We start from the raw sequence: 115,343 nt of genomic DNA on the forward strand, positions 1-115,343 counted from the left end.
CCGGCGATATAACTACCTTGAAAAGTTTCACCTGTATATTTTTCTTCAAAATTAGCGCGTTGCCCCATGGCTCCATTACCAATACTGAATAAACTTTCAGATGATTTTACTCTATCTTCATTAAATCCTTCTTCAATAATAGACCATTCGTTCGGTATGATATAATCTTGATTCATTTCTAGTTTTTAATTATTGTACGGGGGTTAGTGTTTGTTTATAAGTTGAGATATAAATTCTTCTGATATTTCAGAAAAATCTTTGAATACATAATCTGCTTCAGACAGTACATCTTTTTCGCCGATACCTATAGATATCATATTAGCAGCATTTGCAGCTTGAATTCCGGCAATAGAATCTTCAAAAACGATACATTTTTCTGGAGCTATTTCTAAATTTTCAGCGGCTATAATAAAAACTTCGGGGTCTGGTTTTGCTTTAGAAACATTTGTTCCATCTACTATAGAGTCAAATTTGTCAAATAGTTCAACTTTCTTTAAAATCGTTCTTGCATTTTTACTTGCAGAACCTAAAGCCAATCCTTGATTTTCTACTTTTAAAAGGTTTAAAACTTTTGGAACATCGACTAAAATTTCATCTTCAGTCATTGTTTCTATATAAGACAAATAATCAGTATTTTTCTTGTCCATTAATTGAAGAAATTCTTCTTCAGATATAGAAATCCCTCCCCAATTTAAAATCTTCTCAAGTGATTTTACTCTACTTACTCCTTTTAATTGCTCATTTTGATCTTCTGTAAAATCGATACCTAAATCGTTAGCTAATTTTTTCCAAGCTAAAAAATGGTATTTAGCGGTGTCTACAATAACACCATCTAAATCAAATATGAATCCTTTTTTATTCATTTTCAATTTCGTATGTAATTGCTTTCTTGTTAGTTATTAAAAAGTTAGATAGTCCTGCCAGGATTAATGAAATACCTGCTACAAGCATTGCATTAATAGCTTCTTTTCCAAAAAGATTAGAAATAAATACTATACCTCCTATTGCAGCTATAATTTGTGGTATTACTATAAACATGTTAAAAATTCCCATAATCACTCCCATTTTCTTAGGATCTACAGAACTTGATAACATTGCATAAGGCATAGAAAGTATACTACCCCAAGCAAAACCAATTAGTATAAATGAAATTGTTAGATATTCATGAGAAGGAATAAATTTCATAATTAAAAAACCAATTCCTCCAAGAATTAGAGAAACCATGTGTACATATTTTCTATTGATTCTTCTTTTTGATGTGTAAAGAACTAATAGTAAAGCAAAAGCCATAGATGATAATCCATAAACTCCCATATAAGATCCTACAGAATTAGATGCTTTTTGAAAAGCAGTATTTGCTACATTGTAAGCTTCTAATTCTGTAGGGTTATCCATATTGTAACTCTCTTTTACCGGAGCTGGAGCGTCAAATACATGTTCTGTTAAAGCTGGATTAGCCATACTCCACATCGTAAAAAATGCAAACCAACTGAAAAATTGAATTATTCCTAATCTTTTCATTGTAGTAGGCATACTACCAATGTTATTTATGATATCTGGTATAAATTGATTTTTCTTTGCTTTTTCACGTTCAAATTCTTCCATGTCTTCTGGAGGATATTCTGATGTTGTAAACACTGTATAAAGTATACTAACTAAAAACACAAAAGCACCAACAGCAAAAGCAACTTTTACGGTCATTGGAACTACTCCTTGCGCAGCAGAATCACTAACACCCAAAGTAGAAACAACCCATGGTAAATTACTTGCTACCCAAGTACCAATGCCAATGATTAATGTTTGAACGACAAATCCATATGAACGCTGAGATTCTGGCAACTTATCTGCTACTAAAGCTCTAAATGGTTCCATTGAAATATTAATAGAAGCATCTAAAATCCATAGAAAACCAACAGCTATCCATAATACAGGTGAATGAGGTACAAAAAATAAAGCTAAGGAACTTAAAATAGCTCCAATAAGAAAATACGGTCTTCTTCTACCCCACCTTGGATTCCAAGTTCTATCACTTAAGTATCCAATAACCGGCTGTACTAGTAAACCTGTTAAAGGGGCAGCAATCCACATTAATGGAATATCGTCTTTTGCAGCTCCTAATGTTTGAAATATTCTTGACATAAATCCGCCTTGTAAGGCGAATCCAAATTGTATTCCAAGAAAACCAAAACTCATGTTCCAGATCTCCCAGAAATTTAATTTACGCTTGTTCATTATCGTAAAGTATTGTTAGTTATATACTACGATAAGCGCTAGACTTATCATTCTTTTTTTGCGGAAGTAAGATTATTGATAAGTCTTATTGTGTTGTAAATATATAAATTTTATTTACATAGAAAATAAATAAATTAAGATTTACTAGATTCTCTTAGTTTTAAATTACTAGAAATTACCTTAGTTTGAGGAAACCTATCATTATCTTTATTTTCTATTCTGTCTATTAATAATTCTGCAGCTTGCTCACCCATAGTATATCCATGTTGCACAACAGTTGTTATTGATGGTGATGAATACTTAGAAATTAAACCATCTGTAAATCCAATAACAGATATATCGTTTGGAATGTTTAATTTCAATTCTTTAGCTATTTTAATTGCAGTTGCTGCATAAATTTCATTTACTGCAAAAATGGCATCTAATTTTTCTTCAAAAAGTATTTTTATTTGATCATAAATATCTTTTTCTTCATCTACATTAATAATCAAATTTTTATTTATCGATATATTTTGTTCTTTTAAAGCTCTTTCATAACCTTGATAGCGATCTAATCCAACAGTTACATGTTCTGGTGTAGTTATAATACCTATTTTTTCACAACCAATACCAATTAAATATTTTGTTGCTTTATAGCCTGCTCCAATATCATCTACAATTACTTTATCGCACTCAATAGAATCATGAACTCTATCAAATAAAACTATTGGCATTTCATTTTCTATTAAACGATAAAAATGATCTAAAGCTTTATTTCTCAATGTCTCTTTAGCTATAGAAACAATTAGTCCATCTACACTACCATTTGTTAATACATTAATTGTTTCAATTTCTTTTTGCTGATTTTCATTAGAAAAACAAACCATAATATTATACCCTCTTTCATTTGCTACTTTTTCAATCCCACTAATAACAGTTGAAAAAAAATGATGTACGATTTTTGGTAAAACAATACCAATAACTTTAGTTTTTTGATTTCTTAATTGTAGAGCTAAATTATTTGGTCTATAATTATAATAATTTGCATAAGCTTTAATTCTATCTTTTGTTTCTTGACTAATTTCATGACTATCTCTTAAAGCCTTTGAAACAGTGGAAGTTGAAACACCTAATTCTTTAGCAATTATCTTAATGGTAATTTTTGGTTTCATATTTTAAAGATATAATGATATATGTAGAAGATAATTATTAAAATGATTTTTAACTCCTTTAATTACAATTAAACTTACTTTATTTTACAAAACTGACAAAAAAAATGTGTTATATTATTAATACGTTAACTTAAAGTTAAAAAGTTATCAACACGAAAACGGTTTCGTAGGAATAATCATTAACAGAGCGTCATTTTAATACCTATATTCACAACGCGGAACAAAGATTATTGATAACAAACTAATTCAAATTTACGTATTTACTTAAGATTTTTTACATGAAAAAAATGAAACTAATTTTCAGTTTATTTCTGTTATGTTTTTCTCTATTAAGTTATGCACAACAAACAGTAAAAGGTACAGTTACCGAACAAGGAACTGGAGAGCCTTTACCAGGTGTATCTATCTTAATAAAAGGAAAGGTAAGAGGTACTGAAACAGATTTTAATGGTAATTATGAGATTAAAGATGTGAAAGCATCCGACATCTTAGTTTTCACATTTATAGGTATGAAAACTACCGAAATAAAAGTAGGCAATCAAACTTCTATTAATTTACAATTAGAAGAAGATGGTCAAATACTAGATGAGGTTGTTGTAGTTGGATACGGTACTACCACTGTAAAAGATGCCACAGGTTCTGTTGAAGCTATAACAGAAAAACAATTTACAAAAGGTAACATAGTTACTCCTGAAAATTTACTTAATGGTCGAGTTTCTGGAGTAAGCATTAATACTAGTGGAGCACCAGGTTCTGGTTCTCAAATTAGAATTCGTGGAGGTTCTTCTATTAACGCTTCTAATGATCCTTTAATCATTATTGATGGATTACCAATTTCTAATGATGGTGTTGATGGTTCTCGTGGTGTTTTAGCTAATATTAACCCTAATGACATTGAGTCTTTCTCTGTATTAAAAGATGCTTCTGCAACTGCAATTTATGGTTCACGAGCTTCTAATGGAGTTATAATTATTACTACTAAAAAAGGTAAATCTTCTTGGTCTTTAGATTTTGACACTCAAGTTACTACTGGTAAAATTAATGATAGAATTAATGTATTTTCTGCAGATGAATTTAGAAATTTAGTAAATTCTCAACCAATACCAGGAACTACTTTAGATACTAGTTTATTAGGAACAGCAAATACAGATTGGCAAAATGAAATTTTTAGAAACACAGTTTCTACAATTCATAACTTAACAGCTAGAGGAACAATTTACGATTTAGTCCCAATTCGTTTATCTGTTGGATTTAATGACCAAGAAGGAGCATTATTAACTTCTGATTTTACAAGAAGAAATGTATCCATGGCTTTAAGTCCTTCTTTGTTTAGTGATCATTTAAAAATTAACTTAAATTATAGTAGAGCTTTTGAAAACAGTAGATTCGCTGATTCAGGACAAATTGGTGCTGCTTTACGTTATGATCCTACTCAACCCGTTTTTGATAGAAATTCTCCTTTTGGTGGTTTTTATCAGCATTTATCAGGAACTGGAGTTGCTAACGGAACAACAAACCCTGTTGCTTCTTTGTTACAAAGAACTAATGTTGGAAAGTCTTTTAGACAGTATGGTAATTTACAGTTTGATTATAAATTACATTTTTTACCAGAATTAAGAACTGTTGTTAACTTAGGTTACGATAGAATTCAAGCAAGTAGAAAAGATTTTACATCTTTAAGTGTACCAAGAGCATCTAATGCAACAGTTATTGGTAATGATTTTGAATCTGAACAATTAAGAATAAACAAGTTATTAGATGGTTACTTAAATTACAACACTAAATTTAGTGATCAAATCTCTGGAGATTTCACAGCGGGTTATTCATATCAAAAATTTGAATTTAATGGTAGTGATACTGGTAACAGAAGAGATCCTGACTCTAACCCTCAAACGTTTGCGGATCCAGATGTAGTTTTAATTGGTTTCTTTGGTAGAGCTAACTTCAACTTCTTAGATAAATACTTATTAACTTTAAACTACAGACGTGATGGTACCTCTCGTTTTTCTTCAAAAAACAGATGGGGTAACTTCCCTGGAGCTGCTTTAGCTTGGAAAATTAGTGAAGAAGACTTTTTAAAAGATTCTAAATTTGTTTCTAGTTTAAAATTAAGAGCGAGTTATGGTATTACTGGTCAACAAGCAATTACAGAAAAAGATGTTTTCTTAAATCGATACAGATCTGGTAACGAAAATTCTCAATATTTATTTGGAGGAGTACCAATTTCTACAAATATTCCTTCAGCAATCAACGAAGATATAAAGTGGGAAGAAACAGCTACTATCGAATTTGGTATCGACTATGGTTTATTTAATAATAAAGTAACAGGATCTATTAGTGCATTCCAAAAGAATTCAACAGATTTACTTTTTGATGCTCCTACTCCATTAAACTTTACAAATAGAATTATTCAAAACGTTGGTGAATTACAAATTAGAGGTTTAGAATTTTCTATAAACTCAAACGTTATAAACAACACTGACTTTAGTTTAGATTTCAATTTCAACGGTACATTATTCGATAGAGAAATTAAAGACTTAGTTTCTGGTTTCGAATTCCAAACTGGAGGGATTTCTGGTGGTACTGGATCAGATATACAAATCAACAGAGTTGGTGAAGCTCCAAGAGCATTTTATGTTTTAAAGCAATTAACTGATAGTAATGGTAATCCAATTGAAGGTTCTTATTTAGATATTAACGGAGATGGAATTATTAATAGTAGTGATAGATATTTAAGAGAAAGTCCAGACCCAGATGTAATTTTAGGCTTTCAAAGTAACTTAAACTACAAAAATTTCGATCTTTCTTTTAATTTAAGAGCAAACATAGGTAACTATGCTTACAACAACGTAAATTCTTCTAGAGCTCAATTAAACTTATTAAGAGATAATGCTGTTTTAGGTAATATTCCTACTTCAGTATTAAACACAAATTTTATAAATACAGCAGATGTACTTTTATCTGATTATTTTGTTGAGAACGCATCATTCTTAAGAATGGATAACATTACAATAGGATATACTTTTAATAGACCTATTAAGAAGTTTTCTAAAAATAGTATTAGAATATGGACAGGTATGCAAAATGTATTTACATGGACAAATTATTCAGGTTTAGATCCTGAGGTGTTTGATGGAATAGATAATATTATTTATCCAAGATCAAGAAATATCTTATTCGGAGCCAATATTAAATTCTAAAAAGAAAAAATGAATATCAAAGACAATATTAAGAAGGTATTATTTTTTGCCGTGATTACATTATTTATGTTATCATGTACAGAAGATTTAAATATTATACCAAATGATGATCAAACAACTTTAAGTGAAGAGTTATTTGAAAATGAAAGTGCTTATAAAGAAGTTTTAGCAGGTATTTATGCAAACTTTTCTTTAACCGGCACTGATGGTCCTACCACATCTAATTTAGATGGTATAGATCCAGGTACAAGTCAATACGGACGTACTTTATTATATCTACAAACATTAACAGCAGATCAAATGATTTGGTCTTATGAAAATGATCAAGGTGTTGCAGAAATCCAACGTAATACTTGGACTCCTCAAAATCCTATCGTTTTAGGAATGTTTGAAAGAGCTAGAGCTTCAGTTGGTTTTGTTAATAATTTTTTAAATGAAACAACTCCTGAAAAATTAGATGCAAGAAATGTATCAAATGATACACGTCAGGAAATAGTTACTTACAGAGCAGAAGCTAGATTAGTTAGAGCATTAGCATATTATCATTTAATGGATTTATATGGAAAAGCTCCTTTCGCAGATGAAAATTCTGAAATCAATTCAAAACCTCAAGAAGCTTCTAGAAGTGAATTATTCACTTTTATCGAAAGTGAATTAAAAGCAATTGAATCAGATTTGAAAGATCCTAGACAAAATGAATATGGTAGAGTTGATAAAGCTGTTGCTTGGACAGTTTTAGCGAAAATTTATTTAAATGCTGAAATTTATATTGGTAGTGATCGTTATTCCGATTGTATTGAATACTGTAATAAAATTTTAAATAGTGGTTATACTTTAGCTCCTAATTACTTAGATTTATTTAAAGCAGACAACGATCAAGGTACAGCTAGAAATGAAATTATTTTTGCTTTTGTTTCAGACGGATCATTTGTTCAAAATTTCGGTCCTACTACTGTTATGATTAATGGTTCTGTTGGAAGTATCGAAAAAAATGGTGTTGATCTTGGTGTTACTACCGAAGGTTGGGGTGGTGCTTTACGTGTAAGAAAACAATTTGCAGACTTATTCAATGGAGGAGCATTTATTACAGATACTAGAAATACTTTAATAACAGCTGAAAGACCAATTACTATTACAGATATTGCAGATCGTGATACTGGTTATATTATAGCTAAATATTCTAATGTTAGCTCTGGAGGAATTGCTGGTGGTAATCAAACTTTTGTTGATACAGATTTCCCTTTATTTAGATTAGCTGATGTAAATTTAATGTATGCAGAAGCTGTATTAAGAGGAGGTTCAGGAGGTTCTATTGGTGAAGCGGTTACTTTAGTAAATCAATTAAGAACAAGAGCTAATAACCCTCAAGCAATTACAGTTACAGATCTTACTTTAGACTTCATTTTAGATGAAAGATCTAGAGAATTACATTGGGAAGCTCACAGAAGACAAGATTTAATCCGTTTCGGACGTTTTACTGGAGGAAATTACAATTGGGCTTGGAAAGGAAATGCTACAAACGGTATTGCTATAGCTAATCATTTAGATTTATTTCCAATACCAGCAAGTAGTTTAGCTTCAAATCCTAATTTAACGCAAAACTCAGGTTATTAACAATTACGATATCAAATGAAAAATAATTTTATATATAAACTTTCTTCATTAATCTTATTGATTTTTATTGGTATAGGTTGTGATGATAATGCAGAAACTTTTACAGTTTCAGATGGTACTGCCCCTACTCTAACGAGTATAGGTTTTAGCGAAATTGAACTAGATGCAGTAAACACAAATAATCCAGCAGTAACTTTTAGTTGGCAAAGTGCCGATTATGGTCAACAAACTGCTGTTGTATATGATATTGAGTTTGCTAATGATCAAGATTTTACTAATCCTGTAATAGCATCTTCAGTAACTGGTGAAAATGCTGTAACATTTTCAATGGGAGAGTTAAATTCTGCTGCTGGTAATGCAGGTTTAAATCCTTTTGAATGGTCAGATTTATATGTTAGAGTAGTTTCTTCTTTAGGAACACAGAGATCTAACAAAGCTAATTCTAATTCACTTTCACTAAAAGTATTTCCATACTTCAACTATGTATTCAACGACTATTTCTTAGTTGGTGACGGTACGGCACCAGGTTGGGATAATAACAATAATAATCCGGCTTTATTTAGAGATGCTAGCGATGAAAACTTATTTAAGTATACTGGATATTTCAGTAACGGACAGTTTAAAGTTTTAGAAACAAAAGGTTTATGGCAACCACAGTGGGGTACAAATGATGGTACTTCAATTGAAGTAAATCCTGGTGGTGGAGATGATCCTGAAAGATTTCCAACAGCAGGCGCAGCAAATATTACTCCTGGATTCTATACTTTTACCATCAATTTTGCTACTCAAAATTTTTCTTTCGAAGCTTTTGATGCAAATGGAATTACTAGTCCTAGCTCTTTAGCTGTACAAGGATCTTCCTTAGATGCTCCTGTTGCATTAACTCCATTAACTTTTGATGGTCATATTTGGAATGCATCTGCAGTAAGATTAAAGCCAGGAGATGTACAATTTTTAGCAAATGGTACAGATACTTGGGGAAGCGATACTTCTTTTTCAGGAATAGCAACTAATGGAGGCGCTAACATTCCTGTAATAGTAGAAGATGATTACGATATCTGGTTTAACGATTTAACTGGTGAGTATATTCTTGTTCCATTGAATTTATAATTAATAGAAGTATTACAATGAAATCAATAATAAATAAAATATTTTTCGCAGTAGTTGCATCAGCTATGCTTTTGTTAACTTCATGTGAATCAGAAGACAATATAAATATTACAACACCTGATCCTACTTTTGAATTAGATACACCTGGGATCTCAAATGTGTTTTTAAATTATTCTTTACCTGATAATCCAGCATTTACAATTACTTGGAAAGATGATGTAACTTCAGCTACTTCTTACAGTATTGAAATGGCAACTGAAAATACTTTTGCTACTCCTGTAGCATTAGGCACTACTTCAGAGAAATCATTTTCAATGACTGTAACTGAATTAAATCAAGCAATTAATAATGCAGGGATAACTGAATTTAATGATATTCCTGTATTTATGAGAGTTAAAGCAGGAGAACAAGTGAGTAATAGTGTACTATTTTTAGTAACAACTTATCCTGTAAATGCTCCAACTTTAGAAAGTGGACTTGCTGATGGAGATTCATTCACTCTATCATTAGATATGAATGATCAAAATGCATTCGCACTAGTAATTAATGATCCTATTTTAGATGCTAATTTAGGAGTTACTGTTGAATACTTTTTAGAAGCTGCTGCGGTAGGTACAGATTTTGCAACTGTTGAAGAATTAGGAACTAGTACAGATAGTGCTAACATTAATATAACTCATGCTAAATTAAATGCTGTAGCTCAAGCTTTAGGAATTGCACCTGATACAACTGGTGATATAGAAATTCGTTTACGTTCTGTAATTACTAACGGTACAGGTGATACATTAGAAAGAATTGGTACTCCAATAACAGTTACTGTAAGTACTTATTTAACAGTATTAGATTTATCTACTACTTGGGGAATTGTTGGTTCAGCGGCTAACAATTGGGGAGCAACTCCTGATTTACCTTTCTTTAAAACTGATGTAGACGGTGTTTTAGCTGCTTATGTTACATTAATCGATGGTGAAATCAAATTTAGAGAAAATAATGATTGGGCTGTAAATTATGGAGATACTGGTGCTGATGGTTCTATAGAATTAAACGGTGATAACATTGCTGTAACTGCAGGTTCATATAAAGTTACTTTAAACTTTAATGACAACACATATGCTATCGAAGCTTTCTCTTTAGGAATTGTAGGTTCTGCATACAATAATTGGGGAGCAACTCCAGATTTTATGTTAGAATACGACCAATATTCTGATGTATTTAGAGGAATTGTTACTTTGTTAGATGGTGAAATGAAGTTAAGAATGAATAACGATTGGGCTGTAAATTATGGAGATACTGGTGCAGATGGTTCTATAGAATTAAACGGTGATAATATCACTGTTACTGCAGGTATTTATATAGTTACTGTAAATTTAAACGATAATAGTTATTCTTTAGAACAAATAACAAATGTATGGGGACTTGTAGGTTCGGCTTTCAATAATTGGGGAGCTACTCCAGATGCTCAATTCACAAGGGATTGGTCTAGACCATTCGATGATGTTTGGATCTTAAGAGACGTAGAGTTATTAGATGGAGAATTTAAATTTAGAGCTAATAATGCTTGGGATATTAATTATGGTGATACTGGAGGAGATGGTACATTAGAAGTAAATGGTGATAACTTAACTGCTTCAGCAGGAACTTACACTATTACATTAGATTTTTCTGATGCTGCAAATCCAACATATACGATTCAACCTTAATAATTTAAGACAGATGTAATACAAAAACTATCCATAAACTTTTATAGTTGATGGATGGTTTTTGCTTTTTAATTATACCTTATGAAGAAAATAGTACTTTTTTTAATCCTTTGTATTCATGTTTCATTATTTGCACAACAACAAAATGTCACATTTTCTGCTTCCCCCACTACTTTTAATGAAGATGAAGAGATTACAATTACTGTTACTAATGTAAATCCTGCTACGTGGGGAGTAACAGATATTTATTTATGGGCTTGGTCTTTCGATACCAATGATGAAAATATCATGGATTCTCCAACAAACGGAACTTGGACGAACTCTAATGAAGCTCAAAAATTAACCAATAACGGTGATGGAAGTTATTCAATAAGCTTCACTCCTACCTCTTTTTATAATAGAACAGGAATTGGAAGAATTGGAATGCTTGTAAAAGCTAAAGATGGTAGTGGAGATAAAAAATCTCAAGATCAAGTATTTGAAGTTGGGAAGTTTCAGTTAACGTTAACTTCTCCTAGCTCTTCTCCTACTATTGTTAATTCAGGAGATAACGTAACAATATCAGCTACAGCTAGTTTAAACTCAAACTTTAATTTAAAAGCTAATGGTACTTCTATAAATACTCAAAATAATAGTACTAATTACAACTTTACTACAACTGTAACAGCTACGACAGATTTTGAGTTAGAAGCTGTAAACGGGGCTGATACAAAAACAGCTAACTTTCAAATTATTGTAAAACCTACAGTTGTTGAAGAAAGTCTTCCTACTGGAATAAAAGATGGATTAACTTTAAATCCAACAGATAATACAAAAGCTACTTTAGTTTTATATGCTCCTGGAAAAGAGTTTGTTCATGTTATTGGAGATTTTAATAATTGGACACTAAATGATTCTTATTTATTAAAAAAAGACACAGCTAATGATCGTTTTTGGATTGAATTAACAGGTTTAACTCCACAAACCAATCATATGTATCAGTTTTTAATTGATGGATCTTTACGTGTAGCAGATCCTTACTCTACTGTTGTTTTAACTGAAAGTAACGATCAGTTTATAAATGCTACTACTTATCCTGATTTACCAGCATATCCGACAGGAAAAACCAATCATGCTGTTACATTGTTAAGAACTGGAGATACTCCATATGCTTGGGAAGTAACCAATTTTAATCGTCCTGCTAAAACTGATTTGGTAATATATGAGGTTTTATTACGTGATTTTGATCAATTACATAGTTTCGATGCTTTAAAAGCTAGATTAGATTATATTCAAGATTTAGGTGTAAATGCTATTGAATTAATGCCTATTAGTGAATTCGATGGAAATGAATCTTGGGGATACAATCCTTCATTTCATATGGCCTTAGATAAATATTATGGAACTCAAAATGCTTTTAAACAATTAGTTGACGAATGCCATAAAAGAGGTATTGCTGTAATCTTAGATGTTGTATATAATCATGCAACGGGTCAGAATCCTTTCTATAGAATGTGGAATACTGATAATGGAAATTATGGTGGGAAAGCTTCTGCTGATAGTCCTTTTTTTAATGCTACAGCTAAACATTCATTTAATGTTTTTAATGATTTTAACCACAGTAAACAAGCTACTAAAGATTATGTAAAACGTACTACTCAATTTTGGATTGAAGAATATAATATTGATGGTTTCAGGTGGGATTTAACCAAAGGTTTTACACAGAATTGTTCTGGATCTGATGATGCTTGTACAAATGCAATGCAAGCAGACAGAGTTGCTGTTTTAAAAGAATATGCAGATTATCAATGGGATATCGATCCTGATTTTTATATAATTTTTGAACATCTAGGAACCAACCAAGAAGAATCGGAATGGGTAAATTATCGTTTATCTGAAGGAAAAGGAATTATGATGTGGAGCAATTTAAATTCAAATTATAATGAAACTACAATGGGCTTCCATTCTAGTGGAAAATCTGACTTTTCTTGGATTGATTATAGAAATAGAGGTTGGTCTGTGCCTGCTAATATTGCCTATATGGAAAGCCATGATGAGCAACGATTAATGTATAAAAATTTACAATTTGGAAATTCTAATAGCACTTACAATGTAAAGGATTTAGCAACTGCTTTAAATAGAATTACAAGCGCAGGAGCATTTTATTTTACTGTTCCAGGACCAAAAATGATTTGGCAATTTGGTGAATTAGGCTACGATGTAGATATCGATTTTAATGGTAGAACAGGAAATAAACCAATTCGTTGGGAATATGCAGACGAAGCGAATAGAAAAGCTATTTACGATGTTTGGGCAAAACTAATTGCTTTAAAAAAGCAAGAAGATATTTTTAGAACTTCTGATTTTACTTTAGATGTAAATAACTCTAATGGTTTAAAGAAAATTCAATTAACGAATGATAATACTTCTGACGATTTGAGATACGTTACAATTATTGGAAACTTTGGAATTACAGCTCAGGCAATTAATCCTTCATTTCAACAAGCAGGAACTTGGTACGATTTATTAGATGAAACTAAAACTTTAAATGTAACTAATACTACTGCAACTTTGGCTTTACAACCAGGAGAATTTAGAATTTTTGGTAGTTCTGCTGTAACATTATCTAATGAAGATATTGAGAATAATGAAGACGTTTTACGTGTATTTCCAAATCCATCAAGAGACTTTATTTCTATTAACAAAGAGGTTTCAGATGTAAAAATTTATGATATTTCTGGAAAACAAGTTTTATACTTTAAAGGAAAATACAATAAGAATCATACTTTCTCTTTACAACAATTATCACAAGGATTGTATTTTATTAAAGGGAAAAACAACAATAATTTGTTTTCTTATAAATTGCTAGTCAAATAAAAGTTCCATTAAACATTTTAAAACCGTTCTTTTCAGAACGGTTTTTTTTATTTATTTACAGCAAATATTTCTTTTAACTGTTTTACCATATTCCCATTTCCAGAAACAGAGATTTCACCAATTTTATCAGCAATTTTTTCTACATATTCCATTTCTTTCAATTTATACAGCATTTCATTTTCTTCCATTAATTTAGCTGTATTCAGTAAACTTCTTGTAGAAGCTGTTTCTTCTCTACGAGTAATAATATTAGCTTGTGCTTTCTTTTGTGCAACTAAAACCTGATTCATAATTTCTTTCATGTCTCCAGGTAAAATAATATCTCTAATTCCACAGTCTAAGATTTTTACACCAAGCTTTTTAGCTACTTCAACAGAAGCTTCTAAAACAACTTTAGAAACGTCTTCTTTGTTTTCTAATAATTCATCTAAAGAATATTGCCCAACATATTTTCTTAATGCTAATTGCATAGCAACATACAATTGTTTTTCATAATCTTTATTCTCTAGTAAAGCTTTTTCAATATCAGTAACTTTATAATTCGTGTAAAAGTTGATTCTAATATTTGCTTTGTCCTTAGTTAATAATTCCTGACCAGCAATTTCTATTTGTAACTGACGCATATCTACTTTGCTTATCTTTACTGAAGTATTATTTCTCCAGAATCTATAAGTTCCACCTGATAGTGTTTTTGTATACACATCATCTACAAGTAAAACAGCTTTTTCATAAGAAAATACTTCAAAAGCTCTTACATACTTAGCTAGTTCATAATTTGAAAATAATGATTTGTCTATGTGTTCTGTAATATAAATTTTACTAGTATCTACTTTCTGAAATGTTCTATATATTAATCCTTTCCAGAATAAATATCTACCTGCAGAAAGTACAGATTTAAAGTTTTCATTTTCATACACTAATACTAACTCATTATCTTTAACTTCAACTACATCTAGTAAATCTACTAAAGCTTCATCTTTCAGTAAGATTTCTGTAGCTACAGTAGTACGAAATTGATGCGATAAGTCGTAAATCATTACACTTTGATTAAACCCTAACCAGTGTACTCCTTCAGTAATTACTTTTTGGTAGTTCCCATTTTTGAAAACTAAGCCAACTTTTCCTAAGTGAATTCTTACTCTTTTCATTTTCCTTTTTTATTTAATTATGAGTCATTACGAACAAAGTGAAGTAATCTATTTAAAAGATTTCTGCTTTCATTTTCCTTCGGAATGATTATGCTTAACTTTTATAAAAGAAGTATTGCTAATGCTCTTTAATACACGGTTATTTGAATCTATTTAAAATATCTGTATATTGTTTTTTAAAGTGGATCAATTACTTCATAAATAATCAACTGACTTTAAAAAAGTTTATACTTCCGTTTAAATTCAAAACAGATAACAAGTACATCTCATGAGTGTTGACTGAACAACTCATTACCAATACTTCAGTTTTTTATCAGTTTTAAAAGATGATGAGCTTTAACCTACATTAACAGTGTAGTGCTCTAGCCAACTGAGCTATAGAACTGCGTAAGTTCTAACAGGATTCGAACCTGTGCAAACAAAAACCAGCGAGATTCATAATCTCGAGTTTAAGACCGGATTCGAACCGGCTTACCTTTCGGCTTTCCATTTTAACCAGATTTTCAGTCTAGCGCGTTTACCTATTTCGCCATATTTCCTTTTGTGGAAATAGTGGGATTCGAACCCACACTAATTAACTCTATCGTTCTAACCTAACTAAACTACATAAACCCTAAGTTTATGGCGGGATTCGAACCCGCGACCTATAGAATGAGATTATTTTTTGGTGAATAATCAAAACCTTCAAGTCAAGTTGCACATACATTACTGATACAAAACTGCAAGAATGCATACAATAGTGCTACACTGAAACACCCAACAAGACTCGCTTGATATTTTTATGTTATTATCGTTTATTCCCTGAGGCTCTCAAAGGGAACTACAATTATTAATATTTATTTTCAATGAACTTTCTTTTCTATTAGGCCTCACCATACTCCTTGTTATAGTGAGGCTTTACTTTTTCTTTTCAATATTTCCCCCTCTTATAGGTTTCTTTTTCATAATTACACTGCAAATATTACATCACATTGCGCACTGTTTTTGCGTAATTAAATTAATTGTCTTTTTTTTGACTTTTTCAACTCTAATCTGCCAAATTTATTTCAGCAACTTATAATTCATAAAAATTTTAAATATGAAATGAGCTATATTTTAAACAACCTTATCTGCACAAGATGAACTTGCAAATGCGTAAGGTTTTGCTTTAAATTCAAATCCCATACCTAGAATATATCCCATAGCATCTTTTAATGCGACATTAGATTGAAATTTAGGATCCGTATTAATATCCGCGTGAACCTCTAAAGCAACATTGTATTTATCTAAAATATTACAAATTGCATAGGCTGTTTCAACAGACATTGTAACTTCTTTAAGCATTCTTTCTTTAATACTAATCTGTTTAGTTCCTTTTAGGTTTCTCATAAACATAAATCCACCTTTTCCTTCTCTTAAAACTACAATAGCAGTAGCATATTCAATATGTGACTTATGTGCTTGTGAATCTGATCCTACACAAATTTTTAAATTGTATCCTTCACTTTGTTCTCTTACAATTGCTTTTTCAATAAGTGTAGTTATTGATTCACTGAACTCTTTACCACTAAAATTTCTCCATTTTTGTTTTACATTTTTCATTTTTCATTCATTTTGCATTTTATTTAGTGGAACAAACAGGATTTGAACCTGTATCTTCGGATTTTCAGTCCGACGCATTGACCAGCTTTGCTATTGTTCCTTTTTCAATGATCAGTTATCAGTAACAATTATCATTTTACTTATTGATTACTGATAACTATTAATTGTTCATTGAATTTTGGGGTGATCTCGGGATTCGAACCCTGTTCTTCTCATTCACAGTGAGATATTTTACCACATAAACTAAAACCACCATTTGTAAACCTGACAGGATTTGAACCTATACAACAAGAGTCAAAGTCTTGTATGCTAACCATTACATCACAGGTTTAATTTGTACAGGAAAAGAGATTCGAACTCTCAAAATTCAGATTCTAAATCTGACGCGTATACCAGTTCCGCCATTCCTGCATTTTCAATGATTAGTTATCTGTAAACAATTATCATTTTTTTTCTTACTGATCACTGATAATTGTAAATTGATTACTGTTTACTTATCATTGTTTTGCTGAGGCATTGGGATTCGAACCCAAGACTTCCGTGTTAACAGCACGATACTCTACCAGCTGAGTTATACCTCAATTTTGGTGACTTTAATGTTAATATTTAACAGCCAATTAATTTCTTTAACGCTAAGTCACCATACACACACCTTCTTTCTAGGTTTAGTCTAGAGAGCAGGATTCGAACCTACAACCTCCTGCATCCAAAGCAGGTAAACTACCAATTGTTATACCTCTAGTTATAGCGGTTCATACGAGAATCGAACTCGTATCTCCCGAGAGACAGTCGGGAAGGTTAACCATTAACCACAATGAACCTTTTTTTCAGTGATTAGTTATCAATTAACAATGATCAATTTCTTTATTAATCATTGTTCGCTATTCACTGAACATTGTACTCCACCTTGGATTCGAACCAAGAATTCACACGGCTTAAACGTGATGCCTTTACCATTTTGGCCAGTGGAGCAAATTGTACATCTACTAAGACTCGAACTTAGACTTAGAGATTCGTAATCTCTTGTGCTATCCTTTACACCATAGATGCTTGTTCGCACGTTTATAAGGATTCTAACCTTAACCCTGAGTTTTGGAGACTCAGATGCTACCATTACACTATAAACGTATTTTTGAGCATCTATCGAGACTCGAACTCGAAACTGAAGATTGGAAGTCTACTATGTTACCAATTACACTACAGATGCATTTTCAATTATCAGTAAACAACTATCAGTTTTAATTACCCTATAATAATTGTTAATTGATTAATGTTTACTTGTTAGTGGAAGTAGTAGGACTCGAACCTACAAGCTCCGAAGAGACCAGATTTACAGTCTGGCGAGCCAACCAATTGCTCAATACTTCCTTTTCAATATTTCAATGATCTTCAATCGAGACAAGGATGAGATTCGAACTCACAAAAAACAGAGTTGCAGTCTGTCGCCTTTAACCATTCAGCCACCTTGTCAATTTCAAATAAACAGTTATCAATTTTTAACTAATGAGTTATTACTGTTCACTGTTAATTAATCTGTACTCTGTAAGGGAATCGAACCCTTATTTCCTGATAGAAAGTCAGGCGTACTTGCCGTTATACGAACAGAGTTTTTTTTGCGGAAGAGGTGGGATTCGAACCCACACGAGTCGTTAACTCCGAACGGTTTTCAAGACCGTGGCCACCACCAAATTGGCTTGCTCTTCCAAATTTTCATAGCATAAAAAAAGCATCTCACTTTGATAAGGAGATGCTTTTAATCTTTTTAAATGAATGTATATCACAATATACTTTCATAATCTATCTCCTTTTTATAACTAAAATCTAAATCCGATCCACTAAACAGTGAGCCGCATTCCGGTAAACGGAATCCTAAATGATTGGCTGTATTATGTTGTGGATATTGTTTCATGTTATTTTTATTAATTGTATTATACTGAACTAATGTATAGTTGTTCTTTATTGAAATTATATGTTGTTCAGTTTGATACATTTTTATTATTTATTCTTTTTATATTTTGTTTTGTCTTGTTGTTTTTGACACTGCAAATATGGAACACTTTTTTTAACTACACAAGAAAAAATGAATTTATTTTATTGATTATCAATTATTTACACTTAAATTCAAACAATAAAAATCCTGTCCGTTTTTAAACGGATACTTTACTTGTTTACAAAAGTCTGTCTCTCAATTGTTTTCAGTTTTTTATACTTTTATTTTTATTTTCTTTAGTCTAACATTTTCTTTCAATTTTTTTCATAAAAAAAGCGCCCAATTTTCATTGGACGCTATAGTATTTGTATTTATTATTCTTTATTTCATTCAAAATAACTCTTGAAATTTGTATACATAGCATCCTTTTTCGCCTAATCCAGGACGAAAATCATAAGCACAAAGCTCTGATTGATTGCTGATATGTATACTTATTGTTTTCATTTGTAGTGCAATATTAGTTCATTTTTTGAAAATGACTAAAGATTTCATCATTTTTTTATTGATTTCACCTCATATTTTACTTTAAAAAGATATAATACAAAGCTGTTTTTTAAGTTATTAATCAAATAAACATATCTTTTAATATATAAAATTGTATTTTAAGGTGCTTATTTTTACTTAATAAAACCCCGAAAACCCTTTATGACTAGAAAAGTATTCTTTAAATTGAGTCTAATTTTAGTATTTCTATCTGGAAATAGTACTATTCAATCACAAGCTCCATTAAATTCTTCTCAACAATTTCATAAAACTAGTGGAGATGTTTTGGTGGGATTATTACCAGCAATTGCTTTAACTTCTACATTTATTTGGCAAGATGAACAAAAAGGAACTTTACAGTTTACAAAATCATTCATAAGTACTGTAGCAGTTACTTCATTATTAAAACTAATCATAGATAAAGAACGTCCTAACGGAGAAAGCTTAAATAGTTTTCCTTCAGGGCATACATCTATATCATTTGCTAGTGCTACTTTTATTCAAAAAAGATATGGTTGGAAATATGGTATTCCTGCATATGTTCTTGCTAGTTATGTAGGCTTTTCTAGAATAGAAGCTAAAAAACATGATGGCTGGGATGTTTTGGCTGGAGCTGCAATTGGTTATGGTTTTAGTTATTTATTTACTAAACCGTATGATAAAAATGCACAAATACAAATAACATCTGGTATGTTAGATGATACTCCAACGTTTGGATTTAGGTATACTTTTTAAACAAAAAAAATCTTTAAGTAAATAAATACTTAAAGATTTTAAACTAATTTAAACTATTTGTTTCTTAAACACCAATGCAAAATTTTTGCAATGTTCTTTGCATCATCTACACCTCTATGATGAGTTCCTTCCAAAGGAATATCCAAAATATGTAAAGCTCCTTTCATACCAACTTTTCGTCTTAAATCTTTTACCTCTGAAAAAAGTACTTTTACGTTAATATGCTCTTGTGATAAAGGATATTCAACACCTCGTTTTTCACACTGATTTTGAATCATTTTTAAATCATATGCTCCATAACTTGCCCAAACATATTCTTTAGAATTATATTTCTCTCTAATTTCTTGACAAGCTTCTTCAAATGAAATACCTTCTTTATCCAATAAACCTTGAGTAATTGTAGTTAATTCCGTGCAAAACGGACTAACTTCAGAGCGTTCTGGCTTTACTAAAATTCCTTTATTTCTGGATATTTCACCTGTTTCAGTATCTAATTCACAAATACCGAATTCAATAATTTCGCTTGTTTTTCCTGGTGGTATCTTACCATTCCAACAAGTAGCTTCTATATCTATTACTATTATTTTATTTCTTTTTAATTTCATTTTCATTAAATATTTTGATAAAACTATCTTTTTCTAGTACATCTAAAGAAAAATCATAAGTTGCTTCTTCCTTATCTGTAACTACTGCTCCACCTAATAAATCAACAATAGTTTCAAAAGTTAGTGGATTGTTCCATTGTTGGTATAAAGCTTTAGTAGCCAAATCAGAAATCTCAGAATTACCAGAAACTCTTGCATGACCAGCTCCAAAGTTTAATAAAACAAAAGACTGTCTATTTTCTTCAGGTAGAATCATACCTAAAATAGTTTGTTTTTGCACAGAACTACATTTTATATCTGCAAAAACCTTATTCGGATTCATCATATAATCATATTTTACTTCATCTCCTTTACCTATAACTATTTTATAAATACAATCTTGTCGACCAGAGTATACATTATTGTTTACTAAAGTTGGTACATTTAATCCTTTATTAGCATACAAATATTCAACTGCCCCATTTGGTGCATCCGTTATATCTCCTGAATACATTAAACTTCCTTCACCTTGTTTACAACTAGCATTCCACCCTACTTTACCTCCAATGTTAATACCAGATAAATCTAAATCATGAGCTCCCCATTTATTTTCCCAATACACACCAATAGCTAACTTTTCTCCATAAAATTTTGTTCCTGTTGGAATATTACCAACATACATTTTTTCTGAAGTTGGTAAAGCATAAGAAATATCATTTGGAACATAAACTTTTTGATCAGATAAATTAAATCTACTCTTTAAGTAATTTAATAAGAAATCATAATTTTTACTACTTATATAAGTTGTATCTCCTGAATAAACTTCAGAGATTGAAGTAATTTCTTTTTGTTTTTTCGCAAAACCAAACTTATGTTTTAGAGAAGTTAATAAAGCTCCGTAATCATTTTCTGTAACATGAGTTGGAGCACCAGATTTTACCCAAGATTTTCCATTTCTAACACGATACAAAAAAGTGTTTTGTCCATTCTTTCTGATATAACAAGCATTTAAAGCTTTAAATAAAGCAAATGGAGTTGCATTGTTTAACCAGTGAATATCTTTATCTGCTAACAAAGAATGTGTTACTTCATTTAATGGATTTGATACTAATGGTTTGTGATATTGTTTAGATAATTTACTAATCTTATTAATTATTTTTGGCGCTCTATTTTTAAAAGCTAAAAACAAAGGTTTAAATCTATTGAAAATCTCAGCTAATCTTTCCAATCCAAATCTATTAAACGCCATTGTAGGATCGTAAGTACTGTTTTTAATAGCTTCGATTAATTCATCATTTTTAATTAGTAAAGTTGTATTAGTAGTTCTATAGATAATATATCTAAAAAACTCGACAACATTATCTGGGTAAACTTGATATAAGTCTGCAATTTTTACAATTGCTTCTTTATTTTTAATTTGATCTTTACCTGTAAAATTGTAATTTAATTCTTCAACTAAAATTGATAAAATATCATCTATAGTTTCTTCTTTTAAAGCAATACCTGATTGTAATAACGACAAACATTTTTCTGTCATTTCTTCAACTGTATATGCCTTAATTACTTTATAAACTAATTTTAAACCTGGAACATCTAAAACTTCTGAAGGAATATAAATCTCACTTGTAAAATTACTTCCATAGGTAGAAATGTAATGTTGTATTTGCTCAACAAATAATTCAAATCGTGTACTCGACTTAATTTTATCCCAAGATTTGTGGAATGTTTTATTTAAATCATTTCCATTTAATCGTTCACGAGCATAAAATCCTTCAATTTTATTTTTTGCCCAAAGTGCATTTTTTTCAATAATAAATCCTTTATTAGATACATAAGGAGTTTTATTAGCTTCTGATTCTTTTGCTATTACAGCATTAAATAATTTTAATGTTTTCATTTTTCATATCATTTATAAGTGAGGTGTATTTAATGGAATATATAGGAACACCTTTTACCTATTTTATTTTAAAAAAAGACGAAGAGTAAAAAACCAATCGTGTATGGAATCGAACCATGAATAGGAACTCTTTTTGTCTTTAATAATCAACGAGAAGTATTTTTCTTTTAAGGATAAATTTATAGGAACTTCTTTTGTCGATTTGTGACTCAGACAGGACTTGAACCTGCAACCTCTAGAACCAAAGTTTCTAGGAACTATTTATGCTTTTTTAATAGCGAACAGTATAACAAATCTAGTGCTCTATCCAATTGAGCTACTGAGTCTGGTAATACTAACGGAAAGTAATATTTAGGTGACAGCTAATGTTAAATAGGAACTTTCTTAGTCAGTATTTGTAGCTCGGGCAGGAATCGAACCTGCGACACACAGTCTGGATCTTTTTCATAGGAACTATTGTTGCTTTTTCATAGCGAATAGTATTTTTCTGTTGCTCTACCGCTGAGCTACCGAACTATATTATGATGTTAATGAACTTTTAATTTTGCCTCATCATACTCCTCGTTATGATGAGGCTTTTTTCTTTTTCAATCTTCCCCCTCTTCTTTTCAATTTCATAGATTTTCTATTTCTTTTTCAGTAAGCAACTTGATTAAATATTGCTCTTTTTCATAATTACACTGCAAATATTGAGGTGAATTACGCATTGTTTTTGCGTAATAAAAAATAATGTTATTTATTTTCATAAATTTTATCTCTACGATCAATCTCAGCTAACGGACTTCCTTTAAATGTATCAATATTTATAAAGCCATTCGCCTCAGTAATTAAAGATTCAGAAGGTTTTACAGCTCCTCTCCTAACATTTCCATAATCGCCAGTGAGCTTTTTAGTAGCTGGATCTAAATCTCCCCATAACTTATCAGGTTTTCCTTGATCTATAGGCTCTACATAATATGTGATTCCAGTTACTTTAGACTGAACAATAAATCTTCCTGAATTATCCGTGCCTTTTAAAAATCTTTTTAAAACTTCTCTTCTCATTTTTTATTTTTTGATGATTAAACTCAGTTACTTCTTTTTCTTGTTTTTCTTTGCTTTAGCTTCTTTTTTCTTTTCTTTCTTTTTAGTCTTTTTCTTTTTCCGTGGAACTTTATCTTTAATCCTATCTTTATGCTGATCAATTGTATACATAAAACTATCATTATACGTATGAATTTTTGCCTCTTTTAAGAAGTCTAATGCCTTTTGATAAGATCTTTTTTGTTCATAAAGTCTTGCTTTACTTACATATAAAACCGCTTTGTCTGAACCTTTAATTTTTAAAGCAAAATCTATTAATTTTTCAGCTTCATCTAAATCTTCATTCCATAATAGAACATTAACATAATGCGGATAAATATGAAACGCATTAATATCTTCAGCTAAAGCTTCAGCAAAATAACTTTTCGCCTTTTCATAATCATATAAACTCTCAGCATAAATGCGTGCAAGCAAGCCTAACACCATAGTGTTTTTTTCATCATAAGCTAAAGCATAAGTTAAAGCTTCCATAGCTTCTTCTAAATCATATGGATATGCATCTAATGCTTTAAATATGTAATTATTCGTTAGTGTTTTCATTTTGTTTTCATTTTTTGTCACTTCAAGTGAAAGTATTCGGAATAAAATGAAGAATACTTTTATATCGAGAAGTTCTCGATACTATTTTTATTTCGATTTCGTATGCCTCCATCTTCATAAAAATCACTCGAACTGACAATTCTTTAAATTTTTAATCTTAGATTATTATAATTCTCTACGCAAATCATTTTTTAATTGATTACGTTTTAATTTATAGTTTTTCTTTTTCTGTTTTTGAATTTTAAAATCAATTCCAGTAAAAATCTTTACTGGATTTCCTCTTTCTATATTCAAATGATTTTCCCATTCTTGTTGTACCGATTGCTGTAATTGCTCAATATTACTTGCTACCACACGCTCTTTTAATCGTTGTATTGCTATCTTTTTATTTTGATGCTGTGATCTATTTTCTGATACCAATACTTGAATTCCTGTTGGAATATGTTTTGCTCTAATCGCAGAACTTACTTTATTTACATGTTGTCCTCCAGGACCAGAACTTCGTAGGGCTTGAAATGCTATTTGCTTTTCATCTACAGTAATTTTGTTATTGATTTTTAATTCAAAACAACCGATAAACCAGTTTTTACGTTTGTGATGTTTTCTGAATGTTGATGTTCCAATCCATTGAATAGTACCTAACCATTCTTTTAAAAATGAAGTCAAACTTTTACCTTCAATTTGAATCGTAACCGATTGAACAGTTCCATTTTGATTCCCATTTTCTTTTTGAAGAATCGTATAATCAAACTTATTTTCTTCTAATTTTTTAATGAACGTTTTTAATATTTTAGCAACTACCCAAGTACATTCTGCAGGACCACGACCTGCGGTAAATTGAATTGTTTTTGTTTCCATGTTATTTTCTTATTGTCAGTTCGAGTGATTTTGATCGAGTGAAATGAGATTCAAATTTTATCGAGAATCTACCAAACTCTTCTCGATACAAAAGCATTCTTTATTTCATTTTGAATACTTTCACTCGAAGTGACAAAGTGCCTTTAAGGCATTTTTGATAACAATGGATTGCCTATTGGATTTTTCCCTTCTGATACTAATTTTATTGCGGTTTTTACTGCCCAACATTTATCACTTGAATGAATGTTTGAATAAAAACTTAATAACGTTTCTGGCTGAACTACTTGCCAACCATTAACTTCTGTTGTTGCTATGGTTTTAGATTCAAAGAAATCGATTGTGACTCTAATTTCTCTTCCTGTTGGTAACCATTCTATTTTTTCGTATCGTCTAAAATTCTCTTGACTAGGCATATGATCGTAACGAGTCCAAACTTTTTCAAATCCTTCATCCAATAAAATTTGCATTACAATTCCTATATTTTTAGGATTCACAAAAATGTCTATATCCTTATGATCATGTGCATGTTTGTATTCCTTATGATTCATTTCTGACATAAAATGCCAAGCCCAGCCTCCAGAAATAACAATCCATTGTTTTAATTTTTCTAATATTTTTAAGCCTAATTCTATACGGTAATCAGGCCATAATTCTCCGTATCTTTTTGTGTTATGTTTTGCTCCCATAGTTTCTAGCTTTATGCTATTAGCTATTAGCCATTGGCTCTTTACTTTTAGCTGTTTGTTTTTTTGAAATATTTTATTAAACATTCTTAGTTATACTAATGTCAGTTCGAGTTATTTTATGAATGAAAATGAAGTAAAATTGTATCGAGAACAATTCGATTACTTCTCGATATAAAATTATTCTCCATACCATTTCAAATAATTTCACTCGAAGTGACAATTCGTAATTCATCATTAAAAATTGATCATTATATAAATGATCATTGTTCACAGAACTACTTATCCATTCTCACAATTTTCGGTGTAAAAGTTCCTACTACTTCTACCAATTCTTGTTGATTTGCCATGACTTTCTTTATGTTTTTATATGCCATTGGCGCTTCATCAATTCCGCCTCCAATTAAACTCACTTGATTCATATTCAGTTGATGTTTAATATCACTTTTGGTGAATTTCTCTTTACATTTTCTTCTAGAATGCTTTCTCCCTGCTCCATGTGAAGCAGACTGTAAACTTTCTTGATTACCTAATCCACGAACAATGTATCCTGGTGCCGTCATAGATCCTGGAATTACTCCTAATTCTCCTTTGCTGGCAGGAGTTGCTCCTTTTCTATGTACGATTCGTTCTACTCCGTTTACTTGTTCTTTCCAAGCAAAATTGTGATGATTTTCAACCATTGCTAGTGGCTTTACTCCTAACAATTTTGCTACTCGTTTGTGAATATTATCATGACAAGCTTTTGCATAATCACCTGCTAAATTCATAGCTAACCAATATTCTTGTCCGTCATGTGTATTTAAATCTAACCAAGCTAAATGCTGTACGTTCTTTGGTAACGGACATTGTTTACTCGCTAAATAGGTATAATGCTTTGCTATATTGGCTCCTAAAGCTCTTGATCCGCTGTGAGATAATAATCCCACATATTCACCAACTGGTAAATCAAACTCGTTTTTTTCATCAGTTATCGTTACAATTCCGAACTCTACAAAGTGATTTCCACTTCCTGAAGTTCCTAATTGTCTAAATGCCTTTGTTTTTAAACGCTTTACTAATGGAATATCTCGAAACTCACTACGTTCAAATATTTCATGATCTTGTTTTTTATCATGAGCTTCATACATTCCAAACTTTGTATGCTCTTTTAAAATATTCTCCATTTGATGTTGCTTTCCTTTGATGTGAGAAGCTTTCATTGGATAAATACTTAAGGCCATTCTACAGCCGATGTCTAACCCCACACCATATGGAATCACTGCATTCTCTGTAGCTAAAACTCCGCCAATGGGCAAACCGTAACCCGAATGTGCATCTGGCATTAATGCACCTTGCACTGCTATTGGTAATTTTAAAGCATCGTATAATTGATACTTTGCTTGATCATCAATTTCGTTTTCTCCATAAATTGAAAATGGAGCTCTTGTATTTCGTAATTGATGCATTCTAACTTCTACTGGTTTTGTTAAACCTTCTGCAACTTTCCCCCAAATCGCATTTCCTTGATATTTTTCAGGATGAAGCAATACGTCTTTTGCTTCTTCTAAAATGCGCTCTTTCTTTTCCTTTTTTCTGTATCGGTTAATTTGCCCTAAGGCGATGTTTATGCTATTATTTTGTGGAAATCCTAAATTGATTAGATCTTTTCCTTTTAATCTCTTTCCCATGTTACTTTCCCATTTAAAATTGCTGCTATTGGATAGTTTTGTAAAGCTTTTAATTGTTTTTTAGCCTTAAGTTTATCCTTTGTAAAATCTTGGGTTGTCCAATAATCTTTTCGATTCCAACCACAAAATTTTGCATTTGCTTTGTAGTATCCGTTTCTTAACAACTTGTTATCAAGTAAAGCATCTTCACTTTCTAACTCTGGATCAATTCTTTTAGAATGTGTTATATAAGCTCTCGTGTATTTTATACGATAGGCGCTTTTAGGAATTCGTACATAAAATCTTTTTCTAAGCTTTTTATCTTCTGTTCTGTACGAATACACTGTGCACATTTTTTGTGCTTTATAACTTAATCTGTTGAATTGACGTTTACTGATTGTTGGAAAATCTTTATAGATCAGATATTTTGAAATTTGGTGAAACCATTGCTTATCAGCTTCTTTTTTGGTTCTGCCCCAAAATTTCTTCTCTATTACATCGTATAATTCAAAAATCTCTTTCTTGTTATTATATCGATCTACGTTTTGAGTTATAACAATCTCTTTAAACCAACCATGTCGAATTGGTTTTTCAAGTTTTATATACCCTAAACTTTGTTTTTGTTTCCAAATTTGACGTTGTCTTTTCCAGATACCACGAACCTCTTTAAGCCTTTTCGACTTTTTATGTTCTGGTTTCAATTATTTTCCTATTAAACGTTGCTCTGTTTGTTTCGGAAATGGTAATAAACTAAACGGAATTGTGTAGTATTAAAAATCCGAAACTTTGTTTTGGGCTTCGGACTTTAAACATATTGAATACTATTTATGAATGAAGTCACGAAGCTGTTGTGCATAAGAACCTAGTTCTCTTGTTACACCGATGTCTTTTCTTAAATTGAACATTTTACTTCGTTTTTTTATGTGTTAAGTTTTAACTCCTTTTTTTATTTTATATGAGTTAGACTCCCCTAACTATTATAATAAAGTTATTAAAACGATATTTTGTTTTTGCTTTAATTGCGATGCAAAGATGTGAGGCTTTTTTTTATTACGCAAGAAAAAAACAAATTTATTTTACTAAAAATCAAACACTTAACCCGGATAAAAACAATAAAAATCCTGTCCGAATTTCTTCAGATAATTAATCTATTGTAATTGAGTTATGTAGTACTATTGACTCTTTTTCCAAAGGGCTACATTTTTTTCATAAAAAAAGCGTCCAAATTTTACAACTTGGACGCTTTTGAGTGATTTTATACTACAATAACCTATTTGTAACTCCATAAAAATCGCTTTTGAGCGTCCGATATGTGATTAAATTGCATTAGCATAGGTTATATTTTTGTTTTTGCGTTAATAAATATGTCAGCAAATATGACAATTTTATTTGATTTATAGGCTTAGATTGATTTTAAATTAAATTTGGACAAATAGAAATAAATAAAATATGGGCTTTAACAAGCTTCATTCATTAAGTATTTAATTCCTTTACTTTTTAAATTTCTAACTTTTCTCTTACCTTCTTGCCTACTTTCTCTATAACTAGGCCAATCATCATGAGTTAACCATGGGAATAATTTTCTTTCTGTTTCGTAATATCCTTTACTTTTTAATTTTTGATTTAAAAAAGCGATTTGTTTACCTAATTGAGGATCTACATTTCGAGTATGAGTTACATAAGCTCTTGTGAATTTTATTTTATAAGCTCCTTTAGGTATCTTAATATAAAAACGAGTTCTTAAGTTTTTTCTTTCAGTATAATATTGAAAAGGAATACATAGTTTTTTAGCTTCAATACTCAACCTATTGTATTGTTTTTTATTGATCGTAGGAATTTCTTTATTGATTAAATATTTAGAAATCTGGTTTCTCCATTTTTGTTCTGCTTCTTCCTTAGTTTTAGCCCAAACTTTTTTCTCAACTAATCTGTATACTTCTTCTATATATTCTTTATTAGCATACTTATCTACATTATTAGTAATAATTAGCTCTTTAAACCAACCATGTCGGTAAGGTTGATCTAACTTTATTAGTTTTAACTCTGATTTTTTTTCATATAGAACATTAAGTTGTCTGTATATTTTACGAACTTCTTTCTCTCTTAATGTTTTATGATTTTTAGGTTTCATAATTATTTATTTTTCAATACAATTTCTTTTCAATCGAAGAACAAATATGCTACTTTCTTTTTAAATTAAATCTTAAAAACTATTTAGTAGTAATATATTGTTTAATTACATAGCGCATTGGATTAGATTCTGAAATTTTTAGCACTATCGAATCTCCTACTTTTCGTTCACCTACAAACTTATTAATAGTTGTTATATCATTATAAGACTTGTTATTGCAACTATATTTATAATATAGTCGTTGATAATATCTCCCAGGTCCGGCATGGGCCCAATTTATTTTGTAAATATGTGCTTTTACAATTTGAGTTTTTTGCCCAATAAACTTATACTCTCCAGTATAAATAAGGTTTATTATGTAAATAAATAAAGGTGATAAAGTAATTACTATTAAGGCATTTTTCCACTTTTTCTTTCGTTCATTTTTTTGTTCAAGATTATACTTTAATTTCCATTTTTGATAATTTTCTTTATTTAAAGTTTCTTTTTTTGCTTTATTATTTTCAAAAAACTCATCTGTATCATTTAAATTTTTCTCCAGAAAATTATCTATATAACCATAAAAAGATTCTATACTTGAGATTTCGAATTCTGAAAAAGTAACTTTATTATTATCTAAATACTCTACAAGAAATTTATCATTTTTCTTTTTTAAAACAATAGATTTACGTTGATCTACATAACTTAAAATATATACAAAAACATGAAATACTCTTGCGTGTTTTACTTTTTCAATACTAGAAATAATATCTTCTTTACATGAAATATCAATAGTTTCATCTTTAAAATCGTATAATAAACGAACTAATACTCTCACGAAAATAGTTTACTTAAAAGTTTTAAAAATTTAGATCTATCGTTTTTTGGGTCTTCATCCTTTATTTGGACTTTTTTCATAGTAACAGTTTCATATACAGCTTCAATATATTCAAATTCGTTCATATCTGGTTGTACTAAATCTGCTCCTCCTTTATGTGGAAATTGCACATAATATTTTGGTGGTTTTGGAAGTTGTTCTTCACATTCTTTTGAACATAAGTTAGCTAACATTGGAATGATATCTGTTCCTACTCTGGTAGTTATCCACATTTGATTTGTTACTTCATAGCTCATTTGTTTACTACAAATACTACATTTTAAAGTATCACCATGATATCGAATAGGATTATGATTTAATCGAGGAAATCCCATACGGTTTTTGTAATTTCCATAAAGCACTCTTGTACTAATACGACTGTCTTTTAGGTTCTTACATTTAAATATTTCAAATGGAAACCAATGTAAATCATAAGATGTATAAGGATCAAAGAATTCAAGTGATTCCATCTCACCTATTTCTGGTGGAATACGCTTTAAATTACTACCATATAAATCAATTTTCTTTACGTTTTTAAGCTTAGCTATAGATTCTGGTAAAGTATAAATTTGAGAAAATAACTCGTTACCAAGAACATCTCTTGGTGAAAACTCTTCTGCGTTGCTTTCTGCAAGTTGATCTACATACTCGCATAACTTTTTCCAAGCAATTGATGTTCTATCTTGAACATTATTAGGTATTTTAGAAATTCTTTTATTCATTAGAATTCAACTTTATTAAACTTATTCAGTCCAAGCTCTCCAATTTCTTATTGATTTACTATAAAAGAAAATTCCAAATATCCATACAGAAATGGTAAACCAAAATCCATATTGATCATACCATATTAAAAATGGATCATTATTTCTATATGGATAACCTAGCAGTTCTTTGTAATATAAAACTGCGAGTAATATGATTAACGGAATAGCAAATTGAGCTAAAGAAAATAAAATAGACACTAATCCTTTACGCCATTTATTTAATAAAGCTAAAACTGAAAAAATTACGATTAGAATATTTAAAATTAGAGCAATTAAAATTCCTATTTTACTATTAAACCCTAAATATCTATCTGCTATAAAAATCAATAATATTCCAAAAATCAATACTACACCAGCTGCTACAACACTTAATAACATATTTCTTATATCTGTAGTTTTAAATAAGAAAATTAATAATGAGAATACAATTGATAAAACAATAAATACATATAAACTAACAGAATCGAAAGTTGGATGAAATGTATAATAAACATTTTTAAAGAAAGTATTTAAACCACTAAAATCACAATAAGGTACATAACCAAAATATTCATAATATTCTTTTTCTATTAAAATACTTTTCCCATCAGAAGTTTTAGGAAACTGACTGTAATAAATTTGATCTTTTTTATGTGAAGTATTTGGAATTAAAACAGTATCTATTCTCTTTTTAGTTCTGTAGTAATTTAGTTTAAGCTTATCTAGATCATAATTTAAAGCTTTTCGATCTTTTATGTTAATAATATACTGATAATCATTTTTAAAATTTAAAAGATACAACCAATCTTCCTTCTTAATGTTATGCTTTACATTGTACTGTTTTGCTAAATTATAAAACTCGTCTAATTTGTTACGAAGAACATTTTCGTCTTTCTTATCTAATAGTTTTTGATAATAAATTAATCTATCCTTTCGATCAGTAGAATCTTGCCCATAACTAATAAACTCTCTAGAAAAGTTATATAAATTTGGAGTAATTAATTCCTTGTAAGAAGAAATATCATAAACAATTCTATATTTAAAAGGTTGACTATTTTCAACATATGAATCCTCATCATAAATTCCTTCATCAGCAAAAACATTATTTTTAACATCTTCAGCTATCAATTCATGATTGATTTTGAAAAATTGATAATACTCGTCGTTATGTTTTATAAAAGCTCGTGTTGTATCTATTGTAATTCCTAAATAATCTTCTCTTTTGGTGGATACAACTTCTAAAGGAAAAGGATCTGGATAATCTTTTTCTTCAATTTCATAATTCGTTCTATTTTTTAAAAAAAAGATCGCAGCATTATTAAACTTTTTAATATCTGTATCTATTTCATTCCAATTGTATAAAGTTTTTATTTTACTAGTAACTCCTTTTTTATATGAATAATAATGAGTGATATTGGTGAAAAATATTAAAAACAGAATACAAAACTGTATGAATAAAGTTCCTTTTTTTAATGGGTAAAAATTCTTGAAAGCGTTATTTTTCAAGTAGAAAATAATCCAGATTAATAATGATATGATAGAAGTTAAAACTCCTATTAAAAATGCTGGAGAGCCATAATAAAATTCCTCTAAATTATAATGACTAGAAACATCACTTTGAGTATTTACAGATAAAAAACCAGCTATAAAAAATGTAAGATGTACAATGATAGCAAAAGCTAACATCCAAACTAGTTTTGTATTCCAAATTAATGGATAATGTTCTACTAAGTATTTATTTATTTTTTTAATCGTTTTCATAAGCAAGTATTAGTACACAAAAAATCTTCTGGTTGATTTAGAAATATCTCTGATGTATTGAATTGTAAAATTGTTTGACGCTATAATTGATAAAACAGTATTGAAAGTAATCGTGTTATCTTTAAAATATATGATATACACTCCTCCATTATACTCGATTTGTTCTAATTCATATTGTTCAAACACTTTTTCTATATCTTCTCTTGAATTAGCAGTATCAAACTCTATAATTAAAGAGTTTTCTTCTTCAGTTTTTAAACCTAAAAGATCTGTAGGTTTACCATTTCTTAAATAAATTACTTCATCTGAAACCTTTTCAACTTCATATAATTGTTGAGATGAAAAAATCATAGCAATAGGATTTACATGAGATTTGGCCAGCATTTTTAAATCCTCTAAAATTACTTGTTGCGCAAGAATATCTAAATTAGCCAAAGGCTCGTCTAACAGAACAATTTCAGGTTTTCTAAGCATTGTTCTCGCTAACTCAAAACGCATTTTATATCCAGAAGACAATTCGCTCCATTTTAAATCTTTGTATTTCCATAATCCAAATCTTGCAATCATCATATGTACTAACAAATGATTTTTCTCACCTGTAACTCCATGATGAACCAATGCAAACTTTAAGTTATCAACTACGCTTCCATACCATTTTGAAGTTCTTTGAGGAATATAAACCAACTTTGATTTTAAATCATAAATATCATCTGTTTTATTAAGAAATGAATATGACAGATTACCTGAGGTTTTTTCTATTAAAGAAGCCAAAATTGTAAGCAAAGTTGTTTTACCGTTACCATTCTCACCTACTAATCCGAAAATATCTCCTTTATTTAACTCTATATTGATTGGACCCAGTTTAAATTTCCCTCTTCTATATACTTTTTCTATAGAATTCCCCTTAAGTATTGGTTGGCCAATTGCATTTTGATCTTCAATTTTAAAACCATTTATAATTTCCTTACACTTTATAAAATCATTTAAAACATTGGATTTATCTTCTTCTTTTTCATAAGTTTCAACAAATGTTAATGCAGCTTTAAACGCTTCAATTTTATCTGTATTTAAAGTTGCATCAAGTAACATTCGATAACCTAAGGAATAATCTCCTTGATTGTAATATTCTGTGGCTTGTTGAATAAGTATTTCTTGTTTTGTCAACTTATCTTCCATAACAATTTATTTTTTTAATAAGTTATCTCTCTGTAAAACTAGGTTTTATTTCTCTTTTCTGAAAACTTGAACCTTTATTCGTTAGAGTTTTTCATATAAATGCTTACTGCATTTGCTTTTTATGATTCTGCGATTAATAATTTAAAATACTCTTCCTTGGTTAAAGGTCTAATTTCACCTTCAGGTATTATTTTTCTTTTCATTTCACAAAGTAATATATCACCTTGTCTTTTTAAATGTTTGATATGAGGAATTATATTTTCATGAATTCTAAAAGTAGATGCAATTGCTTCTAATGGATTGTCTTTGTATTTGTTTTCTATCCATAACCAATGTTCGTTATTTGTTGATGTACACCAACATTTTACGGCATAACCTTTTTGCAAATTTCGATTCCAAACTCTTAAATCACTAATTTGATTAAAATTAACTTCATAGGTTTCAAAGATATTATGCTTTTCTACAATTGTTTTATTTCCTTCTAAATCATATTCATAATGCTTTACTAAAATTCCTTCAGATTTAATTCTACTTGCGTTTAAAGCTTTCATTACTTCTGCAACACCAACATAATTAAATGAGAATCTTCTAATATTTAAGTTCTCAATTTTAAATAATTTCTGAAAACTTAAAGCTTCAACTTCTTGCCATACTCGTTCTATCTTTTTTAAAACAGTAATTAAGTGTGGATTCATTTCACATGTCCATTCTCTTAAAACTTCACGTGTATAAAAGTTTTGATAGGAACTGTGTTTCATTTTCAATATTTGCACATACATGTTGAAGGAAATTGGTAACTTTTGATTTCTCCAACGGGAACCTAAATAAAAATAATTTTTAGACAATAGCTGATTTTCTCTTATCTGATGATAAAACTCTTTGACTATTCCTGGATTATCAGTTTCAAAATATTCTGATTTATTAATGTTAGTAATTGTAGTATTAATTTTTACAAAGTTTTCTTTGGCTTCTTTACTACCTTCTAAGACAGAAATTGTTTTTAAATTCTTAAACTTTTTGGTTGTATTATCTACTAATCGTAAAGTTCCAAAAACTTTAGTAAGCTCTGGTGTTTCTAGATAATCATTAGTAAAATAATTTCCTTTTACTATTGTTAAGTTATTTAAATAATGTATGCTCTTAGCTGATTCTGGAGTTATAATACTACCATTAATTACTCTTAGATTTGGTAAATAATGCTCAAAGTCATAACTGTATTCTATATTTATTATTTCTAATAAATGAGCTTTAAAACGACCATTTAAAAGTGATTGTTTTTGAATTATTCTTAATTGTGGAGCAATAAGTTCTGTCCCTTCTTTAGTTAAAGTAATACTACCTACTTTATATAAAGATGGAAATGTATTATTCATTCCTTTTTGAATGATTAATTTTTTACCTATTTCATCAACACAAATTCTTTGATTTGAAGAGTTGATCTCACATCTTCCTAAAATTAATTTCAATTTAGGTGTATGTACTTCTCTTTTATCATTTTTCTTGATGAGTAAATCTCCCCAAATCTTTTTAAGATTAGAAAAACTACAAGAACTATTTATGATTTCTATAGAGCCAAAATGTTCTTCCATAGGAAAAACCAATGGATAACTTGCGTCATAAATTCTAAGATTACAGTATTGATTGTCTTTAACTTTCTGTAATTGTGAGTTGTTACTAATCTCTATCCATTCATTTTCTTTTTCTACTCCATTTATAACTTTTAGTTTAGGAAGTAATACTTCTTCGTACTTTTTTAATTTTCCTAGAATCTTTTCTAATTTAGGTAACCTTGTATTTACTTCATGAATATTTAAATTTCCTTTAATTAAATGTAATTCTGGAAATACATTTTCTTTACCATCAACAGACAATACCCCATCTACTATTTTTAAGTTTGGAAATAAACAATGTGTAGCTCTTACGATTAAATTACCTTTAAGATGATCTAGTTGTATTGTACAAGCATGTAAATATATTTCTAAATGAAATTCTTCATATAATTGTAGAAATTCTAAATCTTCTTCTTTAACGATTTTTATAATTGGTAAATCCATCATTAATCATAAGCATTTTCTACAATACGTGTAATAGGATTATATTCTTGTTGAACATACTTTATTACATATTCACTTTCTATTTTTATACATCCATGCTCACCATGAGTTACAAATCCATCTCCTTCGATTTGGATAACTTCTGTGCTATTTAAAGTTTTTACAACCTTAATTTTACTAGCTTCTAAAACATGTGTATTTGTTGTTTTTTCTAAGAAATGTTTCATAGTCTTAAGTTTTTAAAAGAAAGAGGGTTGGAATCGAACCAACATCATCGGATTGGCATTCCGCTGCTTTCCAATTAGCTTACCTCTTTCTTATATTTTAAAAAGTGAAGATAGACTGGATTCGAACCAGCAACCTTATGCGTGACAGGCATATATTCTTCCATTGAACTACTATCTTCATATTACCAATTTTCTATTTTGTAATTTTTCAGCAATGTTCCAGCTAATATAGGTTTTTCTTGGATTCCTTCTAAAATTGGATGTAAAATTCTAGCTGCTCCATCTACAGAATCTAAAGGAGGAATATAGCCTCTTTTAAACTGTTTTTCTCGTAAAACTTCTTTTGCTCCTGTAGAAATCCAACCTACATCAACGGCATACATCAAAATATTATGATCTTTTTCAAACTGTTTACCAGAAGTTCGTGTCATCATATTTAATGCTGCTTTTGTCATATTTGTATGTGGATGAAAAATCGTTTTATTATTGTAACTAAATTGTCCTTCAGAAGAAGTTACATTAATAATGAATCGTTTATCAAACTTAGATTGAGAGAATAAAGGAGTTAATTCTTTAATCAAAAAATAAGGTGATATCTGATTAATCAAATTAACTTCTAACAACTCATACATAGAAACTTCTTCTAATGTTGAATTCCAACTTGTTTTCTCTCTAGTATCGATAGGCTGTCCAAATCTATTCATTTCAAAATCCTGATATTCTTCAGAATTCACTAATAAGTTAGTTTCTTGCAAAACTGAAGTTGTATTTGCAATACACAAATTTTCATCAGAATTTAAAAGTAACTTCTGCTCTTGTTGAACTAATGGTGTGTAATAAATATCGTTGTATTTAATAGTTTGTGCTGCGTTATTTATTAAAATATCTAAAGTATTGTAATTAGACTTGTAGAATTCAATAAACTCTTTTACAGCTGTTAGGTTTCTTAAATCTAAACCGTAAACTATTAAGTTATGTTTCCAATCGTTATAATCTTCTTCTTTTTTAAATTGATTTAAAGCTAAAGCTGGAAATCTACTTGTAACTACAACATTTGCATTTGCTCTTAATATTTTTAAAGCTGTTGCATAACCAATTTTTACTCTTCCTCCAGTAATAATTACGTTTCTTCCTTCTAAATCAATATTTTTAAATCTGTTTTCATAATTTTCTTCAGCACAATTCGGACACATTCTATTATAAAAAAAATGAACCTTATTGTACTGTACATTGCAGACATAACAATTCTTAGGTTTATTTATCGATTTAAATTCTTTAGTAGTATTCAATTCACCTTCAGCATATAACGTTTCATTACGAATTGCATTTTTGAAAATGGTAGATTCTTTTAAAACATTTAAATCTTGTTTTAATCTTTCTTGAGTTGACTCATGACTCTTTTGCTTTTTCGCTTTTTTATGAATCTTAGTAATTAAACCAGAAAACAATTGATTATCTGGATTATGAAAAGGATTGTCTTTTAAAGTTTGTAATACTTTAATACAATTGTCCCATTCTTCTTGAGTAAATTGATATGTTTCCATATGATTTTCTTTGTGGAATAGACGAGACTCGAACTCGCATCTGGGTCTGGCCGGACACCTAGTTTTTCTCCATTTAAACTACTATCCCATTAATTTTTTAATCTACTGTAAAGCAATCATCTAACATTTGATATAACTTCGGATGTTTTCTTTTTAATAACATTGGTCTTTCGAAAAAATATTCGCAAGCAACTGCAAAAAATTCTTCTTTTGATGTTCCTCCGTAATTCCTAATATCAGAATCATCGTTATTAATATCTTCCATTTTATCATGAACTAAATCTAGCCAAACTAACAAATTCTTATTGTCTAATAATGCTTTAGGAATACCATCAATATTTCCGTCTAGTTTATCTAGTAAATGAACAAATTCATGGATTCCGGTATTTCCTTTATCAGTTTTGTTCGTAAAACCATGGTGTAAAGCTCTTCTCGATAGAATCATTTTATTTTCAAAGCGTCCGTTTCCAACTAATCCACCAATAATTTTGTTTTTTGACTTTGCTGCGAATTCTAAATCTTCATTAAAGTAATCTGGATAAATAATCACAGTTTTTAAATTCGGATACATAAAATTATTAAAACCAAAAACTGGGATAATAGCACTTGCTGCAACTAATAAAATATCTAAATCTTCAAATACAAAATCAACCGCAATAATTTCTACACTATTTAAAAAAGTCTGAATTCGTTTCTTAAAATGTAAACGATCTTCTGTACTTAATTGCTGATAAAACAGTACATTTTCTTCTAATATTGTATACCAATGTTCTTGAATTTCGACAGTATTAATTTTAGGTTCAACTTTTTCTTTAGTGATTACTTTATATACTAAAAAAAGGACAATAAGAGTACTAATGATATATAACAAAATACTTTTTCTTTTAGGCTAAAATACTATTATTTTTCATTTTCTAAATTCAAGAAAGGCTCTACAAAACCAATAAATTCTAAATTACTTTTTTTCCATCTGGCTCCGTGACCAGAAGTAATACGAACTTCGTAAATCAACTCGTGTTTAAAATGATAAAATACATTCCACCATGTTTTGTGATGTAGTAAATATTGTATCAGTTCTTTTACCTTTTCCTCTTTCTGTTTCGGATTTCCTTCCACACTACCCCAAAAGTTATTTATTGTTCGCTCTGAATGTTTTTCAAAAGCTCTAACTGCTTTAGTAACGTGTAAATTATATTGCTCAAAACTTGCTTTAAAAACATCATCATTTAAAGGCGGAAGTGCGTTTATCGTGTTATTTGTTGCTGATGTTAAACGTTGCCCTAAAACCAAAAGAAAATCAGTGATATCTGTATGTTGAAATCTTTGAATTAATTCATCAACTTCATTTATCTCAAACAAAAATAGAAACTGTTCATAGGCAGCTTTTCTATCTCTTTCAATTTCTTCTTCGAAATATGGTAAAGCAAGTGTATTTAAAAAATTAGCATCTGAATGATAACTGTGTAAATTAGATATGAAAGACGTTAAATGTTCTTTTTTACAATAGGTTAAATAATGTTCTTCCTCTTTTTCAATGAGCTTTTTCTGTAAGGCAAACAGTATAATATATAATTCTTCTTTTTTCATGTTTTATTAAATAACACTACAAACTTAATTTATTACTGCGTATTCTTTTTGCGTAGCAATTTAAAAAATTAGAAATGGAAAGATTTTTACTTACATCTTTGGGTATTTTCCAATGTTTTGTCTTTTAAACTACATTTCTAATTTTAATAGTTTCTGAATTTAATTCGAAATTATTTTTAAATAATTAAATCTACTTAATGAGAACCTGAAACAAGTTCAGGTTGACGTTACTTTACTTAAAAAGAAGTACTTCTTTAACTAAACTAACAGCTTCTTTGTTAAGTTCTTTAGTAAATAGTTTTTGACGTTCTTTTTCAATAGTGTTCCACTCTTCTTCGTAATCTTTCTTAAAATCTACAAAAGCATCTTGAGATAGTAAACCAATGGTTTTACCAGTTTGTTTTGGTTCGAAATCACCAAGTTTACTTTGTACGTTCATTAGTCTGTTTTCGTTAATGTAACTCATTAGTTTTTCTAGTGTTTCCTTTTCTTTATCTGAAAATGATATCACAGTAGTTTTTCTAACTCGTGTTGTTGCATGTGAACGTTCAGACCATTTTTCGTTTTTGTTTTTAAAGATTACTCGTGTTCCATTTTTAAAAATTTTACTTTCTACTGGTTTAATTACAACACCTTCACAAGTGTTATCTTTAATCTCTGGAAGGCCAAGCCAACCTGGAATCTTTGAATCAAACTCGTTTGAATATGCTAGACAATCTTTAAAAGAACCTTCAAAAAGTGATTTTGCATAAAATAGTCCAACAGTTTCAAAAAGTTCATTCGCCTCATCTACATTTAGATACACTTCTTGATCGATACGAATATCAAAAGCATAGAAATCGTTATCAGGTGTATAAAATACTCCTTTTTGAATTCTTGACATTCCTTTTGATTTTGGTACTTCCGGATGTTCGTAACTACCTCCAAAGATTTCACCATAGACCGTAACTTCAGTTATAGTTGGATATTTTTCTTTAACAAGTACAAATAGTTTTTTAATTGTTGTTCTATACTTTTCTAGTACATATTTATAGTTGTTAAATTTTTCATCTTCAGCAATTAACCCACTACGTTTTGCGACTTGAATTACTTCTCCATCTGTAATGAAAGAAAAGTTAGATCCGTGCACTTTTTCTTGAACTACATATTTTTCTTTATCATATCCATGAAGATAAACTTGCTCAATTTGTTTTTCACGGTATGTGTTTTCAATACTGTTATATTTCTTAAACATGATCTTATTTTTTTAATAATTACTAATTCTCTTTTTGCGCGCTTGTGTAGAAGATGAGATTCGAACTCATTGCCATTAAACATTCCTTTATAATTCTACGTTTTTTATTAATTCTTTAAAATACTTTTTCTTTAATACTGACAATAAAAAAAGCACCTCGTTTCGGAGGTGCATTTTAAAATTTATATATTAAACTTTTTACTGTCTATACCTCCTAATTTTCATTTGAAATAACTCCATAACAATACTAGCACTATTTATTTGTGCACTTTTATTAGTATTCCAATCTTGTATATTATTCATTTTTAGCATTTCCTATGAATTAATTTTTTCGTGGTGCAAATATGTGTCAAATATTTTAAACACACAAACTTTAAAGAACTAAAAACCAGCAACTTATCTTAAAACAATTCAATAGAGTTCCTGTCCGTAGTTTTACGAATACACAACAAATCTGTTACTATTTTGATTATTAGTTATTTGTTGATTCAACATCGACTATGTGTTTACCTTTTATCTTTCTAAGATTTTTAATCATTTTTTACAAAAAAAGCGTCCAACTTAAAAATTGGACGCTTTTACTATGAATTATTATTTGTTTTTAATCTCTATTTTCTTCTGAAATAATTACATAACGTCCTTCCTGCGTTCATCCAATTTAGATAAACACTAGCATCTTTTCTCGATATTTGAATTTTGTTATGTAATGATTCTTGTTTCATTTCTGATGCAAATATGCAATATTTTTTAGAGTTTGAGAATTCTAATCTAACAAGAAACTAATGTTTTATAATTTTTGGGAAGTAATTCAGCTATTAAATTAAACCAAATAGATGTGCGATCTAATATCCAAGCATCTGAAGTTATAGCTACAAATTCACTATTTGCAATTACTTTATCTGGATTGTTTTCTAAGATTACCTCCCAATTGTAATGATATTTTTCTGCAATAGTTAATAATTTAGTTTTCATTCTACCACTATTAGAAACTGGTTGATCGAAAACCCAGACAACTTTTTTTACCTTATATTTTTGAAAGAAATCACCAATTAAACGTATTGCTTCTTCTGTTTGATTTACACTTTTATAAGTTCCATGTAAAGAAGACAAATCACGATAAGCTCCATCTTTTCCTTCAAAAACATACGCATTAGAAAGAATACTTTCTAATAATATAATTTGATTAAAACCATCAATTGTGATTTCTTTACCGATCAAATTCTCTTTCGAAATTTGCTTTTCCTTTCTGTTTTTTACAGCTGATGCTGCTGCAGACATTCCTTTTATAGCTTGTTGTTGACGTTTATTCAACTTGTAACGATTACCAACTAATTCGCAAGAAGAAGCTTCTCCATAACCACGTTCTAATAGAAACGACATATCGAAAACTGCTCCTTTTATCTTTCGTTGCATAAATTCTTGTCCAAATAATCGATCATCTGAACCTTCTTTTCCTCTATTCTTTGGCATTATTAGTTTTACGAGTTAAGAATAATTATAGTAATTCTTTATTTTAGTTTATTGAATAATTTTTAGTTGTAAATACTATTTTTACGTCATTCCGAATTTATTTCGGAATCTCATAAATTTTGCAAGCAACAATTTTTAATGAGAACCTGAAACAAGTTCAGGTTGACGTAAGTTTATGATCACAGACCACTAATATTCGTTCTGATTATAAAATTCAGTTCTTATACTGTTCAATAACTGATTAGCTAAAGTTTTATCTGGTCTTTCTGGTAAATCTGATGTTTCATAAAGCTGTTCTAATTCTTTTTTAATAGTTTCTGCTTCACTAACTAAATCATCGTATTCAAATTCAGCATTTTTAATTCTAAATAGATATTTTCTTTCAGATTCACTAACTCTAACATTTACTACTTTGTTTTTTGCAATCTCTTTAGCCATATGCAATAGACGAAATGTGTGCATCATGTTCTTCGCATCATAATTTTTATCATGAGAAATATTACTTTTATAACGTTCATCGTTTCTTTTATCAACCCAATCCCAATATTCTTTGTACTTTTTACAATACGATGAATAACCTTCTAAATTACTGTATAGAACAGCAATTGGATTTTCTTCTTTCGGAATTGAGCTTGTACACACCTCGTTTGCATTTTCTCTCGCAATTCCTTGATAGCCTAATGCATCACTATAAAACAAATTGAAACAATTTTTCATATTTGGAATTTTAGCCAATCCGCAATTATTGATATCTAAATCATGTTCTGTTAAATATTCTTTTAATGGTAATGATTTTTTTCCTTGAAGAACTGTACAAAAATCAATAATTTCTTTTCGTTCTTTTTCAACCGGATTAACAATTTTCTTATTTAAACCTCTCGCCTTTTTAATCTGAGTAAAAGCATAATTAGCAAATGTATTCTTGCATAATTTTGATAAAAATAACTCCGAAGTAATTTTATCGTAAATAGGGTGTTTAATTTGAATACACTCAGCTGGCATATTTAATAATTCTAGAATATTCGGATTATTCTTTAAGCATAATTCTATAAACTTTCTTAATTCATAATACACAATATCATTCGTTTCATTATTGATTTGTCCAACATAATCTAACGAATAGAATTTATCTTTTGGTAAAATAAAAACACCACGAATATCAGTATCTGAAGTAGGCGTTTGTAATCCATAAGCTCTACTTCCACTAATACTTTCGAAAATAATCGAGTTTGATTTTTTTAATTCTTCTAGTGTCATTTCTTTATATTTTTAAATAAATGTCAGGTTGAGCGCAGTCGAAAACTTTTTGATAATGAATAATTCTTCTTTCTTTTCCTTGATGAAAAGAAGCAAAAATCAAGATTTATGATAAAAAATTAAGAAAATGCTACAGCATCTACAGCCACAGATGAAAAAAACTCGTTATCACTCAAACAGTTTTTCATCTTTTTCCTCACTGCTGCCTTGATTTTCAAACTTTTTATCAATAGATCATTTTTACAATTGCTCTACAAGGTTTTTATTAAAAGTATTAGGCACATAAATAATTTTTAGTGTTAGTTACAAATCTAAATATTTCAAAAAGAAAGTATTAAACGCTTCTTGATTTGCTTTTCCGCTTGGCAAACTATTTTTTAACTCGTTATTTTCATTAATAATGTCTCTAACTAAACGAATTAGTTCATCTGAAACAGGATCGCTACTCTTTTCTATTCGTTCACTTTTTAGCTGAATTACTTCATCAATTTTAGCATGAAAAGATGTATCAATTAATTCATACAATTCTCTAAAATATACTGGTGGAATTGTATGCTTTTTGGTAATCCAATTGGCACATAAAGCAGTTCTGATAGTATAAAAGAAACTCTTTAATGTCATTTTATCAGTTCCTAAAGTTTCCTCAAAACCTTTATTCATTGCATTAAAATGATGAAAACCAGCAATTGGATTAAAATTTTCGCTTGCCAATTTTTTTAATTCTTCTAAAAAAGCGGTGTTGGCTCTATAAATTACAGATGAAAATAACCAACCTGTAAACGAAGCATTTGATTTTGCTAATAAACGAAGTGCTTTTCTGATATCCCAGCCAGATCCATCTAAATCATCTTCTGTCATAAATTCGATCGTATCTTTTGTTTCCCAAAGATTTAAATACCAGTCTTTAGAATGTTTGTATACAAATCGAATATCGTAATCGGAATCTGGAGAAGCAAAACCCCAAGCTCTGCTTCCCGACTCTACTGCAAATAGAATTTCAATATTCTTTTCTTTTTCTAATGCAGCTAAATGTTCTAAAATTCTTTTTTCCATAATTTAAGTTTATAATAGAATATTATTTAAAATAAATCATTTTCTATTTTTTGACATATTTCACTATAAAAAATAGGAATATAAAATTTAGTTCTAGAATAAAAATGTACTAACTCATAATAAGAAACTTCATCTTTTTCTACATTCATAAATTCAGCAATAGACTCTGTTTGTTCATTAATTATATCAAAATTATGTTTTAATTGATTATTAATAATTCTAATTGAATTTACTTCATCATACCCTTCCAGTTCTCTTAAATTAATATTTTTTGTTTCGAAAAAGCCTATAATATTATTCCATTTATACATATTGAAATTATAATCATCTCTATAAAAAGTCTTTATTAGATTTTTTAAACATAATTCAAATTGTTTATATGCAAACATAATTTGTGATTCTGAAATTATTAAAGCCTTATTCATTTGATTGTATAATGAATGATATGTGTAAGGAATCAAATTCTCTTCAGGCCAATAATAATTACCATTTTTGTCTAAATTCCTTTTTGTTTCATCTATTTGAAAGATTATATCCATTAAAAAATTACTTACATAAGAATCATAACTATATACATCAAGGCTTTGTTTTAAAAATTCTAAAGCATCTTTAGTAGGTTCCAAATTCAAAAAAATATGTCTAGAATAACCTTCTTTTTTCATATAAAATTTATCTATTAATTATTTAAACTCACTTCTTTTACCATATCAATTACTTCTTCATTACACTTTAGAATATTATGATCTGAAGTAAAATTTCCATAATTAGAAATTTCTTTAATCCAAATATCTTTAAGAATATTTAGTTCTTGTTTATCGGATACTGAAATTACTTTTCTATTTATAAAATTAGAAAATTGAGGATAGTAACTCAATATCTCTTCTTTTGAATATACTTCTTTATTTTTTGAAAGCAATAAAATATTCTGAGCTATGTAAAAAGCTAAAATTTTCCAAACATCTTCATTCGCTGTATTCTTCTGATTAAAAGAATTAAAACTTGTAAAATCAAGTATTTTTAAAACATCTATTTTATTTGAAAAAGAATGAATTCCTTTAAGAATAGGTTTAATGTTAACTCTTAAATCTGTTCTAGTTAACATTGTTAATACTGTTCTTACGGCTTTGTAAATCGCTAATGTTTTATTTCTTTTTAATAATCGTTTAATTGGTAAATCAAAAAACTGTTTATGATTTTTATAAGTATGATAGAATGCATTATTCAAAGAATCAATCCATGATTTAGTATATATGGTATCGACCAAAACTCCATCTTCAATTACTACAAAAATAGCATTCCAGTTCAATTCAAAATCTAACATTAATTGTTTTAACTTGATTTTGCGTTCTTCTTGAGTTAATGGCATTTCTTCCTTTGTGATTTCAATAATTACATCTAAATCAGTAGAACTTGTTGATCCATATTGATAATATCGAAATGGAAAATCATGTATCTTTTTTAAAGTTGGTTTCATAATTTCTCTTTTTCAAAACACTTATAAACTCATTTAAATACTCTTGTAATGCATTTGCATTACTTTCTTTTCTTAGTAAATACTTTTCAAGATTTGGATAATATTCAATGATACCTTCTTTAGTATACAATTCAACAGCTTCTAATAAGGCTAACGTAATTCCTAATTGAAAAGCTATGGTTTTATACACTTCTATTTGAGAACCATTTTTTCCAAAACCTTTAATCTTATCAAGTTGTATACTCTCTAAAAAAACAACTTTATCTTTAATACTTCCTCTTAGAGCTTCTTTTGCTTTTGTTCTAAATTCAGTTCTTGTAAAATATGATATTAGAGAACGTAAACACCTCTCTATTCTAGCTTCAACATTTCTGTTTACTTTCCTTATTATTCTTTTTTCAAATTGCTGTTTATAAACGTTATAAGTTTCATACAAGGCATTATTTAATTCATCTTCTTCTCCTTTAAAACAAGCTATGACTATACCTTTTTCAATAATTGCTAGATTAGCATTTATGACTTTATTTGTATCGATATTTGACTTTTCGATGTATGTTTTTATCGTTTCATGATTTTCTTGTATCGAATTTAACTCATCAACAAAAAAACATACATCTAAGTCAACAGAACTTTTAGAACCGAAAATTTGATACGGAATTTCCATAGTTTACTTATGATTATCTATATACGTCAACCTGAACGTGCTGAATTTATTTCAGTATTTCAGATTATCATTGTTAATTAGATTAAACTGTTATGAGATTCCGAAATAAATTCGGAATGACGTCAAAACTAAAATTAGTATAGATAACCAACATTAATTTACATTCTAAAAATCACCATAAAACACTTGTAAACAAGGTAGTTGTAATTTCTTCCTCCACAAATCAACAACTTGATTTCTATCATCTAGAATAAATTCTACATAAAACTTATTTTCAATTTCATTTCTATATAATTCTTCTTTTATAATAGAATCTTTTCTTTTGTCTTTAGGATTACGCATCCAAAGTGCATCGTAATTTACTTCATGCTTTTGAAGCCAAGATTCTGTTTCTGATTTGTATTGACCATCTCTACCAGAAAGTAATAAGATTTTGTATCCTAGCTTCTGATAATTCTTTACCAGATTAACGATTGGTACATTAGGCAAATCTTGCTCACATTTACTACCATCAAACGGACTTCTATTTGTAATTAAAGATAAGGTTCCGTCTAAATCACAAATAATAGCTTTTGGTAAATTTTCATCTTGCTTTACATATTCGTTTTTTAGCTTTTCTTTTGTTTTCAGTTGTTTATCCATTCTTAGAATAACTTCCCTTCCAACAGATTTTTCTCTAGCAGCATCTCTACGAATTGCTTCTTCTACATCTATTTCCATTAACTTCACTTCAACTTTTACAGCGTGACCTGTTTCATTGGTGTATTCACTGGCTATTTCTGCAATTCTTTCCTGATTTTTGTCGTAAAGATTTGTATCATCGACAATAACATGTTTTCCTGCTATAAGCGCTTCTTTGATTAAAAAATCTCTTGTTTTCACAATAAACTTTTCATTTCCTTTACTGAAGTGATTTGCATCTAACATTTCACGTAAACTATCTCTATTGATACGCTTATACATTCCAGGATTTTCTGAAACTAACTTTTTAGCGTATGTTGATTTTCCTGATGCTGGTATTCCTTTTAATATGATTATTCTTTTCATTTTCTTAGTTTTTAATTGTAATTCTTAATCTATTTTGAAATTAATAACGTCAACCTGAACTTGTTCCAAGTTCTCATCAAAAACTTAAAATGTGATTATCTTGAGATTCCGAAATAAATTCGGAATGACGTAAAATAGTTGTCATTAATAATGTTATAATATTTTAATATCTAATTGTGCTCGTTAGAATATGCCTTTTCAAATACTGGACGAATCATTTTCCAAATAATTTGATCGTAGTTTTTTTTATTTTTCATTGAAAATAATACAGCTGGATATGTACAGCTTTGAAAATACGCTGCTGTTTCTCTGTCTGTACCAAACTCTTTATATTCTAACTTTGCGATTTCTTCTATATTTTTAAATTTTAATTTTAAATCTGACTCTGTTTTTTTTACCCATTTAAAAAATTCATCTGGTACATCTTCAATCCATTTTGTTAAACTTCCCTCTTCTTTTAAAGTTTCCCAAATGGTTAAAGAAGAAATTTGAGTCACAATTTTGTGTAATTCTATATACTGTTCAAATTTTATTTTTACTCTAAAACCATTTTCATATTTAATTACAAATCCTTCTTTATTATTCCAGTTTAAACTTTTAAGCTCTTCGATACTATTATAATGATATTGTTTTGGTAACGGAAAACCAATATCTACTAGTTCTTCTTCTATACCTGTTTTAGTATCTATAATAGCTAAAAGTACTAACTTTTCATCTTGACCATAATCTACAATAACTCTGTTTTCAGGATAAATGATTTCAAATACATAAGTCTTATTCAAATCTAAATTCTGAATACAATGTTTATACTTGCTATTTAGTAATTGGTTTGCTCTAATTGATTGTTTACTATTAAATGAACCTCTAGTTGCAATATACGGCTGGTTGTTTAGCCAATATAAAATTCCAAGTGATCCATCCATTTTATCAAATATCTTAAAATGAAGATTCGGTAAATTTTCATATCCGATCTCTTCTACATTGAAAAACTTAGCGATAGGATTAGCAATGATATTATAATTTGCATCTAAAATCAATCCTCTACATTGTAAAGTTTCTTTTGTCCAATAACTTTCATATTGTGCAGATTGCGTATAATTATAAATCCATAAATCAGCTTCCGGATGTTTATTCTTATGAATATATCCGTTATGAATAGCTTCCTCTAATTTTTCGATATTTAAAATATTTGTTTCCATTTCATTTTAATTACGGTACAAACATCCGTTTATATTACGCAATATTTTTGCGTAATAAAAAATAATTATAAAAAATTGAAATTTATATTGAATTCGAAAAGTCTATAAACAAAAAAAGTGCTTATTAGCACTACTTAGATGGTAAGATTTCTGTTACTATACCATACACATTTTTCGTCCATCCGTTAAGATGTCCACGATTATTACCTATTAGTAATCCTCGTTTTTCATTTTTACCTTTTACTAAATGCGTAAAACAATTTCCCCGTACTTTACAGAAAACTATATCACCTTCTTCACAATCTTGCCATTGTACTGGCTTTAAAACAACGGGTTGTCTTGATTTTAAAATGGGTAACATCGAGTTTCCAGGTTCTTTAGAGATAATTGTTTCTCCATTCAATAGCTTTTGAATTTTCCAATTCATAATTATTTGTATTTAAATTAAACATTAATTCAAAGACTATTGCTGAACGAAAAGTAAAGAACGAATAACTTTAACTGATTAAAGTCTATGTAAAATTAGTTTTTATTTTTGTAATACAAACTATTTAATTGAAAAAATTGACTTTAAAAGAACGTTTTACCCAATTGTTATCACTTTATTCTCAAGATAATGAACTCATTTCTTCATTATGGAATGAGCTTGAAAAACACTACAAAGAAAAGCATCGTACCTATCATAATTTAAATCATTTAGAGGAAATCTTCTCTTATTTTGATCGTTATAAAGATGAATTGAAAGATTCGAATTTGGTTTCTTTTTCTATATTTTATCATGATGTAGTTTATAATATATGGAAAAAAGATAACGAAGAAAAAAGTGCTGATTTTGCTGTAGATCGACTTCGAAAACTACTTTCGAAAGATGATTTAAACATCATTTTTAATCAAATTATAGCCACTAAAACTCATGAGGGTTCAGATAATGATACTCGCTTTTTAATTGATTTTGATTTAGCTATTTTAGGTCAATCTTCAGAAATATATCAGCAATATGCTAAACTTATTCGCAAAGAATATAAACTCGTTCCAGATATTTTATATAAGAATGGAAGAAAAAAAGTATTACGTCATTTTATAGATAAGCCTTTCATTTACAAGACCTATACTTTTATTGATCATTATGAAAAACAGGCGAAATTCAATTTAAAAACAGAGCTTGAAACTATTTAGGCATTGTTTTTGACTTTCCCTGTCACATGAAAACGAAACTACTACTATTAATTGCTATCGTTGGTAATCTATTTTATGGTTACACACAATTATCTGCTGATGAAGAAAAGTATTTAGCAGATTTATTATTTAAAAAAGTAAACACACTTAGAAAAAGAAAAAATGCCTCTCCATTGAAGAATGATTTAAATTTAGTTAAAGCAGCTAAGTTCCATTCAGACTATATGTCTAAAAAATACAAGTTAACCCACAATCAGTTAGAAACTGAATTTGTTACTCCTAAACATCGTATTGAAAAGTTTTCTAAAGAGTTTAATGTTTTTGGAGAAAATATTCTAAAAACTAGATCTATAAAACCACCATTTACAAAACGTAAGTTATCGTTAATGGCTAATTTGATGTATAACTCTTGGAAAAATTCTAAAGGACATTATAAAAATATGATCTCTAATGATTTTTCGTACTGTGGTTTTGGTTTTACTTACAATACAAAAAAGAAACAAATTTTTGCTACAAACGTTTTTGGGGCTAAAAACTTTAAAGTTTCAAATCAGCTTTCTGAAAATACTTTTGGAATTGGAGAAAGTTATGATGATTGTGAAGAAGTATCTAAATTCAGTAATATAATAGCTAGTTTCGGTAATAGGTTAAGTATTGAGAATAATGAAATTATATTCAGATACCATAGTTTACAAACTTTCAAAGAAATATTTAAAGATCAAAACGATGGAATTGCAATAGACTTAATTACAAGGAATCAATTATCTTGTGGTAAACCTAATGAGCTTGATAGTTCACCTATTTATGATGGTGTTTTATTAAAACCTGTTTACTTAAAAGAAATCTTAACTAAAAATAGGGCAAATAGTAATTTTAGATTAACAGTTTCACTGGGAAAAGTCCCAGATTTTTTAATAGGAAAAGATATTACTGCTAATCTAATTCTAATTAATAATGGGAATCGATGTGATTACAGAGTTCCTCTAATAATTCCCTCTTCTGCGTATTCTTTAATCCCCATACAACCAGAATTGTATATTCCTGATGTACAGTTAAAAACTAAAGGAACTGCATTTGTAAAAGAAATTTTATTCAATTTTGGTTCTTCTAAAATTACAGCTCACAAAATTACTTCAGATACAATACAGAAAAATGCTATTGAATTTATAGATGTGAAAAGCTATACCTCTGTAGATGGTACATTTTCTAATAATAAATATCTGTTTTCAAAAAGAGCAGAATTTATTACCAATCATTTACATGAGAAGCTTGGTAAAATCAATAAAAAAATAAATATTGAAGCTAAAGAAAACTGGGAATTATTTGATTTTCAATTAGAAATGTATGATTATAAAAACTATGTTAACTCAACTAAAAAAGAGAAACGATATTTAGCTAATAATCAACTAAAACAAACTTTTAAAAACGAGTTTGCACAACAACGAAAATCAAAAGCTATTATTTATGAAAATGGTTCTTGGTTATCAACTAGCAAAGAGCATTCAGAATATAATTTAATCGATGCGTTACTTCATAACAATAAAGATTTGGCAAATGCTGCATTAGTTGCTTTGTATAACCAGAAAGATATCAGTTTCATTCTAAGTGAAGATTTTATTTTAGAGCGTCTTATTGACAAAAAAGAATTTGTTCAGAATACTTCTGCCCTATTTCTAAAAAATATTAATTTTTATCAGTTAGACACTGTGATTTTTTACATCAATTATTGGTTAAAAAGAGCTGAAGAATTATCGGTAAATGCGCAAAAAAACTTACTGAATTTATATACAATAACAACCAATAGATTATTACTATTTTGGGATGTTGATAATGAAAAATTTGCTCGAGTTTTGCATCCAGAAAAAGTAAAAACTTTATTTAAAGAAATCACTAAGAATGAAAAAAGCAATTCTTTGTATCTAAATTATCATATGGCCGTTATTGAATATTATGGTCAGATTAATGATTATCCAAGGATTTCTGAATCTTTTTATCACATTACAGATTATTTCAAAAAAAGAGCGCTAATTATTGAAGATGATATTAAATTAGCTTTATTTTTTAACCACTGGAGTAGATTTGACTTAACTTTAGAACTATTATCTAAACCTTATTTAGAAAATCGTTTAAATGAAGATGCAACTTTTATTTTAGCACAAACAGCTATAGCATATCCAAGACATTTTAATAATTATGTGAAAGAAATAATTATTAAGAAAGCTATGGATTTTAATAAAAAAAAGTGGTGTTTTTGGATGAAAACAGATTTCCAGAATTTACGTTATTCTTTCATAAAAAAAATGTACTGTAATACCTGTAATTAAAATTATAATATGGCATCAAATAAAAACGCTTTAATTAGATATAAAACCATAGATCAATGTTTACGAAATACCATGCGCAAATGGACTTTAAATGACCTGATTGATGCTTGTTCTGATGCTTTATATGAGTATGAAGGTAAAGATGTTTATGTAAGTAAAAGAACTGTTCAGCTCGATATTCAAATGATGCGTAGTGATAAGTTGGGTTACAATGCACCAATAGAAGTTTATCAACGAAAATATTATCGATATGCAGAAGAAGGTTATTCTATTATGAATATTCCTGTCACTGAAAATGATGTAAAAGTAATGAACAATGCGATTCAGGTTTTACGCCAATTTAAAGACTTTTCGCTATTTAAAGAAATGGATGGAGTTTTACAACGTTTAGAAGATTCTGTTTATTCTTCGCAAGAAAATAACCGTGCTATTATTCATTTAGATAAAAATGAACAATTAAAAGGTTTGCAACTTATAGATCCATTATACAGTGCAATTCAAAAGAAGAAAGTTTTAGAAATTACATATAAGTCATTTAAAGCTAGACAAGAAAATATTTTGACTGTTCATCCGCAGCTTTTAAAAGAGTTTAATAATCGATGGTTTTTAATAGTGTATCATAAAACTGATTTTATGAATTTAGCTCTTGACCGTATTATAAAAATTGAAGAGAAGGATGAAATTGAATACATAGATAAAGCTGTTAATGGTGATGATTATTTTAAAAATGTAATTGGTGTTACTGTTTCTAATTCTAGCCCCAAACGTATAGAATTTTGGATTGAAAAACGCTTAGCTCCTTATGTAATCACCAAACCTTTTCATCATACTCAACGCTTAATTAGAGAAACTGAAGATGGTTTCATATTCAATATTTTAGTTCAAATAAACTTTGAATTAGAGCGTGTTATTCTTGGGTATGGAGAATCTATTAAAATACTAAAACCAGAAAAATTAAGAGACAAAATCAGTAAACAATTAGGACGCGCATACAATAATTACAAATCGGTTAATTCAGATCATTAATTATTAAAAACCACATAAGCATTTAAACTTGTGGCAATGGTCATCCAAACTAAATATGGTAAAATTAAAATCGTATAATATTTTAATTGTTTTATATGCTTAAACGTGATGTAACCAATCAAAAGCCACAGCAAAGTGATACTTATTAAACCTAATACGGTGTAATGTTTATTGAAAAAAAGTAAATTCCATATTACGTTTAAAAACCATTGCAAACTATATACTACTATCAACTTTTTATTTAATTGCGAATATTCATAACTTAGTTTGGTCATGTAGAAAGCAAACAATAACATTATGGTTGTCCAGGCTGCACCAAAAACCCAATTCGCAGGAGTCCATGGAGCTTTATTTAAGTTTTGATACCAATCTGTTCGTGGGCCATCGTTCATTAATAAAACACCTACATAAAGTGCTAAAAAGTTAGTTATTAAAAAAATAATGAACCTGATATAAGATTTTTTCATTGATTTAGTTGATTTTAATCGAATCGATTATTAATTTGAAGTTTTCATCTTGTTTATTTCCTATTAAAAAAGCAATTTCTTTAATTTCTGTATAATTAAAATTTTGTCTTCGTAATCTATTTCCTCTAAAGATTGGATATAAACTATTTAGATCAATTTCTATAGTTTCCCAATCACCAGAAGTTGTAAATTTTTGAGTATACCAATGTCGATCTGTTGGATTTGATTTTACTCTAAATTGATATGCTTTTCCATCTCCTTTTAAACGAAGAATAACTTTTTTTGAAGTTTCATGTAATGTTACAGCTACCGAATTTTTAACCATAGCAAAACCTCCATTATTTTCTGTAGAAACATGACCAGAAAATACGCCTTTGCTATTTTCATTTAGCGCTATAGAAGAAGTTGAAATTCCTCCCATAACATCATCATTGGTTGTTTTCCAACTGCTAATATCAGAAGATTGAGAAAAGTCTACAACGGTTATAGTATCTTGAAAAGCAAACAACATAATGATAAAGGCTAAATATTTCATATTATAATTTTAAACTAACTATTCCTGCATCGATAGGAAAAACTTGACCAGAAATTGCCGAAGCGTGATCTGACAACAAATAATTTGCAAAGCTTGCTACTTCTTCTGCTTTTAAAAATTTCTTTAGCGGATGTCTCATTTCCATGTTTTCGCGTTGCTTATCGTTACGCAATAATTTTTCTGCTAAAGATGTATCTGTTACAGTTGGAGCGATACAATTAAATCTAACTTTAGTGGCAAATTCACCTGCCAAAGATTTCGTTAAACCTTCTACAGCAGATTTACTAGCTGCAACACTTGCATGGAAAGGCATTCCTAATTTGGTAGCAACTGTACTAAATAAAACTACACTTCCGTTATTATTTTTAAGTGAGTTAATATACTTTTGAATCACTTTAACTGCTCCAATTACGTTGATTTCAAAATCACTTCTAAAATCATCTAACTTTAGTCTTCCTATCGGTTTTAAGTTAATGCTTCCTGGGCAAAAAACCAAACCATTTATATCATCAGAAAGTTCAGGTAATTCATCTTCTATAACGTCGATTGAGTAATGTGTTACGTTTACATGACTCGCTACTTCACTCCTACTAAAATTAATTACTTTATGTGTTTCTTGTAAAGAAGTTACTATAGCATTACCAATTCCTTTACTTCCACCTACAACTAAAATTATTTTCATTTCTATTATTTTTTATGCAATGAACTGAGTTCATTATTATCTTTTTGATACCTTGTTATTTGATATATTTCTTTGTCTTGTACATTTAAACCTTCCTTTATCAAAAGGCCTTTTTGCTTGGTGTTTTGTAGCTCTTCCTTGTACTCTTTTTCTCCACATTCTGAAACTTGAAGGTTTCATTTCTTTACGCATCAGCTCAATAACTTCTTGTTCTTTTAATCCGAATTGAAATTGAATAGCATCGAAAGTTGTACGATCTTCCCAAGCCATTTCTATAATTCTATCGATTTGTCTATCCGTCATAATAATCTAGATTTAGATATTCATTTTTATAATCAATCATTTTTGAAATGAATTTCTTATTCTCTGAATAGTTCTTGTTTTTTAAAAACTTTATAAAACTTCCTTCAGCATGAATACTGAAAAACGAAGCGTTATACACCACCAACTTATGATATGGAATACACCAAGAAAAACGTTCTAATCTGTTCGTAAAATGAACTAAAATTCCTTTCGGACGCATTTCTATATTTCCGTAATTCAATTCTGAAAACTGAACTTTATCTGATTTTAATTTCTGACTTACTTCTGCAATCATAAAACGACCAGAACCTATTCCATTCAGTTTTATCTTATTTAATAAAGAGAATGGTTTTCCTAGTAATTCTTTACTATGCACTAAGAAATCTTGATTCGTATATGTGGTATTAAATATCATTATTCATCTCTTAACATTCTACTTCTATTTGTAATCGTATGCTTACGCAAAATTCGTAAGCTTTCTCTTTTTACTTCACTATCTTTTAACATGTTCCATAAAATATCGCTAGCTTTCTTTCTATTTTCTTTGATATCAACTATTGGGTTTGGATAATCTTTACCTAAAACACAGTTATTAAATTGCTGGTCTAAATGTGTCATTAAATATGGTTCATGAATAAATGGAGTTGGTAAATGTGACAATTCTGGAACCCATTTCTTAATAAAAACAGCATCTGGATCGTGATCGTGACTATTTTTCACGGGGTTATAAATTCTCAAATTATTAATTCCTGTTTCACCTGCTTGCATTTGCAATTGAGGAAAATGAATTCCAGGTTCAAAATCTAAAAACTGACGTGATAAATGGTGTGTTGCTTCTTGCCAAGGCTGCCATAAAATATGTGTAAAGAAAGAAACCAACATAGCTCGCATTCTGAAATTAATAAATCCTGTTTCATTTAAACAACGCATGGAAGCATCAACTAAAGGAAAACCCGTGTTTCCTTCTTCCCAAGCCGTTTTATACGATTCAGAAATTGATTTTTTTAGCTTGTGAAAACCTTTATTAATACTGGCATTTTCCATCGTACATTCCATTTCAAACTTTTGAATGAAATGTGCTTGCCAACGTAAACGAGAAATAAACGCTCCTAAATGACGCTTATGTTCAGATTCGTCTTTAACAGCTTTTGCTTTCTGGAATACTTCTCGTATCGATACATTTCCCCATGCTATATATGGAGATAGTCTGCTACAACTACTTCGCGAGGCTTCTGGTTTTGAAATGTGATACATGTAGTTTTCATGACGTTTTTCAAAAAAAGTATTCGCATATTTCCATGCTATAGTTCTTCCGCCTTGCTGAAAATTAGATGTGTCTCCAGTAACTAAATCAGTAGTATGAAAGTAATCTGAGATTCTATTAATTTCCGAAGTGCTTATAAAATCTTCTTTATCTACATCAAAAGGTAAAATATCTTGATACATATAACTTTCCCATTTATCAAACCAATCTTCTCGATTTAATAAACCTCTTAAAACTCCGTTATTTATATTCTCTTTCCATTCAATGGAATTGTTTCTACAATAACGTGCAAATTCTTTATCTCTTTTGAAAGTGACTAATAATCCTGTTTCTTGATGTGAAAAAACATCTGTGATATTATAATGATTTAATAATTGATTAAAAACAGCAAAAATTTCACCATTAACAGCTAGAACTTTAGTTTTATATTCTTTCAATTCTGTATTGATATCAACTAATGATTGTTTTATAAAATCCCAATGACGTTGACTATAATGATCGTCGTTTATCAATAGGTTTTCAAAAACAAATAATAGCAATATTCTTTTTCCTGAGTTTAGCGCATTTGTTATCGCTTCATTGTCATGCAATCTCAAATCTCTCTTTAACCAAACTACTGCTATATCTTCTCTTTTCTTCATAATTTCAAATTTTCGTTTTCTGAATATTTGAATATAATGGCTCACACAAAGCTAACGTCATTTCGAATTTATTTCGAAATCTCATAATACGAATCTGAAACAAGTTCAGATTGACGTTATTAATTTTATTTAAAACCATTATTATCATATTTACTTACTATAATAAGTTCAGTTGAAATTCTTTTTTATTATCTAGGTTATCAAGAAAATGTTCAGCATTAGAAAAATGATCTTCTCTTTTCTCAATTCCCATTTTATCTAAATTTCGAATTAACATATTCAAACGCGGATTTTTGGATAAAAATTCTCTGTTGGTATGCATAAACCTCCAGAATAATCCGTCCCAAATCTTTTGCCATTCACCATTCGGATAATCACTCATTTTTTTGATGTAATTACTACTACTTATGTATGGTTTTGTAGACATTAATCCTCCATCAGCAAATAAGCTCATTCCGTAAACATTCGGTACCATTACCCAGTCGTAAGCATCGATAAACAATTCCATAAACCAACGATACACTTCATCTGGATCGAACTCACATAACAACATAAAATTCCCTAAAATCATTAAGCGTTCAATATGGTGTGCATATCCTGTTTTTAAGATCTTTTTTATTGTGGTATCAATTGGTAAAATTCCTGTAGTTCCATCATAAAAAGATGCTGGTATTTTTCTAGAATGGTTCCAGAAATTCTTTGTTCGTTCTTCGGTTCCTTTAACCTCATAAATTCCACGGATAAATTCGCGCCAACCTAATATTTGACGTACAAAACCTTCTAAAGAATTAATCGGAATTTCATGTTTAGCAGCATAATCAATTGATTTTTTTATTACTTCCAGAGGAGATAACAATCCTACATTAATTAATGGTGATAAAACACTATGATTCAAGAAATGTTTGTCTTTCACAATAGCATCTTCATAAATTCCGAATTCATGAAAACGAACTTCAAAAAATTGTTCTAACCAATTTTCTGACTCTTCAAAAGTAGATGGATACAATTGTTTCTCATCAATTTCTCCTAAGGCGTCTGAAAAATTTTCTTCCACATATTCCTTAGCTTCTAGGTAATATGTATTAGCATCAGGAAATTCAATTTGTGGCGGAGTTTTACCTTTTGGATATTTCTTTCTATTATCCGTATCAAAAGTCCACTTTCCTCCTACTGGTTGTTCATTTGTAATTAAAATATTTCTAGCTAAACGTTCTTTTTTATAAAATGAGGTTTGGAAAAACTTTTTTTTAGAAGCTTTAAAAAAAGTAGCTAATTCATCTTTGGTATTAATAAATAATGAATTGTTTATTTCAATTAATTCAATATTATTTTCAAATTCATGAATTCTCTTTTCTAGCCAATTATCAGTAGGATTTATAAAATGAAGTTGTTTGTATCCATTTGTAATTAATTGTGGTAATAACTTCCTAATATCTGAAATTTCAGTTGTACTTTCTACATATGAAACTTGATATCCTTTTTCGTTTAAAAAGTCTTTATAAAATTGCATTGTAGCTCTATGAAAAGCTAATTTTTGCTTATGAAATTTATATTGTTTGAAGAATAAATATTCTTCAATTAAATACACGTCATTTTCTTTTGGAATATGCGTTGTACTTTTAAACAACTGATGCGGAAAAATAATACTTACTGCTTTCATTAGAACAAGATTGGTTGTAACCACATTTGTTGATATTTGCCGTTCGCATCATATCGTTCTGCTTGTAGTTGCACATTAAACTTTCTATCTCTTGGATCATTACCTACACCAGATACATATTGCCAATTTCCATAATTGCTATGCACATCGTAATCAATTAGCATACTTTCGAAATATGCCGCACCAATTCTCCAATCTAACAACAGTTTTTTTGCAAAATATGAAGCCACATTTTGTCGGCCTCTATTGCTCATCCAACCTGTTTCTTTTAACTCTATCATATTGGCATTTACAAAAGGTTCATTGGTTTCGCCATTAATCCAATTTTGAATTAATCTTTCGTTATTTTTCCATGAATATGATAATTCCTTTATTCCTTCTAACTTGAATAAATTATTTTCATGCTTCAGCGATAAATATTTAAAATAATCACGCCAAATCAATTCGAAAATCAACCAATAAGTAGACTGATTATTTCCAAATTGTTTTTCATATTTTTTTACCTCCCAATAAATTGACTTTGCTGAAATACAACCATGAGCCAACCAAGGAGAGAATTTTGAACTATAATCAACTCCAATTAAACCATTTCTAGTTTTCTTGTAATACGATAACTTTTTCGATGAAAAGAAATATGAATTTAAACGCTCAAAAGCAGCAGTTTCACCGCCTTTAAAAGGAAAAGCAGTTTGAACTGGAACTTCAAAATCACTATAGCCTAAATCTTGTAAAGTTGGAATTTTTGTATCATTCTCTTGATAATTCTCTTTTGGCATTGTTACTGGAATCAATTCCTCACGAATTGTAGCATATTTCTCTACTCTTTTTCTGAAAACAGTAAAAACCTCTGGAATAGATTTTATTTCTAATGGAATATCTTCTGGATGATATAAAAATTGATCGTAAAAACTTTCAACATAAACCGTATCACGAAGTTTTTCTATCACACGATTAATTTCTGATGTTTCTTCGTGAGTAAATTCTTTTTGATAAAGGAGAGCATCCGCGTTGTGAGTCAGACAAAACAATGGTAAAATTACATGCGGATGCTCATGATGTATATAAATAGGTACGTTTAATTCTTTTAATTGGTTTGATAAATCGGTAACTGATTCTATCAAAAATTTTGCTCTGTATTTCTCTGTTTTTTTAAAACCAAATTGCTTAGTTTGAAACATAGATTTGTCGAAACAGTACACAGCAATAACTTTGTTATATTTAGAAATTGCTTCATATAAAGCTTTATTATCACGCGTTCTTAGCGTATTTGTAAACCAAACTATTGCTGTTTTATCTTGCTGCATTTTTTACTACAATATTTTACGTTTTCCCAGTTCTTTTCCCATTTTTTTCTCCATGTAAATGCTCGTTCACAAACCGGACAAGTTTTAGTGGGTAAATGTTGTTTTTTTACTCCTCTCATTTCTGATATACCAAGGCATTGATCATTCCTTTAAAAACAAAAGCATGAAATGGTAAAACGGAGTACCAATACAATCTTCCTAATAATCCTTTTGGTCGAAATACTGCTCTTTGAAATAGTTGATTTTTTACAATTTTAAACTCTAACCAAGCTTCACCTGGAAGTTTCATTTCAGCGAATAATAGTAAACGTTTCTGTTCTTTATCAGCTAATAAAACTCTCCAAAAATCTAATGGATCTCCCGGCTCTAAATATGTATTGTGTGTTCTTCCCCTTCGTAAGCCTACTCCTCCAAAAATCTTATCTACATAACCTCGAATACGCCATAGCCAGTTGTAACTGTACCAACCATTTTCTCCTCCGATAGACCATATTTTATCAATTGTAAAATCTTCATCTACAATTTTTCTTGATCTTATATCTTTAAAACAACCAAAATGCGGAACATTAATATAAGTATTTAATTGATCACTAAAAACACCACTACTAATAGCATCTTTCCAACTTGACACTACCGCATTCTGCTCAATCTTTTGAAAAGCTAAACTAACCGCTTGCCTGTACTGAATTGGTTTTACGTTTAAAATTTCATTGATATTATTAGGCTTTGCAACTACTTCAACTTTCATACTATCAACTAATGCTTTTGCCAAATTAAATGACGTAGAAGTCACGAAATACAACCAATATGAAGACATTCGAGGAGATAAAACGGGTAATGTAAAAATGTATCTTTTTAAGCCTCTTACTTTTGCAAATTGCAATAACATTTCTTTATAAGTAAGAATTTCTGGTCCGCAAATGTCAAATGACTTATTATACACTTCTGAATTCGCTAAACCATTCACAAGAAAACTTAACACATCTCTAATTGCTATAGGTTGTGTTCGAGTATTCAACCATTTTGGTGTTACCATTAAAGGTAATTTTTCTACAATATCTCTTATAATTTCAAAAGAAGCACTTCCACTTCCTACTATAATTCCAGCTCGAAATGTTGTTAAAGCATATTGATTAGATTTCAAAGATTTTTCAACTTCTAATCTAGATTTTAAATGTTTAGATAAAGAGCCATCATTTACAATTCCGCTTAAATAAACTACCTGCTTACAATTCGTTTTTTCTACCAACGATTTAAAACTTTGAGCACATTTTTTTTCTAAATCCTCAAAATTCGTAGCTGTCGTAGACATGGAATGAATCAAATAATAAGCAGCGTCGATATCTTCAGGAAAAGCTTCTAAATTATCTTCTAAGAAATCTACTTTTATAAACTCTATTCCGTCTTTATACTCAATTTCGTCTGGAATTCGATTTAAATCACGAACACAACAAACTAATTGATGACCATCTTCTAATAATCTCAATACTAATCTTTTTGCGATGTAACCTGTTGTACCTGTGATTAAAATCTTCATTTTATAATTTTTCTACTGTCTTTTTTGGACGCTGATATTCGTATCTCGTAAATAAATTCGGAATTGCATATCCATCAAGTCCGTTTATCGTTGCTACGTTTCCTTTAGATAAATTCAAAAATCCATCTTCTTGTAACATATGATCTTCAACTTCAAAAAATTGAATTTCACCAACTAACATAATTGTATCATTTGCCTTGATATAATACTCCTCAACATATTTCATTCCTATTTGTACTGGTGATTCTTGCACAAAAGGAGCTATAAAATTCTTCTTGTATTCTGGTGTTAAATTTGTCATTTCAAATTCTGAAACTCCTTTATCATATTTAGCAGATGAATGATGCGCATCTTCTGTGATTCTTTTTGTAATATGATTTACCGTGTAAAAACCAGTTTCTTTAATGTTTTCATAGGTATTTCTTGGAACAGTTGTAGGACGTAAAATGAATCCTAGTAATGGAGGATTAGATCCTAAGTGAACTATAGAACTGAATACAGCAACATTTTCTTTACCATCAGGAGAAATACTTCCTATTAAGTTTGCAGATTTATAACCTGATAAACTATTCATTAAGTTGATCTTATAAATATGATCAAATCCGCTTATATTCTCTTTTTTAAAAAACATCTTTATACTGTTCGAAATTGTTAATCTTAATATTCTTAGCTTTTAAATCATGCATTAAATTATAAAGTCCGAAGAACGTTCTGTTGATGTAAATAAAATGTTTAGACCCTCTATTTCCATTCATGTTTCTAAGCTCAGTATTCTTAGCATACTTTGTTCCTAAATCAGTGATTTTACCAAAGAAAGTTTCATCAGAGAAATCAAATTCTTTTGTATTGAATGGTTGTGTGAATAAACTCAACATTTCATGGAACATTTCTTTAAAGAAAACTAACTCTTCTTGACTATCATCTTCTCTAAGAATCTCTAATTCATAAAGTTTTTTCTCAAAAAATACAGGATCTGAAATGCTTTCCTTTTTTGCTAACTCGAAATATGGTTTGTAAAACTCTTCAGGAACTTGTTTCATACAACCAAAATCCAGCACAATTAGATTATTATCTTTTGAAACTAAGAAATTTCCAGGATGCGGATCGGCATGTACTTTTTTAATAATATGCATTTGATACATATAAAAATCCCATAAAGCCTGGCCTAATTCATTCGCTTTCTCTTGATCTGTATTCGTACTTGTGAATTCAGAAAGATGAACACCATCCATCCAATCCATTGTGATAATTCGATCAGATGAAAACTCTTTATAATAATTTGGAAATTTTAAATTTTTGATATGCTTACAAGCGTCTACGATAGCCTGACTTTGCTCTACTTCTAAAATATAGTTTGTTTCTTCAATTAGTTTATTTTCAACTTCTTTAAAATATTTATCACTATCTTTTCCACGGATATTGAACATTTTAATTGCAATAGGCTTCACTAAAGCTAAATCAGTAGAAATACTCTCTGCAACTCCAGGGTATTGAATTTTAACTGCGTATTTATTCCCATCTTTTTCAGCCAGATGAACCTGACCGATACTAGCACCACTTACAGCATTTAAGTTAAATTTATCGAAAAGCTCACTTGGATACTTTCCAAAATAATTTTTAAATGTCTTTTTAACCAAAGGTGCTGATAATGGCGGAACTGAAAATTGTGACAAAGAAAATTGCTCAACATAAGCTTGTGGTAAAATTCCTTTTTCCATACTTAACATTTGTGCAACTTTTAAAGCACTTCCTTTTAACTGCTTTAATCCATTGTAAATATCTTCAGCATTATCTTTATTTAACTGTTGTTTAGCTTCTTCTTCTCCATTAACCAATTTACTTCCGTAATACTTTAAATAGTTTACTCCTACTTTAGCACCAGTTTGCACTAATTTAGAAGCTCTTTGAATTTTGGAAGTGGGGATATTATCTATTGTCTTCATAAACTACTTCATCATCTTTTCTTTAAATAAAAATTTACCAAAATCAATTACACTTTTTACCGGAGCGATATTTAACACATCGAAACTGGCGTTAACTGATTTCTCTATAAACACATCTGTTTTCTCAAAAGAAGACGATGTATCATTTAACCAAAACTGCATTGTCATTATTAATTGTAACCATGCACTTTCACTTATTGCTTTATCTTGAAACTTTTCTAAACGTTCTTGTTTTAACTCTAACTTCTCGATATTAAGCGTATTTATAAATTTTTTAAAATGAGTTCTTAATCCGTTAAGTGTACTTAAAGTTTTCAACTTATTACTTTGTCCCGATAAAGCATAAACCACATAGCTTCTATTAGCTGTTAAATTCTCAAAAAAAGTGAAGTAAAAACTTAGTAATTGATTTCTCGCATCAAAAGTTTCAAACTCTTCACTTTTGTGTAATAGTGCTAGTGTATTTTCAAAGAAAACTGTGAATATTGATTTTTTAATTGCTTCAAACGAAGCAAAACTATTATAGAACAATTGTTCTTCAAAATTATTCTCTTTAGCGAACTTATATACTGATTTAGGATCCTCATTATACTCTAACACATAATCCATATACATTGAAATAATGTCTAACTGAGTTATATTTTTCTTTTTAGCCATGAAATTGTACGATTGAATTTTACCATATCCAAATATACTAATATTTTGTTTAACAAAAAAGACATATTTTTAAACAAAAATATAATTTTAACTTTTAGTTAATAGTAATACTATTATATTTGCATAAAAAACAATTAACAATGGATAAATTACTTTCAAACATTAAAGTAGAAGTGCCTGAAGGGATTTATTTGAAAAATCCAGAGTCCTCTGAACTAGGTAAAAAAATAGTTCAAAACAGTATCATCTTGATCGATGAAATTGGTTTTGAAAGTTTTAATTTCAAAAAATTAGGATCGTTAATCGGCTCTAATGAAAGCTCTATATACAGGTATTTTGAAAGTAAACACAAACTATTAATTTATTTAAGTTGTTGGTACTGGAGATGGTTAGAATATCAATTAGTAATTGAGACATTTAGCATTAAAGACATCAAAGAAAAACTGATAAAAGCTGTAGAAATTGTTACAAGAACAACTAAAGAAGATCAAAACTTCTCTCATATTAATGAAGTTTTACTTAACAAAATTATTATCAACGAAAATTCTAAATCATATTTAACGAAAAGTGTTGATTCGGAAAACAAACAAGGATATTTCTTCCCTTACAAAACTGTGGTTAGAAGATTAGCTAATATAATTTCAGAATACAATAACAAATACAAATTCCCATTAAGTTTAGCAAGTTCTATAACCGAAGGAGCATTGCATCAACAATTTATGAAACAACATTTTCCAACAATCACTAACTGTAATGAATCTGTTACACCAACTGAATTTTATTCACATTTAGTTATAAAAACATTAACAAATGACAACTAAATCTTTAACCCCTTGGAAACGTTTTCTTGGTTTATTAAAACTAGAAAGAAAAGATATTTTTCAAATTTCTTATTATGCAATTTTTGAAGGCTTAGTATCGTTATCTCTTCCTTTAGGAATTCAGGCTATTATAAACTTAATTCAAGGAGCACAAGTATCCGCTTCATGGATTGTTCTTGTTGTTTTAGTTACTATGGGTGTAATTTTTTCTGGTGTTTTAAAACTTATGCAATTGCGTATTATTGAAACCATTCAACAAAGAATATTTACAAGAGCTTCTTTTGAATTAAGTTATCGTTTCCCTAAAATTAGAATGAAAGAATTAAGAAACTATTATTTACCAGAATTAGCTAATAGGTTTTTTGATACACTAACAATTCAAAAAGGACTATCTAAAATATTAATAGATGTTCCTTCTGCTTTTTTACAAATTATATTTGCATTATTACTACTATCATTCTATCATCCATTTTTTATAATTTTTGGACTTTTACTTTTAGTATTGATATATATACTTTTTAAATTAACAGCTCAAAGAGGTATTGAAACAAGTTTAGATGAATCTAAAAACAAATATAAAGTTGTTCACTGGCTACAGGAAGTTGCTAGATCTGTTGTAAGTTTTAAACTTTCTGGAAAAACTAATTTAGCTTTAGAAAAAAACGATGCTTTAGTAAGCAAATACTTAAATTCAAGAGAAAGTCATTTTAAAATTTTAATTATTCAATTCATTTTAATGATTAATTTTAAAGTTTTAGTTACAGCTGGTTTACTTTTAATTGGTGGTTTTTTAGTTTTAAATCAAAAAATGAATATTGGTCAATTCGTTGCTGCTGAAATTATTGTATTATTAGTAATTAGTTCTGTTGAAAAATTAATACTTGGGTTAGAATCATTTTACGACGTATTAACTTCAATTGAAAAATTAGGGCAAGTTGTAGATAAACCAATAGAAAGTCAAAAAGGTGAAATTGTAAAAGATGATTTAACTATTGAATTACAAAATGTTTCTTATGAAGTGATCAATAAAAATACTCCCATTTTAAGTGATATTTCATTTACAATTAACAAAAGAGATCGTATACTTGTTCAAGGTGAAAGTGGCTCAGGTAAATCTAGCCTACTACAATTAATTGCTGGTGTTATAGAGCCAACATCGGGTTATTTGTTCGTTAACAACCTTTCTATTCAAGGACTGCATTTAAACAATTACAGATCGCTTTTAGGCTTTTCACTCTCTGAAGAGACTCCTTTTGAAGGAACCATACGCGAGAATATTACATTTGGAAATACTAATATAACAGATGAAGAAATTTACAATGTTTTAGATGTTGTTGGACTTACAGAATTTGTAAAACAACAACCTAAAGGATTAAATACCATAATAAAACCTGAAGGAAAACAAGTAGCATTTACTACAGCAAAAAAAATCATTTTAGCCAGAGCAATAACAATTAAACCTAAATTATTAATTCTTGAAGATCCTTTAGATCAATGTCAAATAGAAGAAACTAAGGGAATAATAAACTTTATAGCTTCACCAGAAAGACCATGGAGTTTAATTGTTGTTAGCGGAAATTCTTGCTGGAAAGAAAAATGCAACAAACATATTGTATTAGAAAAAGGTCAAATTAAAAAATAAGAAATTATGCTTAACATTTCTAAAAATTCTATTTCGGAAAACTTGGATTTAACTTCATTTAAGTCTGGAAAACATATTTTCACGAAAGAGTACCATAAACGATTTAAACAGTTCTTATTAGTATTTTCTTTCATTATTATAATTATTTTATTTTTACCATGGACTCAAAATATTTCAAGTAAAGGAAATGTAACAACTTTACGCCCAAATCAAAGACCACAAACTTTACAATCTCAAATTCCTGGAAGAATTGAACAATGGTTTGTACAAGAAGGAGATTTTGTAAAAAAAGGAGATACCATTTTGAGAATTTCTGAGATTAAAAGTGAATATTTTGATAATCAACTTGCTCGTAGAACTCAAGATCAGTTAAATATTAAAAATCAATCTATAGATGCTTATAAAAATAAAGTTATAGCTCTTGAAAATCAGATTAAAGCTTTGCAAAATGAAAGAGTTTTAAAATTAGAACAAGCAAAAAATAAATTAACTCAAGCTCGTTTAAAAGTTAAAAGTGATAGTATTGATTTAGAAGCTGTAAAAACAAAACGAAGCATTGCTGAAATACAATTAAAACGTGTAGTTAACTTACAAAAAGAAGGCTTAAAAGCTGTTAAAGATGTAGAAGAAAAACGTGCAAAATTTCAAGAAGCAAATGCTAAACTAATTTCACAAGAAAACAAATATTTAACTTCTCAGAACAACGTAATTAATGCAAAATTATCTATTTCTACTTTAAACGCTACTTATCAAGACAAATTAGCAAAAGCTAGAAGCAGCTTATTTACGGCAAAATCTGCAACTTTAGATACTGAAGTACAAGTTTCTAAACTAGAAACAAGTGTTGCTAATTATACAAAAAGAAATAGTTTATTGTATATAACAGCACCTCAAGATGGATTTATAAATAAAGCAATAAAATCTGGTATTGGAGAAACTTTTAAAGAAGGAGAACAATTGGTTGGAATTATGCCTGCAAATTACGAGTTAGCCGTAGAAATGTATATAAGACCAATAGATTTACCTTTAGTTCACATCGGTGAAGATGTTCGCGTACAATTTGACGGTTGGCCTGCAATAGTTTTTAGTGGTTGGCCTAATGTATCTTACGGAACTTATGGCGCCAAGGTTGTAGCCATAGAAAACTTTATTAGTAATAATGGAATGTATCGTGTGTTATTAGCTCCAAATAAAGATGCAGAACCATGGCCAACAGCAATTCGTGTTGGTTCTGGTGCAAAAACCATTGCACTTTTAGACAATGTTCCAATCTGGTTTGAATTATGGAGACAACTTAATAGTTTTCCTCCAAATTTTTACCAACCTCAGGATTCAAAAAACACGGGTAAGAGCAAGTTAAAAAAATTAAAATAATAGCTATGAAAAAACTATTTGTGCTTTTTTCTGTTATATTATCATTCGGAATTTCTAGTCAAAACAACAATATCTTATCATTATCTGAGTACATAGGATATGTTAAAGAATTTCATCCTATTGTAAAGCAAGCCAGACTAGTTAGTACAGAAGGAGAAATAAAATTACTGAAAGCTCGAGGTGCTTTTGATCCTAAAATTTCTGTTGATTATAATCAAAAGAAATTTAAAAAATCAGAATATTTTGACAAACTTAATACCACTTTTAAAATACCAACTTGGTATGGAATTGAATTTAAAGCTAATTATGAACAAAATTCTGGAATCTTTTTAAACCCAGAATCTAATGTACCAAATGAAGGTTTATATAGTGCAGGAATTTCTGTGTCTTTAGCTAGAGGTTTACTGATGAATAAGAGAATGGCAACATTAAAACAAGCCAAATTATATACTCAGCAAGCTAAAGCTAAACAAACTTTATTGGTAAATTCAATATTACATGATGCTATTATCGCTTATTTTGAATGGCTAAAAAATTATGAAATACAAAATACATATAATGACTTCTTAAATAATGCAGAGAATAGATTCAACATTGTAAAGAAAAGTTTTAATGCTGGAGATAAACCTGCTATAGACACACTAGAAGCTAATATTAATCTAAAAAACAGAAAACTTGATCTTGAAAAGTCTAATTTAAAATACATTAAATCCAAATTAAAACTTTCAAACTTCCTTTGGTTAGAAGGTAATTTACCCTTAGAATTAGAAAGTCATATTATTCCAGATACTGAAACTTCAACGACAATTGACACTGCTCTAAATATTAATAAGAATATGTTGCAAGACATTGATGTCAATAATCATTTAAAGATTAGATCTTTAGATTATAAGAGGCAAGGTCTTTTGGTTAATAAAAGATTAAAATTGAATAACTTATTGCCAAGAGTAGATTTAGAATATAATTTTTTAAGTCCGAAAATTAACGGATTAACTGATTTTGACACTAATAATTACAAAGGAGGATTAAATGTTTATGTTCCTTTATTTTTAAGAAAAGAAAGAGCTGAATTTAAACTTGCTAAATTAAAATTACAAGATATAGATTTTGTTATTTCTGCCAGTAAAGTAGAACTTAACAATAAAATAAAAACTATAGAAAATGAAATATCTTCAACCAATGCACAAAGTGATCTATTATTGAATTTGGTTAAAGATTATAAAAAACTAATAAAGGCAGAAGAACGAATGTTTATTTTAGGAGAAGGATCTTTATTTAGAATCAATTATAGAGAAGTTAAATTAATAGAAACAAGATTGAAACTTATAAACACAAAAAATAAGTATTTAAAATCTAAAGCATCACTTTATCAAATTTTAAATAATCAAGAATAAGTAAATAAAAAACCATCCTTTTTTAGGATGGTTTTTTCTTGTATTATGATTTTTATTAAGTTTAATATTTTATTCGTCTAATCTATATTCAATTGGGAAAGTGTATTTAGCATTAACTTTTTTTCCGTTTTTTACGGCAGCTTTAAATTCAGGCAATTTTTCAACTAAATTTTTTGCTGATGTTTCTAATATTTTTCCATTTGCAGGGCCTTTTGCTGTTACATTTACTACTTCTCCATCTTTATTAATTACGAAGCTGATATTAACTTTACCTTGAATATTTTCATCTATAGCTTTTTCAGGATAAGCAAAATGATCTTGTATATGTTGCACTAACCTCTTGTTAAAACAATCTAAAGTTGCATCATTACAAGACTTAAATTGTGGTAATTTTTCTACATCTGCAAATACATATACTTCTTCTTTAACAACTTTTTTATTAGAAACTTTCTTAATATTTGTTGGTTTAACACCAGGAATTCTGAATGTTATAGGTATACCATATTTAACAATTACTTCTTTTCCAGCATGCTTTCCTGGAACAAATTTTGGCAATCGCTTTATAATTCTTTCAGCTTCTTTTCCTAACTCTTCTCCTTTGTAAGGAGGTCTAATATTCATTTGACCAATACTTCCATCTTTTAATATTGTAAACTGAACTAAGACTCTACCTTGAATTCCTTTATCATAAGAATTCTCAGGATAACGAATATGCTTTTGTATATGTTTAGAAATTGATTGTTTGAAACATTTTTCTTGTTTATAAATCGGAGAACTTTCACACTCTTTAAAAAGAGGTATTTCATCTACATAGTTAAAAGGAATAATTTTTAATCCACCAGCTTTATTGAAACTAAGATTATTAATAATATCTGTCTTTTTTTTCATATTTGCTAGCTTGTGCGTGTAATCGTTAGTCATTACACCCGAAGCAGCATCTCTTTTTCTAACAACTCTTCTTCTTGAAGAAACTTGAACAGATACTTTTTTTGATTTCTTATCGTCTGAATCTTTAATAGAACACTTAGTAATACTATTCAAATCAAGTATAGGTTCGTCATTAGGTGTATCACACGTTTTATTTGATTGAGAAAAAACTTGAGTAAAAGCAAAAATAGTTATTGTATATAAAAACTTACTATTCATAATACTGAGGGATTGAAAATTTACATACCTAAATGTAAGGAACTTATCCTTTTTTAATGATAACCAGTACTATTACGACACATAAGTATCGATGAATGGTTTAAAAGTATCGATGAATTGATTTTAACATATTTTTAAACAAACCGAAACATTATTGAATATTTCCAATATTTACAGGTCTAAAATTACTTAATTATCAACTTTTGACCTAAAAAAATATTATTTGAAGAAAGTTTGTTTTTCTTTTTAAGTAAAGATACGGTAACATTATAACGTTTTGAAATACTATATAAAGTTTCCCCTGAAGTCACTATATGATAATTAGATTCACCTGAATAATCTGTAATTGATTCTTTAGTTATAGTTGTTAATTTACCTCTTTTAGTTTGATCTTCTTCGTATCCGATAACAATTTTATCACCAATTTCAATCGTATCAAAATCAACCAAACTATTCAGTCTATATAATTGCGCTAGCGGCATTTTATATTTTCTAGCGATTATACTTAATGTTTCTCCTTTTTTTACAGTATGAGTAATTGTTGGATCGTATTCTTCTACTTTTTTAGGTTTCACAGCTTTTTTTTGTGGAAATTCATTAGAAATATCACCAGTAATTAAATTCATGTATGCAATTTTACCTTCTAACAAAATTTTATCCCAGCCTTCAGGTAATTCTTTCTCTTGTGAAAAAGACAATATTGATAAAAAAAGTGAAACTAAAACAACTATTTTATTCATGTAGAAAATTAATTTATAGCAATTTAAAAACTATTCTTTAATTCTTAAATAAATCATCCTTAATTTTTGGCAATTCTAACTTATAAATTACTGACAGAGTTCTAATTAAAATGATAACTGAGGCTGAAAATATAAAACTAAAGTTTTCATTCACTTCAAAATTCTTTAATACTAAATATACCAAACCACCAGCCAAACATGCAGAAGCATAGATTTCTTTCTTAAATATTAAAGGTACTTCTCTAGTTAAAACATCACGAATTACTCCTCCAAAAACAGCAGAAACCATCCCCATAATTATAGCAATAACAGAAGGTAAATTATAACTTAGACCTTTTTGTAACCCTAATAAAGTAAAAACACTAATTCCTATAGTATCAAATAAAAAGAAAGTTTTTCTAAGCGGTTCTATTTTACTTTTAAATAAAAATGTACAAACCACTGCTATTGCTATAGTTTTAATATAATTTAAGTCTCCTATCCAGTTAATCGGATGTGCATTAATTAAAATATCTCTTAACATTCCTCCACCTACAGCTGTTACAAATGCTAAGATGATTACACCAAAAAGATCAAACTCTTTTTTTGAAGCAACTAAAGCTCCACTCAAAGCAAAAGCAAAAGTTCCTAAGATATCTATGATGTAAATTATGTCCATACTACAAACTGAATATTACTTTTTAATGAACTTAATATTTAACCTTTTCTGTATTTGATGAATTGTTTCCAACTCACTAGAAGTGACAAAAGCTTGTGAGATTCCTCTATTTCCAGCCCTTGCTGTTCTTCCACTTCTATGTGTGTAATATTCTAATTTTTCTGGAAGTTTATGATGAATTACAAAGTTTAAATTCTGCACATCAATTCCTCTTGCGGCAACATCTGTAGAAATTAAATATTGTAATGATTGATTTTTAAAAGCACGCATTACCTTATCTCTTTCTATTTGCTTCATATCTCCTTCTAGAACGCCAACAGTAAAACCTTCTTCTAATAATTCTTCTGTTAGCTTTCTTGCACCAGCTTTTGTTCTAGCGAAAATAATTCCGCGTTCATCTTGTCTACCTTCTAAAAACGAAATCACTGCATCCGTTTTATTTGCAGAAGTTACTACAGTATAATAATGCGTAATATTTTCATTAACCATAGAAGCAGGATTAATTTCAACTCGTTTAGCGTTAATATTCATGTAATTTTTTACAATCCTTTTTATTTCATCAGGCATTGTTGCTGAAAACAACCATGTATTTCTTTCACCAGAAGTATATTTTAAAATCCTGTTGATTTCTAACTTAAATCCCATGCTCAGCATTTCATCTGCTTCATCTAAAACTAAAGTCTTTATGTTTTTTAAGTCTATCTCACCTCTTTCAATTAAATCAATAAGTCTTCCTGGAGTAGCCACAACAATGTGTGTAGTCCTTTGTAAATTTTTGATTTGCCTCTCTATTTTCTCACCACCATAAACAGCTTCTACAAATATTTTATGATCTATGTACTTTGTGAATTTAAATAATTGCTTTTTAATTTGTTGCACTAACTCTCTTGTTGGAGATAAAATTAAAGCCTGAATCGTATCTGAATTAGGTTTTATTTGATGCAAAATTGGTAACCCAAAAGCTGCAGTTTTTCCTGTACCTGTTTGTGCTAAACCTATAAAATCAGTTCTTTCTTCTAATAAAAAAGGAATTGTTTTTTTTTGAATTTCAGTTGGTTTTTTAATTCCCAACTCATTTAATCCTTTTATAAAATCTTTTCGAACACCTAAATCTGAAAAAGTTGACATATATATATTTTAGACCGCAAAGATAGTCTTATTAAGATGGAGATAATAAATTAAATACATCTTCTGTTATTCGAGCTGGGCGCAAAGTTTCATTATTTACTAAACACCAAGTAGTTTTCGATTTTACCAACAACTTATCTTCTTTAAAAATTTCAACATGACGAATAGATTTTACCCCTTTAGTTTCTCCAACCCAAGTTTTTAATGTGATTTCATCATTTAAAACTGCTTGTCCTATATAATCAATTTCATGTTTCACAAGAACCCAAATTAAATGGTCTGCATTTTTACCCTTAACAAGATGTTGCCAATGTAATGTTGCAATATCTTGTACCCATTGTACATAAACTACATTATTAACGTGATTTAAATTGTCAATTTCTTCAGAAGCTACTACTCTATTTGTAGTGAAAATTTTACTTAAATTCATAATTACAAACTTACATAAGTAAGCTTATTATTTCGTTAATTTGTAGGCTAATTTCTACTATCATGAATCAAGTTGCCAGTGAACTTTCCACAGAAAAAGTAAGTAAGTTATTATTAAAACAATCTGTACCTGCTGCAATTGGTATTTTAGTGATGTCTATTAACATGATTGTAGACACCATTTTTGTTGGACAATGGATAGGTGTTTTAGCTATTGCTGCTATTACTGTTGTATTACCAATTGGTTTTTTAATTTCTTCTATAGGAATGGCTATAGGTATTGGAGGAAGTTCTGTTATTTCTTTAGCTTTAGGAGCAGATAATGTTGAAAAAGCTAAAAAAGTATTTGGGAATCAAATCAGTTTAACAACACTAACTTCAGTTGTTTTAGTAGCTATATGTTTAATTTTTGAAGAAACTGTTTTAAAACTATTTGGAGCCAATGGAAATATTTTAGAACCAGCAATTCCTTACTTTAGAATTATAATCATAGGAGTACCATTTTTAGCTTATGCAATGATGGGAAATCCAATTATTAGAGCTTTAGGAAAACCAACTTATGCAATGATTGCTCTTATTTTACCAGCTATAGCAAATATTATTTTAGATATCGTATTCATAAAAGTATTTGGTTGGGGAATGTTTGGTGCTGGTTTAGCAACCTCTATTGCTTATGCCGTTTGCGGATTATTTATTCTTGGTTTTTTACTTTCTAAAAAAAGTAGTTTACAAATACGTTTCAGTCAGTTAAAATTGAATAAAACTGTGGTTTCAGAAATTAGTTCTTTAGGAAGCATTACACTTGTAAGACAAGGAACTGTGAGCATTTTAACTATTATACTAAATTATTCTTTATACAAATATGGAAATGAATCTTCTTTAGCTGTATTTGGGATAATTAATCGCTTAATGATGTTTATCTTTTTCCCTGTATTTGGAATAGTACAAGGTTTTTTACCTATTGCAGGTTATAATTATGGAGCGAATTTATATGATCGAGTAAAAGAAGTTTTAAACACAGCAAACAAGTATGGTACGATGCTGTGCATTTTTATTTTTGCAGCTGTATATTTCTTTAACTATGAAATGACAACTGTATTTACTAACGATGAGCAGTTATTAAAACAAACACCAAACGCTATTTTAACTACTTTATTAGCTACTCCATTTATAGCATTTCAATTAGTTGGAGCATCATATTTTCAAGCTGTAGGTAAAGCAAAACCAGCTTTAATACTAACATTATTACGTCAATCTATTTTTTTGATTCCGTTAATTTTGATTCTTCCTATTTATTATGGATTAGACGGAATATGGTTCTCCTTCCCTATTTCTGATTTGCTAGCTACTATTGTTACTTATTTTTTTGTGCGTAAAGAAATCGCTTTGCTTAAAAAATAACAGTTAAAGTATTGATTCTCCGTTTAAGTTTGTGGTTAACACGGAACTCATTAAATCAAAAAATGGACGTAGTGCTTTGTATGAGACATCAATTTCATTAATAAAGTTAGAAGAAAGAACTTCTTTGTCAGTAAAATTTCGAATTGCTATGTATCCTTTTTTACGAATTAAATCAATATCTGGATGCGTTTTGTCAAATCCCTTGGGAGCTGTTTTTAATTCATCTCCTTCAAATTTATCTCCAAAATACTTTTGAAATTCAGCATCAGTTAAAATAGCTCTAAATTCTGAAGCATCTATTTCTATTTCTTTTCGAATTCTAAATAAATCTTCTTTATTCGGTTCCCAAAAGCCTCCAGCTAAAAAACTTTCACCAGGCTTTAATCGTAAATAATATCCGCCTCTTAAATGTGCGCCATTTCTTGAGAAAGATCCTGCAAAATGTGTTTTGTAAGGTGTTTTATCTTTTGAAAAACGTACATCTCTATAGATTCTAAAAAACTTATGCTTTTCAATTTCATCATGAACCTCAAGTTTTTCTTGAATCGATTTATAAAATTGTTTTACATCTTTTTGAACAGTATCGAATTCAGGTTTATTATCAGCAAACCATTCTCTCGTATTGTTTTCAGCAAGTTTATTTAAAAATTGAAAAGTATCTGTGCTAAGTTTCATTAAGATTTATTTTAGAATAAAGATACTACATTTTAGTATGTAACTTTATTTCTTATTACTAGAAATTAACAGTACTCCGATGATCACAACTAATGTACCTAATAATTGAAATAATGAAAGGTATTCATCTAAAAAAAATACTGCTAAAATTATAGTAGAAACTGGTCCTAATGATGCTAAAATGGCAAAATTTGAAGATGATATTAATTTAATAGACCAAGAAACTAAAAAAGAAGGTATTACTGTTGCTAAAATGGCAATTAAAAAACCTAATACATATACTTCTGAGGAATAACTAAAAATAGATGTTTCTGAAATGATGCCGTAATGAATAAATACACAAATACAAGATACCAACATAACGTAAGATGTAAATCGAACTACTCCTATTTTAGGAATTAGCCAACCACTTCCAACTAAATACGATGCATAAGTAATTGCAGATAACAATACAAAGAAACCTCCTAAAATCACATTAGAACCCGAAATAGAAACTTCGGCTCCAAAAGCTATTGTTATTCCTATATAAGTGACTATAGTCGCTACAAGTTGTTGCTTGCTAATTTTTTCTTTTAAAAACAGAAAATTAAACAACAGAACAATCGTTGGATATACAAATAAGATTACCCTTTCTAAACTTGCTTTAATGTAAGTTAAACCAATAAAATCGAAGAGACTTGCCAAGTAATATCCTACAAAACCAAAAAATAAAATCCAGATAAAGTTCTTTGAAGAAATTTTACTATTTGTATTCTTTTTTGAAGAAGATATTAAAATGAAAACATAAAAAGGAAAAGAGAAAATCATTCTTAAAAATAAAGCAGTAATCATCGGAACATCGTGTTTGTATAATAACTTTACCAAAACTGCTTTTGAAGAAAACAATACGATCCCTAAAATTCCGATAAGAAAACCTAATAATTTTTTATTTCTAATTTTCATAAAGTAAAAATACAGTTTGTTTTAATTCTTACTTATCAGCAAAAACTACAATTACAACTGTCAAAGCAGCAAAAAAAGACATAACAAAATGATTTTCAAAAGGTAAAACTCTAAAAATAATTTTCAGTTTTACCATAAAAAAAACCCACTCAAAGATTGAGTGGGAAAATTGCTATGAAAAAGAATCTCCAAACGTCTTTGGAGATATTTTAATACATTTTAGTCAAGAACTTCAACATTAACTGCGTTCATTCCTTTTTTTCCTCGTTCAGTTTCGAATTGTACTTTATCACCATCTCTAATTTCATCTATCAAACCAGAATTATGAACAAAAATATCTTGTCCTGAATTATCTGTTATGAATCCAAATCCTTTTGTAGTGTTAAAAAACTTTACTGTACCTTCTTGCATTTTACTTAATTTATATTTTAATATTATTTTTTACTCAAACTAGAACACATAAATGAATAGTATTAACTTACATTTAAGTCTAAAAAAACACTTGAAAAAATAAAGTAATTGGAATAAAGAAGGAAAGAGAAAACTCAAAAAAACTTATTGTACTACCCTAATTTGAAAAGGTGTTCTATTTTGAACACTGCAAATGTAGTTCTTTATTTTTTAATTAAACAAGTTATTATTAATTATCTTTTAATAATACTTGCTGTTTATATTCTGCTTTTTTTACTTCTTCTCTTCTTCTAACAGATTCTTTTACATACTCTCTTCTACCTCTAAGTTCATGTAAAAGCTTTGTGTCTTTAAATTTTTTTCTATAGCGTTTTAATGCTCTATCGATATTCTCACCGTCCTTTACTTTTATTATTAACATACTTGTTATTATTATTTATTAATTATTTTTATCCTAAATAGGCTATTAAAGATTTTGATTTTGACACATGTCTTAATCGTATTAAAGCCTTTTCTTTTATCTGTCGAACTCTTTCTCTTGTTAAATCATAAATTTCTCCTATTTCTTCTAATGTCATTGAGTTTTCTTCTCCCAAACCATAAAATAATTTTATCACATCTGATTCTCTTGGAGATAATGTTTTTAAGACTCTTTCAATCTCTATGAGCAAAGATTGAGTGTTTAACTCTTTTTCTGCATTAGATAATTCTCCTGAACTATATACATCGTATAGATTCGAATTTTCACCATCTATCAAAGGAGCATCCATAGATAAATGTCTACTGGAATTTTTCATTGATTCCTTAACATTAGCAACAGACATATCTAGAAACTTTGCTATTTCATTTATCGAAGGAGTTCTTTCATTCTCTTGCTCTAAACGTACAACAGCTTTATTAATTTTATTAATGTCTCCTATTCTATTTAGAGGTAATCTTACAATTCTAGATTGTTCTGCTAAAGCTTGCAAAATTGATTGGCGAATCCACCAAACTGCGTATGAAATAAATTTAAAACCTCTTGTTTCATCAAAACGTTGAGCTGCTTTTACTAAACCTATATTTCCTTCATTTATTAAGTCTATCAACTTTAATCCATGATTTTGGTATTGTTTAGCAACAGATACAACAAAACGCAGATTGGCATTTACTAAAATTTCTAGAGCTTTTTCATCTCCCTCTCTAATACGTTTCGATAACTCTACTTCTTCATTAGCTGTTATTAAATCAATTCTCCCTATATCATATAAATATTTATTTAAAGACTTCGACTCTCTATTAGTATGCTGTTTTGTAATTTTAAGTTGTCTCATGTCTAATTAAATTTGTGTCATAATACATTAAGTACAAACTCATTTAAAAAACATGAGCAAATAGGAATGAATAGACGATAAATATCAATCATATTTATTCAATTATTAAAATTGAATATTTATATAGTTAGAAAAAAAATTAAAGCGCAAGAAGGATAAGTTTGTCTGATTGTCTTAGGGAAAGAAAGTTAAACTAAAGAATCCGTTTGTAATTTAATCTACAATTTAAATATATGTTTCAAAGGTAGGTCTTTGTTGTAGATAAAAAAAGGATTATTTATTTTAAAATTTAAATACCTGTTTTATAAAATAACAAAATGCCATATCAATTAAGATATGGCATTTTGTTATTTATACTAAATATTTTCACTTATACATTAAATCTAAAATGCATAACATCTCCATCAGCTACAACATATTCCTTACCTTCTACTCTAACTTTACCTGCTTCTTTTACTTTTGCTTCGCTACCATAGTCTTCATAATCTTTATAACTAATAGTTTCTGCTCGGATAAATCCTTTTTCAAAATCAGTATGAATTACTCCAGCAGCTTGAGGTGCGGTTGCACCTACAGGAATTGTCCAAGCTCTTACTTCTTTTACTCCAGCTGTAAAATAAGTTTGTAAATTTAATAATTTATAAGCTGAACGGATTAAACGAGAAACTCCAGGTTCTTCTAATCCTATATCTGTTAAGAACATCTGACGCTCTTCATAATCTTCTAACTCGGCAATATCTGCTTCTGTAGCTACTGCTAAAACAATAATCTCAGCCTCTTCATCTTTAACTTCTTCTCTAACTTTATCTACATATGCATTTCCATCTTTAGCTGAAGATTCATCCACATTACATACATATAAAACTGGTTTTGCAGTAATAAACTGCATTGAAGTTACTAACTCTTCTTCTTTCTCAGTAAACTCAATTGTTCTTACAGATTTACCTCCTAATAAAACTTCTTGAATCTTTTCTAATAAAGCTAATTCTGCTTGTGCTTCTTTATTTCCTGTTTTTGCAGCTCTCTTTACTTTTTCTAATCTCTTTTCTACAGCTTCTAAATCTTTTAACTGTAATTCGATATCGATAGTTTCTTTATCACGAATAGGATCAACAGAACCATCAACGTGTACAATATTATCATTATCAAAACATCTTAAAACATGTAAGATAGCATCTGTTTCTCTGATATTTGCTAAAAATTGATTACCTAATCCTTCTCCTTTACTTGCTCCTCTTACTAATCCAGCAATATCAACAATTTCTACTGTAGCAGGAATTACTTTTTCAGGATTTACTAATTCTTCTAATTTTTCTAATCTAGGATCTGGTACATTTACAACTCCTAAATTAGGTTCTATAGTACAGAATGGAAAGTTTGCACTTTGTGCTTTAGCATTTGATAAACAATTAAATAAAGTTGATTTACCAACATTAGGTAATCCTACAATTCCAGCTTTCATTTAGTATATATTGATATTTTTTGCGTTTGCAAATATAGCACAATACTTTACTTTTTAAGGCCTTTATACTTAAAAAGCTAGTGGGATTCTTTTTTAAATTAAAGCATTTTTTTAAATTTAGACGCTTAACCTGTTATTTAATGAGTGAATTATCTGATGAAATATTGTGGGAATCTTTAAAAAAAGGGGATCTTAATTCGTTCTCAATACTTTTTAAAAGGTTCTACCCTTCATTACATAGTTATGGTTTAAAAATCTCTAGAGATGAGACTTTAACAGAAGATGCTTTACAAGATTTTTTTGTATATATATATGAACATAAAGAAAATCTTAGTGATCTTCAATCAATTGCTCCATACTTATTTGCCTCTTTTAGAAGGTTTATTATTAAGAAAATAAGTAAAACAAAAAAATATACAATTATTAGAAATATAGATGCAAATATTGTAGATATAAGTTTCACTCCAGAAGAATTTATAACCAAACAAGAATCCATAACCTTTCGAAATAAAAACCTAGCTAAATTAATCAATAAGCTTCCTAAGAGACAAAAAGAAGTTATTTACTTAAAATTTAGCTGCAACTTTAAACCAAGTGAAATTGCGGAAACAATGGGTATAAATTATCAAAGTGTAATAAATACATTACACAAAGCCATAAAAAATCTTAGAGAAGAAGAAGGCATTGTTAAATTATTAAATTCATAAATTTGCATACTTAAAAGAGTATATTTCGTAATATATATACTTCTAATAAAAAAGAGTAGTGCATAGCACATTATATTTTTAATGAAAAATCAGACATACCATACAATTCAAGATTTATTAGAAGACAAATCCTTTAACAATTGGGCTTTAAATGAAACGAATTCAGAAAGTTCTTTTTGGAATGTATGGATAAAAGAAAATATTACTAATGAAAATTTAGCTGCTGAGGCTAAAGATATAATAGTAGGCATAAACTTTAAAAAAGAAGTTATTTCCAAAGAAAAAATAGATGCTGAATGGGAAAAATTAGAAGCCAAGCTTCAAAAAAAGGAAAATTCAACAAAACCTAAAAGAGCTTTAAAATTCAATTATTTTTCTGTTGCCGCTTCGCTATTATTATTCATTTCTTTAAGCGTATTTATATACACTAATTTTTCTACTGTTACTCATAAAACAGCTTATGGTGAAATGTTTGACATTTCCTTAAATGACGGATCTATAGTAACTTTGAACTCAAATTCTTCTATAAGTTATAAGAAGAATAACCCAAGAAATATAAAATTAACTGGTGAAGCTTATTTTAAAGTTCAGAAAGATTTAACTAATCGAGCCAAATTTAAAGTTACTACTAAAGATTTGATTGTTGAAGTATATGGTACTCAATTTAATGTTAAAACTTCAAAAAATAAAACAAATGTATTTTTAGAAGAAGGAAGTGTGTTACTAAACTTAAATAATGGAAAAGCTCAAAAAATGATTCCTGGTAATTATATTGAGTATTCTTCTACTGCTCAAAAAATTATTGTGAATGAAAATAACAACAATAATGAAAATCATATTTCATGGAAAAATGGAAACTTAATTTTTGATAATGCTACATTAGGTGAAGCTTTATTAAAAGTATCTGAAAATTACGGAGTTAAATTCAAATACAACACATCTGAAATAAAAGATATTTTAATTACTGGAAAAGTACCAACAACCGATTTAGAAATTTGCTTAAACGCAATAAAAAAGTCTACAAACATTAAAATTCAAAAAGAAAATAGTATACTAGTAGTTTATAAAGATTAACTAAACTATTTTTAATGCAGATCAGAAACACTTATCGTCAATATTTTTCTATTTTGGTGTTTCTTTTTATTAATTATTTTAGCGTTCATAGTCAAGAACCTAACTATATACCTTTATCTGAAGCTTTAGAAAATATAAGTGTAAAACATGATGTATATTTTACTTATAATCCTTTAATAATAAAAGTTAACAAGGTAGATTTAACTCCTTTTCAAAATCTTTCTTTAAAAAAATCAATTTCTTTACTTAAAAAACTAACGTCTTATGAAATCGAATATTTAGGTAATAAATATTATGTGATTTTCAAACCCAATAAAAATTACTCATACAACCTATTATCTAGTTCAACAAAAAATGATAATACTAATAAAAATCATGATAGTATTAAACAATTATATTTTGAAAAAAACAAAATCGTCAGAGGTATTATTTTAGATGAATATTATCAACCCATTCATAAAGCTAATGTCATAGAAGACAACACTAAAAATGGTACGATAACAAGATTAGATGGTAGTTTCGAATTAAGATTAACAAACAATAATAATCCTTTAATTATTTCTCATATCGGTTTTACCAATGAAATTATTATTCCTAACCAAAACTATATTAAAGTTATTTTAAAATCGGGTGTTCAGTTAGATGAAGTTTTTATCTTAGGTTCAAGAAACTCTAAACGACAAAAGATAGATTCACCTGTTACTACCGAAGTTATAGATGTTAAAACTACAGTAAAGAGAAGTGAAGTTTTAGAGGTTAATCAACTTATTCAAACAGAAATTCCATCATTTAATGCCACAAAACAATCAGGTTCAGATGGTGCAGATCATATCATTCCAGCAACTTATAGAGGTTTAGGTCCAGATCAAACTTTAGTTCTCATTAATGGAAAAAGAAGACATCAAACCTCTTTAATTAATTTATACGGAACAAGAGGTAGAGGGAACTCAGGTACAGATTTAAACACAATTCCTACTTCAGCTATAAAAAGGATAGAAATATTAAAAGATGGAGCTTCTGCACAATATGGTTCTGATGCTATTGCTGGAGTTATTAATATTGTATTAAATGATAATCCAAACGAAACTAACATTAACTCTACTTTTGGTTTTTATAATGCAAGTAATAATAAAAATGAATCAAAAAAAGGGATTGATGGTTTAACTTTTAAGACTGAAGTAAACTATGGAGCACAAATTAAACAGAAAGGTTTTATTAATTTATCTGCTGAATTTTTAACCAAAGGACATACTTTCAGACAAGGAACTAGTATTAGAGAAAATTATGGTGATGCTGCTGTAACTAGTAGCAGTATTTTTTTTAATTCTGAAATTCCTGTTTCAAATAAAATTAAAGTTTATACAAACGGTGGATATAACTTTAAAAATACTAATGCTTATGCTTTTACTAGAACTTTTGATAGTGAAAGAAATGTACAAAGTATTTTTCCTAACGGATTTAATCCTTTAATTACCTCTAATATTTCTGATAAATCTTTTACTCTTGGTTTTAGAGGTAGAATAAATGGTTGGAATGTAGATTTTAGTAATAGCTACGGAAAAAACTACTTTCATTATTTTATAAAAGAAACTATAAACTCCACTTTATTAGAAAACTCACCTAATGAATTTGATGCAGGAGGCCATAGTTTAAACCAAAATACAACTAATATAGGTTTAACTAAGCAATTTTATGGGATTTTAGAAGGGTTTCACCTCGCCTTAGGTTTAGAAAATAAAATTGAAAATTACAAAATTTTCGCTGGTGAGCCATATTCATATGAATCATATGATTTAAACGGAAATGTTGTAACCAATAATACTCCTATTAATTTAATTCCTACTTACAATGGAATTATAAGACCCGGAGGTTCTCAAGGTTTTCCCGGATACGCATCTATTAATGAAGTAGATAGAACACGTACTAGTTTTAGTTTTTACCTAGATGGTGAAATTGATGTTACTAAAAAATGGATTTTAGCTACAGCGATACGTTATGAAAATTATAGTGATTTTGGAAATTCAATTAATACTAAGATAGCTTCTAATTTTAAAATTAATCCAAAATCAAACTTAAGATTTTCTTTTAGTACAGGATTCAGAGCTCCTTCTCTAGCTCAAATTTATTATAATTTAAAGTTTACAAATTATATAGATAATGCGCCTACAGAATCGTTTTTAATAGCAAATAACAATCCTATTACAAGACAATTTGGAATTCAAAAACTGAAAGAAGAAAAAGCTGAAAATTATAGTTTTGGATATCATCATAGGTTTTCAAATAACTTAAGTTTTTCAGTAGATGCATATTATATTTTTATTAAAGATCGAATTATTTTAAGTGGTAATTTTGATGCTTCTTTATTAAACACAGATGCAGAAAACGTTCAATTTTTTGCGAATGGAGTTAGTACAAATACTTTAGGGGTCGACTTTAAATTGAATTGGTTAAAAAAATGGGATAATTCAAAGGTAGGTTTCAACTTAACTGGTAATGTGAATGATATGAAAATTACCCGAATAAATTATACGAATTTAAATCCTGAAACATTCTTCGGTATAAGAGAACAGTTTTTTCTAAAAGCTTCTGCTCCTGATTACAAAATCATTTTAAATTCAATTTTTACAACAGGGAAGTTTTCAATTAGTAATACTTTAACTCAATTTAGCAGCTTACAACTTATCGATTGGCAAATTAACAACCCTATCAGTGAGTATAATAACTCTTCAGAAGAACGATTTAAAGCTTCTATAGATAATTATAACGCAAAACTTACCTTAGATTCACATTTCTCATACAATTTCAACAAAAATTTTTCTTTCCAAATTGGAGCGAATAACTTATTCAATACCTACCCTACCGCACAAGGCGAAAATACTGATAGTGGTGGTTTATGGGATGCTGTTCAAATGGGAACAAATGGAGCCTTTTATTACAGTAAAATTTTAGCTAAGTTTTAAAATTTTCTTAAAATTTAGAGTATAAAAAAAAACAAAATTACTTAAGCATAATATAACTGAATTGTTAATTAAAAAGACAATTAACATAAAAACACTTAAAATAAACTAATTCATTTAATTATGCTGAAAACAAAATTATGTTTTATACTCACTCTTATTTGTGGAGTTATGTATGCACAAACAAAAATTTCAGGTAAGGTTGTAGATTCAAGTAACCAACCTTTACCTGGTGCAAGTGTGGTAGAAAAAGGTACCAGTAATGGTACATCTACAAACTTTGACGGATTATTCGAGCTAACTGTATCAAGCAATGCTACTCTTGTTGTTAGTTTCACTGGTTTTGAAACTACAGAAGTAGCTGTAAATGGAAAAACAAACCTAACTATTGTTTTAAAAGATGGTGTTGAGTTAGATGAAGTTGTTATTACTGGATCTAGAACTCCTGTAAGAAGTAATATTGCTAGTCCATTACCTATTGATATAGTAGGAATCAAAGAGTTACAATCTACAGGGCAAACTACTTTTGATAAAACATTACAGTATAAAATTCCATCATTCAATACTGTTCAAACTCCAGTTAATGATGCTACATCACTTTTAGACCCATATGAAATCAGAAATATGGGGCCTAGTAGAACTTTAATTCTTATTAATGGAAAACGTAAAAACTTAAGTTCTTTACTATATACGCAAACTTCTCCAGGACGTGGTGAAACTGGTGCAGACATCTCTGGAATTCCAATTGATGCTATTAAAACAATTCAAGTACTAAGAGATGGAGCCTCTGCCCAGTATGGATCTGATGCTATTGCTGGTGTAATGAACGTGATATTAAAAGATGATTATTCAACTTCTTCTGCTACGTTTAGAGCTGGTATTTCAGGTGAAGGTGATGGTGAAATGATTGGAGTTAGTATAAATGGAGGTGATGAAATAGGTGATGATAAAGGTTTTATCAATTATACAATAGATGTTTCTAAAACTGCTTTAGCTAATAGGCCAGGTACAGTAAGTGCAGAGGGTGAATTTGCTGATTTTGGTGGTACAAGATCCGGTGAAACTTTGGCAGATGTTCGTGAGTTTTTATCAAGAAGACCAGATGCTGGAAACATTAATGGTTCTCCAGAAACTAGTGCAGCTAAATTCTTAATTAATGGTAGTTTTAAAACCTCTAAAGACAAAGATTTATATTTCAATGCTGCATACATTTATAAAAAAGTAAACAGTTTTGCAAACTATAGAACTCCTTATTGGAGAGATATTCAAGATTTTCCTTATTTAGGATTATTTTTCCCTGGAAATAACCCTGCTACTACAGGAAGTTATACAGATGCTTTAGGAACATCTTTCAATGGAAATGGTTATGATGGATACTTACCGACTTTCGAAGGTGATTTAAGTGACTATAACGCAACATTAGGTTTAAAAGGAAAAATTAATGGTTGGAATACTGATGCAAGTATTACAGTTGGTGGAAACAGACAAACTTATTTGGTAAATAATTCACATAATAGAGCTGAAATTTTAGACGATAACGGTGCATATGTGTATAGACAAAATAGCCCTATTAGTTTCCAACCTGGAGGAACTTCTTTTAATCATATTGTTGGAAACATAGATATTTCAAAAATTATTAATGATAAGTTATCGTTTGCAGTAGGTACTGAGGTAAGAGGTGAATTTTTTAATATCCTTGAAGGACAATTAGCTTCTTACGAGGGTGTCGGAGCAGATTCATTTGCTGGTAACAGACCAGAAAACTCTGGAGAGTTTAGTCGTTATAATATTGGTGGATATGTAAGTGCTTCTTTTGATGCAACTAAAGATTTATTATTTGAAGGAACTATAAGAGCTGAAAATTATAGTGACTTTGGTACAACATTCGTTTGGAAAGCAAGTTCTCGTTATAAATTCTTAGATGATAAATACACATTAAGAGCTTCTGTTTCAACTGGATTTAGAGCTCCTACTTTACATCAAATTTATACACAAAAATCTCAGTTCTCTTTTGTAGCAGGACAAGGAATTCAAGTAGTTGGTTTAGTAAATAATGTTTCACCTCAAGCTCGTCAATTAGGTGTTCCTAAATTAAAGGCTGAAGAATCTACAAACTTTACTGTTGGTTTCGGAGCTAAACCAATTAAGAATTTAAGTTTTACTATCGATTACTACAATATTCAAATAGATGATAGAATTGTTTTAGGTAATGAAATCGATTATAGCGGATTAGGATTAGGTTTAGGGACGTTAAGTTTCTTTTCTAATGCAATAGACACAAGAACTTCCGGAATAGATGTAGTTGTTGGTTATAAAGGTATTGAGCTAGGTGAAGGAAAATTAGGGCTTAATTTATCAGGTAACTATACTATTGATAATGGAAGAACAGATGACAATGGTAGTCTTTTAGTAGATCAAACTCAAGAGTCTTTATTATTTACTTCTCGTCCTCAAACAAAATGGATTTTAGGAGCTAATTATGCTATCAAAAAATTCGATTTTAACTTAGGAAATACTTACTTCGGTAAAACTACATTTCATCAAGCAGGTTTAGATTCTAACTTAAGAACTGAGTTTATCCCTAAAATAGTTACAGATCTTGGAATTAATTATAACGCTACAAAAAATATCACAATTGCAGCAAACATAAACAACATTTTTAATGTATTACCAGAATGGGAATTCGTTGCAGAAAATCAAGCTGGTCAAGATATAATTAATAGCACGGCTATTACATCAACAGGTTTAACTCAAATTCAAAATGAGTCAAATTTAATCACGTTTAACCAACGTTATTCACAAATGACTTATGATGGTTATCATTTTAGTCAATTAGGAACTTTATTTAATTTATCAGTTAATTATAAGTTCTAGTAATAATCCCTTAAACTTAAAAATGCTACTTTAATAAGTAGCATTTTTTATTTTTATAAATAAATTATGCAAAGTTTATACTCTAACGGTTTTGAAAATATTTACGATGAAATGTATCAAACTTTTATAAACTATAAAGATGAATTTGAGTTTTATTCTAAAATCATTAATCAATACTGTAAAAAAAATGTATTAGAAATTGGTTGTGGTTCTGGTCATTTAGCAAAACGCTTTATTAACTCTACAATAGATTACAATGGAATGGATTTGAGTAATGATATGGTTCTACTTTCACAAAAAAGAAATCCAACAGGTACATTTTTTAAAGGAGATATGACCAATTTTTACTTAAATAAAACTTTTGATAGTATAATTATTACAGCTAGAACTACTAGTTATTTGCTGAATAATATATTGGTACAAAAAGCTATTAAAAACATTCATAGTCATTTGAATGAAAATGGTATATTTTGTTTTGATTTTATTGATGCTAATCGTTTTTTTCCATTTATTAAAGAAGGGAAAACAATTACTCATAAAGCTGAAACTAAAAATAAAAAGTACTCTAGAATTAGTTTTATGAAACCTAAAATTACTAAAGAGAATTTTATGTTTCAATGGGATGCAAAATATTATGAAATAAAAGATCAAAATCACGTTTTACTAACCGATGATCAATCTGAAGTTCGTGCATTTACAATAAATGAATGGCAATTATTTTTAGAATTAAATAATTTTAAAGTTTTAGAAATAATAGATCGAAAAAGTTATGCATTCGACACTTATGTAATTGTTGCTCAAAAACAATAAAAAAATCCCAAACAAAATTGCTTGGGATTTAAAAATTCCAATGATTAGAATTTAATCGTTATGCATAAATCGTTGTTTAGCTAACAACTCCTCCTCTGTTTCTACATTGTCTTCATCTGGAACACAACAATCAACCGGACAAACAGCAGCACATTGAGGCTCTTCATGAAAACCTTTACATTCTGTACATTTATCTGCAACTATATAGTAAATTTCATCAGAAATTGGTTCCTGTTCTTCATCTGCATTTGCATTATTTCCGTTAGGTAAAACTATATTTCCTTCTAAATCTGTACCATCTGCATACTTCCACTCCTCTGCTCCTTCGTATATTGCTGTATTTGGGCACTCAGGTTCACAAGCACCACAATTTATACATTCATCTGTTATAATAATCGCCATAGCTAATCTATTTCAGTTTTGTAACTTTGCTGACGCAAAAATAAAGCCAATTTAATTTAGAAACAATTTAAATGGACAAAATCGAAAAACGTATTAGCACCTTTATAAAGTTAGGTAACTTTTTAAGTCAATTTTCTAGAAACAAAATTCAAAAGGATAATACTATTGAGTTCAATGATATTTTCTTTGATGGATTTAAACATCAATTAAAATTGGCAGAAGAAAATAATAATTGGTTTACTAAAGAAAACCTATTATTTGCTTGTGAAAGTTGGACAAACGCTTTAACTGAAAAAAATATCAAGCAATGGATTAAAAATGAATCGTTACAAGATGATTCAAGTAAGACTATTGCCATAATTATGGCAGGTAATATTCCGTTAGTCGGTTTTCATGATTTCCTTTCTGTATTAATTTCTGGTCATGCTGTTTTAGCTAAACTTTCAACAAACGATAAACATTTATTACCCTTCATAGCTAAATATCTTGAATTTTGTAATGAAGAGTTTAAAGGAAAAATTTCTTTCACCAGTGAAAAATTAGAAAATTTTGATGCTGTTATTGCTACTGGTAGTAATAATACTGCTAGATATTTTGAATACTATTTTAAAGACAAACCCAATATTATTCGTAAAAATAGAAACTCTGTAGCTGTAATATCTGGTAATGAAAATGAAGAAGATTACATAAGATTAAGCGAAGATGTTTTTCGTTATTTCGGATTAGGTTGTCGTTCTGTTTCTAAATTATTTATTCCTAAAGGATATGATTTCGACCACTTCTTTAAAGGAATGTACAATAAACAAGATATTATCAATAATGCTAAGTATGCTAACAACTACGATTACAATAAAGCAGTATACTTAATGAGTGAATTTGATATTCTTGAAAATGGATTCTTAATGATAAAAGAAGATGAAAGTTATGCTTCTCCTATTGCTTCTGTTTTTTATGAGTATTATGAAAACTCTGATGATTTAAAAATCAAACTTTACGAAGATCGAGAAAAAATACAATGTGTTGTTGCTAAGGATTTTATTGAAAATGAAATTTCTTTCGGACAAACACAACATCCTAATTTATGGGATTATGCCGATGGTGTAAATACATTAAACTTTCTATCAAACCTCTAAATTTAATTTAAATGAAAAAGCACAATTTTAGCGCTGGACCATGCATTTTACCTGAAGAAGTATTAAAAAAAGCTTCTGAAGCTGTTGTAAATTTTAATAATGATGATTTATCATTAATAGAAATTTCCCATAGAAGCGCACCTTTTGTTGAGGTTATAGAAAAAGGAAGAAAACTAGCTTTAGAACATCTTAATTTACTAGATAAAGGTTATCAAGCTTTATTTTTACAAGGTGGTGCTAGTACTCAATTTTTAATGACAGCTTATAATTTTTTAAATACAAAAGCAGCGTATTTAAACACAGGAACTTGGAGTAGCAAAGCGATTAAAGAAGCAAAACTTTTCGGAAATTTAGTTGAAGTAGCTTCTTCTGAAGATAAAAACTTTACTTACATTCCAAAAGGATATAGTATACCTAACGATGTAGATTATTTTCACTGCACAAGTAATAATACCATTTATGGTACACAAATGAATGTATTTCCTGAAACTGATGTTCCTTTGATTTGTGACATGAGTTCAGATATTTTTTCTCGCCAACTAGATTTTTCAAAATTTGACTTAATCTATGCTGGAGCGCAAAAAAACATGGGACCAGCTGGTACAACTTTAGTAGTGATTAAAGAAGAACTATTAGATCGTATTTGTAGAGAAGTACCATCTATGTTAAACTACAAAACTCATGTAGAGAAAGATAGTATGTTTAATACACCTTCTGTTTTTCCAGTTTATGTTTCTATGTTAACATTAGAGTGGTTAAAAAATTTAGGTGGTATCAATTTTATTGAAGAAGTAAACAATAAAAAAGCGAAGCTTTTGTATGATGAAATTGACAGGAATCCTCTGTTTAATGGAATCGTAGCTAAAGAAGATCGTAGTGTTATGAACGCTACATTTACTATAAATGAAGGTTTACAATCTCGCTTTGATTCTATGTGGAAAGAAGCTAGAATAAATGGTATAAATGGTCATCGTTCTGTAGGTGGCTACAGAGCTAGCATGTATAATGCCTTACCTTTATATAGTGTACAAGCATTAGTAGATGTTATGAAAGAACTAGAAAGAAAAGCATAAAATATATCATCTTGAACTAGTTTCAGAATCTTATGATTTAGAGAAACTGAAATAATTTCAATTTGACATACAAAACGAATTAAATTACAAAATGAAAATATTAGTAAACGAAGGAATTACTCAAGGAGGAGTTGATATTTTAGAAAGTAAAGGATTTGAAGTAATTATTACTAAAGTTGCTCAAGGACAACTAGAAAATTATATCAATGATAATGCTATTGATGCAATTTTAGTTAAAAACAACACACAAATTCAGCAAGAAATAATTGATGCTTGTCCGAGTTTAAAATTAATCGCTTCTGGTGGTTCAATGGATAACATCGATGTACAATATGCTATAGATCAGGGATTACAAATAGTTGATAGTAAAGAAGGAAGTGCTAATGCTACAGCCGAATTAATTTTCGCTCATTTATCTGGTTTAGCAAGAAACTTACATCAAGCAAATAGAGAAATGCCTTTAGAAGGTGATATGAATTTTAAAGGATTACATAAACTATATCAAGGAGTTGAGTTAAATGGTAAAACTTTAGGTTTAATAGGAATTAACAATTCTAGTTTAGCTACTGCTAAAATAGCTTTAGGTTATGGAATGAAAGTTGTTTTCTCTGATCCTGAAATTATGGAAACTACTCTTGAATTAGAGTTTTTTGATGGGCAAACTATTAATTTTGAATTCAATAGTATTCCTTTTGATGAGTTAATAGAAGAATCTGATTTTATCACTGTCCACTTAAATTCTGACAATTTTAAACTAGGAGAAGCTGAATTTAAAAAAGTAAAAGAAGGTGTAATTATTATTAATTGTGTGAAAAGTGGATTAATTGACGAAATCGCTTTAATTGAATCTATTGATAAAGGTCCTGTTCGTTATGCAGCTTTAGATGTTTTTGAAAATCAGCCAAATCCTGAGATTCAGTTATTAATGAATCCAAATTTATCTTTATCACCTAATATTGCTAAAGCAACAAACGAAGCACAAGAAAAAATTAGTATCGAATTAGCAAATCAAATTGCTAATTTACTATCATAATATATGGCTAAAATAAAACCATTTAAAGCAGTACGACCAACTAGAGATAAAGTTGCATTGGTTTCATCTAAATCTTATGAAACTTATCCCGAAAATGAATTAAATGCAAAGCTAGCATTCAATCCATTTACATTTTTACATGTAGTAAACCCAGGATATAAATATCATATACAAGATGTTACTGGTGAAAAACGCTTTAAATTAGTTCATAATAGATATTTAGAATTTAAAGAAGCTAACGTTTTTACTCAAGACGAAACACCTTCTTTATACGTCTATCAAAAAATATCTTCAGGAAAATCATTTAGTGGAATTATTGCTGCTACTTCAACTGAAGATTATCACAATAATGTGATCAAAATTCATGAACGAACGTTAAGAAAAAGAGAATTACTATTTGAAAATTATTTAAAAAACACAGGATTTAATGCAGAGCCAGTGCTCCTCACCTATCCTGATAATGATGAAATAGAAACAATCATAAAAAAATATCAAAAGGAAAGAGCAGAATACGAATTTACGACGTCAGATAAAGATCTTCATTTATTGTGGTTAATAAATTCCCCTTCAGACATTGAAAGTTTAACTCAAGCTTTTAAAAAAATAGAAACTCTTTATATTGCTGACGGACATCATCGCACAACATCATCTTGTATTTTAGCTAAAAATTTAGCTAAAGAAAATCCAAATCATACAGGTAAAGAAGATTATAACTTTTTTATGAGTTATTTATTACCTGAAAGTCAACTTAGTATTTATGAATTTAACAGATTTGTTAAAGATTTAAATGGTTTAACACCAGATGAATTTTTAATTGAGTTAGATACATATTTTAGAATAGAAAAAAGAGGTCAAGAACTATATAAACCTAGAGAAAAACATCATTTCAGTATGTATTTAAATGGCGACTTTTACGCACTTTATTTACGAAAATCAGCTTACGAATTTACAGATGAATTAAGTGAATTAGATGCAGAAATTTTATTTAGAACAGTTTTAAAGCCAATTTTAGGAATTGAAGATATCAGAGATGATTCTAAAATTATATATTCTCAAGACAAATCAGATAGTTTAGAACTTAAAACAAAAGTTGATAATGGTGAGTTTATTGTTTCTTTTGGTATGATGCCTACTTCTATACATGAAATTAAAACAATTGTAGATAAAGGCTTAGTGATGCCTCCTAAAACAACTTACATAGAACCAAAACTAAGAAGTGCATTAACAATTTATGAAATCTTATCATGATAAAAGATAACCTTGATCAAATAAAAAATAAACTTCCAAAAGAAGTTACGCTAGTTGCAGTATCTAAAACCAAGCCCTCTTCAGACATTGTACAAGCTTATGAAGCTGGTCAGCGAATTTTTGGTGAAAATAAGATTCAAGAAATGGTAGCAAAATACGATGAGCTACCAAAAGATATTCAATGGCACATGATTGGTCATTTGCAAAGAAACAAAGTGAAATATATGGCTCACTTTGTAGATTTGATTCATGGAGTAGATAGTTTTAAGACACTTTTAGAGATAGATAAACAAGCTAAAAAGCACAATAGAGTTATTAATTGTTTATTACAAGCTCGTATAGCAAAAGAGGAAACTAAGTTCGGATTACCGTTCGATGAAATCAAAAATATTATTAATTCAAAAGAATTTAGTAACTTAAACAACGTAAAAGTTGTCGGATTAATGGGAATGGCTACTTTTACCGATAATCAAGATCAATTAACAGAAGAATTTTCATCATTACATAAATTATATGATGAATTAAAAGAATATAATCCGAATTTTTCTATTTTGTCGATGGGAATGAGCGGCGACTATAAGTTAGCCATAGAATGTGGAAGTACAATGGTTAGAATTGGTAGCTCTATTTTTGGAGCTAGAAATTACAACATATAATCACTTTATTTAATTACTAAACTGGTTTTCTTATATTTGCTCAATATAATTCCTTAATTATACTAAACTTTTAACGGGAGAGATGTTTGCATGTATGTAATTTTAGATATTGAAACCACTGGTGGAAAATTTAACGAAGAAGGAATAACCGAAATAGCGGTATACAAGTTCGATGGTCATTCAATAGTTGATCAATTCATAACTTTAGTAAATCCAGAAAAGGAAATACAAGAATTTGTTGTTAGCTTAACAGGAATCAACAATAAAATGCTCCGTAACGCTCCAAAATTCCACGAAATAGCCAAAAGAATAGTAGAGATAACTGATAATTGTATCATAGTTGCACATAATGCAGCCTTTGATTACAGAATGTTAAAAACTGAATTTAATCGATTAGGTTATGATTACTTCAGAAATACGCTATGTACTGTATCTTTAAGTAAAAAATTAATTCCTGAACAGCCATCGTATAGTTTAGGAAAGTTATGTAGAAATCTTGGAATTCCTGTTACAGACAGACACAGAGCTAATGGAGATGCTTTAGCAACAGTAAAATTATTTCAACTTCTTTTAGAAAAAGATAAAGAGAAAAAAATACTTCAGCATACAATTAAATATATTGACAATAGAAATCATAAACTAAAAATTAAAAGCATACTTGATGATTTACCTGAAGAAGAAGGTATTTACTATGTACATAATGAAGAAGGTAATGTAATTTTTACTGGTCGAGGAAAAAATATTCGTTTTGAAGCCAATAAGCTATTTTTGAAACAATCTAAACGTGCTTTAAAAATAAAAGAAAAAGTTGAATCCATAACTTATGAGAATACTGGCAATGAACTATTTACCAGGTTGAAATATTATTTACAATTAGATACATTAAGACCTAAATATAATATAATTCGTAAAAGAAAAATCACTGAAAAAAATTTTGGGCATAATCATTTTATTATCATATCTAAAGGAAGAATACCCGAAGAAAATGCAGTTATTTTAATTGAAAATAATGAAGTTATTGGCTATGCTTATACAAACTTATCTTATCAAACAAATAAGATTCAAGTTCTTAAAAATATTTTAACTCCAATTAAAAACAAAGCACTAGCAAAAACAATTATCAAAAATTATTTAACTACAAATAATGCTGATAAAATTGTGCGATACGAACTAGAAAATAATTTGTAATATTGCTCAAATAATAACTACTTTGAGTACTCAAAAAACAAAAAAAAACTGGAAACAAAAACTTCATGAAATTATTTATGAAGCAGATACACCTGGAGGAAAACTTTTTGATGTAATTCTCTTAATAGCTATCCTTTTTAGTATAGCTATAGTTATGTTAGAAAGTGTTAATACAATAAATGAAAAGTATAATAACTTATTAAATATAGCTGAATGGATTATTACAATTCTTTTCACTATAGAATATATATTAAGAATAATTTCTATTAAAAAACCTTCTAAGTACATTTTTAGTTTTTATGGTATTATTGATCTTTTATCTACTATTCCTAAATATCTTTCTGTAATTTTTATAGGAACTAATACTCTTGTTGCTTTAAGAGCATTACGATTATTACGCGTGTTTAGAATTTTAAAATTAGCTAGGTTTATAGGAGAATCTAACCATCTGGCCCAAGCAATAAAAGCCAGTTTAGCAAGAATTTCTGTTTTTTTATTCTTTGTACTTATTATTTGTATCATTTTAGGTTCATTAATGTATTTAATTGAAGGAGCAGAAAATGGATTCACTAGTATACCAAGGAGTGTTTATTGGGCCATAGTAACACTTACTACGGTAGGTTATGGGGATATTGCTCCAGGAACTCCTTTAGGACAATTTATTGCGAGCGCAATTATGATTTTAGGTTATGCCATAATTGCTATTCCTACAGGAATTGTTTCTTCAGAAATAGTCAAGAAAACGGAATTAGATTTAAATACACAATCTTGCCCTCATTGCGCCACAGAAGGTCATGATGATGATGCTATTTACTGTTATCATTGTGGAAATAAGCTACACGAATAATGAATACATTAATCACTATCGTAGGACCAACAGCAATTGGTAAAACTGCACTAAGTATAAAATTAGCAAAACACTTTAATTGTGATATTTTATCATGTGATTCTAGACAGTTTTATAAAGAAATGGCTATAGGAACCGCTGTTCCTGAACCTTTTGAATTAGAAGCTGCTCAACATCACTTTATTCAAAATAGAAGTGTTTTTGAAGATTACAATGTTGGTAGTTTTGAAAAAGATGCCATTAAAAAACTTAATCAATTGTTCACTGAAAATCCAACTCAAATTATGGTTGGAGGAAGTGGATTATATGTTGATGCTGTTTTAAAAGGTTTAGACTATTTTCCTGATGTAGATTCAAAAATCAGAAAAAATTTATCTAAAGAACTTGAAGAAAGCGGTATTGGAACTTTACAAGAAAAGTTAAAAGAATTGGATTATAAATCTTTTGAAAAAATAGCAATTGATAATCCGCATAGACTTATTCGTGCCTTAGAAATATGTATTGGAGCCGATAAACCTTACTCCTATTTCATCAATAAAGAAAAAGAACCTAGAAATTTTAAATCTATTAAAGTTGGATTAATTGCTGATCGTGAAATTATTTACGAACGAATAAATCAAAGAGTAGATATTATGATAGAAAATGGTTTGTTAGAAGAAGCTAAAGCTTTATATCCACACAAACATTTAAACGCATTACAAACTGTTGGATATCGTGAGCTTTTTGAATACTTTGATGGAAACTGGGATTTAGATTTTGCAATTTCTGAAATAAAAAAGAATACAAGACGATTTGCTAAAAGGCAATTAACTTGGTTTAGAAGAGATACAGAAACTATTTGGTTTGATTTTAAAGATGATCAGCAAAAAATCATTAATATCATCAATGAAAATATGGTTTAATTCACTTAACTACGCTGATGATTTTAAATACGACACTTGTTCCTTAAATAAAGTCCTTTAAGTTATTTCAACCTATATTTTCATGAATTGAGAAGTAATTTTATAGTATATCTAAACTTAAAATTACAAGTTATGCCATCAACCATTCCTTACGATCCTTCTCTTGTTTTAGGAAACATCGTATCAAAAGAAAAACTAGAAAATATAGTTCAAATTTCTAAACTTCAAGCACCAGCAGATGCAGCTGAAAGTGAACTAAATTCATTTATTGCTTTAAAAAGAAGTGTTGATATGACCATACAAGAAACTATGGGTATGGGAATCAATACAGACGAATTAATTAAAGAATCTGAACAAATAGGGAAACAAGTTCAACAAGCTGCAATAGCTTATGGTTTAGCTAAAATAAAATCAGAAAAGGCAATTCAACCTTTAAAAGCTAAAATGAATGCAGTTAATGAATCTGTAGAAAGTCCAATTGATTATAATAAAAGTCAGTTAAAACAAATGCCAATTTCTAGTGATTCTTTACAGATGAATAGTCAATATTTTTCTTACGATCAAAATTCTCAGACTTCAGCAAGTCACGCTGCTACAGTTGCTTCTTTTGTTGAAGAATCACTAAGTATTTTCGGTGAAGGACAATCATCACAAGCTAGTGCAACTGCTCAAGAACAAGTAAATAGTCAATTTTCAAGACATAGTATTGCTGGTACTTTAGTAATTACAATTACATGTACTCACAAAAACGCTCAAGTTTTTGCGCCTTATGTATTAGATGTAGATAAAGCTGTTAGATCTTGGAATGCTATGAATCCAAGTAATATGATAAAAACAAATGATGTTGCTTCAATTGCTGAAATAGAAGCAAAATCTGACACAAAAAATGATCCTTCTTTTTCAATACTTTCAGGTGCTACTTATGGTTCTTCTTTTGTAGGAATGGTTCATATTTTAAATACTACACAATCTCAATCAAGTCAAAGAATGGAATCTATTGCTGCTTCTATGCAAGAAACATTTGATATTGGAGGTTGGTTTGCTTCTGGTACAGGTTCTTTTGGTGTTAGTTCTACATTTTCTGATAGTGCAAAAAACTTATTAAGTACACAAAATGTAACTTCACATGCGACTTTAATTACTATGGGAATTATTCCATCTATAAAGTCAAATCAAGTAAAAATGGCAGTGCAAAGTTTTTCTGATTTTGATCCTGCTAAAACAATGGAAGAATTAGCTACATTACAAGGTGCTACAGCAAGTGCTAATAATACAATCGCAGAAGGTGCAGCTGCTGCCAGAACTGGACAACAAATGATTACTTTAAAAAATGCGACAATTAAAGCTACTTTAAGTGGTGTTGCAGAGATTGATGATGGACAAAATAAAGTGATTGATACAAATTCTATGATGACAGCAATGGAAGATTATGTAGATAAGTGTATTGCTGGAGGTGAAAATTTAGGAGTTCCAATTAATTATTATTTAAAGCCAATAACACAATCGGAGATTGCAAGAGCCTGGTTAGCTAAATATTATCCTAATAGATATAATGAAGCTGGAAGCGCTGATGACACTGACTCTTCTAAAAAAGCATCTACTAAAAACAATGCTTCTGGAAATGACGGAAACTCAGATTCTTAGTTAAACACTACACTATTAATACAATAAACAGTATTCAAGATATAATTTCTTGAATACTGTTTTAAAATCAAAAAAATAACCAAACAAATTACAACTACTCTTCTATGAAAAGTTTTAATGACTTTGAAGTACAACTATTACACGAAATCAGTTCTTTTCGTAGAGATGGTATTGTTAATTTGAAAGAATTACTTGAGAAAATATTCTTTTCTAAAGAAAAAGGGAAAGCCTTAATTGTTCAATTAAGAGAACAATATGCTATTTATTTCCTAACTAATAAAATTTATAACAACCCAGTTAATCAAAAAAAAGCAATAGTTGAATTTAGTCAGTTATTAGCTTTGTTAGAATTTCTTAATTCTAATGGAATTATTTCAATTTTTAGAAAACAGCATTTTGTTAAAAATCCAATGTTTGTTTTAAGTAATGATTTTGGTGACATTAAAATAGAAAGCAAAAAAATTATCTTAAATGACAATGGTGATTATACAGATAAACCTGAAGAAATAAAAAATGCTAAAGATGAAATTATTTATAAAGGAATTCAATTTAACGATAGTCACTTTGTCATTAAAAATGTAATGGGTAATGTTGTTATCTCAGATAAGATTCTAGATATCATAAATGATATTAATCCAAAAAAAGAGAAAAAACCTTTTTATAAAAAAAGAATCTTTGAAGTTGTTTGTGGACTTCTACTCCTGTTTATATCATTTGTATGGTTACATACAGATTTAAATAAATCGAATAAAAAAATCCAAAATTCTATTCAAAAAATTCACCAAAAAATAAATCAAACTCCAGTTTTAATTACCAATAAAAAAACTAAAACTCATCATGTAAAAAGGAAATTTGGAATAGATATTTCTAAATGGAATGGTAATATCTTAGAAGACAAACTTCCTGATAGCATTTATTTTGTAATCTCTAAAGCAACCGAAGGTTTAACTTATATTGATCCGAAATTTCATATAAACTGGATAGAATCGAAAAATAAAAAATTTAAAAGAGGAGCTTATCATTATTATGTAATACAAGATAATCCTAAAAAGCAAGCCATTCACTTTTGGAAACAAATACAAGACATTAATCGTAAAGACTTTCCTCCTGTTGTAGATATTGAAACTTCTAACAAAAATGCAAACTTAAAGAATATAGAATCTGAATTATTTATCTTTTTGAACACTATTGAAAGTTTATCAGGTCGAACACCAATGATTTATTGTAGTTATTTCTTTGCTAACAGATACTTAACAGATAAAAGGTTTGCTAAATATCCATTATGGGTTGCTGATTACATTAGTACTAAATCTCCTATTATTCCGAAAGTTTGGAAAAAAACTGGTTGGACGATTTGGCAAAAATCACCTACATATAAAATTAATACTAAGGCTACAGACTTAGATATTTACCTAGAAAAATAATTTTCTACTTTCACACTTATTATTTCGTCGATTTCACTCAATGTAAACTGCACTTTACTCAATATTAGTTGTAGAAAACATACAATGATCATAAATTTGAATAGAAAAAGAAAAAACTTAATATTTGAAAAAGAAGTTTTAAAAAAATGAAATGAAAATTAAAATTGCTAGAAAAAGGAAAAATTGCTAAAAGAAAATAAAGCAAAAAATTAAGAAAATGAAAATTCTGTTTCTTTAAAAACTTATAAACCCTGTCAAAAAGCTATGATTTGATAGGGTTTATTTTATATACCTAACCAAGAATTAAATGCAGCTGTATTACTCTGACTCGTTTTCAAAATATTGTTTTTCAAATGAATAGATACTGTGTTTTTGGTATATCTACTTATTTTTTTGATATAAGACCTATTAATTATTTCACTTCTATTAATTTTAAAAAAATCAGTTGGATTTAAAATTTCTTCTAATTCTTTTAAAGTTCCTTGATTTAATAAATGTTTTTTATTTAAAGAGTCGAACGCAAACACTACTCCATAATCTGATTGTAAAAACATTATATCTTCTACTTTTAAAAAATATATATCGTTTTTCGATCTTACTGAAATACAATCTTTATAATTTGTTTTTACTATTTCTTTTGTCTGATAATACGCATCTAACTTTTTAAAAATATCGTTGTCATCTTTCTTTTTTATTAACGAAGTATATTTATTCCATGCCTTTTCAAAACGCGAAAATGAATACGGTTTTAATAAATATTCTATACCACTAGTTTCAAAAGCATTCATCCAAAACTGATTGTAAGCTGTTGTAAAAATAATAGGAGAATTAATATTTATTTGATTATAAAAATCGAAAACGTTTCCATCTCTTAATTCGATATCTGAGAAAATTAAATCAATATCCGGAGAAGTTTCAAAAAAAGATTTTACTTCATCTACAGTATCTATCTCTTTTATAACCTTAATTTGATCTGATAATTTATTTAAGTATCTTATTAATTTTTTTCTAGCTGGAACCTCATCTTCAATAATTACTACTTTAATCATGTGTATTCATTTTAACAAGTGGTAATATTACTGTAAAATTGTTTTCTGTATCTATGAAATCTATAGATCTATTTGTTAATAGTTGAAATTGTTTGTTTAAATTTTTTAAAGCAACTCCATTTGTTTTTTTATTATACTTTAATTTAGCTTTATTATTACTTATTTTAATTCCTTTCTCTAAATTTATTTGAATAATTACTGGATGTTCGATGGTTCCTAAATTGTGCATAATAGCATTCTCTATTAATACTTGAAGACAAAATGGTGGAACCATAATTTCAGAGTTTCTAATTTCTTCAGATATATTTAATCTATAGCATTTTTCGTATTTTTTATCCATTAACTCAAAATAATTTTGAGTAAAAACTAGTTCCTTATCAATATGAATAAGTTCGTTTTCTGAGCTAAATAACGCATAACGATATAATTCAGAAAAACTACTTAAAAATTCAGATGCTTTTTCCTTATCTTCTTCTATTAATTGATCTAAAACATTAAGGTTATTAAAAAGAAAATGTGGATTTAATTGATTTTTTAATTGTTGTATTTTGCTTTTAGAGCTAGCAATTTCATATTCACTTAATCGTTTTCTATAATCTCTATTTTCTTTTGAATATAAATAAGCTAAAGAAATGCCTCCAAAGATGATAAAATCTATAACTTGATTAAAAAGCTTATATGTTATCATAAATGAATTACCATAATTTCTAGGAATTGTGTTAAACATATACGATATGAAAAGACCTAAAATATTATTTATCAAAATATAAATAATAAAACTAACAACAAAAAACTTCAAATATCTCCACATAGAAGAAACTTGATTTATTTTATCATTATAAAACTTTCTTTTAATAAAACTAGTTAATAAAAAAATTAGAATAGCCTGAATAAAAACCCAAATTGGAGCATCTAAATGAAAAACAAAATCTCGCCATGAATCTGCAATTCCGATACTATTTTTCAAAATAAACACCCAACAAAACAAGAATAAAAAGTGAAGAAATAATTTATTTTCTCTATAAAACTTTAATGCTTTCATGCTTGGTAAATATAAAGCATTTGCAAACAAAAAAAGATTCTCTATTTGCAAATGCTTTCGTTTATATTTTTATTTAGGCCACGAACTTATTATATCTCCTTTCTCGTTATAAGCTTCTAGTTTAACATTATTATTTTCATCTATAACAAATTTAGCTCTTGGTCTTCCTTTATCATCATATAAAAACAATCCATTTTGTCTTCCAGGTGTTTGTCCTAAAGCAACTCTTCTTACCGAACCAAACATTCCTTTTTCCCAATATTCATTATACTTTTTTCTTCGTTCTTTAGGATCTTTAATTGCTTTTAATTCTTCTCCTATTTTATTTATATTTTCATGAGTTTCGTTATTACCTCGATCATTAAAAACTAATGATCCAGATTTGTAACGCTTATCCCCTACTTTATTGTCTGTAGTCATTAATTGCATTACCTGATCTCCATCATATTGATCATAAGTTAATGATAAACCTGATCTATGACCATTTTTAGTTTTTTTTCCATCATAAATAAATCCACCACATTCTTTTCCATCTTCGGTATAAAATAACATACCAGCTCTTTTCTTACGTTTATGATAAATTTTACCATTAATTTCATCTCCTTCACTAGGAAAATGATTAGCATTGGTAATTACCATTTTTACAGTACCATCAGCTTCTACAATATTAATTCGTTCTACATTTATGGTACCAAATTTTTTAACATTATTATATTCTTTAAAAGCAAAAGAAGCAAACGTTATAATACCTAAAGCAGTTGTAATTGCAAATGTTCTTAAAAATGTAAGTTCTTTATTTAAATTTCTCATTGTTATAATTTTAATAATATTGATACACCAAAACTAAGTGTATCATAAAGCTTGAGAAATTACTATTTGATGAATACAGGAAAAATTTAAAAAAACTACTGAAATATTAGATAGAATGAAAAATAATAACCTAAATAAAAATTTCAGGTTGACTAAGAGTTTTGTTTTGCTGAAGTTTTTCTATTAATTTTTCTATGGGTCTACGAATAAAACTAGCTGCTTGAAGTCCTTTATTTTCTAATTGATCTGAAATAATATCTTGTATGTGATAAGCAATAGAACCGATAAAATGAATTGGAATTGTTTTTAATTCTTCACGATAATGTTCTATTTGGTTTTCAATAAATGCATTTACTCCGTCTTGAAGAATTCTAATAATATAAGGGTGCTCTTTATTCTCAATTAAAAACCTTGCAAAATTTGCTAGATACTTATTAGGGTATTTTGAATTATAAATTTTGTTTATAACTTTTTGTGGTTTTAAGTTAAAGTTTTGTTCAAAAGAAAGTCTTAATTCATTTGGTAATTTCTGATAGTAATAACTTTTTAAAATTTCTTTTCCAAAAAAATTTCCGCTAGCTTCATCCATTACTATGTATCCTAAAGATGGAATTTTTGTATGAATTTTATTGCCATCATAATAACAACAATTAGAACCTGTACCTAAAATACATATTATAGCTGGTTCGTTTTTTGTTGCCCAAGCGGCTGCCATTAAATCTTCTTTTACTATTATAGATTTTGTATTAGTAAAACAAGAGTTAAGTACTTTCTTTATTTTTTTTTGATTTTTGTTAGTACCACATCCAGCTCCAAAAAAATAAATCTTCTCTATTTCTTTATTTCTAGAGAAAAGAATGTCGTTTTCATTAATTAATTTACTGATTCTTTGAGCACTTAAAATACTAGGATTTAAACCCTTTGTTCTAGATCTTATTGATTCATTCGTTTCTGGATTATAAAATATCCAATCACACTTAGAAGAACCACTATCAGCAATTAAAATCATATTATATTTATTTAATTTAAAGAAAGGTATGTTGTTAAGAAGATAACTTATTGTATATATGATTTGCTAATTGTTTTAATTCTTTAATTATAACAATTTCAACATCAGCAAAAGGTATTTCTAGCTTATCAATCGATATGATTAATTCTTCTAATTCTTTTTTAGAAAATGTTTGTTTCTGTATAACCTTTTCTAACTTTTGTGATACATTATAAAGAACTGAATAATGTGATTGTAATTCTTGTAAAATTGAAGACTTATTTAATTTTTCAAATTCAATATACCCTTTTTGCCATTTTCTTAAAAAGTATAATATATCTTCATAGTTGTTTTTACTCTTTTTATACAAATTCAAAACTTTTTTAAATTCATATGCATCTTCAGCATCAGAATTACAAGCATCTGCAAATAAAGAAAAAGGTGAAAAAGATTTATATTCAGTACCACCTTTATTCCTTTCATACATTTTTAATGGTTCTGCTATTTTAGATAATATTTTTAAAGAATTTATTTCTTGATTGTTCGAAATATTTCTTAAAATAACATCTATATTTTTAAGATGAGTAGTTCCTATTCTTTCAAGCTCATAACTAATTACCTTCAATCGTTTACGCATGTTTTCAATATCATTAACGTTTTTTAATGACCAAAACCTTTCTGCTATAGCAGCGGTTCTAGGCCATATACGACTATCAATAGTTAAAGGAGTTACTAGCTCTCCCCACATTGTTACTTCTCCTCCTAATATTCTATTTTCCTCTTCTTCATTTAAATTAAAGTTTCCGATAGGATCACATAAATAATAATGATCTACCGAGAACATTCTATCAATATAATAATCATTAGATAAAATTGCTTTAAAACCTTTTTTTACAGCAGGAAACAAAGTTCCATTTTTAAAACCTTCATTTTTTCCTCTCCATGAATGTATAATAGCTGATCTAGGCATATTTGGAGTCATTATTTCATCCCATCCTACTAGTTTTTTTCCATATTTATTAAGTATTTTTTCAACTTTTATAGTAAAATACGTTTGTAAATCATGATTATCTTTAAATTTATTTTTTCTTTTAAACTCATCTATTTTCACATTTTCATCCCAGTGCTTACCTTCATTTTCATCTCCACCAATATGAAAATATTCATCTGGAAATAATGAAGAAACTTCATTAAATAATTTATCTATAAAAGTATAAACTTCAGGATTAATAGGATTTAAAGTAGGATCGAAAACTCCTGCATAACGTTGTAATTTGTACTCGTAATTATCCTTGCTCCCAAGTTTTGGATAAGCAGTTAAAATTGCAGTAGCATGGCCAGGAATATCGATTTCAGGTATTACACGAATACCTAACATGTTAGCATAACTAACAATTTCTTTAATTTGTTCATGTGAATAATATTGTCCATCTGATGCTAATTGGTGTAGTTTAGGATACACTTTAGATTCAATCCTGAAACCTTGATCATCAGACAAATGCCAGTGAAAAACATTCATCTTCATAAAAGCCATAGCATCTAAATTTCTTTTAATCACATTAACAGGTTGAAAATGACGAGAGACATCAATCATTAGACCTCGCCATTTAAAACGGGGATTATCTTTAATCATTAACCCTTCAAAAAAATAATTACTACTATCATTTTGTACTAATTGTAGTAGTGTTGATAACCCCCTAATCACTCCAACATCTGTTGAAGCTATTAATTCAACCCCGTTATTTTTTATACTTAAAATATATGATTCATCTACATTAATAGATAAACTTACTTCATTTTTATATTTAATATTTAAGGTAGCTTTACCTTTATCATAAGAAGGAAATCCCTTCTCTATAAAAACTCCAGTTTTATTTGTCAGGTTTCTCAAAAAACTTATTGCATTATTGTGAACTCTATGACTTTTTTTATTAATATTTATGGTAAAATTACTATCAATAAATAATTTACTACCCGTAGCTTTAATTTCTTTTGGCCATGGCATTAAACTTAATTTATCTTTTAATTCTTCTTGTGAACTACATGATATTGAAAATAAAAGAATACTTAAAGAAAGTATTAATATAGATGTTGATTTCATTTGGTTAAAAATAATAACGTTTAAATGCTTCTATGGCTGCATAATCTGCCATACCTAATTGATGATATTTTTTTGCTGTTAACCTGTTCCTATCTTCAGCTCTAACCCAAAATTCACGAGTATCATCACCTCTAAACATTACTTTATCTTTTTGAGATTGATGGAAAAATATGGCATTACGTTTCTTTATTACTTGATCTGGACTCATAGGTACAGCCATATCTATTTCATAAGAATCCCATTCAAACCATGCTCCTCTGTATAGCCAAACCCAACAATCATTCATATACTCTTTAGATTTTAAAATATCTATAGCATCAAAAAGCGCATCTAAACATACTTTATGTGTACCATGAGGATCTGCCAAATCTCCAGCTGCATAAATTTGATGAGGTTTAATTTCTTCAATTAAATCACACATCTTATCTATATCTTCTTTTGAAAGATTATTTTTCTTTACTGTTCCAGTTTCGTAAAAAGGTAAATTTAAAAAATGAACATTAGCATCAGGTACATTTAAATATCTAGTAGCAGCCAAGGATTCTGTTCTTCTTATTGTTCCTTTTAAAGCTCTGACCGCTATAGAGTCGATACTATTTGCTTTCTTATTCTCTATATCCTTAAGAATTTCTTCAATTTTTTTGGTATTTGAAGTTAAAGTTATAGCTGTTTCTGCAAATTTTCTAGCATCTTCATCAGTAACAGCAATATTACCTGATGTTTGATAAGCAATATGAACTTCATGACCTTGCTCTACCAATCTATCAAATGTTCCTCCCATAGAAATCACATCATCATCTGGGTGAGGACTGAATATAATAACTCTTTTTTTAGATGGAGTAGCTCGTTCTGGTCTGTTCGTATCATCTGCATTTGGTTTTCCTCCAGGCCAACCTGTAATTGTATGTTGTAACTTATTAAATATTTTAATATTAAGATCATACGCACTACCTTCTTCAGCTAATAATCCAGACATTCCATATTCATTATAATCTTTATCGGTAAGTTTTAGTATTGGTTTACCTACTTTTTCACTTAACCAAAAAACGGCTTTCTTTTTAAGCTCATCTGTCCATATACACGAAGTAACTAACCAAGGAGTTTTAATTCTTATTAATTCTGAACAAGATTCTTTATCTAAGATAAAAGTAGTATTTAAATGTTCTTGTAAATACGTTGCAGGTATTTGAGAAGTTATATTTCCTTCAATAGTTTTTTGAACTACTTTTGCCTTATTTAATCCCCAAGCTAATAAAATTATTCGTTTCGCATTTTTTATGGTATTTATTCCCATAGTTATTGCTTTCTTAGGAACATTATCTATTCCTAAAAAACTAGACGCAGCATCTTCTCTTGTTATATGATCTAAAGTAATTGCTCTAGTACCTGAATTATAATGCGAACCTGGTTCATTAAAACCAATATGTCCTGTTCTTCCAATACCTAACAGTTGAAAATCTAATCCACCTACTTCTTTAATTTTCAATTCATAATCTATACAATATTGATAAATTTCTTCAGGTGAAATTGTACCATCAGGGATATTAATATTTTCAGGTAATATATCTACATGATTAAACAAATGTTCGTGCATAAAATGATAATAACTTTGTAAATTATCACGTTGCATTGGTAAATACTCATCAAGATTAAATGTAATTACATTTGAAAAGCTTAGATTTTCTTCTTTATGAAGGCGAACCAATTCTTCATAAACTTTAACTGGAGAAGAACCTGTCGCTAATCCTAACACGCACATATTACCTTCTTCTGCTTTTTGTTTAATTAATTGAGCTATTTCAGCAGCAACAACTTTAGAAGCTTCTATTGAATCATTAAAAATAATATTATGGATTTTCTCAAAACGAGTTTCTTCAAATTGCCCTGCAGGCTTATATATCAAACTTTGTGTACTATCCATTTTTACATCTACAATCATTATTTTTTTATTTTTGAATAAAGTTATTTTAAGTAAAGTGCATTAGTTAATTTTTTCGACAAATAGCACATTATAACTCATAAAAAACAAGTAAGAACAAGAAACTCTTGCCCTTACTTGTACTACAAAAGTTTAATGGAAAATTTATTAATTATTAAAAATTACTACTTTCAGTATCCCACCATAATCTAGTTCCTCCGTTATCAGGTCCTTTTAAGAAAGTCTCAGCTTCTTGAACATTATTTAGGTTAGAAGTTCTTTCTGTGTTAACAAAATTTATTCTTCTAATTTGTATATTAGTATCTATAGTACCACCACTGTTATTTAAAACCACTGGAAAAACTCTTGGATAACCTGTTCTTCTAAATTCACTCCAAGCTTCTTGACCGTCTGGGAATAACGCAATCCATTTTTGAGTAATAATTTGCTCTAACTTTTCTTCATTAGTACCAGCATCATTAAAAGCTATCTTTACATCACTACCATAAGCTATATTATTTGCAGAATTTATAGCATCAACAAAATCATTAGGTGTACTTGTATTATCAGCTAAATATGTATCAACATCAGCAACTCCATGCTGTGTGAAAGATGCCCTAACTCCAGCTTCATAATTTGATTTTGCATCACCTGCTCCAGACCAACCTCTTAAAGCCGCTTCTGCTTTTAGGAAATAAGTTTCAGCTGTAGTCATCCAAACTTTACTCTCTCTTTCAATAACCTCTCCTATTAACGAATGACTAGCATATTGAGACTTTGCTGTAATATCTATTCCTTTTCTTATACCTTTATAATCACCTAAGCTTGCGTCAGCTGGTGCTCTAAAATATTTCTCTATTCTACCATCATTAAAACCTCTTAAAATTACTTCCATTTCAGCTCCCATACAAATGTCATTCCACGTACCGCTTATGGTTGCTATGGGATGCATAAAACCTGGAGTATTTATTACCATATCACTTGTTAAGAATCCAGCATCATTTGCTAATGCTTTTTCCCCTTCAGTTTTCGCTAAAACTGGATCTACTTTTGCTACACGAACAGCTAATCTTAATCGTAAACTATTTGCAAAAGCTCTCCATTGAGCAATATTTCCAGCGAAATTAGATTCATCGAATGGAACAAATTGAGTACTACTCTCAAATTCTTTTAGCCCAGTAATTGCTTCATCTAAATCAGCGAAAAAAGCTTTGTATGCTGTTTCTTGGCTATCGTATTCTCCTGTAGTATCAAAATCGTTAAACTTACTAAATCGAATTGGTCCAAATACATCAGAAACTCTATGCATTGCCATAACTCTCATAATATTTGCTAAGTAAACAAACTTCTCTCCACCTGGGGCATTAGAAATTCCTACCTGATTTTTAATTTCTCTCACAAAAGGCATTACTCCATTACCACCACTTCCGTCATAAGCATCTATCCAAATGAAAGCATTCCAACCATCAACTAATGAATAAGTTTGGTTATTGATATTTCCTGCAAAAGGTGTTGGAGTGGTCATATAACCTGAATAAATATCACCATTTAAACCATGTTGAAGTTGATAATTCCAAGCTGGTTGAGTTTTAATTATGTTTGCAAAAATTGGAGTAAACCTTGAACCTATGTGATTATTAAGTTGTGTTAAACTCTCCTGTGAAATACCATTTGGGTTGGTATTAATTTTTTCAAAATCTTCTGTACATGCATTAAAAATCAATAAGATTATAAATACCTGTATATATTTTATTTTATTTTTCATATTAATTAAAAATTAACATTAACATTAAATCCAATACTTCTTGTAGACGGTTGATTAAAAATATCAACTCCTTGTAAACCTAATCCTGTACTAGCTGTTATGTTAGGATCAAATGGTGCTTCTTTGTATAAGAAAAATAGATTATTACCTATTACAGATAATCTTATGCTTTCAAAAAAGTTCGTTTTAATTGGTAATTTATATCCTATCGATATTTCTCTTAAACTAATATTTGTTGCATCATATACATATTCTCCTAATGCACCTGCACGTCCTCCAACTGTATTATAAAATGCTTGCGCTGAAATTTGAGAAGGAGCTCCATTCTCATCAACAACATCAATCATTCCTCCATTAGTATTTCTAGCATCAGCACTTGCTTGAGATACTCCATATTGATCATTAAGAGCTTCAGTAACACTAACTACATTTCCTCCAAATTTCCCATCTATTAAAAAGTTAAAAGTGAAGTTTTTATAATCGAAAGAATTATTCCATCCTAAAGTAAAGTCTGGTTGTGCATGAGCTACTGTTTGAAAATCTGTAACCTGTAACGTACCTGAACTATTTACTACTGGAACGCCATTAGCATTTCTTACTAAAGATTTAGCTCTTATGCTACCAAAATCCTCACCTTCAATTAAAGAATACCCATAGCCATTTACCCCTGGAGCTGTTATAATTGCTTCACCTCCTTCTAAGTTTGGAGCTACAGAAACTACTTTGTTAATATTTTGCGCAAAATTTAAAGATGTGTTCCAAGTAAAATTATCATTAACTATTGGTTTACCATCTAATACAATTTCTAAACCTTTATTTGTGATTTCACCTGCATTAACAATATTCTGAGTAAAACCTTCTGGATTTGGTAAAGCCTGTACAAAGAAAATCTGATTTAAAGTAGTTGTATCATAATAAGTAAGTTCTAATCCTAAACGGTTAGTAAATAATCTTAATTCTGTACCAATTTCGAAAGATTTTTGTCTTTCTGGCTCTAGTGTTTCTCCTCTAATTGGTGAAAAAGGAGCATTACTAATTCCATTATCTGTTGAATTGATTCCATTTAATGGAATAGTTGCATATACAGGAATATCTTTACCTACTTCTGCATAAGAAACTCTAAGTTTAGCGAAACTAATAGCTTCTGGTAATTCAAACATTTCAGAAAAAATTCCAGTTAATCCTATCGATGGATAGAAAAATGAAGTTGAATTTGTGTTTACTAAAGTTGATGACCAATCTGTCCTACCAGTTACATCAAGGTATAACATCTTTTTAAATCCAATATTTGCAGAACCAAAAATTGATTGAACTTCTCTATTTGCTACAGATTGTGCTATATTGTTAGTACTTTGAAAATTAGCTATAGTAAATACATTTGGAAAATTAAGTCCGTCTCCATCTCTCCCTGAATCTAAAAATACTTGATCTCCAATTCTAAATTGTGTTAAACTTGTACCTAATAATCCTGTAAAACTAATATCATCAGAAAAATCTCTATTATAATTTGCTATCAAGTCTACATATTGCTGTGTGTTTTCAGTACGCTCTAAAATATACCTACCATTATTTCCTGAATTTACTGGATCGGTACCTGCATATTGTCTTTTATCAAAAGTGAAAAATGTTTTATCATAACTTCCTCTGGTTTGTAAAGAAAAATTATCAGTAATTTGATACTTAACAGATAAGTTTGCCAAAACTCTTTGAACTTTGTCTGTACTTGGAGCTCTATTAATTAACCAATATGGATTTTGTTGTATATTTTCTGCAAAAGAAGAAGCATATTGATCATAAATATTACGTGAACTATCAAAATACTCGAACTGATTTTTATAAATATTTCTATCTATTCCAACTGGATGTAAATAAACTCCAGTTAATGGATTTGAGTATAATCCATTGGTTGGTCTATTCCATATTTTTTGATCCGATAAATTAACGCTAGCAGAAACATCTATTTTTTCATTCAAAAATTTTGCTGTTTCTCTTAACGTAATTGTATTTCTTATTAATCTATTCTGTGGAATTACTCCCCCTCCTAAAGTATTAGCTAAAGAAACATATGTTTGTGCTTTTGCATTCCCTGCTGTTAACGATAATGAGTTTATTGATGTATATCCTGTATTAAAAAAACTTTTAGCATCATTTGATAATCCTGAAGTTTTTGCTCCCCATGATTGTGGATCTGAAACTCTTCCATTATCTGCTATTGGATTCCCAACTGATAAAGATTGATATTCTGATTGTAATTTTGGTAATGACATTACATTATCTATAGTAAAACTAGAATTTACATTAACAGATAATCTCCCTTCTTTTCCTTTTTTTGTTGTGATAAGTATTACACCATTAGCACCTTGACTTCCATACAGTGCAGAAGCTGATGAACCTTTTAATACTGTTATAGATTCTATATCATCTGGATTAATTAATGATAATGCATCACCACCATCTCTATTTCCTGTTTGACTTCCAAAAATATCTGTACCAGGTTCAGATCCTGTAGCTCCATTACCTTGGTTTAACATAGGAACTCCATCAATTACATATAAAGGATCATTATTTGTAGTAGAAGCATTACCTCTTAATACAACTTTAGCCGTACCTCCTAAACCAGAAGAACTTCTATTTATAGTAATCCCTGCAGACTTTCCAGAAAGGCTATTTATTGGATTGGTTTGTTTTACTTTTGTTAACTCATCTCCTTTAACTTCTTGAGCTGAATATGTTAACGCTTTTTTCTCTTTTTTGATACCTAATGCCGTAACAACAACTTCGTTAAGTAAATTCCCTTCTTGTAATACAACATTAATTGTTGTTTGTTCCCCTACTTTAACTGAAATCGTTTTCATACCAACAAAAGAAAACTCTAAAACATCATTTGAATTTGCTTCAATAGCATATAAACCATCAAAATCTGTTTCTACCCCTATAGTTGTCCCTTTAATTATTACATTAACACCTGGTAAAGGTGCTCCATCAGAAGCTGATGTAACTTTCCCCGTTATTTTTTTCTGTGCAAATGACACTCCTATGGATAACAAAGAAAAACATAAAAGAAATAATATTTTATTTTTTTTCATATGTATAAAATTTGAAATAGTTTCATTAAAAGTAAAATTTACTTAAACTTTCAAAAAATTATATATGCTAACAACATTAAAATGATAATAAACAACATAATTTAATAGATAAACACAAAAAATGTGTTTAGTTAAGCAAACATGAAATTTTTTTTAAATAAAAAAATCATAATTTTATGAACTTAAACCTAAAAATAGTATTCACAATACATGAGTTTAAATTCTAGTAAGATAATACCTAACATAGCTATTCCTATTAAGTTTCACTTACTTTTTTGGTTAAGTTATTTCTCTTTTAATATTATTCGTTGGGGTAGTTATTTTGATGATTATTGGTATTCTTTAAAATCTAACTTAGTAGAATTTCCATTACATATAATTTTAGTTTATATTAATTTACTTTATTTTATTCCAAAATTCTTAGCTCAAAAAAAATATAAAACCTATATAATACTTTTATTAATATCATTAAATGTTCATTATATAGTTCGTACAGGACTTAATTACTTTCTTGTTTCAAAAAATATTTGGCCAGAAGCTACTGGACACCAAGAAGCCTTCACCTTTAATCATATTTTAGCTGTTACATTAGGTGAATTATATGTTTTAGCATTGGTTACTACAATTAAATTAATAATAGATTGGATAAACCAACGTCAAAGGCTTGAAAAACTCTCAAAAATTAATTTACAGACCGAATTAAATTTTTTGAGAATGCAAATTCAACCTCATTTTTTTTTTAATACTTTAAATAATTTATATGCTTTAACATTAGATAAGTCAGACCTTGCTCCTGAAGTTGTTTTAAAACTTTCTAATATTATGCAATACGTCTTATATGAAGTTAAAGAGGATAAAGTTAAATTATCTAAAGAAGTCGAGTATATTAAAGACTATGTTGATTTACAAAAAATTAGATATGAAAAAGAATCAAATTTTAAAATTAATATTAAAGGAGATTTAGATAAAATAGAAATTGCTCCTTTAATATTTCTTTCTTTTATTGAAAATAGTTTTAAACACGGAAAAAAAAGTGATAATTTTTATGTTCATATTAATATAGAACTTAAAGAAAATAATATTTTATTTTTCTCGGTAGAGAATAATTATGAAAGTTCAGATTCTATGAAAAAAATACAAGGTATTGGAAATAAAAATGTAAAAAGAAGATTAGATTTATTGTATAAAGACAAATATAATTTAGATATAGTAAAGGAGGAAAATATATTTAAAGTTTTATTAACTATTTCTCTATAGCACAAGAATTAAAATGAACTTAAATTGTATTATTATTGATGATGAACCTCTAGCAATTAGAGTAATAGAAAATCATTTAAAAGAATTTCAAAATATTTCAATAGTTGGTAAATTTAATACACCTGTTGAAGCTTTAACTACTTTAGAGCAAAACAAAATAGATGTTATATTCTTAGACATTAACATGCCTAAAATGAATGGTTTAGTTTTTTTAAGAAGTGTTTCTATTAAACCCTATATTATAATTACAACAGCTTACAGAGAATATGCTGCCGACAGTTTTGAGTTAAATGTTTTAGATTATCTAGTAAAACCAATTCCATTTGCTAGATTTCTCAAATCTATTAATAAATTAAATCAACAACTATATTTAAAACAAAATGCTGAAAAATCTCTAAATGAACCAGATTCTTTCATTTTCTTAAAAGTTGATAAAAAATTAGTTAAAATTAAATACCAAGATATTCTTTACATTGAAAGTTTAAAAGATTATATAAAAATATATACTAATGATAATAATTTTATTGTCCATAAATCTTTAACTAGTATCACAGAAGAATTACCTAGTAAAAAGTTCATTCGTATTCATAGATCGTATACTATAGCTTTAGATAAAGTAGATTCTATTGAAGGAAATTTAATCGGAATAGGAAAAAAAAGAATAACTATTGGCAGAAAGTATATTAATACCACTAAAAAAATAATTTTAAATCAAACGTAGTACTTAGTTTATTTATAATTATTCAGCGTGAAAATTATGTCGAACGTAGAAAAAATTTATTTTTTTTAATGTTTGTACATATACTTATCTCTTTTAATATAAAAAGAACTTAAAAGTGATAAGAGATACTAACAACAACTACAAAACAGCTATTGTAATAATCGCTGGCTTATTTTTTATTTTCGGATTTGTTACTTGGATAAATGGAGCTTTAATTCCTTTTATGAAAACCATTAACGAATTAACTGAAGCACAATCATATCTTGTTGCATCTGCTTCATACATTTCTTTTGTAATTATGGCTTTACCTGCTTCTTTTCTTCTTAATAGAGTAGGTTATAAAAAAGGAATGTCTATTGGTTTAATTATCATGGGAATAGGAGCTTTAGTTTTCATACCAGCTGCTAACTCTAGAACATATACATTATTCTTAATAGGTATTTTTATTCAAGGAACGGGGATGACTATTTTACAAACTGCTGCTAATCCATATATAACAATTTTAGGTCCCATAGAAAGTGGTGCTAAACGAATAGCAATAATGGGAATAGCTAATAAAGTAGCTGGTTCATTAGGTTCTATTTTATTTGGAGCTTTGTTACTTTCTGGTATAGATAAGGTTAAAGACGAACTAGCATCTTCAGATGCTTCTAAAAAAGCTGAACTTTTAGATACTATGGCAAATAGCGTAATAACGCCTTATATTATAATGGCCTTAGCACTTTTTATTTTAGGAATTTTAATCAAATGGGCTCCCTTACCAAAAATTGAAGCTTCTAATAATATCAATCAAGAAACAATTAATGTAAAAGATAAAACAAGTATTTTTCAATTTCCTCATTTATGGTTAGGCGTATTAGCTTTATTTGTTTATGTAGGTGCAGAAGTAATAGCTGGCGACACTATTATTGCTTATGGAATCTCTTTAGGTGTTTCAGCTTCTGAAGCTAAATTCTTTACTACTTTTACTTTAATGGCAATGATAGCTACTTATGCGTTAGGTGTTAT

Annotated in this window: 100 protein-coding genes and 20 tRNA genes (2 of these 120 running past the window's edge); 32 read left to right on the forward strand and 88 right to left on the reverse strand. The window is 28.8% G+C overall.

Annotated features, from left to right (window positions below):
• The 4 genes from ACSIGC_RS02165 to ACSIGC_RS02180 all read right to left on the reverse strand — a co-directional run.
• Nucleotides 1-176, reverse strand: partial view of a glycoside hydrolase family 65 protein gene (locus ACSIGC_RS02165; protein ID WP_442266539.1) — the beginning only. The gene continues 2,134 nt to the left of window position 1, outside the view; 176 of the gene's 2,310 nt are visible here — the first part of the coding sequence; its start codon is at nt 174-176; its stop codon lies off the left edge, out of view.
• Nucleotides 177-203: 27 nt separating this feature from the next.
• A complete protein-coding gene (gene pgmB / locus ACSIGC_RS02170; protein ID WP_442266540.1) occupies nt 204-863 on the reverse strand; it encodes a beta-phosphoglucomutase in 660 nt (219 codons plus the stop codon).
• Nucleotides 856-2,232, reverse strand: coding sequence for an MFS transporter (locus tag ACSIGC_RS02175; RefSeq protein WP_442266541.1), 1,377 nt, complete (start codon nt 2,230-2,232; stop codon nt 856-858). Before ACSIGC_RS02175 ends, pgmB begins: the two co-directional genes overlap by 8 nt.
• Before the next feature lie 134 nt (nt 2,233-2,366).
• Nucleotides 2,367-3,383 (reverse strand): LacI family DNA-binding transcriptional regulator, encoded by a 1,017-nt coding sequence (locus tag ACSIGC_RS02180; protein ID WP_442266542.1) that lies wholly within the window; start codon nt 3,381-3,383, stop codon nt 2,367-2,369.
• A gap of 287 nt (nt 3,384-3,670) precedes the next feature.
• Here ACSIGC_RS02180 and ACSIGC_RS02185 point away from each other — a divergent pair, with 287 nt between their 5' ends.
• The 5 genes from ACSIGC_RS02185 to ACSIGC_RS02205 all read left to right on the forward strand — a co-directional run bounded on the left by ACSIGC_RS02185 (nt 3,671) and on the right by ACSIGC_RS02205 (nt 13,863).
• Nucleotides 3,671-6,583 (forward strand): SusC/RagA family TonB-linked outer membrane protein, encoded by a 2,913-nt coding sequence (locus tag ACSIGC_RS02185; RefSeq protein ID WP_442266543.1) that lies wholly within the window; start codon nt 3,671-3,673, stop codon nt 6,581-6,583.
• A 9-nt stretch (nt 6,584-6,592) separates the two neighbouring features.
• A complete protein-coding gene (locus ACSIGC_RS02190; RefSeq protein WP_442266544.1) occupies nt 6,593-8,197 on the forward strand; it encodes a RagB/SusD family nutrient uptake outer membrane protein in 1,605 nt (534 codons plus the stop codon).
• A 15-nt stretch (nt 8,198-8,212) separates the two neighbouring features.
• Entirely contained in the window at nt 8,213-9,307 is a 1,095-nt protein-coding gene (locus tag ACSIGC_RS02195) for a SusE domain-containing protein (protein ID WP_442266545.1), read from the forward strand.
• 17 nt (nt 9,308-9,324) lie between these two features.
• A complete protein-coding gene (locus ACSIGC_RS02200; protein WP_442266546.1) occupies nt 9,325-11,007 on the forward strand; it encodes a SusE domain-containing protein in 1,683 nt (560 codons plus the stop codon).
• An 81-nt stretch (nt 11,008-11,088) separates the two neighbouring features.
• Nucleotides 11,089-13,863: an alpha-amylase family glycosyl hydrolase gene (locus tag ACSIGC_RS02205; protein WP_442266547.1), complete on the forward strand. Its 2,775-nt coding sequence runs from the start codon at nt 11,089-11,091 to the stop codon at nt 13,861-13,863.
• A gap of 47 nt (nt 13,864-13,910) precedes the next feature.
• On the opposite strand, the gene ACSIGC_RS02210 is transcribed toward ACSIGC_RS02205, so the two are convergent.
• The 18 genes from ACSIGC_RS02210 to ACSIGC_RS02295 form a co-directional block, all read right to left on the reverse strand.
• A complete protein-coding gene (locus ACSIGC_RS02210) occupies nt 13,911-15,011 on the reverse strand; it encodes a slipin family protein (protein ID WP_442266548.1) in 1,101 nt (366 codons plus the stop codon).
• Nucleotides 15,012-15,464: 453 nt separating this feature from the next.
• Nucleotides 15,465-15,542 (reverse strand) — tRNA-Phe (locus tag ACSIGC_RS02215).
• Nucleotides 15,543-16,106: 564 nt separating this feature from the next.
• The gene (locus ACSIGC_RS02220; RefSeq protein ID WP_442266549.1) at nt 16,107-16,592 is read right to left on the reverse strand and encodes a ribonuclease H-like YkuK family protein; all 486 of its coding nucleotides are present in this window, start codon (nt 16,590-16,592) and stop codon (nt 16,107-16,109) included.
• Between the two features lie 27 nt (nt 16,593-16,619).
• Nucleotides 16,620-16,692, reverse strand: a tRNA-Phe gene (locus tag ACSIGC_RS02225).
• 79 nt (nt 16,693-16,771) lie between these two features.
• Nucleotides 16,772-16,845: transfer RNA gene (locus ACSIGC_RS02230), tRNA-His, on the reverse strand.
• 6 nt (nt 16,846-16,851) lie between these two features.
• Nucleotides 16,852-16,923: transfer RNA gene (locus ACSIGC_RS02235), tRNA-Gln, on the reverse strand.
• A gap of 6 nt (nt 16,924-16,929) precedes the next feature.
• Nucleotides 16,930-17,003, reverse strand: a tRNA-Leu gene (locus tag ACSIGC_RS02240).
• A gap of 97 nt (nt 17,004-17,100) precedes the next feature.
• Nucleotides 17,101-17,173: transfer RNA gene (locus tag ACSIGC_RS02245), tRNA-Asn, on the reverse strand.
• Nucleotides 17,174-17,261: 88 nt separating this feature from the next.
• Nucleotides 17,262-17,334, reverse strand: a tRNA-Pro gene (locus ACSIGC_RS02250).
• 6 nt (nt 17,335-17,340) lie between these two features.
• Nucleotides 17,341-17,413: transfer RNA gene (locus ACSIGC_RS02255), tRNA-Asp, on the reverse strand.
• A 77-nt stretch (nt 17,414-17,490) separates the two neighbouring features.
• Nucleotides 17,491-17,564, reverse strand: a tRNA-Leu gene (locus tag ACSIGC_RS02260).
• A gap of 6 nt (nt 17,565-17,570) precedes the next feature.
• Nucleotides 17,571-17,642, reverse strand: a tRNA-Arg gene (locus ACSIGC_RS02265).
• Between the two features lie 85 nt (nt 17,643-17,727).
• A tRNA-Gly gene (locus ACSIGC_RS02270) sits at nt 17,728-17,799 on the reverse strand.
• Nucleotides 17,800-17,877: 78 nt separating this feature from the next.
• Nucleotides 17,878-17,960, reverse strand: a tRNA-Tyr gene (locus ACSIGC_RS02275).
• A 28-nt stretch (nt 17,961-17,988) separates the two neighbouring features.
• Nucleotides 17,989-18,062 (reverse strand) — tRNA-Cys (locus ACSIGC_RS02280).
• Nucleotides 18,063-18,128: 66 nt separating this feature from the next.
• A tRNA-Glu gene (locus ACSIGC_RS02285) sits at nt 18,129-18,200 on the reverse strand.
• An 8-nt stretch (nt 18,201-18,208) separates the two neighbouring features.
• Nucleotides 18,209-18,296: transfer RNA gene (locus ACSIGC_RS02290), tRNA-Ser, on the reverse strand.
• Between the two features lie 73 nt (nt 18,297-18,369).
• Nucleotides 18,370-18,582 carry a hypothetical protein gene (locus tag ACSIGC_RS02295; protein WP_442266550.1) on the reverse strand — a complete coding sequence of 71 codons (213 nt, stop codon included), beginning with the start codon at nt 18,580-18,582 and terminating at the stop codon, nt 18,370-18,372.
• 645 nt (nt 18,583-19,227) lie between these two features.
• On the opposite strand from ACSIGC_RS02295, the gene ACSIGC_RS02300 reads away from it, so the two are divergent.
• A complete protein-coding gene (locus tag ACSIGC_RS02300; RefSeq protein ID WP_442266551.1) occupies nt 19,228-19,800 on the forward strand; it encodes a phosphatase PAP2 family protein in 573 nt (190 codons plus the stop codon).
• A gap of 53 nt (nt 19,801-19,853) precedes the next feature.
• Here the strand turns inward: ACSIGC_RS02300 and ACSIGC_RS02305 are convergent, their stop codons facing one another.
• The 33 genes from ACSIGC_RS02305 to ACSIGC_RS02465 form a co-directional block, all read right to left on the reverse strand.
• Nucleotides 19,854-20,405, reverse strand: a complete 552-nt coding sequence (locus ACSIGC_RS02305; protein ID WP_442266552.1) for an exonuclease domain-containing protein — start codon at nt 20,403-20,405, stop codon at nt 19,854-19,856.
• On the reverse strand, nt 20,386-22,281 hold the full coding sequence (locus ACSIGC_RS02310; RefSeq protein WP_442266553.1) for a hypothetical protein: 1,896 nt from the start codon (nt 22,279-22,281) through the stop codon (nt 20,386-20,388). The genes ACSIGC_RS02305 and ACSIGC_RS02310 overlap by 20 nt, the downstream gene beginning before the upstream one ends.
• A gap of 205 nt (nt 22,282-22,486) precedes the next feature.
• A tRNA-OTHER gene (locus ACSIGC_RS02315) sits at nt 22,487-22,607 on the reverse strand.
• 72 nt (nt 22,608-22,679) lie between these two features.
• Nucleotides 22,680-22,797, reverse strand: a tRNA-OTHER gene (locus tag ACSIGC_RS02320).
• Nucleotides 22,798-23,013: 216 nt separating this feature from the next.
• Nucleotides 23,014-23,325 (reverse strand): hypothetical protein, encoded by a 312-nt coding sequence (locus ACSIGC_RS02325; protein ID WP_442266554.1) that lies wholly within the window; start codon nt 23,323-23,325, stop codon nt 23,014-23,016.
• 27 nt (nt 23,326-23,352) lie between these two features.
• Nucleotides 23,353-23,904: a tetratricopeptide repeat protein gene (locus ACSIGC_RS02330; protein ID WP_442266555.1), complete on the reverse strand. Its 552-nt coding sequence runs from the start codon at nt 23,902-23,904 to the stop codon at nt 23,353-23,355.
• A 165-nt stretch (nt 23,905-24,069) separates the two neighbouring features.
• On the reverse strand, nt 24,070-24,762 hold the full coding sequence (gene prfH, locus ACSIGC_RS02335; protein WP_442266556.1) for a peptide chain release factor H: 693 nt from the start codon (nt 24,760-24,762) through the stop codon (nt 24,070-24,072).
• Between the two features lie 143 nt (nt 24,763-24,905).
• Complete coding sequence (locus tag ACSIGC_RS02340; protein WP_442266557.1) at nt 24,906-25,532, reverse strand: hypothetical protein; 627 nt, start codon at nt 25,530-25,532, stop codon at nt 24,906-24,908.
• A 191-nt stretch (nt 25,533-25,723) separates the two neighbouring features.
• Complete coding sequence (locus ACSIGC_RS02345; RefSeq protein ID WP_442266558.1) at nt 25,724-27,115, reverse strand: RtcB family protein; 1,392 nt, start codon at nt 27,113-27,115, stop codon at nt 25,724-25,726.
• A complete protein-coding gene (locus ACSIGC_RS02350; RefSeq protein WP_442266559.1) occupies nt 27,100-27,795 on the reverse strand; it encodes a hypothetical protein in 696 nt (231 codons plus the stop codon). The genes ACSIGC_RS02345 and ACSIGC_RS02350 overlap by 16 nt, the downstream gene beginning before the upstream one ends.
• A 755-nt stretch (nt 27,796-28,550) precedes the next feature.
• Nucleotides 28,551-29,225, reverse strand: a complete 675-nt coding sequence (locus tag ACSIGC_RS02355; protein ID WP_442266560.1) for a hypothetical protein — start codon at nt 29,223-29,225, stop codon at nt 28,551-28,553.
• A gap of 79 nt (nt 29,226-29,304) precedes the next feature.
• A complete protein-coding gene (locus ACSIGC_RS02360) occupies nt 29,305-30,042 on the reverse strand; it encodes a hypothetical protein (RefSeq protein ID WP_442266561.1) in 738 nt (245 codons plus the stop codon).
• Nucleotides 30,039-30,803 carry a hypothetical protein gene (locus ACSIGC_RS02365; RefSeq protein WP_442266562.1) on the reverse strand — a complete coding sequence of 255 codons (765 nt, stop codon included), beginning with the start codon at nt 30,801-30,803 and terminating at the stop codon, nt 30,039-30,041. Before ACSIGC_RS02365 ends, ACSIGC_RS02360 begins: the two co-directional genes overlap by 4 nt.
• Before the next feature lie 21 nt (nt 30,804-30,824).
• Nucleotides 30,825-32,585: a hypothetical protein gene (locus tag ACSIGC_RS02370; RefSeq protein WP_442266563.1), complete on the reverse strand. Its 1,761-nt coding sequence runs from the start codon at nt 32,583-32,585 to the stop codon at nt 30,825-30,827.
• A gap of 9 nt (nt 32,586-32,594) precedes the next feature.
• Complete coding sequence (locus tag ACSIGC_RS02375) at nt 32,595-33,761, reverse strand: ABC transporter ATP-binding protein (protein WP_442266564.1); 1,167 nt, start codon at nt 33,759-33,761, stop codon at nt 32,595-32,597.
• 119 nt (nt 33,762-33,880) lie between these two features.
• Complete coding sequence (locus tag ACSIGC_RS02380; protein ID WP_442266565.1) at nt 33,881-35,818, reverse strand: hypothetical protein; 1,938 nt, start codon at nt 35,816-35,818, stop codon at nt 33,881-33,883.
• The gene (locus ACSIGC_RS02385; protein WP_299674494.1) at nt 35,818-36,042 is read right to left on the reverse strand and encodes a hypothetical protein; all 225 of its coding nucleotides are present in this window, start codon (nt 36,040-36,042) and stop codon (nt 35,818-35,820) included. The genes ACSIGC_RS02380 and ACSIGC_RS02385 overlap by 1 nt, the downstream gene beginning before the upstream one ends.
• An 18-nt stretch (nt 36,043-36,060) precedes the next feature.
• Nucleotides 36,061-36,131, reverse strand: a tRNA-Gly gene (locus ACSIGC_RS02390).
• A gap of 16 nt (nt 36,132-36,147) precedes the next feature.
• A tRNA-Asp gene (locus ACSIGC_RS02395) sits at nt 36,148-36,221 on the reverse strand.
• Between the two features lie 3 nt (nt 36,222-36,224).
• Entirely contained in the window at nt 36,225-37,586 is a 1,362-nt protein-coding gene (locus ACSIGC_RS02400) for an SDR family oxidoreductase (RefSeq protein WP_442266566.1), read from the reverse strand.
• Nucleotides 37,587-37,599: 13 nt separating this feature from the next.
• Nucleotides 37,600-37,674, reverse strand: a tRNA-OTHER gene (locus tag ACSIGC_RS02405).
• Nucleotides 37,675-37,683: 9 nt separating this feature from the next.
• Entirely contained in the window at nt 37,684-38,457 is a 774-nt protein-coding gene (locus ACSIGC_RS02410) for a zinc-dependent peptidase (protein WP_442266567.1), read from the reverse strand.
• Between the two features lie 29 nt (nt 38,458-38,486).
• Nucleotides 38,487-39,173, reverse strand: coding sequence for a hypothetical protein (locus tag ACSIGC_RS02415; protein ID WP_442266568.1), 687 nt, complete (start codon nt 39,171-39,173; stop codon nt 38,487-38,489).
• A 232-nt stretch (nt 39,174-39,405) separates the two neighbouring features.
• Complete coding sequence (locus ACSIGC_RS02420; RefSeq protein WP_442266569.1) at nt 39,406-40,407, reverse strand: RNA ligase, Rnl2 family; 1,002 nt, start codon at nt 40,405-40,407, stop codon at nt 39,406-39,408.
• A 768-nt stretch (nt 40,408-41,175) separates the two neighbouring features.
• Complete coding sequence (locus ACSIGC_RS02425; protein ID WP_442266570.1) at nt 41,176-41,877, reverse strand: DUF434 domain-containing protein; 702 nt, start codon at nt 41,875-41,877, stop codon at nt 41,176-41,178.
• Between the two features lie 189 nt (nt 41,878-42,066).
• The gene (locus ACSIGC_RS02430; RefSeq protein ID WP_442266571.1) at nt 42,067-43,134 is read right to left on the reverse strand and encodes a nucleotidyltransferase domain-containing protein; all 1,068 of its coding nucleotides are present in this window, start codon (nt 43,132-43,134) and stop codon (nt 42,067-42,069) included.
• 303 nt (nt 43,135-43,437) lie between these two features.
• The gene (locus ACSIGC_RS02435; RefSeq protein WP_442266572.1) at nt 43,438-44,187 is read right to left on the reverse strand and encodes a nucleotidyltransferase domain-containing protein; all 750 of its coding nucleotides are present in this window, start codon (nt 44,185-44,187) and stop codon (nt 43,438-43,440) included.
• Nucleotides 44,188-44,213: 26 nt separating this feature from the next.
• Nucleotides 44,214-44,849 carry a hypothetical protein gene (locus ACSIGC_RS02440; protein ID WP_442266573.1) on the reverse strand — a complete coding sequence of 212 codons (636 nt, stop codon included), beginning with the start codon at nt 44,847-44,849 and terminating at the stop codon, nt 44,214-44,216.
• A gap of 14 nt (nt 44,850-44,863) precedes the next feature.
• Complete coding sequence (locus ACSIGC_RS02445) at nt 44,864-45,661, reverse strand: hypothetical protein (protein WP_442266574.1); 798 nt, start codon at nt 45,659-45,661, stop codon at nt 44,864-44,866.
• On the reverse strand, nt 45,633-46,325 hold the full coding sequence (locus ACSIGC_RS02450; protein ID WP_442266575.1) for a hypothetical protein: 693 nt from the start codon (nt 46,323-46,325) through the stop codon (nt 45,633-45,635). The genes ACSIGC_RS02445 and ACSIGC_RS02450 overlap by 29 nt, the downstream gene beginning before the upstream one ends.
• Before the next feature lie 165 nt (nt 46,326-46,490).
• Nucleotides 46,491-47,372 carry a phosphatase domain-containing protein gene (locus tag ACSIGC_RS02455; protein ID WP_442266576.1) on the reverse strand — a complete coding sequence of 294 codons (882 nt, stop codon included), beginning with the start codon at nt 47,370-47,372 and terminating at the stop codon, nt 46,491-46,493.
• Nucleotides 47,373-47,542: 170 nt separating this feature from the next.
• Complete coding sequence (locus ACSIGC_RS02460; RefSeq protein WP_442266577.1) at nt 47,543-48,571, reverse strand: RNA ligase; 1,029 nt, start codon at nt 48,569-48,571, stop codon at nt 47,543-47,545.
• A gap of 130 nt (nt 48,572-48,701) precedes the next feature.
• Nucleotides 48,702-48,998 carry a hypothetical protein gene (locus ACSIGC_RS02465; RefSeq protein ID WP_299621268.1) on the reverse strand — a complete coding sequence of 99 codons (297 nt, stop codon included), beginning with the start codon at nt 48,996-48,998 and terminating at the stop codon, nt 48,702-48,704.
• A 128-nt stretch (nt 48,999-49,126) separates the two neighbouring features.
• On the opposite strand from ACSIGC_RS02465, the gene ACSIGC_RS02470 reads away from it, so the two are divergent.
• Genes ACSIGC_RS02470 through ACSIGC_RS02480 form a run of 3 tightly spaced genes read left to right on the forward strand, consistent with a single transcriptional unit; the run spans nt 49,127 to nt 53,097 of the window.
• Nucleotides 49,127-49,747 carry an HD domain-containing protein gene (locus ACSIGC_RS02470; RefSeq protein ID WP_442266578.1) on the forward strand — a complete coding sequence of 207 codons (621 nt, stop codon included), beginning with the start codon at nt 49,127-49,129 and terminating at the stop codon, nt 49,745-49,747.
• Between the two features lie 26 nt (nt 49,748-49,773).
• A complete protein-coding gene (locus tag ACSIGC_RS02475; protein WP_442266579.1) occupies nt 49,774-52,071 on the forward strand; it encodes a CAP domain-containing protein in 2,298 nt (765 codons plus the stop codon).
• 9 nt (nt 52,072-52,080) lie between these two features.
• Entirely contained in the window at nt 52,081-53,097 is a 1,017-nt protein-coding gene (locus ACSIGC_RS02480; protein ID WP_442266580.1) for a helix-turn-helix transcriptional regulator, read from the forward strand.
• Here ACSIGC_RS02480 and ACSIGC_RS02485 read toward each other — a convergent pair.
• The 13 genes from ACSIGC_RS02485 to ACSIGC_RS02545 form a co-directional block, all read right to left on the reverse strand.
• Entirely contained in the window at nt 53,094-53,564 is a 471-nt protein-coding gene (locus tag ACSIGC_RS02485; RefSeq protein WP_442266581.1) for a TspO/MBR family protein, read from the reverse strand. The two genes, ACSIGC_RS02480 and ACSIGC_RS02485, sit on opposite strands and share 4 nt — an antisense overlap.
• 4 nt (nt 53,565-53,568) lie before the next feature.
• A complete protein-coding gene (locus ACSIGC_RS02490; RefSeq protein WP_442266582.1) occupies nt 53,569-54,099 on the reverse strand; it encodes a CIA30 family protein in 531 nt (176 codons plus the stop codon).
• Between the two features lies 1 nt (nt 54,100).
• Nucleotides 54,101-54,781, reverse strand: coding sequence for an SDR family NAD(P)-dependent oxidoreductase (locus tag ACSIGC_RS02495; protein ID WP_442266583.1), 681 nt, complete (start codon nt 54,779-54,781; stop codon nt 54,101-54,103).
• A gap of 36 nt (nt 54,782-54,817) precedes the next feature.
• Nucleotides 54,818-55,084, reverse strand: a complete 267-nt coding sequence (locus ACSIGC_RS02500; RefSeq protein WP_299621301.1) for a TIGR03643 family protein — start codon at nt 55,082-55,084, stop codon at nt 54,818-54,820.
• Entirely contained in the window at nt 55,074-55,499 is a 426-nt protein-coding gene (locus tag ACSIGC_RS02505; protein WP_442266584.1) for a hypothetical protein, read from the reverse strand. The genes ACSIGC_RS02500 and ACSIGC_RS02505 overlap by 11 nt, the downstream gene beginning before the upstream one ends.
• On the reverse strand, nt 55,499-56,989 hold the full coding sequence (locus ACSIGC_RS02510) for a deoxyribodipyrimidine photo-lyase/cryptochrome family protein (RefSeq protein ID WP_442266585.1): 1,491 nt from the start codon (nt 56,987-56,989) through the stop codon (nt 55,499-55,501). The genes ACSIGC_RS02505 and ACSIGC_RS02510 overlap by 1 nt, the downstream gene beginning before the upstream one ends.
• 157 nt (nt 56,990-57,146) lie before the next feature.
• On the reverse strand, nt 57,147-58,649 hold the full coding sequence (locus ACSIGC_RS02515) for a cryptochrome/photolyase family protein (protein WP_442266586.1): 1,503 nt from the start codon (nt 58,647-58,649) through the stop codon (nt 57,147-57,149).
• The gene (locus ACSIGC_RS02520) at nt 58,649-59,953 is read right to left on the reverse strand and encodes a DASH family cryptochrome (RefSeq protein WP_442266587.1); all 1,305 of its coding nucleotides are present in this window, start codon (nt 59,951-59,953) and stop codon (nt 58,649-58,651) included. Before ACSIGC_RS02520 ends, ACSIGC_RS02515 begins: the two co-directional genes overlap by 1 nt.
• Nucleotides 59,929-60,072, reverse strand: a complete 144-nt coding sequence (locus tag ACSIGC_RS02525) for a DUF2256 domain-containing protein (RefSeq protein ID WP_442266588.1) — start codon at nt 60,070-60,072, stop codon at nt 59,929-59,931. The genes ACSIGC_RS02520 and ACSIGC_RS02525 overlap by 25 nt, the downstream gene beginning before the upstream one ends.
• Nucleotides 60,069-61,490 (reverse strand): SDR family oxidoreductase, encoded by a 1,422-nt coding sequence (locus ACSIGC_RS02530; RefSeq protein WP_442266589.1) that lies wholly within the window; start codon nt 61,488-61,490, stop codon nt 60,069-60,071. The genes ACSIGC_RS02525 and ACSIGC_RS02530 overlap by 4 nt, the downstream gene beginning before the upstream one ends.
• 1 nt (nt 61,491) lies before the next feature.
• Nucleotides 61,492-62,121, reverse strand: a complete 630-nt coding sequence (locus tag ACSIGC_RS02535) for a flavin reductase family protein (RefSeq protein WP_442266590.1) — start codon at nt 62,119-62,121, stop codon at nt 61,492-61,494.
• Nucleotides 62,111-63,433 (reverse strand): ABC1 kinase family protein, encoded by a 1,323-nt coding sequence (locus tag ACSIGC_RS02540; protein ID WP_442266591.1) that lies wholly within the window; start codon nt 63,431-63,433, stop codon nt 62,111-62,113. Before ACSIGC_RS02540 ends, ACSIGC_RS02535 begins: the two co-directional genes overlap by 11 nt.
• A 3-nt stretch (nt 63,434-63,436) precedes the next feature.
• Nucleotides 63,437-64,090: a TetR family transcriptional regulator C-terminal domain-containing protein gene (locus ACSIGC_RS02545; protein WP_442266592.1), complete on the reverse strand. Its 654-nt coding sequence runs from the start codon at nt 64,088-64,090 to the stop codon at nt 63,437-63,439.
• 140 nt (nt 64,091-64,230) lie between these two features.
• Between ACSIGC_RS02545 and ACSIGC_RS02550 the strand changes: the two genes are divergently transcribed.
• From ACSIGC_RS02550 to ACSIGC_RS02565, 4 genes are read left to right on the forward strand one after another with little or no spacing between them, the layout of a single operon-like run.
• Nucleotides 64,231-64,911: a TetR/AcrR family transcriptional regulator gene (locus ACSIGC_RS02550; protein ID WP_442266593.1), complete on the forward strand. Its 681-nt coding sequence runs from the start codon at nt 64,231-64,233 to the stop codon at nt 64,909-64,911.
• Complete coding sequence (locus ACSIGC_RS02555) at nt 64,901-66,553, forward strand: peptidase domain-containing ABC transporter (RefSeq protein ID WP_442266594.1); 1,653 nt, start codon at nt 64,901-64,903, stop codon at nt 66,551-66,553. Before ACSIGC_RS02550 ends, ACSIGC_RS02555 begins: the two co-directional genes overlap by 11 nt.
• A 6-nt stretch (nt 66,554-66,559) precedes the next feature.
• On the forward strand, nt 66,560-67,927 hold the full coding sequence (locus ACSIGC_RS02560) for an HlyD family secretion protein (protein WP_442266595.1): 1,368 nt from the start codon (nt 66,560-66,562) through the stop codon (nt 67,925-67,927).
• A gap of 5 nt (nt 67,928-67,932) precedes the next feature.
• Entirely contained in the window at nt 67,933-69,321 is a 1,389-nt protein-coding gene (locus ACSIGC_RS02565) for a TolC family protein (protein WP_442266596.1), read from the forward strand.
• A 69-nt stretch (nt 69,322-69,390) separates the two neighbouring features.
• On the opposite strand, the gene ACSIGC_RS02570 is transcribed toward ACSIGC_RS02565, so the two are convergent.
• From ACSIGC_RS02570 to ACSIGC_RS02590, 5 genes are all read right to left on the reverse strand, one after another.
• Nucleotides 69,391-70,467: an energy transducer TonB gene (locus ACSIGC_RS02570; protein WP_442266597.1), complete on the reverse strand. Its 1,077-nt coding sequence runs from the start codon at nt 70,465-70,467 to the stop codon at nt 69,391-69,393.
• Between the two features lie 185 nt (nt 70,468-70,652).
• Entirely contained in the window at nt 70,653-71,207 is a 555-nt protein-coding gene (locus ACSIGC_RS02575) for a LysM peptidoglycan-binding domain-containing protein (protein WP_442266598.1), read from the reverse strand.
• Between the two features lie 37 nt (nt 71,208-71,244).
• A complete protein-coding gene (locus tag ACSIGC_RS02580) occupies nt 71,245-71,865 on the reverse strand; it encodes a trimeric intracellular cation channel family protein (RefSeq protein WP_442266599.1) in 621 nt (206 codons plus the stop codon).
• Between the two features lie 15 nt (nt 71,866-71,880).
• Nucleotides 71,881-72,993, reverse strand: coding sequence for a DEAD/DEAH box helicase (locus ACSIGC_RS02585; protein ID WP_442266600.1), 1,113 nt, complete (start codon nt 72,991-72,993; stop codon nt 71,881-71,883).
• Nucleotides 72,994-73,024: 31 nt separating this feature from the next.
• The gene (locus ACSIGC_RS02590) at nt 73,025-73,423 is read right to left on the reverse strand and encodes an acyl-CoA thioesterase (protein WP_442266601.1); all 399 of its coding nucleotides are present in this window, start codon (nt 73,421-73,423) and stop codon (nt 73,025-73,027) included.
• Nucleotides 73,424-73,485: 62 nt separating this feature from the next.
• Here ACSIGC_RS02590 and ACSIGC_RS02595 point away from each other — a divergent pair, with 62 nt between their 5' ends.
• Nucleotides 73,486-74,823: an MATE family efflux transporter gene (locus tag ACSIGC_RS02595; protein WP_442266602.1), complete on the forward strand. Its 1,338-nt coding sequence runs from the start codon at nt 73,486-73,488 to the stop codon at nt 74,821-74,823.
• Between the two features lie 3 nt (nt 74,824-74,826).
• On the opposite strand, the gene ACSIGC_RS02600 is transcribed toward ACSIGC_RS02595, so the two are convergent.
• The 6 genes from ACSIGC_RS02600 to ychF all read right to left on the reverse strand — a co-directional run bounded on the left by ACSIGC_RS02600 (nt 74,827) and on the right by ychF (nt 79,626).
• On the reverse strand, nt 74,827-75,498 hold the full coding sequence (locus ACSIGC_RS02600; RefSeq protein WP_442266603.1) for a DUF2461 domain-containing protein: 672 nt from the start codon (nt 75,496-75,498) through the stop codon (nt 74,827-74,829).
• A 45-nt stretch (nt 75,499-75,543) separates the two neighbouring features.
• Nucleotides 75,544-76,440 (reverse strand): DMT family transporter, encoded by an 897-nt coding sequence (locus tag ACSIGC_RS02605; protein ID WP_442266604.1) that lies wholly within the window; start codon nt 76,438-76,440, stop codon nt 75,544-75,546.
• A gap of 219 nt (nt 76,441-76,659) precedes the next feature.
• Nucleotides 76,660-76,851, reverse strand: a complete 192-nt coding sequence (locus ACSIGC_RS02610; protein WP_095072037.1) for a cold-shock protein — start codon at nt 76,849-76,851, stop codon at nt 76,660-76,662.
• Nucleotides 76,852-77,080: 229 nt separating this feature from the next.
• Nucleotides 77,081-77,272: a 30S ribosomal protein S21 gene (gene rpsU, locus ACSIGC_RS02615; protein ID WP_095072038.1), complete on the reverse strand. Its 192-nt coding sequence runs from the start codon at nt 77,270-77,272 to the stop codon at nt 77,081-77,083.
• Between the two features lie 28 nt (nt 77,273-77,300).
• Nucleotides 77,301-78,164 (reverse strand): sigma-70 family RNA polymerase sigma factor, encoded by an 864-nt coding sequence (locus ACSIGC_RS02620; RefSeq protein WP_442266605.1) that lies wholly within the window; start codon nt 78,162-78,164, stop codon nt 77,301-77,303.
• 370 nt (nt 78,165-78,534) lie between these two features.
• Entirely contained in the window at nt 78,535-79,626 is a 1,092-nt protein-coding gene (ychF, locus tag ACSIGC_RS02625; protein ID WP_442266606.1) for a redox-regulated ATPase YchF, read from the reverse strand.
• A 140-nt stretch (nt 79,627-79,766) separates the two neighbouring features.
• On the opposite strand from ychF, the gene ACSIGC_RS02630 reads away from it, so the two are divergent.
• The 5 genes from ACSIGC_RS02630 to ACSIGC_RS02650 all read left to right on the forward strand — a co-directional run bounded on the left by ACSIGC_RS02630 (nt 79,767) and on the right by ACSIGC_RS02650 (nt 88,048).
• Nucleotides 79,767-80,333, forward strand: coding sequence for an RNA polymerase sigma factor (locus tag ACSIGC_RS02630; protein WP_442266607.1), 567 nt, complete (start codon nt 79,767-79,769; stop codon nt 80,331-80,333).
• An 81-nt stretch (nt 80,334-80,414) separates the two neighbouring features.
• Complete coding sequence (locus ACSIGC_RS02635; RefSeq protein ID WP_442266608.1) at nt 80,415-81,407, forward strand: FecR family protein; 993 nt, start codon at nt 80,415-80,417, stop codon at nt 81,405-81,407.
• 14 nt (nt 81,408-81,421) lie between these two features.
• The gene (locus tag ACSIGC_RS02640) at nt 81,422-84,367 is read left to right on the forward strand and encodes a TonB-dependent receptor (RefSeq protein WP_442266609.1); all 2,946 of its coding nucleotides are present in this window, start codon (nt 81,422-81,424) and stop codon (nt 84,365-84,367) included.
• Between the two features lie 120 nt (nt 84,368-84,487).
• Complete coding sequence (locus tag ACSIGC_RS02645; RefSeq protein ID WP_442266610.1) at nt 84,488-87,238, forward strand: TonB-dependent receptor; 2,751 nt, start codon at nt 84,488-84,490, stop codon at nt 87,236-87,238.
• A gap of 66 nt (nt 87,239-87,304) precedes the next feature.
• Complete coding sequence (locus ACSIGC_RS02650; RefSeq protein WP_442266611.1) at nt 87,305-88,048, forward strand: class I SAM-dependent DNA methyltransferase; 744 nt, start codon at nt 87,305-87,307, stop codon at nt 88,046-88,048.
• A 51-nt stretch (nt 88,049-88,099) separates the two neighbouring features.
• Here the strand turns inward: ACSIGC_RS02650 and ACSIGC_RS02655 are convergent, their stop codons facing one another.
• On the reverse strand, nt 88,100-88,450 hold the full coding sequence (locus tag ACSIGC_RS02655) for a 4Fe-4S dicluster domain-containing protein (protein ID WP_442266612.1): 351 nt from the start codon (nt 88,448-88,450) through the stop codon (nt 88,100-88,102).
• Nucleotides 88,451-88,521: 71 nt separating this feature from the next.
• Between ACSIGC_RS02655 and ACSIGC_RS02660 the strand changes: the two genes are divergently transcribed.
• From ACSIGC_RS02660 to ACSIGC_RS02705, 10 genes are all read left to right on the forward strand, one after another.
• On the forward strand, nt 88,522-89,583 hold the full coding sequence (locus ACSIGC_RS02660; RefSeq protein WP_442266613.1) for an acyl-CoA reductase: 1,062 nt from the start codon (nt 88,522-88,524) through the stop codon (nt 89,581-89,583).
• Between the two features lie 11 nt (nt 89,584-89,594).
• Nucleotides 89,595-90,656 carry a 3-phosphoserine/phosphohydroxythreonine transaminase gene (gene serC, locus ACSIGC_RS02665; RefSeq protein WP_442266614.1) on the forward strand — a complete coding sequence of 354 codons (1,062 nt, stop codon included), beginning with the start codon at nt 89,595-89,597 and terminating at the stop codon, nt 90,654-90,656.
• 91 nt (nt 90,657-90,747) lie between these two features.
• Nucleotides 90,748-91,689, forward strand: a complete 942-nt coding sequence (locus ACSIGC_RS02670) for an NAD(P)-dependent oxidoreductase (RefSeq protein ID WP_442266615.1) — start codon at nt 90,748-90,750, stop codon at nt 91,687-91,689.
• Nucleotides 91,690-91,692: 3 nt separating this feature from the next.
• The gene (locus ACSIGC_RS02675; RefSeq protein WP_442266616.1) at nt 91,693-92,937 is read left to right on the forward strand and encodes a DUF1015 domain-containing protein; all 1,245 of its coding nucleotides are present in this window, start codon (nt 91,693-91,695) and stop codon (nt 92,935-92,937) included.
• Nucleotides 92,931-93,593, forward strand: a complete 663-nt coding sequence (locus ACSIGC_RS02680) for a YggS family pyridoxal phosphate-dependent enzyme (RefSeq protein WP_442267740.1) — start codon at nt 92,931-92,933, stop codon at nt 93,591-93,593. The genes ACSIGC_RS02675 and ACSIGC_RS02680 overlap by 7 nt, the downstream gene beginning before the upstream one ends.
• Before the next feature lie 90 nt (nt 93,594-93,683).
• Nucleotides 93,684-94,781: an exonuclease domain-containing protein gene (locus ACSIGC_RS02685; protein ID WP_442266617.1), complete on the forward strand. Its 1,098-nt coding sequence runs from the start codon at nt 93,684-93,686 to the stop codon at nt 94,779-94,781.
• A 22-nt stretch (nt 94,782-94,803) separates the two neighbouring features.
• Nucleotides 94,804-95,628, forward strand: a complete 825-nt coding sequence (locus tag ACSIGC_RS02690; protein WP_442266618.1) for an ion transporter — start codon at nt 94,804-94,806, stop codon at nt 95,626-95,628.
• Nucleotides 95,628-96,530, forward strand: coding sequence for a tRNA (adenosine(37)-N6)-dimethylallyltransferase MiaA (gene miaA / locus ACSIGC_RS02695; protein ID WP_442266619.1), 903 nt, complete (start codon nt 95,628-95,630; stop codon nt 96,528-96,530). The genes ACSIGC_RS02690 and miaA overlap by 1 nt, the downstream gene beginning before the upstream one ends.
• 132 nt (nt 96,531-96,662) lie before the next feature.
• Nucleotides 96,663-98,174, forward strand: coding sequence for a hypothetical protein (locus tag ACSIGC_RS02700; protein WP_442266620.1), 1,512 nt, complete (start codon nt 96,663-96,665; stop codon nt 98,172-98,174).
• Between the two features lie 104 nt (nt 98,175-98,278).
• Nucleotides 98,279-99,598, forward strand: a complete 1,320-nt coding sequence (locus ACSIGC_RS02705) for a glycoside hydrolase family 25 protein (RefSeq protein ID WP_442266621.1) — start codon at nt 98,279-98,281, stop codon at nt 99,596-99,598.
• A gap of 284 nt (nt 99,599-99,882) precedes the next feature.
• Here ACSIGC_RS02705 and ACSIGC_RS02710 read toward each other — a convergent pair whose 3' ends face one another.
• The 8 genes from ACSIGC_RS02710 to ACSIGC_RS02745 form a co-directional block, all read right to left on the reverse strand.
• The gene (locus tag ACSIGC_RS02710) at nt 99,883-100,647 is read right to left on the reverse strand and encodes a LytR/AlgR family response regulator transcription factor (RefSeq protein WP_442266622.1); all 765 of its coding nucleotides are present in this window, start codon (nt 100,645-100,647) and stop codon (nt 99,883-99,885) included.
• The gene (locus ACSIGC_RS02715; RefSeq protein WP_442266623.1) at nt 100,640-101,614 is read right to left on the reverse strand and encodes a sensor histidine kinase; all 975 of its coding nucleotides are present in this window, start codon (nt 101,612-101,614) and stop codon (nt 100,640-100,642) included. The genes ACSIGC_RS02710 and ACSIGC_RS02715 overlap by 8 nt, the downstream gene beginning before the upstream one ends.
• A 144-nt stretch (nt 101,615-101,758) precedes the next feature.
• Complete coding sequence (locus ACSIGC_RS02720; RefSeq protein ID WP_442266624.1) at nt 101,759-102,499, reverse strand: hypothetical protein; 741 nt, start codon at nt 102,497-102,499, stop codon at nt 101,759-101,761.
• Nucleotides 102,500-102,629: 130 nt separating this feature from the next.
• The gene (locus ACSIGC_RS02725) at nt 102,630-103,508 is read right to left on the reverse strand and encodes an N-acetylglucosamine kinase (protein ID WP_442266625.1); all 879 of its coding nucleotides are present in this window, start codon (nt 103,506-103,508) and stop codon (nt 102,630-102,632) included.
• Nucleotides 103,509-103,542: 34 nt separating this feature from the next.
• Entirely contained in the window at nt 103,543-105,588 is a 2,046-nt protein-coding gene (locus ACSIGC_RS02730) for a family 20 glycosylhydrolase (RefSeq protein WP_442266626.1), read from the reverse strand.
• A 4-nt stretch (nt 105,589-105,592) separates the two neighbouring features.
• Nucleotides 105,593-107,527 (reverse strand): glucosamine-6-phosphate deaminase, encoded by a 1,935-nt coding sequence (nagB, locus tag ACSIGC_RS02735; RefSeq protein ID WP_442266627.1) that lies wholly within the window; start codon nt 107,525-107,527, stop codon nt 105,593-105,595.
• Between the two features lie 154 nt (nt 107,528-107,681).
• Nucleotides 107,682-109,271 (reverse strand): RagB/SusD family nutrient uptake outer membrane protein, encoded by a 1,590-nt coding sequence (locus tag ACSIGC_RS02740; RefSeq protein WP_442266628.1) that lies wholly within the window; start codon nt 109,269-109,271, stop codon nt 107,682-107,684.
• 5 nt (nt 109,272-109,276) lie between these two features.
• Nucleotides 109,277-112,357: a SusC/RagA family TonB-linked outer membrane protein gene (locus ACSIGC_RS02745; protein WP_442266629.1), complete on the reverse strand. Its 3,081-nt coding sequence runs from the start codon at nt 112,355-112,357 to the stop codon at nt 109,277-109,279.
• A gap of 210 nt (nt 112,358-112,567) precedes the next feature.
• Between ACSIGC_RS02745 and ACSIGC_RS02750 the strand changes: the two genes are divergently transcribed.
• The 3 genes from ACSIGC_RS02750 to ACSIGC_RS02760 all read left to right on the forward strand — a co-directional run.
• Nucleotides 112,568-113,614 (forward strand): sensor histidine kinase, encoded by a 1,047-nt coding sequence (locus ACSIGC_RS02750; protein WP_442266630.1) that lies wholly within the window; start codon nt 112,568-112,570, stop codon nt 113,612-113,614.
• 13 nt (nt 113,615-113,627) lie between these two features.
• Nucleotides 113,628-114,335, forward strand: coding sequence for a LytR/AlgR family response regulator transcription factor (locus tag ACSIGC_RS02755; protein ID WP_442266631.1), 708 nt, complete (start codon nt 113,628-113,630; stop codon nt 114,333-114,335).
• Nucleotides 114,336-114,450: 115 nt separating this feature from the next.
• Nucleotides 114,451-115,343 carry the 5' portion of a sugar MFS transporter gene (locus ACSIGC_RS02760; RefSeq protein WP_442266632.1) on the forward strand. It continues 418 nt past the right edge of the window, so the window shows 893 of its 1,311 coding nt (coding positions 1-893); the start codon lies at nt 114,451-114,453; the stop codon falls past the right edge of the window.

The sequence above is a fragment of the Tenacibaculum aquaeponti genome (assembly GCF_052084715.1).
In the GTDB taxonomy this organism is placed as follows: domain Bacteria; phylum Bacteroidota; class Bacteroidia; order Flavobacteriales; family Flavobacteriaceae; genus Polaribacter.

Bases quoted from the DNA above. Each gene is read 5' to 3' on its own strand.
- ACSIGC_RS02365 (WP_442266562.1), bottom strand. From the start codon at position 30,803: ATGAATAAAAGAATTTCTAAAATACCTAATAATGTTCAAGATAGAACA.
- ACSIGC_RS02485 (WP_442266581.1), bottom strand. From the start codon at position 53,564: ATGAAAAAATCTTATATCAGGTTCATTATTTTTTTAATAACTAACTTT.
- ACSIGC_RS02540 (WP_442266591.1), bottom strand. From the start codon at position 63,433: ATGAAGACAATAGATAATATCCCCACTTCCAAAATTCAAAGAGCTTCT.
- ACSIGC_RS02355 (WP_442266560.1), bottom strand. From the start codon at position 29,225: ATGAAACCTAAAAATCATAAAACATTAAGAGAGAAAGAAGTTCGTAAA.
- rpsU (WP_095072038.1), bottom strand. From the start codon at position 77,272: ATGTTAATAATAAAAGTAAAGGACGGTGAGAATATCGATAGAGCATTA.
- ACSIGC_RS02460 (WP_442266577.1), bottom strand. From the start codon at position 48,571: ATGGAAACAAATATTTTAAATATCGAAAAATTAGAGGAAGCTATTCAT.
- ACSIGC_RS02595 (WP_442266602.1), top strand. From the start codon at position 73,486: ATGAATCAAGTTGCCAGTGAACTTTCCACAGAAAAAGTAAGTAAGTTA.
- ACSIGC_RS02740 (WP_442266628.1), bottom strand. From the start codon at position 109,271: ATGAAAAATAAAATAAAATATATACAGGTATTTATAATCTTATTGATT.
- ACSIGC_RS02450 (WP_442266575.1), bottom strand. From the start codon at position 46,325: ATGGAAATTCCGTATCAAATTTTCGGTTCTAAAAGTTCTGTTGACTTA.
- ACSIGC_RS02480 (WP_442266580.1), top strand. From the start codon at position 52,081: ATGGCATCAAATAAAAACGCTTTAATTAGATATAAAACCATAGATCAA.
- ACSIGC_RS02700 (WP_442266620.1), top strand. From the start codon at position 96,663: ATGCCATCAACCATTCCTTACGATCCTTCTCTTGTTTTAGGAAACATC.
- ACSIGC_RS02185 (WP_442266543.1), top strand. From the start codon at position 3,671: ATGAAACTAATTTTCAGTTTATTTCTGTTATGTTTTTCTCTATTAAGT.
- ACSIGC_RS02660 (WP_442266613.1), top strand. From the start codon at position 88,522: ATGGACAAAATCGAAAAACGTATTAGCACCTTTATAAAGTTAGGTAAC.
- ACSIGC_RS02435 (WP_442266572.1), bottom strand. From the start codon at position 44,187: ATGGAAAAAAGAATTTTAGAACATTTAGCTGCATTAGAAAAAGAAAAG.
- ACSIGC_RS02500 (WP_299621301.1), bottom strand. From the start codon at position 55,084: ATGACGGATAGACAAATCGATAGAATTATAGAAATGGCTTGGGAAGAT.
- ACSIGC_RS02205 (WP_442266547.1), top strand. From the start codon at position 11,089: ATGAAGAAAATAGTACTTTTTTTAATCCTTTGTATTCATGTTTCATTA.
- ACSIGC_RS02640 (WP_442266609.1), top strand. From the start codon at position 81,422: ATGCAGATCAGAAACACTTATCGTCAATATTTTTCTATTTTGGTGTTT.
- ACSIGC_RS02400 (WP_442266566.1), bottom strand. From the start codon at position 37,586: ATGGAAACATATCAATTTACTCAAGAAGAATGGGACAATTGTATTAAA.
- ACSIGC_RS02210 (WP_442266548.1), bottom strand. From the start codon at position 15,011: ATGAAAAGAGTAAGAATTCACTTAGGAAAAGTTGGCTTAGTTTTCAAA.
- ACSIGC_RS02175 (WP_442266541.1), bottom strand. From the start codon at position 2,232: ATGAACAAGCGTAAATTAAATTTCTGGGAGATCTGGAACATGAGTTTT.
- ACSIGC_RS02310 (WP_442266553.1), bottom strand. From the start codon at position 22,281: ATGAAAACATTAAAATTATTTAATGCTGTAATAGCAAAAGAATCAGAA.
- ychF (WP_442266606.1), bottom strand. From the start codon at position 79,626: ATGAAAGCTGGAATTGTAGGATTACCTAATGTTGGTAAATCAACTTTA.
- ACSIGC_RS02415 (WP_442266568.1), bottom strand. From the start codon at position 39,173: ATGAAAAAAGAAGAATTATATATTATACTGTTTGCCTTACAGAAAAAG.
- ACSIGC_RS02545 (WP_442266592.1), bottom strand. From the start codon at position 64,090: ATGGCTAAAAAGAAAAATATAACTCAGTTAGACATTATTTCAATGTAT.
- ACSIGC_RS02535 (WP_442266590.1), bottom strand. From the start codon at position 62,121: ATGTTTTTTAAAAAAGAGAATATAAGCGGATTTGATCATATTTATAAG.
- ACSIGC_RS02675 (WP_442266616.1), top strand. From the start codon at position 91,693: ATGGCTAAAATAAAACCATTTAAAGCAGTACGACCAACTAGAGATAAA.
- ACSIGC_RS02750 (WP_442266630.1), top strand. From the start codon at position 112,568: ATGAGTTTAAATTCTAGTAAGATAATACCTAACATAGCTATTCCTATT.
- ACSIGC_RS02220 (WP_442266549.1), bottom strand. From the start codon at position 16,592: ATGAAAAATGTAAAACAAAAATGGAGAAATTTTAGTGGTAAAGAGTTC.
- ACSIGC_RS02445 (WP_442266574.1), bottom strand. From the start codon at position 45,661: ATGAAACCAACTTTAAAAAAGATACATGATTTTCCATTTCGATATTAT.
- ACSIGC_RS02670 (WP_442266615.1), top strand. From the start codon at position 90,748: ATGAAAATATTAGTAAACGAAGGAATTACTCAAGGAGGAGTTGATATT.
- nagB (WP_442266627.1), bottom strand. From the start codon at position 107,527: ATGATTGTAGATGTAAAAATGGATAGTACACAAAGTTTGATATATAAG.
- ACSIGC_RS02345 (WP_442266558.1), bottom strand. From the start codon at position 27,115: ATGGGAAAGAGATTAAAAGGAAAAGATCTAATCAATTTAGGATTTCCA.
- ACSIGC_RS02455 (WP_442266576.1), bottom strand. From the start codon at position 47,372: ATGAAAAGAATAATCATATTAAAAGGAATACCAGCATCAGGAAAATCA.
- ACSIGC_RS02600 (WP_442266603.1), bottom strand. From the start codon at position 75,498: ATGAAACTTAGCACAGATACTTTTCAATTTTTAAATAAACTTGCTGAA.
- ACSIGC_RS02570 (WP_442266597.1), bottom strand. From the start codon at position 70,467: ATGAATAGTAAGTTTTTATATACAATAACTATTTTTGCTTTTACTCAA.
- ACSIGC_RS02505 (WP_442266584.1), bottom strand. From the start codon at position 55,499: ATGATATTTAATACCACATATACGAATCAAGATTTCTTAGTGCATAGT.
- ACSIGC_RS02510 (WP_442266585.1), bottom strand. From the start codon at position 56,989: ATGAAGAAAAGAGAAGATATAGCAGTAGTTTGGTTAAAGAGAGATTTG.
- ACSIGC_RS02630 (WP_442266607.1), top strand. From the start codon at position 79,767: ATGAGTGAATTATCTGATGAAATATTGTGGGAATCTTTAAAAAAAGGG.
- ACSIGC_RS02475 (WP_442266579.1), top strand. From the start codon at position 49,774: ATGAAAACGAAACTACTACTATTAATTGCTATCGTTGGTAATCTATTT.
- ACSIGC_RS02465 (WP_299621268.1), bottom strand. From the start codon at position 48,998: ATGAATTGGAAAATTCAAAAGCTATTGAATGGAGAAACAATTATCTCT.
- pgmB (WP_442266540.1), bottom strand. From the start codon at position 863: ATGAATAAAAAAGGATTCATATTTGATTTAGATGGTGTTATTGTAGAC.
- ACSIGC_RS02330 (WP_442266555.1), bottom strand. From the start codon at position 23,904: ATGAAAACACTAACGAATAATTACATATTTAAAGCATTAGATGCATAT.
- ACSIGC_RS02495 (WP_442266583.1), bottom strand. From the start codon at position 54,781: ATGAAAATAATTTTAGTTGTAGGTGGAAGTAAAGGAATTGGTAATGCT.
- ACSIGC_RS02580 (WP_442266599.1), bottom strand. From the start codon at position 71,865: ATGGACATAATTTACATCATAGATATCTTAGGAACTTTTGCTTTTGCT.
- ACSIGC_RS02605 (WP_442266604.1), bottom strand. From the start codon at position 76,440: ATGAAAATTAGAAATAAAAAATTATTAGGTTTTCTTATCGGAATTTTA.
- ACSIGC_RS02420 (WP_442266569.1), bottom strand. From the start codon at position 40,407: ATGTTTAAGAAATATAACAGTATTGAAAACACATACCGTGAAAAACAA.
- ACSIGC_RS02720 (WP_442266624.1), bottom strand. From the start codon at position 102,499: ATGAGAAATTTAAATAAAGAACTTACATTTTTAAGAACATTTGCAATT.
- ACSIGC_RS02380 (WP_442266565.1), bottom strand. From the start codon at position 35,818: ATGATGGATTTACCAATTATAAAAATCGTTAAAGAAGAAGATTTAGAA.
- ACSIGC_RS02200 (WP_442266546.1), top strand. From the start codon at position 9,325: ATGAAATCAATAATAAATAAAATATTTTTCGCAGTAGTTGCATCAGCT.
- ACSIGC_RS02755 (WP_442266631.1), top strand. From the start codon at position 113,628: ATGAACTTAAATTGTATTATTATTGATGATGAACCTCTAGCAATTAGA.
- ACSIGC_RS02725 (WP_442266625.1), bottom strand. From the start codon at position 103,508: ATGATTTTAATTGCTGATAGTGGTTCTTCTAAGTGTGATTGGATATTT.
- ACSIGC_RS02515 (WP_442266586.1), bottom strand. From the start codon at position 58,649: ATGAAAGCAGTAAGTATTATTTTTCCGCATCAGTTGTTTAAAAGTACA.
- ACSIGC_RS02575 (WP_442266598.1), bottom strand. From the start codon at position 71,207: ATGAATAAAATAGTTGTTTTAGTTTCACTTTTTTTATCAATATTGTCT.
- ACSIGC_RS02340 (WP_442266557.1), bottom strand. From the start codon at position 25,532: ATGTTTAATAAAATATTTCAAAAAAACAAACAGCTAAAAGTAAAGAGC.
- ACSIGC_RS02730 (WP_442266626.1), bottom strand. From the start codon at position 105,588: ATGAAATCAACATCTATATTAATACTTTCTTTAAGTATTCTTTTATTT.
- ACSIGC_RS02300 (WP_442266551.1), top strand. From the start codon at position 19,228: ATGACTAGAAAAGTATTCTTTAAATTGAGTCTAATTTTAGTATTTCTA.
- ACSIGC_RS02180 (WP_442266542.1), bottom strand. From the start codon at position 3,383: ATGAAACCAAAAATTACCATTAAGATAATTGCTAAAGAATTAGGTGTT.
- miaA (WP_442266619.1), top strand. From the start codon at position 95,628: ATGAATACATTAATCACTATCGTAGGACCAACAGCAATTGGTAAAACT.
- ACSIGC_RS02295 (WP_442266550.1), bottom strand. From the start codon at position 18,582: ATGTATCAAACTGAACAACATATAATTTCAATAAAGAACAACTATACA.
- ACSIGC_RS02370 (WP_442266563.1), bottom strand. From the start codon at position 32,585: ATGAAAACGATTAAAAAAATAAATAAATACTTAGTAGAACATTATCCA.
- ACSIGC_RS02685 (WP_442266617.1), top strand. From the start codon at position 93,684: ATGTATGTAATTTTAGATATTGAAACCACTGGTGGAAAATTTAACGAA.
- ACSIGC_RS02590 (WP_442266601.1), bottom strand. From the start codon at position 73,423: ATGAATTTAAGTAAAATTTTCACTACAAATAGAGTAGTAGCTTCTGAA.
- ACSIGC_RS02305 (WP_442266552.1), bottom strand. From the start codon at position 20,405: ATGAAATTAAAAAGAAATAAAATAATAGTAATAGATATAGAAGCTACT.
- ACSIGC_RS02525 (WP_442266588.1), bottom strand. From the start codon at position 60,072: ATGAGAGGAGTAAAAAAACAACATTTACCCACTAAAACTTGTCCGGTT.
- ACSIGC_RS02550 (WP_442266593.1), top strand. From the start codon at position 64,231: ATGGATAAATTACTTTCAAACATTAAAGTAGAAGTGCCTGAAGGGATT.
- ACSIGC_RS02620 (WP_442266605.1), bottom strand. From the start codon at position 78,164: ATGAGACAACTTAAAATTACAAAACAGCATACTAATAGAGAGTCGAAG.
- ACSIGC_RS02425 (WP_442266570.1), bottom strand. From the start codon at position 41,877: ATGCCAAAGAATAGAGGAAAAGAAGGTTCAGATGATCGATTATTTGGA.
- ACSIGC_RS02190 (WP_442266544.1), top strand. From the start codon at position 6,593: ATGAATATCAAAGACAATATTAAGAAGGTATTATTTTTTGCCGTGATT.
- ACSIGC_RS02705 (WP_442266621.1), top strand. From the start codon at position 98,279: ATGAAAAGTTTTAATGACTTTGAAGTACAACTATTACACGAAATCAGT.
- serC (WP_442266614.1), top strand. From the start codon at position 89,595: ATGAAAAAGCACAATTTTAGCGCTGGACCATGCATTTTACCTGAAGAA.
- ACSIGC_RS02655 (WP_442266612.1), bottom strand. From the start codon at position 88,450: ATGGCGATTATTATAACAGATGAATGTATAAATTGTGGTGCTTGTGAA.
- ACSIGC_RS02530 (WP_442266589.1), bottom strand. From the start codon at position 61,490: ATGAAGATTTTAATCACAGGTACAACAGGTTACATCGCAAAAAGATTA.
- ACSIGC_RS02195 (WP_442266545.1), top strand. From the start codon at position 8,213: ATGAAAAATAATTTTATATATAAACTTTCTTCATTAATCTTATTGATT.
- ACSIGC_RS02710 (WP_442266622.1), bottom strand. From the start codon at position 100,647: ATGATTAAAGTAGTAATTATTGAAGATGAGGTTCCAGCTAGAAAAAAA.
- ACSIGC_RS02490 (WP_442266582.1), bottom strand. From the start codon at position 54,099: ATGAAATATTTAGCCTTTATCATTATGTTGTTTGCTTTTCAAGATACT.
- ACSIGC_RS02555 (WP_442266594.1), top strand. From the start codon at position 64,901: ATGACAACTAAATCTTTAACCCCTTGGAAACGTTTTCTTGGTTTATTA.
- ACSIGC_RS02645 (WP_442266610.1), top strand. From the start codon at position 84,488: ATGCTGAAAACAAAATTATGTTTTATACTCACTCTTATTTGTGGAGTT.
- ACSIGC_RS02745 (WP_442266629.1), bottom strand. From the start codon at position 112,357: ATGAAAAAAAATAAAATATTATTTCTTTTATGTTTTTCTTTGTTATCC.
- ACSIGC_RS02565 (WP_442266596.1), top strand. From the start codon at position 67,933: ATGAAAAAACTATTTGTGCTTTTTTCTGTTATATTATCATTCGGAATT.
- ACSIGC_RS02440 (WP_442266573.1), bottom strand. From the start codon at position 44,849: ATGAAAAAAGAAGGTTATTCTAGACATATTTTTTTGAATTTGGAACCT.
- prfH (WP_442266556.1), bottom strand. From the start codon at position 24,762: ATGGAAACAAAAACAATTCAATTTACCGCAGGTCGTGGTCCTGCAGAA.
- ACSIGC_RS02325 (WP_442266554.1), bottom strand. From the start codon at position 23,325: ATGAGAAGAGAAGTTTTAAAAAGATTTTTAAAAGGCACGGATAATTCA.
- ACSIGC_RS02585 (WP_442266600.1), bottom strand. From the start codon at position 72,993: ATGTCAACTTTTTCAGATTTAGGTGTTCGAAAAGATTTTATAAAAGGA.
- ACSIGC_RS02610 (WP_095072037.1), bottom strand. From the start codon at position 76,851: ATGCAAGAAGGTACAGTAAAGTTTTTTAACACTACAAAAGGATTTGGA.
- ACSIGC_RS02430 (WP_442266571.1), bottom strand. From the start codon at position 43,134: ATGACACTAGAAGAATTAAAAAAATCAAACTCGATTATTTTCGAAAGT.
- ACSIGC_RS02385 (WP_299674494.1), bottom strand. From the start codon at position 36,042: ATGAAACATTTCTTAGAAAAAACAACAAATACACATGTTTTAGAAGCT.
- ACSIGC_RS02560 (WP_442266595.1), top strand. From the start codon at position 66,560: ATGCTTAACATTTCTAAAAATTCTATTTCGGAAAACTTGGATTTAACT.
- ACSIGC_RS02635 (WP_442266608.1), top strand. From the start codon at position 80,415: ATGAAAAATCAGACATACCATACAATTCAAGATTTATTAGAAGACAAA.
- ACSIGC_RS02375 (WP_442266564.1), bottom strand. From the start codon at position 33,761: ATGGAAGATAAGTTGACAAAACAAGAAATACTTATTCAACAAGCCACA.
- ACSIGC_RS02650 (WP_442266611.1), top strand. From the start codon at position 87,305: ATGCAAAGTTTATACTCTAACGGTTTTGAAAATATTTACGATGAAATG.
- ACSIGC_RS02520 (WP_442266587.1), bottom strand. From the start codon at position 59,953: ATGCAGCAAGATAAAACAGCAATAGTTTGGTTTACAAATACGCTAAGA.